Source organism: Candidatus Soleaferrea massiliensis AP7 (genome assembly GCF_000820765.1).
Classification (GTDB): Bacteria; Bacillota; Clostridia; order Oscillospirales; family Ruminococcaceae; genus Soleaferrea; species Soleaferrea massiliensis.
In genome coordinates this window covers 1-115,343 of record NZ_CCYH01000036.1, presented here as the reverse complement: position 1 = coordinate 115,343, position 115,343 = coordinate 1, and the positions used below count along the sequence as shown (strand labels likewise).

Below are 115,343 nucleotides of genomic sequence, written 5' to 3'. Positions count from 1 at the left end.
AGGCCATCAAAAACAATGTGTTCGGTACCCTCAACGTCGCACAGACGGCGATCCTGCACAAGGTGAATAAGTTCATCCTGATTTCGACCGACAAGGCGGTCAACCCGACGAACATCATGGGCGCTTCGAAACGCATCACAGAGCTGCTCGTGCAGATGCTGGACACGATGTCCGACACCGAGTTCGCCGCGGTCCGGTTTGGAAACGTGCTGGGCAGCAACGGCAGTGTTGTGCCGTTCTTCCAGAAACAGATTGAGACCGGCGGGCCGGTCACCGTCACCCATCCGGAGATGCAGCGCTACTTCATGACCATCCCGGAGGCCTGCCAGCTTGTGCTGGAGGCGGGCGCGATGGCGCACGGCGGCGAAATCTTTGTGCTGGATATGGGACAGCCGGTCAAGATTTACGACCTTGCCTGCGACCTCATCCGTCTGAACGGCCTGGAGCCGGGCCGCGACATCAAGATCATCTTTACGGGCCTGCGGCCGGGCGAAAAGCTGTTTGAAGAAATCAGTCTCGACCAGGAGACGACGACCAAGACCACCAACAACAAGATCTTTATCAATAAGCCGGTGGACAACGATTTCGATCTGTTCTCCCGCCAGGTCAAGGATCTGGAGGTTTCGGCAATGGATGAGAAGCGCGGAATCGACGAGATGTTTGGGTTGGTAGGGGAGATTGTGCCGACCTTCCACCACAACAAAGAGGGCGGGCAGCTTTCCTAGCATCGAATGTTTGACAAAATGTATGAGCCGGGTTTTATGTAAACCCGGCTCAGGTTGTCAATAAGGCAGGGAAAGCGGTGTCTTTGCTGGCAGGACACATTGTTTTATGTGGTGTTTGTACCGCTGTATCTCAGCGGGTTTACGTTGTTTGTTAAGTAGTCCTTGGCTTTATGGGTATTATATCGCTGCAGCGCAGCGGCCATACTTTGTTTGCCAAGATACCTTGGCTGAGTGGCAGTACCTTCTTTGCGCGGCCAAAGAAGGTACCAAGAAAGGCCGTTCAAGGGGGGCCATGCACTGTGCCGCTTAAAGCAAGATGGCCCCCCTTGAAAATCCCCCTATGATATGTTTTTATCTGCTTTGGCCGTCTGCGGCCGGCTTTGAGTCAGAATGATTCTCCGGCCGCAGAATACTGTAGGCGATTGCTCTACCGCCAGGTGGTCGGCCGCCTGCGGACAGCTTAAAGTAAAAATAGTTCCCTTGTTTCGCACAATAAACTGCCGTTTGGAGTGAGACTATGATCAGCGAGAAAGCCAGCATCGGGGAAGGAACCTCGATTGGAGCCTATACCGTCATTGAGGACGATGCCGTTATCGGCAGGGAATGTGTCATTGGGCATCATGCTGTCATCCGCAGCGGAACCGTCGTCGGCGACCGGGTGCGGATTGACGATTTCGCGGATATTGGCAAGCTTCCGATGAAGGCGGCCGGCAGCGCCGTAACCAAAGAGGAGCCGCTGGAGGTCTGCAGGATCGGCGACGGCTGTATCATCGGCACGCATGCCGTCCTTTATCGGGGATGCGTCGTGGAAGAAAAGACGCTGGTTGCGGATCTTGCTTCCGTGCGCGAGCATGTTCATATTGGAAAGCGGACGATCATCGGGCGCGGCGCGGCCGTGGAGAATTTCTGTGAGATCGGCAGTGATACCAAGATCGAGACCAACGCCTATATCACCGCCCATTCGGTGATCGGTGAACACTGCTTCATTGCGCCGGGCGTGGTCACCTCCAACGACAACTTCGCGGGCCGCACCGAAGAGCGGTTTGAACGGTTTCAGGGCGTCACGGTGGAAAACGGCGGCCGCATCGGCGCGGGATGTGTGGTCCTGCCCGGGAAGGTGATCGGCGCGGACGCGCTGGCCGCGGCCGGAAGCGTTGTGACGAAGGACGCGCCGCCGGAAAAGGTGGTGCTGGGCAGTCCGGCCAAGGTGGTCGGGGATGTCCCGAGCGAACAGCTTCTGGAGCGTCAGCGGATGAAGCCGCCGAAGCGGGACGCATAGATGGATCTGCGCGTTGGAAAAGAGAATGTGGTCTTAAATAACAGTTTTTCTGTTGATATCCCACGGGTTTTAAACGTTTCAGAATCCGGCGGTCGAAAAACATTTGATTCATCGAAGCTGAAAATGTGATCCAATCCTATTAAAAAGCGCGGGATGGCATTTTTCATTTGAGAAATGATCAAAATGAACAGCATCTGCCCGGTCACCGAATCCGAACAGCGGCTAACAATTGTTGTCCGAGCAGAATAAAGCATGAAAAATAAGGTAACAATTTTTCTGTATGGCAGAAAGGTTGTTATCTTATTTTTTTTGCGTACATATACATGATGTGGGACAAAGATTATGAAAATGAGGTGTTGTTATGAAACCCATCAAAATGGCGCTGATCGGATGCGGCAGAATTTCACCCAACCACATCGCGGCGGTAAAAAACAATGCGGACAAGGTCACCCTTGCGGCGGTCTGCGATATCGACGAGCAGAAGGCGCTGAGCCTTTTACAGACCTTTGACCTGCAGGGCAAGGTTCCGGTCTATACAGACTACCAGAGCATGCTGCACAAGGTAAAGCCCGAGCTTGTCACGGTTGCGACCGAAAGCGGCTATCACGCTAAAATCGGGCTGGACTGCCTGGAAGCCGGCTGCAATCTGATCATTGAAAAGCCGATTGCGCTTTCCATTCGGGATGCAGACAGGCTGATTGACAAGGCACAGGAAAAAGGGGTCAAGCTCTGTGCCTGCCATCAGAACCGGTTCAACCGGTCGGTCCAAAAGATGCGCGAGACGCTGGAGGAAGGACGGTTCGGCCGGATGCTGCACGGCGCCGCACATATCCGATGGAACCGCGGGCCGGACTATTACCGGCAGGCGGCGTGGCGCGGCACTTGGGAGCTGGACGGCGGCGCGCTGATGAACCAGTGCATCCACAACATCGACCTGCTGCGCTGGATGATGGGGGATGAGGTGTCCGAGGTGTTTGCCTACACCGACAATCTCAACCATCCCTATATCGAAGCGGAGGACCTGGGCGTTGCGCTTGTCAAGTTCAGAAACGGCGCATACGGCGTCATAGAAGGCACCACCAGCGTCTATCCTCAGAATCTGGAGGAAACCCTCTACCTGTTTGGGGAGAAGGGGACGCTCAAGGTGGGCGGCAGGTCGGTCAACCGCATCGAGGAATACCGCTTTGAGGGAATCGGCGAAGAGCAGTCCGAGGAGGTCAAGCGCAGGTATCACGAGACGCCGCCGAACATCTACGGCTTCGGCCACACGCCGCTGTATGCGGACATGGCTGCGGCCATTGAAGAAAACCGCGCGCCGTATGTGGACGGGCAGGCGGGAAAGCGCGCGCTCGAACTGGTGCTTGCCATATATAAATCCGCAGCCGGGGGCCTGCCGGTAAAGCTGCCGCTCGCCGACTGCGGGACAACTGATTTTAAAGGTCGTTTTGATTGATGGTATTGGTAAAAAGACTCGCCGATGGCTTTCGGAAAAGTGAATATGCAAGGAACATCTCGGTTGTGCTGGTCGGCACCGTCATCGCGTTCGGCATCCAGTTCCTGACGACGCCGTTCATCTCACGGCTGTACACCGATCAGGACGTCGGCCTGTTCCAGACCTTCACCTCGTGGTATTCGATCCTGGTGATCGTCGCGACCGGGCGGTACGAATTCGCGGTCATGCTGCCGCGGGAGGATGACGACGCCTTCAACCTGACGGTGCTGTCGTCCGTGCTCAGCGTGCTGTTCGCGGCGCTCTGTTATGCGGCGCTGGGGGTGTATCAGGTTTTTATCGGCGCGGTGGCGCAGTGGGTCTGGTATCTTCCCGCCGCGGTCGGGGTCTTAGGCGTCTACTATTCGTGCAATTACCTGCTGAACCGCAAAAAACGCTATGTCAACCTGTCGGTCAACAAGATGATTCAGGCCGTCGGCGTGGGCGGGCTGTCCATTTTATTTGCCGTGCTGTTTGCCGGCCGGTTCAAGCAGTATGGGCTGTTTCTCGCCTACCTGATCGCGCAGAGCTTTGTGATGCTCCTGCTGATCCTCTACACGGTGCACGAGTATCGTAAGGAGCGGGAGCGGGTCAGCATCCGCTTTTCGCGCATGAAGGAGCTGGCGAAGCGGTACCGCCACTTCCTGTTTTTCTCAATGCCGTCCGGTGTCGTCAACACCTATGCCAACCAGATCCCGGTCTTCCTGCTTGGATTTTTCTGGGATGCCGGCATCGTTGGACAGTATTCGATGATGATGCGGGTGCTTGCCCTGCCGATCACGCTGCTGGGCCAGTCGATCGGCGATGTGTTCCGCCAGCGCGCCAGCAGCGAATACACGAGCACCGGTCAGTGCCGCGACGTCTACTTTAAAACGCTGCGCTCGCTCGCGCTGATTGCCATCCTGCCGTTTGGAATCCTGCTGCTGTTCTCGAAGCCGCTTCTGACCTGGTTCTTCGGCAGCCAGTGGGGGATGGCGGCGGTCTTTTCGTCCATCATGGCGCCATTCTTCTATGTCAAGCTTGTAGTGAGCCCGCTCACCTTTATGACCATCGTCGCCGAACGGCAGCGGTTCGAGATGCTCTGGCAGATATCCATGCTGATTCTGAGCGCGGGCGCGATGTATCTGAGCTACCTGGTGAGCGGGAACGTCTACGTCGTGCTGCTTGCCTTCGGCATGGCGACCACACTGCTGTACGGCGTGCATCTGCGGTATACCATGCGCCTTGCAAACGGCGGCGGTGTGAAAGGGGGAAAAACATGATTGGAAACAGAAGAAACGAGATGGTAACGGCCTGCTTTGCCGTCAGCCTGCATGCGGCGTTCTTCTTCGGGTTCCTTCGCATCACGCTGCCGGCTGTTCCGGTTGTGTATGAGCTTTCGCTGGCGGGCGCCGTCGGGTTCGGCGCCGCGAAGATGCTGCTGGATTTCGGGTTTCATCCCGGACGCATCTGGGAACGGATTTATCGGAATATCGGAAGCTGCAAGCTGCTGTCCATCGGGCTTGCCCTGTACATCCTGTTGGACACGATCGGCCTGCTCTATTCGCCGAACCTGTCTGTCGCGGTGGATAAGACCGTTCAGATTGCGCTGAAGCTCCTTCTGGCGCTGCTGATGCTCTACTACATCGACCATCGCCTGCAGGTCAAACACCTGCTGGACAACTTCATCCTGGTCGGCATAGTCAGCGCCATTGGAACCTATCTGCTCTACTTCTTCAGCCGGCCAGTCTATCTGCAGCGGCTGACCGCCGTGCGGGACTACAACCAGTTTTCACTGGTCGTCCTGCTGTCGTTTATCTGCCTGTTTGTCCGGCTGTTTTATATGAAAACCCATGCCGTCTGGGGAAGATATGCCGTCCTGTTCCTGTACGCGGCGCTGTGCTTTCCGATCTTTCTGCTCAGCGGCTCGAGAAGGACGCTGATGATCGCGCCGTGTGTTCTGGTGTTTTTGCTGGTCTTTGCGGCCGTGCAGGCCCAGGTTCGCAGGAAGCCGGCGATGCTTCGCGGCGTGCTGCTGTCCCTGCTGTGCTTTCTGTTTGCCTGCCTGACCACCTTCCTGTTCGCCTCCTGGTTTCCCAGCCAGGCCGGGGAACGCGCGCGCGGGCCGCAGGGCGGATCCTCCCAGCAGGGCGGGATGTCCGAAGGCAGTACGCTGGAAGACACCATTGAGACGATGATGGACGGAAAGGCGGTGGCAAAGCGCACGATCATCTGGAGCATTGCGGCCGACGGAATCCGGGAGATGACCCCGGTGCAGTGGATCTTCGGAAGGGGCTCCGGCTACGACCTCTACCTGTATGACCGGCAGAGCTACCCCGCGCTGGAACAGGCCTATCCAACCGCGGAAAAACAGCCCGGCTGGATGAATCCGCACAGCTTTTTCTTCTCCGACCTGCTGACCGGCGGCCTGCTCAAGCTTTCCGTTTCGCTGTTCATCCTTGTGATGGCGTTTCTCACGGTCTGCCGGCTGTTTCGGATCAACCCGAACGGCGTTCTGTACTTCCTGCCGCTGGGGCTTTGCTTCTTCAACAGCGGCATCTCCGGGAAATTCGGGCTGTTTTATGACAAGATATTCTGGTTCTTTATCATCCTTCTGATCGGCGCTGTCGCGGCCTGGAAGCGCGACAGGGTTCCCGATGACGGCAGTGTCTGACGGGATGCCGCCCCTTGAAGGAGGGACGGAACGGATGCCGTCTGGAAACCGGCATTCATGGCGAAGCTGACGACCATGGTTGCGCTGTAAAGCTCCGGATGATCATGCGTCAGAAAAAAGCGCATCTAGATTTCCAGTGACCGCAATCGCTGTTTTTTCCGTGAAAGAACGACAGGTCTATTTTCAAGACAGCTGCCTGTATGCATAAAGTCGGCCTGTCAGAATCAACAAGCATGATGTTAAAGGACGGTGTAGATACAGATGTGTAACGTGTGCATCCTGACAAGCGTTCATCAGCCCGGCGATGTGCGGATCTACCACAAAGAGGCGCTGACACTGCGGCGCGCCGGCTATGAGGTCACCCTGGTTTCCCCGTACCGGGAGGGAACCGACGAAGATGGAATCCGTTTTGTAAAGGCACGGGAATTCCGCTCGAGGGCCGACCGCATGCTGGGTTGTTCCAAGGCGTTTGGCAGGCTGGCGCTCGAACAGGACGCGGATATCTATCATTTTCACGACCCGGAATTGATCTTCACCGGCCTTTACCTGAAACGGCACGGGAAAAAGGTCGTCTACGATGTACATGAGGATGTGCCGCGCCAGATACTCAACAAGCCGTGGCTGCGCCCGTTTGTACGAAAGCGCACCGCGGCGGTGTTTGAGCGTATGGAAAACCACTGCGCAAAGCGGTTTGACCTGATCGTGGCCGCCACGCCCGTCATTGCCGAACGGTTTCAAAAGATCAACCCGCAGACCATCGCGGTCAACAACTACCCGATTCTGGCGGAGTTCCCATACAGCAAAGATGCCGGACAGCCGCGCCGGGACACGGTGTGCTATCTGGGCGGCATCACCAAGGTGCGCGGAATCGCGGAAATGGTGGACGCCGCGGAATATCTGAATGGGGAGCTGCTGCTGGGCGGCAGCTTTGAAACCGACGAACTGCGTCGGGAAACCGAACAGAGGAAGGGATATGAAAAAACCCGCTATCTCGGTTTTCTGAACCGGAAACAGGTGTCCGAGCTGCTGTCCGAGACGGCGGCAGGGCTGGTGGTGCTGCACCCGATTCCAAATTATCTGGTATCCCTGCCGATCAAGATGTTCGAATACATGGCCGCGGGGCTTCCGGTTGTGGCGTCCGATTTCCCATACTGGCGTGAAATCGTCGAAAAGGGACAGTGCGGTATCCTGGTCGACCCGATGGATCCGAAGGGGATTGCCGCCGCCGTTAACGAGCTGTTCGCCGATTCCCAGCGCGCCAGGGAGATGGGAGAGAACGGCAGAAGGCTGGTGGAACAGACATACAACTGGGAACAGGAGGCAGAAAAATTGCTGCATGCCTATCAATGGCTTTCCAAGCAGCCGGTGCGGCGGAAGGGCGCTTCCAGCAGGCATCCTGAGCAGGGAGGCGCAGTGAAAGAATCCATTTCCAGTAATGGAAACATACAAACGCAAAAAGAATCCGTTTCCAATGCAGGAAACATACAAACACAAAAAGAGTCTATTTCCAATGTGGGAAGCACACAAAGCCAGAAAGAATCCCCTTCCAGTGCGGGAAATATACAAAGACAGAAGGAGCAGCTCAACCATACCGCTGCCGATTTGTCCGATGAACAGCTGCGTAAAACCCGATATATCCGTGCGCAGGATATTTCTGTGCAGACAGGCCCGAAACAGCGGACGGCGGCCGGAACGAGGAAACAGAACACCATGACAACAGGAGCGGGAGGAAGGACGATGCAGAGAATCAAAACGCCGCATATCCACGCGCAGAAGGCGCATAGCCATGAACCCGGGCAGCGGGAGGCCGAACCCGATACGATGCCGGAAAAGGATAAAAAAGCATCCCAAAAATCCGGGATGTCCATCATAATCATCAACCACTATGCGGGCTCGGAGGAGCTCGGCATGGAATTCCGGCCATACTATCTTGGCCGCGAGCTTGCAAAGCTCGGCCATGAGGTGACGGTGGTGGCCGCGACCTTCTCCCATCTGCGCAGGAAAAACCCGCAGATCGACGAGGACTTCAGCGAGCAGATGATGGACGGCGTACGGTATGTCTGGGTCAAAACCCCGGCATACAGGCGAAACGACCAGAACCGCATCCTCAATATGGTGACCTTTGCGCAGAAGCTCAAACGCCATGCCGGGCAGCTTGCGCGGAAATACCATCCGGATGCGGTGGTCGCCTCCTCGACCTATCCGTTCGACATCTATGGAGCCAAGCGCGTTGCCGATGCCGCAGGCGGCAGGCTTTACTTCGAAATCCACGATCTCTGGCCGCTGTCGCCGATCGAGCTATACGGCTTTGGGGAGCGCAACCCGATGATCAAATATCTGCAGCGGGCCGAGGACTTTGCGTTCCAGAACGCGCAAAAGATCATCTCGGTGCTGCCGCATGCCGACCGGCACATTGCGGAACGCGGAAAGGACCCGTCCAAATTTGTCTACATCCCGAACGGCGTGCCGCTGCGCGCGAGCGTCTGCGCCGAAGCAGAGCCTTACCGGCAGCTGCTGCAGGAACAGCGCGAGCGCGGAAAGTTCATCGTGATGTATCTCGGCGGTTTCGCCAAGGCCAATGCGCTCGAGGAATTTGTGGAAGCGTCGGTGCAGGTCGGTGAGGATGTGTGCCTTGTCATGATCGGCGACGGCGCTTATAAGGATGCGCTCAGGAAGCGGGCGCAGGAGCTTGGAAGCGGCAACCTCCTGATCCTCGACCCGGTTCCGAAGCGGCTGGTGAACGCGGTGCTCAAGCTTGCGGATGTGCTGTACATCGGCGCGAAGCGGTGTTCGCTCTACCGCTACGGCGTCGGCATGAACAAGCTGTACGACTATATGCTGGCGGCAAAGCCAATTATCTGCGGCGTGGAGGCCTCCAACGACGTCGTCGGGGACGCGGCGTGCGGTATGACGATTGAGCCCGAAAATGCGCGGGCCATCGCGGATGCGGTCAAACTGTTCAAGAAAATGTCACCAAATGAGCTTGAACAATTTGGGAAGAATGCGTATCATTATGTCATGTGTAACCATGACTATGCCGTTCTGGCACAACGGTTCGCCGATGCGCTGGAAGGATGATCATGGACAAGAGGGATACAGGGAATCCATCAGTTGAGGGTGTTGTTGGAGGTTGGACATGAAAATACGGGAAGAATTTCTGCCGTATGCGCTTCCGTCGGTGAGCGAAAGCGATGTACAGGCAGTTGTTGGTACGTTGAAATCTCGGTGGTGGTCCAAGGGACCGCGGACAATCGAGTTCGAACAGCGGTTTGCGCATTATGTCGGGGCGAAGCACGCCGTTGCCGTGAATTCCGGCACGGCGGCGCTGCATCTGGCGCTTCTTGCGAAGGGCGTCACGGCGGGGGATGAGGTCATCACGACCCCGTTCACCTTCGTCTCGACCGTCAATACCATTGTACATACGGGTGCGACGCCGGTCTTTGTCGATGTGGACCCGAACACCGGTCTTATCGACGCGGGCCAGATCGAGGATAAGATTACCGAACGGACCAAGGCCATCGTTCCGGTGCATTTTGCCGGCCAGACCTGCGATATGGACGCGATCATGCAGCTGGCGCAGAAATATTCGCTGTTTGTCTCGGAGGATGCGGCGCACGCCGTCTATTCGACCTATAAGGGCCGCAGGATCGGTTCGATCGGGGACGCGACGTCGTTCAGCTTCTATTCCACCAAAAATCTGGCGGTCGGGGAGGGCGGCATGCTGACGACCGACGACGACGCGCTTGCCGAGCGCGCGCGGGTGCTGAGTATGAACGGCATGGAGAAGAATGCCTGGAACCGCTATAACCGCGGCGGCGCATGGAAGTATGAGGTTGTGGACATCGGCTACAAATACAACATGTACGACCTGACCGCCTCCATCGGCCTTTCTCAGCTCGAACGGCTTGAGGGGATGCAGCAGAAGCGGGAGACGTACGCGGCCATCTATAACCGGATGTTTCAGAATATTCCCGGTATCACGCCGCTGGAACAGGTGCCGTACAGCACGCATTCATGGTATCTGTATGTCATCCGTGTGGATGCGGATATCTTAGGAATTGACCGGGATGAATTTATTGACAAGCTGACCGAATACAATATAGGAACCGGCGTGCATTTCCTGCCGGTTCACCGCCACCCGTACTACCAGATGCATTTTCCGGTGGCAAAGGACTCTCTGCCAGGCGCTGAGAAGCTGTTTTCTCAGGTGATCTCCCTGCCTTTATATCCAGATATGACGGAGGATGATGTGTACTATGTGGCTAAAAGCGTGGAAGAAATTGCCGCCAAACATGCAACATGATGCGGTAAAGCAGTATTATGACCTGTTAAAGCACCGGCGGCTGTCCATGCTGTTCAAAAGGTTATTCGATATTCTGCTTTCGTTGATCGGCATCATCCTGCTTTCGCCGGTTTTGCTGATCCTTTCAATTATGATCAAGGTGGATTCCAAAGGCCCCGTCCTGTTCAAGCAGGTACGTGTCAAGCAGTACGGGAAAACCTTTAAAATCTGGAAGTTCCGAACGATGGTGGTCAATGCGGAAAAGATGGGCGCGCAGCTGACCACACAGAACGACAGCCGCATCACAAAGGTCGGCAATATGATCCGAAAATGCAGGCTGGATGAATTTCCGCAGCTGTTCAACATCCTGAAGGGCGACATGTCGTTCGTCGGCGCGCGTCCGGAGGTTCCGAAATATGTCGACGCCTATACGCCCGAGATGCGCGCAACGCTGCTGCTGCCGCAGGGCGTGACGGCGCTGTCGAGCATCAAATTCAAGGATGAAAGCGATATGCTCGATTCAAGCGACAACCCGGAGGAAACCTATGTCGAAGAGATTCTGCCGATCAAGATGACCTACAATCTCGAATATCTGCGGAATTTCAGCCTGTGGGAGGACGTCAAGCTGATGTTCGCCACGGTTTATTATGTCCTGAAATGATAAAGTGAAAAGCTTACGCATAGAATGATCCTGTAGACTGCAAAAGATACAGGAGGACAACATATATGGAATTTATCGATCTCAAACAGCAATACCGGCGCGTTCAGGATCAGGTGGAACAGCGGGTGCTCCGCGCGATGCGCAGCGGCCAGTACATCATGGGGGACGAGGTCTTCACACTGGAAAGGCGGCTGGCGGATTTTGCCGGCGTCAAGCACTGCATCTGCTGCTCCAACGGCACCGACGCGCTGAGCATTGCGCTGATGGCGCTGGGAATCGGGGAAGGCGACGCGGTGTTCGTCCCGTCATTCACCTTTTTTGCGACGGCTGAGGTCGCCGCGCTGCGCGGCGCGACGCCGGTCTTTGTGGATATCGATCCCGACACCTACAACATCGATGCCGCCGACCTCCGCCGAAAAATTGACCGGGCGACTCAAGCAGGCGGGCTTACTCCCAGAGCGGTCATACCGGTCGACCTGTTCGGGCTGCCGGCCGATTATGACGCGGTGGAAGCCGTCGCGCAGGAATACGGGCTGTTCGTTGTGGAGGATGCCGCGCAGGGCTTCGGCGGCGTTTACCATGGAAAGCGCGGCGGAAGCTTCGGTGCCTGTGCGGCGGCCTCCTTCTTTCCGGCCAAGCCGCTGGGATGTTACGGGGACGGCGGCGCTGTCTTCACCGATGACGATGCGCTGGCCGAAACGATGCGCTCCATCCGTGTGCATGGAAAGGGAAGCGGCAAGTATGACAATGTCCGCATCGGGCTGAACGCCCGGCTCGATACCGTGCAGGCCGCGGTGCTGCACTGCAAGCTGGACATCTTCGAGGATGAGATCGTATCCCGGCATCGTATCGCGCAGATGTATACCCGCATGCTTCGGGATGTGGTTATCACACCGAAGGTCCCGCAGGGCTGTGAAAGCGTCTATGCGCAGTATACCATCCGTCTGAAAGATCACCAGACCAGAGAGCATGTGATGCGGGAGCTGAAAGCGCGGGGAATCCCGAGCTTTGTGTACTATCCAAAGCCGATGCACCTGCAGAGCGCGTTCCGGTCATATGGCTGTCAGGCGGGGGAATGCCCGGTTTCGGAGCTGGCAAGCGATACGGTGCTCTCGCTGCCGATGCATCCGTATCTGACGGAAGAGGAGACCGCATTCATCGCGCAGGCGGTTAGACGGGCGGTGCTGGACGCATAAATCTATGTTGGAATGGCATATAGAGCTGGAGCAAGATAGAATTTGATGATGTGCGCGGAGAATTCTGATGGATAGGAAGACGTCATCCGAAACGCGCACATGGGGAATGATCAAACAAAGGAACAAAAAAGGCGGTGTGACAGATGTTGTTATTGGCAATCGATATCGGCAATACCAATATGGAGTTCGGTGTATTTGAGGACGACAGGATGCTGACAAACTTCCGGCTTGGTACCAACCGGGACATCACCTCGGATGAGGTCGGTCTGTTTACCAGTCAGTTTTTTACAATCCAGCAGATCGATATGAAGAGTGTGCAGGATATCATCATCACCTCGGTGGTGCCGCAGGTCATGTATTCGATCACCAACGCCATGCGCAAATATTTCGACAAGGAGCCGCTGATTGTCGGCGACAATATCAAACTGGACATTGTCAACAAGTATGACAATCCCAAAGAGGTCGGCGCGGACCGTCTGGTCAACGCGATCATCGCCTATAAGAAGTACGGCGGGCCGGTCATCGTCGTGGATTTCGGCACCGCGACCACCTTCGATGCGGTGGATGAAACCGGCGCGTACCTTGGAGGTTCAATCTACCCGGGCATCAAGATTTCGGCCGACGCGCTGTTTCAGAAAACGTCCAAGCTGCCGCGCATCGAGCTGCTCAAGCCGGAGCATGTGATCGGGCTCAACACGATTGAAAGCATGCAGTCCGGCATCCTGTACGGCTACGCCGGCGCGGTCAAGAACATCGTCGATATGATCAGCCGCGAGTTTGCTCATCCGGAGTCGGTCAAGGTCATCGCCACAGGCGGCCTGTCGAAAATGATCGGCACCGTGACGGGCATCTTCGACGCGATTGACAAGCGGCTGACGCTTGAAGGCCTCAAATTGATCTATGATGACTGTATCCACAAACTGGATCCCCATCGGTAAAGGAATGATGGATAAAGCCCCGGAGCAATCTGAATGGATTGCTCCGGGGCTTTGAATCTGTCTGCATTCGACTTTATACGACAAAAAACAGAAATGTTCGGCATAAAACTGCTGTTATGGGTTGACAAAAGAAAATAAATATGCATAATGAGTAATAGAGGATATATTTCCGATGTTTGGATAAATTTCAGGAAGTTATATGATCGGACAGGAAGGAAATGCAGAGAGGACAGGAGGTTTGAGATGAGAAAAGCTGTTATTGGAATCATGGCGTTGACTATGCTGTTAACCTTGAGTGCATGTGATAAAGGCGATATTTCGGTGTCGGAACAGCCCCCAACCGTTTCAAACACCGGCATGGCGGATGCATCGGCTCCCAAAAGCCGCGCAGAAAATGTGAAGATGGAGGCATCGACAGCCGGCCTTGCGATGTTTGAAGAAAGGGAACTGAGAAGTTATCCTGCGTGTCTTACGGAAATGGATGTTATGCTTGCAAAGAAGATTTTTTTAAAGGGGAAGGAGATCACCTCTGTGCAGAGCATGCCGGATGTGTACATCTGCTCCACCTCGGACGCGGACACGCTGCGCATAAACGATAAGGGCTTCCTATCGTACTGCACCGACAGCTATACGCAGAGTATCAGTTCCGTGACGCGGTTTTTGGAAGGGGATTACATCTATAGCGGGGATGAATATCTGTCAGATCAGAATCTGCCCTTCATGACGCAGGAAGAGGCAAGAGCCGAAGCCATCTCGCTTCTCGAAAGCCTGCACATTGAAAATATGGAGGTGCAGAAACTGTATGTGCTTGCGGATGGACTGGTTCTGAAGGCAAATAACGCAGATGGAAGCGCAGAGGAGAGCAACAATTCTGTATCGGAGGATGTTCAGGGGGATGGCTGGAAAGACTGCTATTACCTCTCTCTGCGTGAAAAAATTGATGATATCGATCTGATGGATATGCCGAACGGAAACCCGGACGGGGACGCCTACGTCACAGGCGTCTCTGCGCAGATTGTGCTGTCTGCGGATGGGGTGGAATATTTCAGTCTGGATGGACACTACTCCATCACGGCGGAGGGAACCGGCGGAAAAACGGTTTCCATCCAGGATGCGGTCGCGGCAGTGAAGGAAAAGTATGCGCGGCAGACGCTGGACAGACCCATTGCGATTCGCGAAATCTCGATGTCCTATGCCCCGCGCGCTGTGAACAAAGAACAGAATGAATACGAGCTTGTGCCGGTCTGGCTTTTCAAAACTTCCCAGGAGATACAGGCCATCAACGCCGAGAATGCTGAGGAGAAGACCGCGTATCTTCTGATTGACGCGAGGACAGGAGAAGAACTTTCATAAAAAAGCAGGGATGTAAATAGAAGGGATTGTATGAAGCTTTGTCTTCATACAGTCCCTTTTTCACTGATATGGTTCGCAAAAAGATTCCTTTTACATGATTAGCAACTCTATTACAAACACTCCGCAATCTTCAGCTTTGCCCTGTAATAGGTGACACGCGCCCAGGATTCGGTTTTTCCGAACAGTCCGGCGATATCTTTGTAGGACAGTTCCCCGAAGACCTTCAGAGTAAATACTTCCTTGTAGGGTTCTTCCAGATGGTGCAGAATCATATGAATCTGCTTGGCGCTATCTTGGTTTTCAAGCAGAATCTCAAACGAAAAGCTGTCTTCTGCCTGCAGGTCATTCAAAGGCTGGAATTTTTTCTTTCTGCATTCATCAAAATATAGATTCTTGGCAATTTGACACAGCCAAACGGACAGCTTGCATTTTCCGCTGTATGTCCTGATGCTTTTATAGGCGCGGTAAAAGCATTCCTGCGTCAGTTCTTCGGCAGTTTGTTCATTGCCTGTAAGGTTCAGCAGAAACCGGTAGACCGTATCCGCATAGTCCTGATAGATAGTTTCAAACTCCATAACTCACCACGGCCAGTCAAATACGGAATTATCGAACGAGCCTTCACAATATTTCCATATATCTGTTCCACTTTTTTCGGCAAATTCGTAGTCGACAATTTCCAGAGTTGAAAAGAACGGTTCTTTAGCAAAGACGCAGATCACGCCGATTTCACCCTTAAAGTCTATTTTGCGTGCAAAGATATATTGCGGTTCGCCGTCTGTATGCTGACCAGATCGGGACCATCCCGCTATAGAATATAACCCGAAGGTGAAGTCCTCCCGTTCACAGCCTTCTTTCTGCATGATCATTTCAGCAAGCACCTTGTCCTGCTTTTTGGTGGCAATCAGCGATAACTGATCAATGGAAAACAAATCGTCCACGCCGTACCAGCACGCTGAATTGTAGGCAATTCCCACAATGGAGCCGAACACAAGGAGGAGCGAGCATATCAGCGCTGCAACGCTTACGATGATGATGGTTTTTCGATTTCTCTTTTTAATCTTGACAAACGGATTCGATGGACTCTTTTTTCCAGTCTTTTCGGCTGGCGTGATGATCTCCCGGCACAGGCTTTCACAGATATCCCGGCATGCAGCACACCCCTGCAGATGTTCCTCAACCAGACGGATACTTTCATCGGATAAAACGCCGTCGGCATACAAAGGCAGCAGATCCCTGATCACTTGACAATTCAATTCCATAGAAACACCCTCTCTCATATTCTGTTTATATGACGAACGAGATGCCGTTTTGTTACAAAAACTATGAGAATGTTATTTTAGTATGTGAATTAACATTATGAAGCAGCTGCCATCATGCCAAGATGTTTTGGTATATACAGAGAATCTGCTTTGCAGCAGCTGGACAACGGGTACAATGTCAAGCGGCACTTGGCTGGTACAGCAGGAGAGCCGCGTCACAGTGGTACAACAGCTATGTCAGAAGTTTCCTGGAAAACAATATAAAGATCACTGTGCCGCAGCAGTATAGTATCCATCAGGATGCGTGGCATGGCGGGTTCTATAAAGCCGATGTGTTGCAGCCATCCACGCCGGAAATCCTGACAATTAAAAATAGACGGCGCTTCGTTTTGTTGACAAGCTGAAAAGAGCTGTCCCCTCCAGAGGAGACAGCTCTTCTTTTCTATTTAAAATACATATACAACTGACACTTGATCATGCCGTTATAGAGCTTGCGGCGTTTATCGGCCTGCCTGCCGAACAGCCGTTCGAATTCCTCATGCGGCGAGATGATGTAATAATTGACGCCCTGTGTGCGTTCAAAGACCCTTCCCATCTCCCGGTAAAGCCGTTCGGCCTCCTTGATTTCCAGCATGCGTTCACCGTACGGCGGATTGCAGATAACCGTAGCGGGGCCTTCCGGCGCGGTAAAGTCCTTGATATCCTGTTGCTGGAACCGGATGCGGGGCAGAACGCCGGCCTTCTTGGCGTTGTCCCGGCTGAGCTCCAGGCATTCCTCGCTGATGTCAAAGCCGTATGCCTTGAACGGCGCGTCCCGTTTAATCTGTGCAATGGCGTTCTTTCGCTCCTCGGCAAAGAGGCCGTCGCTGAAAAGGCCCCACTGCTCGCAGGCGAACCGGCGGTTGAAGCCGGGTGCGATGTGCAGCGCCTTGGCGGCGGCTTCAATCAGAAAGGTGCCGGAACCGCAGAACGGATCGTACAGGACCGTATACGGCTTTACCTTCGCAATATCGATGATGCCCGCGGCCAGCGTTTCCTTGATCGGCGCTTCGTTCGCGTTTTTGCGGTAGCCGCGCTTGTGCAGCCCGGCGCCGGTCGTGTCAAGCATAATGGTCGCCTTGTCCTTTAAAATCGAGAACTGAATCTGGTGCACCGGCCCGGTTTCCTCAAACCAGTTCAGATGGTAATGGTCCTGCAGCCTTGATACAATCGCCTTTTTAATGATGGCCTGACAGTCCGGCACGCTGTGCAGCTGTGATTTCAGCGCGTAGCCCTTGACCGGGAATGCATCGGATTTGCCAATGAAGTCCTCAAACGGAATCGAGGATACCAGCTGGAACAAATCCTCAAAGCTGTAGACCTTGCCTTCCTTCAGGATGATCTGCACCCGTTCGGCTGTGCGCAGGTGGATATTTGCCCATGCGATGTCCCGAAGGCCTCCGGTAAAGCTGACACGGCCGTCCGAAACCAGCAGAATCGGTTTTCCGGCCCGCTTGATTTCTCCGGCCAGCACGCTTTCGAGGCCAAAATGGCAGGGGCAGCTGAGTACTAATTCGTCCATAATCTATCTCCAAACTTTATAACATCTTCTTCTGTTTCAGTGCCGTTTAACATTGTATAGCATCCCGGTATAAAAAACAAGGTACAGGATTTGAACATACCTTGACAAGCTCAAACTTCCTGTACAATTTTTAGGATGGGCGGCATATTGCAGGACACGTCTGAATATAGATTGCAGTAGAAACATAACAGGAAAAAGGAGTGCGTATCCTTATGAATTTAAATGCGACCAAAGAGGCTGTTACCATAAATGAAGTGATTTTTGACAATCAAGTGGAACAACCTGTCGAAAGCGACCTGATCCTTCCGGATTACTGCCCCGACATCGCACGGATACTCAAATGTCAGGTTCTCCCGCAGATCACCGGCACGCAGGTGTCGGAGAATGCGGTCATCGTGGACGGATTCTATATGATCCGCGTCTACTACCAATCTGAAACGGGACAGATCCGATGCACCGAGCAGAAGGCCAATTTCAGCAAAACCGTGGAACTGCAGGAAAGACCGGAAGACCCGATCATCGACACACAGATCAAGTGCGACTACATGAACTGCCGTGTGATGAGCCAGCGGCGCATCGAGATCAAGGGCGCGCTGTCCATCTCCCTGAAGGTCACAAACCAGAAGAAGGAGGAGCTTCTCTGCGGCATGGAGGGCGGCGGCGTCCAGCTGAAGAAGAAGACCTACACGGTCACCTCCGTGGTCGGCCAGCTCAGCCGCCAGTTTACGCTGCATGAGGATCTCGAAATCGGCTACGGCAAGCCCGCGGCAGCCGCGGTCATCTCCTACAGCGCCAAAGCGATCGTGTCGGACTTCAAGGTGATTTCCGGCAAGATCATCGCAAAGGGCGAAGTCGTGGTCCGCACGCTGTACCTGCCCGAGGGCGAAGAGGACCGCCTTGAAATGATGGAACACACCATGCCGATCAGCCAGCTGCTGGATATGAACGGCATCGATGAGGACTGTATGTGCGACGTGAAGTTCAGCGTCGTTTCCACCGAGCTGCAGCTTCGTCAGGACGGCGACGGGGAGCTGCGCGTTCTGGGCGCGCAGGTTACGGTCTGCGCGAACGCAAGGGCGCACCGCAACCATGAGCTCACCGCGATTGCCGATATGTATTCCACCAGCTACTTAAGCCGTCAATCGTATAAGACGATCAACTGCCTGCGCCTTGCGGAGATCGTGCGGGAGCACAGCCTTTACAAGAATACGCTGGACCTGCCGCAGGAGGGGGTCGAATCGATCCTGGATCTCTGGTGCAGCGGAACGGTGGCGTTTGTGCGGCCGCAGGATGACGGCATCACCGTCGGTATCCAGCTCGAGGTCTGCATGTTCTGCATCAATAAGGAGCAGACGGCATCCTATTTCGAAAAGACCGTGGAGTTTGAAACCCAGCTGGAATGCAAGTGTCCGGGCAAGAACATCCTGTTCACGCCGGACATCAACATCCTGTCCACGACCTACAGCATGATTTCCAATGAAAAGATCGACATCCGCTGCGATATGAAGATCGAGGGAAGCCTGTACGTGATGGTCAGCGACAAGGTGATCGGCGACTGCGAGGTCGACGAGGAGCAGGTTAAACAGCGGGATAAGAACATAGCGCTCACAATCTACTATGCCGACAAGGATGAAAGCGTCTGGGATATCGCCAAGCAGTACAACACCAGCATGGACGCCGTCATGGAGGAGAATGCGCTGGACGACGAGCGGCTCAAGAGCAAGATGATGCTGCTGATTCCGATGGTTTCATAAAACAGAGGAATCCGATACCCGAAACATACAGAGACGAATACGAACATTTGGGCAGCCGTGCAAGCTGTGCGAAGTGTAGACGATGAAGGCCGCAGGAGCGGTCCCGGCGTTCCTGTCCAAATGATAAGAGGTTTGGCGGAGCATCGGTCGTACCATAATCGTATTCACGATATACGTTCTACGATTGAAGTATTTGTGGGGACGGCAGTCCCGTCCCGGGGCGGTCCGGCGTACAGGAACGCCTTCGGCACAGCCAGTGAAAATATGGAACATAAGGGGGCACAAAAGGCATGGAAAGCCGAAACATCTACAAAGATATTGCACAGCGCACGCAAGGGGACATCTATATAGGCGTGGTTGGCCCGGTCAGAACTGGTAAATCGACCTTTATCAAACGCTTTATGGAAAACCTTGTCCTGCCGAATATAGAGAGTGATTTTCAGCGCGAACGCGCAATCGACGAGCTGCCGCAGTCCGCGGCCGGCAAAACCATCATGACGACCGAACCGAAATTCATTCCGGAGGAAGCCATTTCCATCAAGCTGGAGGACAACACGAACTTCCAGGTGCGGATGATCGACTGCGTCGGATACATCGTGCCCAGCTCGCTCGGCTACATCGAAAACGACGAGCCGCGCATGGTCATGACGCCCTGGTTTGACAAGGAAATCCCGTTCAATATGGCGGCTGAGATCGGCACGCAGAAGGTCATCACCGAGCACAGCACAATCGGCCTTGTCGTGACCAGCGACGGCAGCATCTCCGACATCCCGAGAAGCGAGTATGAGGAGGCCGAGGAGCGGGTTATCAGCGAGCTCAAGGAGATCGACAAACCGTTTGTGGTGCTGCTGAACTGCATGTATCCGGATTCCCAGCAGGCCCGCGAGACGCGCCAGCGGCTTGAGGACAAATACGGCGTCCCGGTCCTGGCGGTCAACTGCCTGGATATGGGCGAGGAAGAGATCCGCGAAATCATGAAGTCGGTGCTCTATGTCTTCCCGATCAAAGAGATTTCGGTCGAGATTCCGAAATGGATCGTGGCGCTGGAGAAGAACCATTGGCTCAAGCAGAGCATCTTCACGACAATACAGGAGAGCGTCAGCAAGGTGCGACACATCGGCGAGGTCAAGAAGCATCTCGAAAAGCTCAGCTCGTGCGAGCACATCAAGTCCTTCCAGGTCGTCAACATCGACCTTGGCAAGGGGCAGGCGTACATCAGCATTTCGGTGCAGGATGAACTGTTCTATCAGATCTTAGGCGAGATGACCGGACTGGAGATCGACGGAGAGTCCGGCCTGATGCCGTGCATGATCGAGCTTGCGCAGATCAAGCGGGAGTATGAAAAGGTGCGCGGCGCGCTCGAGGAGGTTGAGGCGACCGGCTACGGCATCGTGATGCCGACGCTGGATCAGCTTTCCCTGGATGAACCGGAAATTGTGCGTCAGGGCGGAAAATACGGTGTGCGGCTCAAAGCGTCCGCGCCGTCCATCCACATGATGCGTGCCGACATCACGACCGAGGTGGCGCCGATTGTCGGCAGCGAAAAGCAGTCCGAGGAGCTGGTGGAATACCTGCTCAAGGAATTCGAGGAGAAGCCGACCAAGATCTGGGATTCCAACATCTTTGGAAAATCCCTGCACGACCTGGTCAACGAGGGCCTGCACAACAAGCTCTACCGTATGCCGGGTGACGCAAGGATCAAGATGCAGGAGACCATCGAGCGCATCATCAACGAGGGATGCGCGGGACTGATCTGTATTATATTATAAAATAAACAGGAGCAGGGGATTGGAGTAAAATCCAATCCCCTGCTCCTGCTCTAATCGAACATATGGATGCAGTGAACGCAGCTTCCTGTAGACATGGTTCTGGTTCATTGAAGAATGACAAGAGTCTGTTACTTCAATCGCTCAGCTTTCCTTTTCCGATTCTCTCCATACGTATGAACGCAGAGAATGTAACTCTCTGTAAACAGAGTTCCTATTCATTGAAGAATGCCAAGATCTGTTCCTTCATCCGCTCAGCTTCCCGATATCCCTCTTCGTAGAGGGCTTTGAGCTTCGCCCTGTCCCGCTCGAACCGTCCGATTTTGAGCGGCTGCTCGGGGGCGATGACCAGCGCGCGGCCCTCTTGTTCGAGTTCGCGGACAAATTGGATCGTATCGTTGTAAACGGTGTGGCGGCGGTCCAGGCAGGCTGTCATTTCGGGCAGCTTCCGGAAGACGCGGCGATAGACCGCACGGAAGCCCTGCGGCTCTTTGATATAGTCCCGGTTGCGCGTCAGCACGATGACCACCTTGTCACAGCCGTCCTGAAGCGCTCTGCGGACCGGGATGGGATCGGACGCACCGCCGTCCAGCAGCTTTCTGCCCTCGTGCTCCACAATCGGGGAGAAGACCGGGATGGACGACGACGCCCGTACCACCTGTGTGGAGCCTCGGGTAAAGGCTTCCTCCTTCTCGTAATAACGCGGCATGCCGGTTTCACAGTCGGTTACACCGATGACAAGGCGGGATTTGCAGGTCTGCAGCGCGTCATAATCAAATGGGTCCAGCTGGTTGGGGATTTCATCAAAGATCATATCCATGCCGAAAAAGGAGCGGGTTTTCAGCAGGCTTCGAAAGCCCATATACCGCTTGTCATCGACATAGTCGGTGTTGATCCGCAGATTCCGGCCATGCTGTCCGGAAAGATAGGACAGCGCGTTGCAGGCACCGGCGGATACGCCGATGACATAGGGGAATACAAGCTGATTGTCCAGCAGGAATTCCAGCACGCCGACGGTGTAAAGCCCGCGCATGCCGCCGCCTTCCAATACAAGACCGTTCATGGGTGGTTCTCCTTCCGTTATGATAATTTTATGGCTGTCATCCCTGATGTTTGCAGGTGAAGACGGCCTTTTTACGATCCGGCGGCCTGATCGAATCACGATATCAGACCCCGCTGAACTGCGCATGGCTTCCCATCGGGCCGGACTGTACGTTCAGCCTGGCCGGGATGGCCTCCTTGAGCGCGGCCACATGGGAGATGATGCCGATCAGCCGTCCATGCGTGGTGAGCGCGTACAACGTGTCGATTGCGGTCTGCAGGGAGGTCGCGTCCAGTGTGCCGAACCCTTCGTCGATGAACATGGTGCCGATCTCGACCGAACCGGAATAGGCCTGTACGATGTCAGAAAGCCCCAGAGCCAGGGAGAGCGAGGCCTTGAACGCTTCGCCGCCCGACAGCGTTGAGATGTCCCGTTCCTTTCCCGTAAAGCTGTCCACAATGTCGAGATCCAGTCCCGACGCACCGAATTTGGCGCGCTCCTTTTTATGCACGAAGGTAAACCGTCCGTCGGTCATATGGTAAAGCCGCAGGTTTGCAGCCTTAATGATGTCGGTGAAGTATCCGGCCAGCACAAACCGCTCGAACGAAAGCTTCTGCCCGTTGCTGCCGCTCGCAAGCCGGTAAAGCTCGGAGACGTCGAGATACTGCCCATAGATCTGCTCATACTGCCGCTGGTATCCAGCGATCTGGCTGAACTGCGTGGCGTTCAGGGAGATCCGCGCGGAGAGGATATCGCGCGTTTCCTCCAGCGCGGACAGCCGTTCGGTCACCTCCTGTGTGCGCTGCTGCAGAAGCGCGAGATCGGCGCGGGCACGCCCGGAAAGCTCCTGTTCGAGCAGGTCGCGTTCCTTCTGCATCAGGGCCTGCCGCCGGGCGTCTTCCTCTAGCTTCTGTTCCATCGCGCGGATTTCTTCGGCGGGCAGGACGCTTTTTCGGTATGCCGCCGTATCCGCGAAGCCGCAGGCGTCCAATTGCTGAGAAAAGTTCTCCTGCTTGCCGGCAAGATTTTCCCGATGCTGTTCCAGCGACTGCTTGAGATTGACAATATCCTGGGAAAGCCGGTCAAACGACGACTGGCTGGCAAGATACGCGGCGTTTGCCTGTTCCTTTGCCTTCACAAGCGCTTCAGCCTGTTCCTGCAGCCGGTCCATTTCAGCCAGAATGGCCTGCCGGTCGGATTGACCGGCGGGAACCTGACCGGCCAATTCGCTGCAGGAAGCTTCCAGCGCCTGCATATTCGTCTGGGTTTGGATCTGTTTCTGCCGAAGCTGCTGGAGCGTCTGCTCGAGATGGGCTGTGTCGAGCAGCTGCGGATCGTTGGGATCGCAGCGGCCTTCTGAAAGCGCGCCGATGTCGGTTTCCAGGGCTTTGACCTGCCGCATCAGCGCATCCAGCTTCTGATGCCGGCTCTCCGTGAGGTTATCAAGCTCAGCCGCCGCGGTCTCGCTGAAATCGATGTCCTGCGGCAGGATTTCCAGCCCCGCAAGCTCCTGATGCGCACGCAGAAGCCGGTCGTTGACAGCCTTCAGCGCGTCGAAATGCCCTTCCCGCGTCCGCTTTGCGTTGTTCAGCGCCTGCTCGTCCGGTATGCTGTCGCTGTCCGGACGCGGCGACGGATGCTCGAGCGCGCCGCAGACGGGGCAGGGATGCCCGGGCTGAAGCTGTCTTGCCAGCACCGACGCCTGTGAATCCAGATAGATGTCGAACTGCCGGCGGTAGATCGCGTCCCATTCGGCAAACTGCCGTTCCGCGCTCTGATATTCCGCCATCGTCGAGCGGTACCTCCGCAGCTTATCGAGAACCGCGGTCTGTTCACCTTGTTTCTGCACCGCTTCAGCATGCGCGGCGAGCTTTTCGAAAATCTGGAGATTCTTTGTAATCCCGGCAAGCCGCTGCGCGTGCTGTTCGATCTGAGCGCGCAGGCTGCCGAGCTGTTCCAATGTCTCAGAAAGGCGCTTCAGTTCAAGTTTCCGCAGGGTCAGCGCCTCGCGCTTTTGGTCGGAGTCCTTCTGCTGCTCCAGCTGCTGCCTGCATTGGAGCAGGGCGTCTTGGGTGCCGATCAGCTGCGACTGTTTCTGTGTAAGCTGCGTTTCAGCTTGCGCTATCTGCCCACGCAGCTCCCCGATGGCTTGGTCGAGAAAGGCAAGCTCCTGCGCCTTTTTGGCGGCTCCCAGCCGTTTTTCCCGAGCCTTTCGCGCATCTTCCTGCTGTGCGAGTTGGAGAAGCGCGTCGTCCAGTTCCTCGAGCCGGTCAAACTTCGCGTTCAGCCTGCGGGCGTTTTCCGGATGAAACTGTGTTTTGAATCCCTGCAGCGTCCGAATCTGGACCGACAGCAGCTCCCGTTCCATCCGGTCGGAATCGAGCAGCGCATCGGTCAGCTGTGCGATGGTGCGGAAGTTGGGCGCATCCTGGGAGAGCTGTTCGCGCAGCGCTTCGTTTCCGCCGGGATCGATGCTGTGCACACAGGAGATCAGATAGTGGTTGATCTCGCTGATCTGGTCGTCTAGCTTCCGTTTTTCCTCGCCCAGCCGGTCCTTGATGCGGTCGTACAGCTGCGTGCCGAAGATTTTGCGGAAGATCACCTGCTTTTCGTCGCTTTTGGCTTCAAGCAGCCGCTTGAATTCCCCCTGCGGAAGCATGACGATCTGCCGGAACTGCTCCTTTGTGAAGCCGAGTATCTCGACGATCTTGTCGCCGGCCTGGTTGATGTTGGTCAGGATCTCCCCATCCGGCAGCGTCAGCTTGACCTGATGCTTTTTGGTGACTTCTCTGCCGCGGCTTCCGATATAGCTCTGTGTCGGCAGACGGGAGATTTCATAGGTTTTTTCCTTTACCAGGAAGCGCAGCGTGACGAAGCACGGGTCCTCCGGTTTGGCGTAATCGCTGCGCAGATTTTCGGGTTGGCGGCCTTCCACGCTTGGCTGGCCGTAGAGCGCGAACATGATCGCGTCAAAGACGGTGGTCTTGCCGGCGCCGGTGTCTCCGGTGATCAGGAAAAGCGGCTGTCCCTCAAGCTTTTTAAAATCCAATACCTGCTTTCCGGCGTAAGGGCCGAAGGCCTGCATGGTCAGTTCCAGCGGCTTCATCGCGTCTCCTCCTCTCCGGCTTCCCGGATGATCCTTTGCAGCAGCTTCTTACGTTCTGGGGGGATGCTTTCCCCCTTGACCTGTTCATAGAACTGGCAGAACAGGCTTTCGGGGCTGCGGTCCTGCTGTTTGCCGGTGAGCGCGAGCTCTCCCAGAAACTCCTGCTCGCGGTTTTCAACCTTCAGCCCGAGGATGTTTTGAAAGACGCCGCGCAGCCGGTTCATGGCGTCCGGGACAAGCCCGTCGTCGGTCAAATTGACATGGATGTAGTCGTCCGACACCTCGTTGGCAGCCAGCAGCTGTTCCAGCTTCCCGCTGACCACCCGCAGGTCCCGCAGCGGCTTGATGGGGACGGTCCGGCACTGGACCTCTCCCTTTTCGCCAAGCTCCACAATGCTGACGGATTTGTGCTGTCTGGCTTCGGAAACCGAGTATTTCAAAATCGATCCCGCGTACCGGATGGTGCCGCATCCGAGATTCTGCGGAGTGTGCAGATGCCCGAGCGCCACATAGTCGAAGTGTTCGCAGGATTTCGCGTTGATCAAATCCACGCCGCCGAGCTGATGCTCCGAATCGCAGACCATCGGCTCCACTTGCTGCATGTTCGAGAAAAAACCGTGCGCGACCAGCACATTGCGCTGTGTGAGGTCCAGCCGGGAACGGTTGTGCTGCATCAGCGCCGCGAACGCTTCGTCCATAGAAGCGCCGGACGGAAGATCGAAATCCTTTTTGAGCTGCTCCGGCGGCACGAACGGGAGCAGATAGAAATGCACCGGCCCGGAAGCGTCTGTCAGCGTGACACAGGCGATGTCCTTTTGGTAGACGCTTTCCAGATAAAGCCCGCTTTGCCGGTAGAGCCGGCTGCCGAAATGCAGCCGCCAGGCGGAATCGTGGTTGCCGGCGATGGCCAGCACCGGTATGCCGATTTCACTGGTAAAACGCAGAAAAATGTCGTCGAGCAGCCGGATGGCCTCCACCGGCGGGATGGACCGGTCATAGAGGTCGCCGGCGATCACCACGGCGTCGATCTGCTCTTCCTGGACCAGCTCGCAGAGCCGGTCCAGGAAATACCGCTGATCCTCCAGCAGCGAATATCCATTCAGGTAACGCCCGATGTGCCAGTCGGAGGTATGTAAAAGCTTCATATGATTCACAGCCTTTGTTTTTGAGATACAATCATTATAACGCATTGATCCCCATTTCACAAGCGCTGCCGCCATCGGTTTTTATACGTTCGGTTGAGGAAAAAAGGGAGGAGCTTGTCGGTTTTCCAGACAATCGCTTCGTTGAAGATGTTGAAAAAACGGTTGAAACAGCGGAAAACTAAGGGTTGTACCGTTGAAAATACTGTGGAAAGAGTTGATTACTTTGCGTATAAGTTGAAAATGACCGGTTTCCAGAAAGAAAAGCTTTGGATGAAAGAAGAAAATCAGATTTTGGGTTCCATGCATATTGTTTCATGTTTGTTTGGTCTGTTTTTTTACATCGGTTGCCATACAAACTTGAAACCATCGGTTGAACTCACCAGTCGAATGAGCGGTAAGAACGGATGGTATACACCGGTGTTAAAAGGGCATGATCCGGTGCGCCTTTTTAAGAGGTATGGAACAAAAGATCAGTCGTGTTACACGCCATGCTGCTGCGAAAGCGATACAGGATGATTTCTTTTCAGTTGCAGCGAACTATTTTTATCGTTATGCATTTAACGCCATATTTGAAGCAACAGCTCGACGGGAATATCTTTATCGGCATAGCCGTTTCCTCTCATCGTTGAGACGAGCCTGAAAGACGTCGTCTGTAGGTTCCTGGAAGGTGAGAGTGTTTGGTTGGCGCCTGAATGATGCTGGTGTTCATCCTGCATCAGCAAGTAAAGCAAAACACGCCGCCGGAATAAAACCGGCGGCGTGTTTTTAAGATGCTTTATGTATTTATTTTTTGAGTTCTTCCAAACAATGACGGCAGATGTTACGGCCCTTGAACTGCTGAACATCGCCAACCTCGTTGCAGAAGATACACGCAGGTTCATACTTTTTCAGGATGACCTGATTGCCGTCTACATAAATTTCCAATGCGTCGCGCTCGTTGATCTCCAGCGTACGGCGCAGCTCGATGGGCAGAACGATACGTCCGAGCTCATCGACCTTTCTTACAATGCCTGTCGATTTCATAAAAAAACCCCTCCACTGATAATATATTTCCTGCCAAAACTGGTGCTCCAAACCAGCTGGCAAAATAAAGAAAAACGAAAATTATCTAGCCATAACTAACAATTTTTCTCTACTCTTATACTATAACGTATAAAACGGGATTTGTCAAATACTAACAGGGTAAAATGACGAAAAAAATCAAAAAAATTTTGTTTGATTCGAAAAAATTCCCTTCTTGGCACTCATAATCCGCGGGAAAAGAGAATATGTATGAATATTGAAAGAAAAATTCGTTGTATTGCCGTACGAATAAGCAGGATTTGAAAGGGGAAATGGACTGTGATGACCTGGATCTTTGCCGGGATGATTATCATCTCGGTGGTGTTTGCGCTGTTTACCGGACGGATTGAGCAGGTGTCCCAGGCGGCCATCGGAGAAGCGTCCAGCGCGGTGGAGCTCTGCCTCGCGCTGATGGGTACCATCTGCTTCTGGAACGGGCTGATGAAGGTGGCGGACAAGGCGGGCCTGACCGAGAAGATCAGCCGGCTGTTTTCACCGGTCACCAAACGCCTGTTCAAGGACCTGAAGTCCGGCGGCGCCGCGATGAAGATGGTCTGCATGAACATGTCGGCGAACCTGCTGGGGCTTGGAAACGCGGCGACGCCGCTGGGCATCGCGGCGATGCGGGAGATGGAGAACGAGTGCGGCGCCAGTGAAAGCGCCAGCAACGCCATGATCATGTTCGTTGTGCTGAACACCGCCTCCCTACAGCTGATTCCGACCACCGTCGCCGCGCTGCGGCTCAAAAACGGATCGGCCAACCCGTTTGACATCCTGCCTGCGGTCTGGGTGTCCTCCATCGCGTCGGTGGCCAGCGGCGTGATCGCCGTCAAGCTGTTTGAATGGCTCACCAGAAGGCGAAAACAGAAAGAAATCCGGCATTCCCTAAACCGGTACTGTGATGAGGTCCGCAAGGCGGTCTGAACCCTTTTCATACCCCGAGATTCTGGCATACCGGCTCAGGCATCGGAATATATGCCGCTTTGCTGCCAAAGGGCCATTGCTGCAGAGAAATCCTGTCTGCGGTCATGAAACCGCTGATCGGCGGCAGGCATCCTCCGGATGGGGCGGCAGGATAGACGTACACAACAGGGAGGGATAGCGTTGAAACTGACCGACATGATCATTCCAATCATCATCGCGGGCATTTTAGGCTATGCGCTGGTCCAGCGGGTGGATATCTTCAGCGTCTTCACGAAGGGGGCCAAGGAGGGCATTTCCGTCAGCATCAAGATTCTGCCGGCGCTGATTGCCCTGATCACGGCCATCGGCATGTTCAAGACGTCCGGCGCGCTGGATGTTCTGACAAACGCCATCCGCCCGTTCGCCGAAAAAATCCATATGCCGTCCGAGGTGGTGCCGCTGGCAATCCTGCGCCCGATCTCCGGCAGCGGCGCGTTTGCGGTCTTTGAGGATATTTTGTCCACCCACGGCGCGGACAGCCTGATCGGACGGATTGCAAGCGTTTTGGAGGGGTCGAGCGAGACGACCTTCTATACCATCGCGCTGTACTTCGGCTGCACAAGGGTCAAAAAAACCCGTTACACGCTGCCATGTTCTTTAACAGCGGATTTTGTCGGTTTTTTGATGAGTGTGATCACCGTCCGCATGTTCTTTGGCATGATGTTCTGATACACACATCTCTGGCTTCATATCCCAACAGGGAGATCGGAAAAATTTCATTCTCTGATTTCATATTCCAACAAGAAGAGATTGATAAAGTCTCATACTCGGGCTTACATACCCCAATCATGGGGACTGATAAAGTCTCATACTCTGATTTCATATCTTAGCAAGGGGGATAAAATCTCATTTTATGGCTTTCACGCCCCGATAAGAGGGATTGATAAATCTATTCTCTGGCTTCGTGTCCCAATAAGAGGAATTTTGATAAAATCCCATGCGGCAATGCGTGCGGATAAACAATAACCGGCATAAATTAAAAGATTTTTTCCTGTTTGGACGGGTTTTTCCCCGGTTTTGGAACGAAAACAGGTTTTTTTACATAGAATGGGATGTTGGACTGTCAAAAGAAAATAAATGAGCCGGGGAGGGGAGCGCGATGCGCAGACGGGTGCAGCCGAAAAAGCGGGCGAGGGCAAAAGTACTGATTAAAATCGGCATCGTGCTGCTGGTCCTGATGGTGCTGCTGATGCTGCTGGATGCGAAGATCCGGCCGATCATCATCTCACTGGAATCCTATCAGGCGAGGGTGCATGCGACGAAGGTCATCAACAGCTCGATCACCGAGGAGCTTGAGCGGCAGAATATTCAGTACGACGACCTTGTGCACATCACAAGGGACACCGACGGCAACGTCACGGCGCTGGAGACCGACAGCATCCTGATCAACAAGCTGCAGGCCTCGCTGTCAACCGCCATCATGGACGGCTTGACCGATATCGAGGATGGAGAGCTGAAGATTGCGCTCGGCACCCTGCTGGACAGCAGCTTCCTGGTCGGCCGCGGCCCGATGATCGACATCAAGTTTATTCCAATCGGCTATATCGATACCCAGATCACGCATAATTTTGAGTCCGCGGGCATCAACCAGACGCGGGATCAGGTCATGCTGCACATCAAGACGACCGCGATGGCGCTGATACCGGGCTATTCGGCAAATGTCGAGATCAGCACCGATTTCTGCCTGGCCGAAACGGTCATTGTCGGCAAGATCCCGGAAGCGTACACCAGGGTGGAACGCGCGGACGATCCGGAACGCGAGCTCAACGACTACGGCGCGAGCCGGTATTTGGAATAACAGTTTTACAGGATTCTTCACGAAAAGACAGAAAATATTCTTTGTTTTATGGTATACTAATAAACAAACAGATCGCATGATATCGTGGACTCGATGTCATGCGATCCTGCAATATGGAAAATCATTCAGGAATGACTATCATACAAAGGATTGATCAGAACAATGGATATCGAACAGGCAAAAATCCGCGTTTCCGAACTGACAGAACAGCTTCATGAGCACAACCGCCGCTATTATGTGGAGGACCGGCCGACCATCAGCGACTACGACTACGATAAAATGCTCGAGGAGCTGATCAGGCTGGAGGAGGCGTTCCCGCAGCTGGTTTCTCCGGATTCCCCGACACAGCGGGTGGGCGGGGAAGCGAAGAACACCTTTGCGAGCGTGACGCATACCGTGCAGATGGGCAGCCTTCAGGATGTGTTCAGCCTCGACGCCGTCGGGGAATTCGACAGGCGGGTGCGCGAGAAGGCCGAACAGCCGGCCTACATTGTGGAGCCGAAGATCGATGGGCTTTCGGTTTCGCTGGAATACCGGGACGGGCAGTTTGTGCGGGGCTCCACCCGCGGCGACGGCTTTGTCGGCGAGGACGTCACGCTGAACCTCAAGACGATTCGCTCCATCCCGCTGAAGCTGGACGAGCCGGTCGCATATCTGGAGGTGCGCGGCGAGGTCTATATGCCGAAGAAGGTGTTCGACTCACTGGTGCAGCGGCAGCTTGAGAACGAGGAGACGCCGTTCAAAAACCCGCGGAACGCGGCGGCGGGATCGCTGCGCCAGAAGGACCCGAAGATCACGGCGACCAGAAGGCTGGACATCTTTGTGTTTAACATCCAGCAGATTGAGGGAAAGGCGCTTGCCTCCCACCAGGAGTCACTGGATTATTTAAAGAAGCTCGGCTTCAAGGTCATCCCGAGCTATCAGCGGTTTACGGACATCGAACGGGTGTGCGAGGAGATCGAGCGGATCGGGGAGAACCGGAACGCCTTTGCCTATGACATCGACGGCGCGGTCGTCAAGGTTGACGATTTTTCACAGCGCGAGACGCTGGGCGCGACCTCCAAGTTCCCGCGCTGGGCGCTCGCCTTCAAATATCCGCCTGAGGAGAAGACGACGAAGCTGCTGGATATCGAGATCAACGTCGGCCGAACCGGCGCGCTGACGCCGACGGCGGTGTTTGAACCGATCCTGCTGGCGGGAAGCACGGTCAGCCGCGCGGTGCTGCACAACCAGGATTTCATCGATGAGAAGGGGATCCGGATTGGGGATACCATCGTTGTGCGCAAGGCCGGCGACATCATCCCGGAGGTTGTCAGCGTCGTTGAGCACGCCGGCAATACGGACGTGTACAAAATCCCGGAATTCTGTCCCTCCTGCGGCGACAAAACCGTCCGGGAGGAGGACGAAGCGGTCTGGCGGTGCATCAATGTGCTGTGCCCGGCACAGCAGCGCAGGCACTTCATCCACTTCGCGTCCCGCGATGCGATGGATATCGAAGGGCTTGGCCCGGCGATGGTGGACCAGCTGCTGGAAGCGGGGCTGGTGCATTCGGTGGCGGACCTTTATTATCTGAAAAAAGAGGATATCCTGGGACTGGAACGCAAGAAGGAGAAGTCCGCGGACAACCTGATGGCGGCGATTGAGAAATCCAAGCAAAACGACCTGTCCAGGCTGCTGTTCGGGCTGGGCATCCGCAACGTCGGCCAGAAGGCGGCCATGCTGCTTGCGCAGGCGTTCGGGGAGATGGAGCGGCTGTTTTCGGTAAGCGCCGAGGAGGTGAGCGCGGTCGAAGGCTTCGGCGGCATCATAGCCGAAAGCGTGGTGGCGTTCTTTGCGGATGAAAACACCCGCAGCCTGGTTGACCGCCTGAAGGATGCGGGGGTTAACATGACCTGTTCGGTCAAACCGGCATCCGATAAGCTGGCAGGGCAGACCTTTGTGCTGACCGGCACGCTGAGCGCATTCACGCGCAGCGAGGCAAAAGAGAGGATCGAGGCGCTCGGCGGCAAGGTTTCCTCATCGGTCTCCAAGAAAACCAGCTACGTCGTGGCAGGCGAGGATGCCGGCAGCAAGCTGCAGAAGGCGCAGGACTTGGGCATCACGATTCTGGACGAAGCGGCGTTTTCCCGCCTGCTGGACGAGCAGACAGGTCGTTGAGACGGAACCAGCGCTGTCCGGCGGAAGCAGGAAGCTTCTTATCCATCTGATCCGCGTAGAACAGCTTATGCTCCTTTCTATAGTAAATGGACTGTTTTGCTTATTGGCGTCAGGCTGAAAATGCGGCGCTTGATGCGTCAGCGGCGGATTTATCCGTTTCTCAAAAACAGGATAAAAAGTTCCCGGCTCCGGTATATGCGGAGGGGGAACTTTTTTTATGATTCATTTGAACAGACCTTCGGCAGAAACAAAAAAAGCCATTGAAACAACAAGAAAAATATGTTATGATATAAAAGGTATTTTTGTCGATTGCACAGACTTATGGGGGCAATGCGGTGAGATCAATCAGAGAAATGAGGGGTTTTTTTGGCCGAACTGTCGAAAAACGAAATGCATATCTGTATGGGATGCATGAAACAATTGACAGATGAAACAGTCTGTCCACATTGCGGATACGACAGCCGGGAGCCGGTCGATGTGAGCGATTCACGTTTGGCGCCGCAGACCGTACTGCAGAGCCGGTATATCGTCGGCAGACTGCGTTATAAAAATCCCGACAGCTATCGGTATCTGGCGTATGACTGTGTACTGCAGGCGCCGGTAACCATCCGTGAATATCTGCCGCCGAACCTCTGCCGCCGCGGGGCGGACGGGATGACGCTGATCCCGAATGAAAATTCGCTGGCCCAGTACAAGGCGCTTCTTTCAGATTTTTATGATCTGGCGAAGACGATCTCCGCGCTCAAGAATGTGGACGGCATCCTGCCGACGCTCAATATCTTTCAGGAGAACGGCACGGTATATGTGGTGTACAAGCGGATCAAAACGCTGAAGCTGACCACCTTTATCGACCGGACCGGCGGAAAACTTGAGTGGATGGTGATGCGGGAAATCTTCCTCCAGTTTTGCAATACCATGGCGCATCTGCATGAAGCGGGCGTGATTCACCGCGGCATCAGTATGGAAACCGTCCGGATAGACGAGGACGGCATCCTCTGGCTGACCGACTTCTGTATCCCGTCGGCCAGAACCTATAAAAGCGAACTGACCGCCAAGCTGTACAGCGGCTATTCCGCGCCGGAGCAGTATTCCCTGAATACCTGGCAGGGAACCTGGACCGATGTTTACGCGGCGGCGGCCGTCATCTATACAACGCTGACCGGTGTGACGCCGCAGAGCGCACCAGACCGCAAAAAGGACGACAAGCTGTTCTATGCGAACCAGGTGGATGAGAAGGTCCCAGCCAACGTGTCGGTGGCGCTTTACAACGCGATGAAGCTGTCGACCGATCAGCGGACCAGAACCATCGAGAATTTTACAGCGCAGCTTCTGCAGAGCATTTCGGACGACACCATCCAGTACGATGCGGCCGTTCTGGAGAGGCAGCGGCAGCAGGAAGAGGAACGGCTGCAGCCAAAGGTTCCTCCTAAACCGGTAAAAAAGGCGAAGCCGGTTAAGAGACCGGTGAAACCAAAAAAGAATAAAACGAAAAAACCCAAAAAGGAACGCAACATCCCATATGTGATCGTCATCCTTTCGATTATCTGCCTGCTGGTCATGTGCGTGACCGCCTACTTCATCTATGAGCTGCTTTCGGTTGTCAACGAACCGCCGAAAAAACAGCCGCAGGAACCGTATCAGGTCACCTCCGCAGTGACGTCTCAGACGGCCGCCGGGGTGGTGAAGCGCGGCGTCGAGGTGCCGAATCTGGTCGGCAAGTTCGGTGAGGACATCCAAAAGGAATATGAAAATAACAGTAATTTTGTCCTGGCGGTCGAAAAGGACAGCAGCAACGAATACGCGGAAGGTTACATCTTTAAACAGTATCCGGAGCCCGGCGAGATGGTGAAAAAGGGCGAAGCGCTGATCATTTGGGTCAGCACCGGCGGCCAGCAGACCACCATGCCCTATGTCGTTGGCCTTTCAGAATCCGAAGCCAAGCAGCGCCTGATCGCGGCCGGCCTGGATTTCCATGTCGAGGAGGTCAATGACCGCAGCCTGACCAAGGGAAAGATCGCGGGCACCAATTTCACCGAGGGAAGCTCGATCGACAGCGACGCTACGGTGATCCTGTATATCCGCGCCGAGCACATCCCCGATCCGGAGCCGCCGAAAACACCGTCCAAGCCGTCGGAATCCCAGGCGTCCAAGCCGTCCGGCTCCTCTTCCGGAACAGAATCATCCAAGCACGACACATCTCGTTCTGAGGATTCAAAAAAACCATCCCGGTTTTTTTAACCCTGAGAATTGAAACAGCCATACTTGATATGATCAGTCGATAAGCAGAAAGATCCCTGTGGAACATACAGATGTTCCACAGGGATCTTATTTTATCTGTTCTTTTGCGGGATGTCGCCCCCTGCGCGCAGACGCCTGCCGCACCTTAGGGAGCCTTTGTTTACTGGATATCGATGTCCAGTGGCTTATCCAGGTCCTCGGAGACATATCTGCCGTTCTTTTTTCGCTGCCGTACACATTCCGACAGAAGATATTCGATCTGCCCGTTTACAGACCGGAAATCGTCCTCAGCCCATGCGGAAATTTCATTGTACAGCTTCGCGGAAAGGCGGAGCGGGATTTGTTTCTTCGGTGTATCGGCCATGATCAGTAAAGGCTTCCGGAATTGACGATGGGCTGAGCGTCATGGTTTCCGCAGAGGACGACCAACAGGTTCGACACCATGGCCGCTTTTCTTTCATCGTCCAGTACGACCGTGTTGTGCTCGCTCAGGCGGTCGAGGGCCATTTCAACCATGCCGACCGCGCCGTCCACGATCATCTTTCTGGCGTCGATGATTGCGGATGCCTGCTGCCTTTGCAGCATGACCGCCGCGATTTCGGGAGCGTACGCAAGGTAGGTGATCCTGGCTTCCAGGATTTCCAGGCCGGCCTCGGAAACCTTTGCCTGAATCTCATCGCGGATGCGTGACGCGACAATCTCACTGGAGCCGCGCAGGCTGCCCTCGTCGGCAACGCCGTCGCCGGTCGTGTCGACGTTTGGAGCGACGTCGTACGGATAGATGCGCACAATGTTCCGCAGGGCGCTGTCGCACTGCAGGGACAGGTATTCCTTGTAATTGTCGACGTTGAAAACCGCCTTGGCCGTATCGACCACCCGCCACATGACGGCAATGCCGATTTCAACAGGATTGCCCAGGCAGTCGTTGACCTTCTGCTTGTTGTTGCTCAGGGTCATGATCTTCATCGAAATCTTTTTGCTTGTCAGCTCCGCGTTGACGGCAGTCTGGCTGGATGAAATCAAAATGGATTTATTCGCGCCGCTGTCGACATCCCCGCTTTGGCTCAGCTTGGTCTTGGCCGCCGGATTGACGCTGGTGCAAAGCGGGTTGACAAAGTAAAAGCCGTCGTCCTTGATCGTTCCGACATATTTGCCGAAGAGCGTGAGGACCAGCGCTTCCTGCGGCTTCAGCACCTTGAGTCCCAGAAAGGGAATCCAGCCGACGAGCAGCCAGATGCCGCAGATGACGAGCAGCGCAACCGCCAGCGGGGATTGAGCAAAGATGCAGCCCACGACAAGGCCCGCGATTGCGGCGAAGTATAAGAGGATGAAAACAAACATAAACGCCATGCCATTTTTCTTGTTGTTGAGTACCTTTTCCTGCATATGTAGCCCTCCAATATCTTTGTGATATCAAAATCATATCACGATGATCGTTGGTTGTCAAGCGCTTTTGCATATTTTCAGGATGGATATGAAAATAAAAAAGAAAAATATTTCCATTCAGTATATTTTTTGAATTGATATACAAAAAGGATACACTGGATCATGTGGAGAAAACACGCAGCATATGGAGGGCTTCGACTATGATTCTCAGGAGGATGCGCAGGAGTGTATGGGAAAATGGATGAGGATGTCATCCATTTTGACTCAGTGTGTAATTGTGCACACACACGGCCTTTTGTGCTAGAAAATGGAATGGAATTGGAGGAGACGGTAAGAAATCATGAAGAGACAGGATGTCGGAAGGAGGCAGTATCAGAAATGCTCCCATCTGTTAGAAATTGATCTTTGCACCTGCACAAGCGCAGAGGAGATACGCAGATCAGGCTGCAATGGGCAATATCCGGCGGAAAGCTGCAAAAAAATGCACAAAAAACTGGTAAGCGGCTTTTCTTTTGTACAGAATAATGATATACTATTATGATATACAGCCCGCTGTCCGGGCATTTTATGCTGAACAGTCCCGCGGCCTCATATGGCCGTTCAGAGGGACAAAGAATAAATGGAGGAGATCTCAATGAGTAAAAAAACGTTCTACATCACGACGCCGATCTATTATCCGTCCGATAAACTGCACATCGGCCACAGCTATACGACGGTGGCGGCCGACACGATGGCCCGCTACAAACGCATGCAGGGATACGACGTCATGTTCCTGACCGGCACCGATGAGCACGGACAGAAGATTGAGGAGAAAGCAAAGCAGAAGGGTGTGACCCCGAAGCAGTATGTAGACGACATGGCGGTCTCCATCAAAGAACTCTGGAAGCTGCTGAACATCTCGAACGACCGGTTCATCCGCACGACCGACCCATATCATGAGGAGTCGGTGCAGAAGATCTTCAAGACGCTTTATGACAAAGGGGACATCTACAAGGGCGTTTACAAGGGAAAATACTGTACGCCGTGCGAATCCTTCTGGACCGAAAGCCAGCTTGTGGACGGCAAATGCCCGGACTGCGGCCGCGATGTGGCGGATGCGGAAGAGGAGGCGTATTTCTTCCGTCTGTCCCAGTATGCCGACCGCCTTTTAAAGCTGTACGAGGAGCGCCCGGACTTCATGGAGCCGCAGAAGCGCCTGAATGAGATGGTCAACAACTTCATCAAGCCGGGCCTTGAGGATCTGTGCGTCTCCCGCACCTCGTTTACCTGGGGCATCCCGGTCGACTTCGACCCGGGACATGTCGTCTATGTCTGGATGGACGCGCTGAACAACTATATCACGGCGCTCGGATATCAAAACGGACAGTACGATGATTTTGAGAAGTACTGGCCGGCGGATGTGCATCTGGTCGGCAAGGAGATCATGCGCTTCCATTCGATCATCTGGCCCGCGTTTCTGATGGCGCTGGACCTGCCGCTGCCGAAGAAGGTTTATGGGCACGGCTGGCTGCTGCTGGACGGCGGCAAGATGAGCAAATCAAAGGGCAACGTCGTCGACCCGGTCGTACTGTGCGACCGTTACGGCGTCGATGCGATCCGCTACTTCCTGCTTCGCGAGATTCCGTTCGGTTCGGACGGCCTGTTCTCGAATGAGGCGCTGATCACCCGCATCAATTCCGACCTCGCGAACGATCTGGGCAATCTGGTTTCCCGCACCGTTTCGATGGTTATCAAATATTTCGGCGGAACGCTGCCGTCCGAACGGGAGGCCGACGCGCTGGATGAGACGCTGATCAGCCTTGCGAAGGAGACCAAGGCGAAGGCCGAGTCGTATCTCGACAACCTGACCTTCTCGAACGCGCTGACCGAAATCTTCAAGCTGGTTTCCCGCACGAACAAATACATCGACGAGACCGCGCCGTGGGTTCTCGGCAAGGATGAAACCAGGAAGGCCCGTCTCGCGGCGGTGCTCTACAACCTGTGCGAGGCCATCCGCATCATCGGCATTCTGATCGAGCCGTTTATGCCCGCCACCGCGCCGAAGATCTTCGAACAGATCGGCGCGCCGGAATCGGTCACCGATTGGGAGAGCGCCGGTCAGTGGGGCCTGATGCCGCCAAGCTGCACGGTTCAGAAGGGCGACAGCCTGTTCCCGCGCATCGACGTCGCCAAAGAGCTCGAAGAGCTTGAAAAGAACAAAGCAGCGGCCCAAAAGGAAGCCCAGCAGCCGAAGAAGGAAGAAAAGCCCGAAGGCGTCGCCGTCATCACGATCGACGACTTCGCGAAGGTCAGCCTGATTGTGGCGCAGATTAAGGAATGCGTCATGGTGCCGAAGTCTGACAAGCTGTATCAGCTGCAGGTGGACGATGGAACCGGCATACGCCAAGTGGTTTCCGGCATTGCGAAATGGTACCGTCCAGAAGATCTGATCGGAAAGAAGATTGTGCTGGTGTCAAACCTCAAGCCGGTTAAACTGCGCGGCGTCATGAGCAACGGCATGATCCTTGCCGCCGACGCGTCCGAAGACGATGTGAAGGTGCTGTTCCTGGATGACAGCATCCCGAACGGCTCCAATATCCATTAAGAGAGGCGCGATGATACTGGCAGGTCGGCAGGACCGACGATGTCATCAGGTGTTCCAACATCTATTAAAAGAGGCGACGCTATGATTCAGAATATATTCGATTCCCATGCGCATTACGATGACAGGAAGTTTGACGGCGACCGCGAAGAACTGCTTCTGAGCCTCAGGGACAGCGGCGTGCGGCTACTCACGAACATCGGCAGCAACCTGCAAAGCTCCGCGCGCAGTGTCGAACTCAGCAGGCGGTATGACTTCATCTATGCGGCGGTCGGCGTGCATCCGCACGATGCGATCGATGTGCCGGAAGATTATCTCGAACAGCTCGAACAGATGGCCAAAGAACAGAAGGTTGTGGCGATCGGGGAGATTGGGCTGGACTACTACTACGATTTCTCACCGCGCGAGATGCAGAAGATCGTGTTTGAGCAGCAGCTTCGGCTCGCGAAGAAGCTCGGTCTGCCGGTTGTCATCCATTCCCGCGATGCGGCGGCTGATACGATGGAGCTGCTGAAAAAGCGTCGGCCCAAGGGCATTGTACACTGCTTCTCGGGCAGCACCGAAACCGCCAAAGAGGTTTTGAAGCTGGGCATGTACATCGGCTTTACCGGTGTTGTGACCTTCAAAAACGCGCGAAAAACGCTGGAAGTGGTTGAGATGGTGCCGCTTGACAGGATGCTTGTCGAGACTGACTGTCCATATATGGCGCCGGAGCCTTTCCGCGGCAAGCGCTGTGATTCCGCAATGCTGCAGAAAACCATTGAAAAAATCGCTGAGATCAAGGGGATATCCCCGCAGGAGGTTGCGGACATCACAAACCGCAACGCCTGCCGGGCCTATGAGATCGGTTGATCATTTGATAGAACCAAAGGAGGCGGTCCATCATGGTGGATATTGTCTATCATATTGGAAATCATCTTTACCTAAACATCACAAACCAGTGCCCGTGCCGGTGCGATTTTTGCATCCGCGGAAACGGGGAGAGCGTCGGTTCGGCGGATAATCTCTGGTTTGAAAAGGAACCGGCGCTCCAGGAGATGATCGAAGCGTTTGACAGCACCGATCTTTCGGGCTACACCGAGATCATCTTCTGCGGTTACGGCGAGCCGATTGTCCGTTTGGAGGAGCTGAAGGCGTTTTCGAAGCATATCCGGACAAAGACGGATCTGCCGATCCGTATCAACACCAACGGATTGGGCGACCTGATTCATGGCCGAAAGGTGGCGCAGGAACTGAAGGGCGTTGTCGACGCCGTGTCAATCAGCCTGAATGCGGCGAATGCGCAGAATTATCAGAAGATCTGCCACAGCGAATATGGGGAATGCTCGTATGAAGCGATGCTGCAGTTCACAAGGGACTGCCTGCAGGTGCTCGACGACGTGACCATGACCGTGGTGGATTTCATCGAACCCGATGAGATCGAACAGTGCAGAAAAATCGCCGAAGAGATCGGCGCGAAATTCCGTGTGCGGCACTGGGCGCAGTAAAGCGGGGTACATAAGCGGCGGTCAGCTATTCTGACCGCCGCTTCAGTTTGTCGGCATATCTGACGGCGTAAAGCCGCTGAGTCTCAGCGGCTTTACGCTGTTTACCAAGTGATACTTGGTGGAGTGGTTGTTGCACCGCTGTAGCACAGCGGCTCTGCTGTGTTTACCAAGTGATACTTGGTAATGTGGTCGTTGCACCGCTGTAGCACAGCGGCTTTGCTGTGTATACCAAGTAACACTTGGCAATATGGTCGTTACTTCTTTGCCGGCCAAAAAAGTAACCAAGAAAGGCCGTTCAAGGGGGCCATACACAGTGCCGCTTAGGGCCAGATGGCCCCCTTGAAAATCCCCTCTGATATCCCTTTTCCTGCTTCGGCCGCCTGCGGGCGGCGTTTTACTTTTGGCTGGGTGGTTGGGCATAGCTAGCAGCGGACGCTCCCATGATTACAGGTCGCTTTCATGGTACCCCGGTACTTCAGCTGATACGTAAATCTAAAAAAATATTAAAATAGACGCAACGTTTCCCCTCGCTCAATCGTATTACTGATGAAAGGAGGTTTTCGGATGGAGGATTCTTTCTATCAGAAGGAACAGCTGACCGAGCTGTACGACCGCCATGTCGATATGGTCTATCGGATATGCTATCTGTTCCTGAAAAACCGGTATGACGCAGAAGATATGGTGCAGGCAACCTTTTTGAAACTGATCCGGCACGGCAGGTTTGACAGCGCAGAGCATGAGAAGGCTTGGCTGATTGTGACGGCTTCCAATCTGTGCAGGGATCATTTGAAGCACTGGTGGAGAAAAAATGTGCCGCTTGAATCCCTGCCGGATGAAAAGCCGCAGTCCGCGGACAATGCCATCCTGGAGCAGGTTTTTCTGCTGCCGCGGAAGGTTCGGACAACAATCTATCTGTATTATTATGAAGGCTACAACACAGTGGAGCTTTCGCGGATGCTGGGCAAGAAGGAATCCACCATCCGCGGTTACCTCCATACCGGCAGGAAGCTGCTGAAAATTGCGATGGGCGGTGATCAGAATGAATAAACGGGACTTAAACGATGCGTTCGATTCGCTGAAGCCGGATCAGGATGCACGGGAAAGGATGCTTGAGAACATCCTTTGTGGAAATGGGGACAGCAAATCCAGGACATATAAAACCGGAAGAAAAGTGTATTTTATCGTATTACCGGTTGCTGCGGCTATGATTCTTGCTGTTGGTATTCCATGGATAATGCTCGTATCCGATTGGGGAACATTGCCGTCTGTCCCGCCGGGAACACAAGGGGAAGTGGATTGGGTTGAGGTTTATCCGAGCATAAGTTTTCAGAATAAAACTTATAGAAAAGTGGAACGGAACGACAACCGTTTTTCTTTGCCATTGCAGGTAAACGAAGAGGCAGTCGGTGAAAAGATCGGCGAGATCAAAGGCGGTTTCTCCGGTCCGGATGATGGTATCTATGCCTATAAACCGGCAGGATGTCAGGCTGTGGTTGCGGTCCGCAGTGAAACAGGGGACGGTTATGACCTCTACCAGTTTGAAAGCTTTACATCCTATGAGCAGAACCGGGACGAGGATGCTTCGGCCTATCTGGAGCTTTACGGCATCCATTCCGCACAGGATATCGCGAAGCTGGAGTGCTTTCCCGATGGAGTGACGGATAAACTGGTAAATACGGTGACCGATCCGCAGACACTCACGGCATTCCATGATTTCTTTGCACCGCTCATCGATTCGAGCAAGGCGTATTTTGAAAAGCTCAGCGAACCGCTGGAGAATGCTGAAAAGGGAACCGCGCCGCCGCAGATGGAATCCACACCGGACGGCGCGCAGACCCCGGCCTATGAAGGAACAGCGGGAGACAAGCTCGCGGATGCAAGCAAGCTCCGCATTGTAACAATGAGCGGACTTTATTTTGAAGTCTGGTATTATCCGAATATCAAGTTTCTTTCAAGATATCAAATTGACGATGCGTTTGCGTCTTTTCTCGATGCCCTGACGGATGAATAGCTTACAGGGTGGGAAGCTTCAGAACAAATACGAATGATCTTATAATAACGCAAACCATAACGCAATAGAAAAAAGCTTCCGGCCTTACGGCGCGGAAGCTTTTTTGTTATGTACATATCCCGGGGGGAGCAGCCCATATGGATACACACATGGTATAAGGTTGTGCAGGCGTTTCCAAAAACCTTGAATGAAAATACATGTTACGGATCACTGCGGATCAGAGTTCGTTCGATTCTTTTCTGATGCCGAAGATCATCCTGAGAATACCCGATAAAAACCGGGGACTTTTGATGACGACTACTTTCATAACAAATCCACCCTTAACAAAATAGGAGTACAATACCGATAAAGATCAGCAGGGCGGCGACCACCGTTATGATAAACTGGAGGGGACAGAACAGACAGATCAGCATCAGCGCGCCGATTCCAATGGCGACGCAGGCAAGAATGCTCAGGATATTGCATCTGCCACGGCGCATGCAGCCCACCGCCTTTCTGTGTGAAAATCCATCCGGTTTCGCCGTGTGCTTTGTATCTATCAGGCACAGTACAGTATACGCAAAACGGGCGGGATGTGTTAATCTTTCGATAGAAATACCATCAATTTTCCGTTCTTTACCTCAATTGACGCAAATTCATCGGTGATGCGGTTGCTGACACCGAGCGGGAAGGTATTGGTCAGTACAACATTGTTCAGCGGAAATTTGACCCCTTTGAGCGTGACGCCGCACGACCGGTCGGATAAACTGATGACTGATAAATGATATGACTGCATCCGCTCAATTATGATTTTCCGGTCCACGACACAGTAAATTCTATTGCCGCTGTCCAGCAGCGAGATGTCGATACCATCGGAAGCCAGCCGGAACGCCTCTTCAATATTGGCAAGCATATGATCCAGCCTTGCGCCGCCCAGCGCCCCGAACAGCACAAATTCCCGGCATCCCATCCCGAGTCCTTCTTCCAGAGCGAGATGCGTGTCGGTGTAGTCCTTGTCGCAGGGGAACTGATGAACCGGCAGATGTTCGAGCGGGCCGTGGTAGGAGTCAAAATCCCCAATCACCAAATCGGGTGCCAGCCCCAGCCGCAAGGCATGGGCGACACCCTGATCCGCACAGATGATGATATCATTTGGCTGCAGCTGCTCCAGCACGAACCGGTCGTCCTCGATGGGTCCCGCGCAGAAGATCACACAGCGTTTTTCCTCGGTCATCACAATTCCCATTCCTTTATGTTTTTTGCCTCTTCATACATCGCCACATAGCTTTCATGCCGCGACGGGCTGATGCGGCCATCCTGCAGCGCCTCCAGAACCCGGCAGCCCTTTTCACAGGTGTGCGAGCATCCGGTGAACTGGCAGCCGTCGAGATAATCCTCAAACTCCGGGAAACAGTACTGCAGCTGATCCTTCAGGATGATCTCGAATTTGTGGATGTCCACGGAGGAGAAACCGGGCGTGTCGGCGATATATCCGCCGCCCGGCAGCTTGTAAAGCTCCACATGGCGGGTGGTGTGCCGGCCGCGGCCGAGTTTGTCGCTGATAGCGGCCGTAGAAAGGCTTAGATTTTGATCTATCGCGTTCAGCAGGGTTGTTTTACCCACGCCGGAATTGCCGCTGAAAGCGCTGATTTTGCCGCGCAGAAGCGCCCTTACCGGCTCGATGCCCTCCTGCTGCAGACTGGAGACGCAGAATACCGGGAAGCCTGCGCCTTCGTAGGTTTTCCGAAGCTGTGACGTGTCTCCAAGATCCGCTTTGGTCAGGATGACGACCGGCCGGATGTTTTTATACACGCAGACGGCCAGGAGCTTATCGAGCACCAGCAGGTTCGGCTTCGGCTTTTCAATCGAGCTTACGAGCAGAAGCTGGTCGATGTTCGCGACCGGCGGCCGGATGATGCTGTTCTTCCGCTCGTGAATCCCAACGACATAGCCCTTGCCGCCGTCGGTCAGTTCAACGTCCACCCGGTCGCCGACCAGCGGGCTTATCTCGTCCTTGCGGAATTTGCCGCGCGCGCGGCATTCATAGATGGCTTCGGTGGTTTCCACATAGTAGAAACCACCGAGCGACTTGATAATCAATCCGTTTTTGATCACTTGACTGTTCATAGAGTTATTCCTTTATGATTGCGATTCAACAGGCTTCGTGCTACTGAACTCGGCGGAATTGTCGACCGTCATCTGGTAGGTGCCGCTGTCGAAGTTCACGTTGAACTGCTGGTACAGCGTGCCGCCGATCTGAATCTGAACCTGCTTGGTGCCGGAACCTGTAAAGGTCGGCTTCCAGGTCTTCGCAATGCTTGGAACGACCCGTTCCTCAATCTGTACGGAACCCTCCACAAGGCCGACAATCCGCTGAATGTCCTCAAGCTGGGTCGGGAGGTTGATGGTGAGGGTAACCGAATTCTCAGCCGGCTTGCCGGAGCTGAGGACCAGATTGACGTAGGTGTCCTCCGGTACGGTGTCGCCGTAGCTCGGGCTCTGTTCCAGAACGGTGTCCTTGGCTTCGCTGCTGTCTTTATATTTGACCGAGCCGACCCGCAGGTTGTTCTGTTCGATGCGGCGCTGGGCCTCATCCTGCGAGATGCCGGTAAGACTTGGAACCGTCGTCAGCTTTTCCTCCGCGCCCAGGCTGATGTAGATTGTGACCTGGGTGCCGGAATCGATCTCGGTATCCTTCTCCGGGGTGGTCTTGGTGACAAAGCCCTCGGTGATGGTGTCGTTGTATTCCTGCTCTTCCTTGACCTCAAGGCCCGCCTTCTTCAGTTCCGCGATGGCGTCTTCCTTCTTCTTGTTCACGACGTCGGGCATCTTGACCTGCTTCTTGCCGTCGCTGACCTTGATCTGGACCGTCGAGTTCTCCTTGACAGTCTTACCGGCCTTCGGCTTCTGCTCATAGATTTCGCCCTTTTCATATTTGTCATTGTAATCGTGTTCGATGACCTCGAACTGGAACGGGTATTTTTCGGTATCCGATACGACCTCGTCGTATTTCATGCCGACAAAGTTCGGAAGCTCCACGTCCGCGTTGGTTGCAAACGGGTTGCCGAACACAAAGATGCCGATGATGAAGAGGATCGCGGCGAAGACGACGACCGACACGATGCCCAGCAGGATCGGAACGGTTTTTTTCTTCTTCCCTTCTTCGGATTCTTCCTCTTCATTTTCATTGTCCTGGGGTTCCAGCGGATCCACGTCGAATCCGTTATTCTGCGGTGCGTAATACATAGTCGGCTCCTCATCTACGTAGTATGAATAGTTGAATGTAACGGTCGGGTCCTGTTTAAATTCCTCCAGATCCATCAGCATGGATACGGCGGACTGATACCGGTAGGCCGGGTTCTTCTGCATGGCCTTCTCGATGATCTGTTCCAGGCCTTCCGGGATGTTCGGGTTGATCTCGCGCGGCTTCTTCGCGACCGCCTCGATCTGCTTGATCGCCACCGAAACCGGGCTGTCCGCCTCAAACGGCAGCACACCGGTGACCATCTCAAAGAGCATGACGCCGACCGAGTAAATGTCGGTCTTGTCGTCGGTCACGCCGCCCTGCGCCTGCTCGGGACTCATATAATGCACCGAACCGAGCGCCTTGTCGGTGAGCGTTTTGACCTCGTTGCGCGCAAACCGCGCGATGCCGAAGTCCATGACCTTGATCGTGCCGTCCTTGAGCACCATGATGTTCTGCGGCTTCATGTCGCGGTGCACAATGCCGTTATCGTGCGCCTGCTGCAGCGCCCTCAGGATCTGCAGGGTGAAGTAAAGAGACTCCTTGATGGTGAGCCGTCCCTTTTGCTGCATGTATTCCTTGAGCGTGATGCCGTCGATGTATTCCATCACGATGGCATGCAGCGTGTCGGTAAACACCACGTCGTAAATCTTGATGATGTTTTTGTGCGACAGCACCGCAATCGCCTTGGATTCGTTTTTGAACCGCCGCAGGAATTCGTCGTTGTCCGCGAATTCATCCTTCAGGATCTTGATGGCGACGGTCTTTTCATCAATGACGTCGTAGCCCTTGTAGACGTTTGCCATGCCGCCGACACCGATGAGCTCCATCACTTCATAGCGGCCGTCCAGTTTTCTTCCGATGTATTTATCCACTATCGTTCACCTCTTCATTATTCTGCGATTACGACGACTGTAATGTTGTCCGTGCCGCCGGATGCGTTTGCCTTTTCAATCAGTTCATCCGCACAGTGTTCAAAGTTTTCCCTGGTTACAATCTGGGACATTTCAAAGTCATTGATGTGGTTGCTGAGTCCGTCGGTGCAGATCAGGATGATGTCGTGCTCCGAAACGGACAATTCGTTATAATCGATGTCGAGCTCGGCTTCCACCCCGACCGCCCGCGTGATGTAATGCTTCTGCGGGTGGTTCTCAGCCTGCTCGGATGTGATCTCTCCATGGTTGAGCAGATACTGCACCACCGTGTGGTCCTCTGTGATCTGCCGGTTGGCGACGTCGCCGAGAATGTAGGCACGGCTGTCGCCCGCATGCGCGATATGTAGCATGCCGTTTCGGACGATGCACACCACCACGGTTGTGCCCATGCCGGAAAGCGCCTGATCTTTTGCCGCCATGTCAAAGACCAGGCTGTTGGCCTTGTTGATGGCTGTCAGGATCAGGTTGCGGATGGAATTATCATCCATCTGAGGCTTGTAATTGCTCTGGATGCTTTCGGTGACCAGATCAACGGTCGTTTTGCTGGCGATATGCCCTGCATTTGCGCCCCCCATGCCGTCGCAGACAATTGCCCAAACGGAGTCATCGCATAGATATCCATAATTGAAGCTGTCTTCGTTGTTTGGTCTGGTTTTTCCTGTGTCAGTTGCTCCTTTCACTCTAAGCAATTCGGTTCCCTCCTTTTGTACAAAGTGTCCGCCGCCCGCCAGGGCGATACGGGTGCTGGGATGTCATTGGATTTTGCATGGTTTCGTCAGTAAAACCACCGTTGTTCTATGGTGTGTCGGCTGTTATGCCGTATAAAAGGTATCGCGGATTGATACGGATGACAGTTTTGCTTTCAGAAGACGGATGTAATTGGCAGCTTTGTTTTCATTCATTAAATGGAAAGCAGCCGCTGAATATTTTTCATTGGCAGCACGGGCCTGTTTAGCCACCGCTTTACCCAATATCTTTAAGACGGCGGCAGACGCCTTTCATCAGGAATCTGTACGGCAGTTGTCAGTCCATGCTCTGTTGACTGGAAATGAAATCCTCATGGATGCTGCTTGTCTCAGGGAAGCAGACTGGCAATATTTCGGTGTCATCAGAAGCATTTCTGTCATGTTTCGGCCCGTTCACAGCAAAGCTGACCATAGCAGAGGCTTCCGGCATTATCAGAAGCATTTCTGTCATGTTTCGGCCTGTTTACAGCGAAGCTGACCGCAGCAGAAGTTTCTCATGTCAGCAGTATCCACTTCCTTCAGCTTTCGGCCTGTTCATAGCGGAGCTGTCCGCAGGCTGCGTTGATGTCGGCCCCAAGCTCCCGGCGGATGGTTGCGTTGATCTTCTGTTTGGTCAAGACCTCCTGGAACTGCCTGATGGAAAGCTGAGAGCTTTTCCGAAATGCGGTTTCCCGGACATTGTTGACCGGAATCAAGTTGACATGGCAGTTCATGCCGCGCAGCTTCGAAGCAAGCTCCCTTGCGCAGCGTTCGCTGTCGTTGACGCCGTCGATCAGGGTGTATTCGAAGGAGATGCGCCGCCCGGTCTTGTCAAAGTAACGCCGGCAGGCATCCAGCAGCTCGTCGACCTTCCATTTCCGGTTGACCGGCATGATCCGGCTGCGGATTTCATCGTTCGGCGCGTGCAGCGAGATGGAAAGGGTCAGCCCCAGATTCAGTTCCATCAAATCATAGATGCGGTCCACCAGCCCGCAGGTTGAAAGGGATACATGCCGCAGGCTCATATTCATCCCGTCAGGGGAGGACAGCAGCTCAAGGAACCGCACCACGTTGTCGTAATTGTCGAGCGGCTCTCCGATGCCCATCAGCACCGCGTGGGAAACCCGCTCGCCGGTGTCGCGCGCGACAGCCATGATCTCGTCGAGCATTTCGCTCGGAAGCAGGTTGCGTTCCCGCCCGCGCAGCGTCGAAGCGCAGAACTTGCAGCCCATCCGGCAGCCCGCCTGGGTCGAGATGCATACGCTGTTTCCATATTTGTACCGCATCAGCACGGCCTCGATCAGCTGGCCGTCCGAAAGCTTCATCAGATATTTGGTGGTGCCGTCCAGCTTGGAAACAAGCTTTCGCTGAATTGAGACAGCGTTGATATAAAACAGTTCCTTCAGTTGTTCACGCAGATTCAGCGACAGATCGCTCATCTCATCGAAGGAGCACACCATCTTCTGATGCAGCCATTTATAGATCTGCCTGGCGCGGAAGACGGGCTGTCCCAGCTCCCCCAGCAGCACAGACAGTTCCCCCAGCGTCAGGGATTTGATATCGGTCTTCTTCAATTGCTCACCACATCTTTTCCAGACAGCAGATGAAAAAGCCGTCCGAAGCGTTTTCGTCTGGGAAGAGCGTCACCTTATAGCCGTCCGGCTTCGTTTTAAAGCGGTCCAGCTGTTCAGGCAGCTCTACGGCTTTGAAATTTCCGTTGTTCTCCAGGAATCTTGCCACGACCTCGTCGTTCTCCTTCGGGTTCAGCGCGCAGGTCGAATAGATCAGCCTGCCGCCGACCTTCAGATACTTCGCGGCGTTTTGCAGAATCTTAAACTGGATATCCGGCAGGTTTTCCAGCTGCGCCGGGTCCTTGTATTTGATCTCGGGCTTGCGGCGGATGATGCCCAGCCCGGAGCAGGGGACGTCGCACAGAACCCGGTCGAAGTCGCCCAGCTGGTTGTTCGGCACCGACGCGTCGTTGACGATGTGGTCGATGCAGTGGATATCCAGCCGGACTGCGCCGTTGCGGATCAGGTTCAGCTTGTTGCGGTAGATGTCGCAGGCAAGCAGACTGCCCTTGTCCTGCATATACTGCGCGACGGTAAAGGCCTTCCCGCCGGGCGCGGCGCACAGGTCGATAATCCGTTCTCCGGGTTTCGCATCCAGCGCGCAGCAGCAGTATTGGGAGGAGAGATCCTGGATGTGGAACTCCCCGTTCTGGAACTCCTCCAGCGCCAGGATGTCGCCGGTGCGTCCAAGTTTGACGCAGTATGGGAGATGTTCGTAAACGCTGGCCTCAATGCCTTTGTCCTGCAGCTTTTGAACGAGTTCCTCAGCCGTAGTTTTCAGGCTGTTGACCCGTGCGAAGACCGGCGGCTTGCCGATCGAGGATTCCAGCACCTGAATGGTTTTTTCCTCGCCGTAGGCTTCGGTCCACATCTCGATGAGCCACTGCGGGCAGGAATATTTGACGCTGTAGTGCAGGGATTTTGATGCATGGATGCTTGGAAGCTGCACCTTCTTTTCATCACGGATCATCGCGCGCATCACGGCGTTGATGAAGCCGGCCGCCTTGGAGCGTCCCATATTTTTCGCAAGCTGCACGCTCTCGTTCACGGCGGCGCTGTCCGGCACCGAATCCATGTAGAAGAGCTGGTAACAGCCTGAGCGCAGAATTTCCCGCACCTCCCTGGATATCTGGGAGGCGGAGACGTTCGATTTTTTTGCAATCATATAGTCAAGCGTGATCTTGCGTTCCAGAACGCCGTAAAACAGCATGGTTGCAAAGCTTTTATCCTGTGCGGACAGCTCGCTTTTCTCCAGCAGCTTGTCGATCACGATGTTGGAATATCCGCCGGTTTCATTTACTTTGATCAGAGCGTCCACGACGGTCTGGCGTGCCGATCTTGTTCTTTTTGTCTTCATCAGTTACCCCTATTCCTGTTGTTTCCAAACAATAATATCAGTCTTAAAAGCTGTGCCAGGCTGGTGATCAGCGCGGCGACATAGGTCAGCGCGGCTGCCCGCAGAACCTTTTTGGCGCCGGTCAGCTCGGAACCGGCCAGGATGTCATCCATCTCCAATGTGCGCAGCGCGCGGCTGCTGGCGTTGAATTCAACGGGCAGCGTGATGAGCTGAAAGAGCGCGACAAGGGCGAACAGAACAATGCCAATGTAGATCAGCGGCGAGTATGAAAAGATGATACCCGCAATGATCAGCGGAAACGACAGGGTGGAGCCGATATTGGTGACCGGAATGATCGCATTCCGGAATTTGAGCGGCAGATAGCTGTTGGCGTGCTGGATCGCGTGGCCGACCTCATGGGCAGCGACGCCGGCCGCGGCGACCGAGGTGCTGTCATATACCGTTTCGGACAGGCGCAGCACCTGATGGCGCGGGTCGTAGTGGTCGGTCAGGTTCCCCGCGGTCCGCTCGATGCGGACATGGTGCAGACCGTTGTCCGCAAGGATCTTCTGCGCGACGTCGGCGCCGGTCATACCGCGGGAGCTGTAGACCGTCTGGTAGCGGTGAAAGGTGCTTTTTACGCGAAACTGTGCGTACAGTGCAAGAATCATGGCTGGAATGATCAGAACAATATAGTAGATGTCCAGATAGAACCATCCAAATCTCATCAATCAAAATCCTTTCTTATCATAGATGTTTATAGGGAATGCCCGGCAGCCGGTTTGGGCCGGCGGGTATGTATAACACTATTGAGAAAACCTTTTGACAGATGCAATCTTTTTTCATGGAAATACTAAAGGATCTCACCCTTTTGTATCTGTTTTCCCCTGAGAAAGTCTTCGGTGCGCATGCGTTTGGAGCCTTCGAGCTGCACTTCAAGGAATTCAATCGCGCCGTTCTGGCAGGCGACGATGAAGCGGCGGTCGTCAAGGATTTCGCCGGGAAGGCCGTTGTGGTCCTCCAGAATCCGCGACCGGTAGATTTTCAGCAGCTTTCCGTCGAGCTTTGTATACGCAACCGGCCAGGGGGAGAGTCCGCGGATCAGGTTGTGAACCGTCCCTGCGGGCTTGTGGAAATCGATCTCCGCCATCTCCTTGTTGAGCATCGGGGCGTAGGAGGAGAGACTGTCGTCCTGCTTCTGACGCGGGGCGGTTCCCCTGCCGATCAGGGAGAGCGTCTCCTTCAGGCACTGCGCGCCGATCACCGAAAGGCGGTCGTGCAGCTCGCCGGCGGTTTCATCCGGGCCGATCGGCGTTTCACAGCTCAGAATCATGTCGCCGGTGTCCAGCCCCTCGGCCATATACATGGTCGTGACGCCGCTCACCTGCTCGCCGTTGATGACGCTCCACTGGATCGGACCCGCGCCGCGGTATTTCGGCAGCAGGGAAGCGTGTACGTTGACACATCCGTGCCGCGGGATTTCCAGAATCTCTTTGGGCAGGATCTTTCCATAGGCGACCACGACGATCACATCGGGTTCCATCCCGATCAGAACATCGCGGATTTCAAGGTTGTTTTTTAAGCTGGACGGCTGATAGACCGGAACGCCCTTTTCTGCAGCCACCACCTTGACCGGCGGCGGCGTCAGCTTGTAGCCGCGTCCCTTGGGCTTGTCGGGCTGCGTAAAGACGGCGGCGACATCATAGTCCTCCTGCAGGAGCATCTGCAGACAGGGGACCGCGAATTCAGGTGTCCCCATAAATACGATTTTCATATATCTCCCTCACATCCGTATCCCTTCGGCGAATTCTGCCGAAACATGTATGGAAAGCGGCGTTTCCTTTGCGCCGCCGTTCTCTTCAATTCAATATCAATGGCAAATCGTTGGATAAGCGTTGACGATGCACGTAAATGCGTTCTGAAATGCATCCTCTTTGCCAACTGAGCTGTGCAATTTTCGCGTGGACGATTTACTTCGAAGCGCCGCTTCTTCAAGCAGTCTCTCTGACAACTGTGCCGTTAAATGGAATAAACCGAGCACAAATTGTATCGGATTCACTTCGCAAAAGCTGCATTCCTGAAAGCGCCGTTTAACCCTCAGCCGTGTCCTCTTCGAGCATCTCTGTTGCGAGGTCGGTAAACAGCGTGCCGTTGAGATGGTCGATCTCATGGCTCAGCGCGCGGGCCAGAAGCTCCTTGCCCTTGATAGTGAAGGTGTTGCCGAACCGGTCCTGTGCCTGCACGACCACCTTCATGGGACGCTCCACCATGCCGTATTTCCCGGGAAAAGACAGACACCCTTCCGAGCCGTTCTGCTTGCCGGCGACGATGAGAACCTTCGGGTTGATAAGCTCTATGAGCCCGTCGCCCACATCGATGACGACCACCCGCCGCAGGATGCCGACCTGCGGGGCCGCCAGCCCCACGCCGTTTGCATCGTACATCGTTTCGGCCATATCCTCCAGCAGTGTCCAGAGCCGTTCATTGAACTCGGAGACCGGTTTGCTCTGTTTTCTCAAAACATCCTCGCCGAAGATGCGAATTTTCCTGATTGCCATGGTTGTTCCTCCATCTATTTATACTTGATCAGTTTAACTTGGTTTTTGCTTTTTTATGACTTTTTTTGAAAACTTTTTGCGTGCCCGTACTTTTCTGTCATAACAGTACGGCTGACGTCGAAATAAATCCCTATATTTTAGAAGATCATCTGAATCATCACCCAAATCCGCGCGGGCTGCAATACGAATGATTGGCCGTATTCAAAGCGGTGTTTGTATCCCCGAAAAAGAGATCGAAGCATACCGGCTGATATATCCATAAAACGGTTCGCCGTTCCGCGGTGGTTTTTCAATGCGGAGAGGATGGTTCCCGACAGAATGCTGGTATGTGTTTTCAGAAACAAAATCCGGCCCCCGATTCTCAGAAGCTGCCGCTGTAGTTGGTGTCGATCCACACGGTGTTCTGCTGATACAGCCGCGTACCGGATACCTGTGAAACCACATCTTTTAAGAGAGAACGGAACTGCGCCGAGTTCCTGCACTTCAAAATCAGCTTGTAACGGTATTTTCCGTTGGCACGCAGGACGGAGGATTCAATCGGCCCGTAAAGCCGCAAAGGGAGTTTTCGATAGGCGGTCTTTACCATATCCAGAAGGCTTCTCGCAAAGGTCATGGCGAGTTCACGAACCTCCTCCTGTAACGCGCCGTGAAATCCGACGACGCACAGATCACAGAACGGGGGATAGAGCAGGACCTTGCGCATCCCGATCTCGTCGCGGTAGAAGCTCTCGTAATCCTGCCGGGCCGCCAGTTCGAAGATCGGGTTTTCCGGCGCCGTGGTCTGAATGAACGCGCGTCCGGACAGGGAAGCGCGGCCGCTGCGTCCAACCACCTGCGTGAACAGCGAAAATGCCTTTTCCAGACTGCGGAAGTCGTTTGCATACAGGGAAGAATCCGCGTTCAGTACGCCGACCAGTGTACAGCGCGGGAAGTTGAGCCCCTTCGCAACCATCTGCGTGCCGATCAGGATGTCGTATTCCCCGTCGGCAAACTGCTGAAACAGCCGCTCATGCGCGTAGCGGGACATTGTCGTATCCATATCCATGCGCAGGACCCGCGCGTCGGGCAGAAGCTGATGAAGCTGCTCCTCGGCCTTCTGCGTGCCGATGCCCTGATATTTGATATACCGGCTGCCGCACTTCTCACAGTGCTGTACGACCGGCCTCACCGCGCCGCAGAGGTGGCACATCAGTTGGTTGTTCGCCATATGGTAGGTCATGGCGATGCTGCAGTTCGGGCAGGTGATCACATCTCCGCAGCTGGCACAGGTTATAAAGGTATTATAACCTCTGCGGTTTAAAAGTAAAATAGTTTGCTCCTTATTGTTTAAATTTATTCTCATTTCGTCCAATAATAACTGACTGAATTGTGTTATATTCCCATTTTTTTGCTCTTCCCGCATATCCACCAGACGCACCTGCGGCAGCATGGCGTTGTTGTACCGCTCCTCGAGCCTGAAAAGATGGTAGCGTCCCTGCTGTGCGTGGTAGAAGCTTTCGATGGATGGAGTGGCGGAGGAGAGCAGCAGCAGCGCCTTGTGATAGGCGCACCGGAACCGCGCCACCTCGCGCGCGTGGAACCGCGGATTCATCTCGGACTGGTAGGTGCCCTCCTGTTCTTCATCCATGACAATCAGCCCGATGTTCTCGAGCGGCGCGAAGACGGCGGAGCGGGTGCCGATCACAATGCTGACCTGTCCCGCCTTGATGCGCTTGAAGGTGTCCAGCCGCTCGCCCATCGACAGGGAGCTGTGAATCAGCGCGACTTCGCTGCCGAACCGGTTCAGGAACAGGCCGACCATCTGCGGCGTCAGCGAAATTTCCGGCACCATCACAATGACCTGCCGTCCAGCTTCCAGCACCTCTTCGATCAGCTTCAGGAAGACCTGCGTCTTGCCGCTTCCGGTCACGCCGTAGAGCAGCGCGGTTTCTGCCGCGTCGGCACGGCACAGCGCGCGCAGGCCTTCGAAGGCGGCCTGCTGCTCTTCATTGAGGACGGCAGGTTCATCCGGAAGCGCTTCGGCATCCTTGTAGGGGTCGCGCAGGTTTTCCTGCTGGAAATATTCGAGAACGCCCTTTTTCTCCAGCGCGTCGACCACACTGCGGGTCACGCCGGTGTAATAGGCGACCTCCTTGAGCGAAGCGCAGCCGCTGGAAGCGATGAGCTCCAGCACGCGCTGCTGCTTTTCGGTGAACCGCGCCCAGGTCAGCTCCTCAAACGCTTCGCCGCCGATGGTGGGCCGCACCATCGTGACCAGCTCGTCGCTGACCTTCTGCCTGTGGTCCTCCAGTTTTTCGATGTAACCGAGATCCAGCAGCCGCAGAATGGACTGTTCCGTTCCCGGCAGGTTCAGGGATTTGACCAGTGCGTCGTGCTCCTTGGGCGTGCGCGCCGCGCGCAGCAGTGCAAGAACCTGCCGGTCGGTTTCATCCAGAGCATCGCCGCCGGCCTTTGCGGCGGGGGAGAGCCGGTAGCGGGTGATGAATTTGACGTTGATGCCGGTTGGAACCATCAGCCGGAAGGCCTGCATATAGGTGCAGAAGCAGGTGTCCTTGAGGTATGCGGTCAGCTTCAGAAGCTCGCCGGTCACAAGCGGGGTTTCATCCAGCAGCTCAAGGATCGGCTTGAGCTTCAGGGGATGTTCCATCTCCGCGAGGGTCAGAATCAGCCCCTGCCGCTTTTGATTGCCCTTCCCGAACGGCACCACGACGCGGCAGCCCGGCTGCGCCCGCCCCTCGAATTCCTGCGGAAGCAGGTAGGAATACAGCTTGTCAAAATGATATGCGGTTTTGTCGACCGCAACCTGTACGATCCTGCATACGGCGATACCGGCCACCTCCCTTCACGGTGATGACATCTGTGTCTGCATCTGCCCAGGACGCTCCACGGCAGATGCAGGCACGGATGCGCTGTTTTTATGGTTGCAAGAAGCAGGCTTTACGTTTTCCGGTTCAGGTGCCGGCGCAGCCTGTATATTGCTTGAAAAGCGCCATCGATTCGAAAGGATGGCCGCAAAACCGTCCCCGGCGATGCTGGGCGGCCGGGGACGGGCAGGATTACTGATTCTTTTTCTGATACAGGAACAGAAGCCTGTCCAGGATGCGGTGCGCCACCTGGGTTTTGCTCATCAGCTCAAGCTCCTCGGTTTCCTCGCCGGTCAGCAGGGTGACCAGGTTGGTGTCCCCCTTGAATCCGGCGCCTTCGGCCGTCAGGTTGTTCGCCACAATCATATCGGCGTTTTTTTGGCGCAGCTTCCTGCTGGAATTTTCGATCAGGTCACGCGTCTCCATCGAGAAGCCGCAGACCACCTGGCTGTCTGATTTGCAGTGCCCGATATATGAAAGGATGTCCGGATTCTCGGCAAGCTCGATGACCCGCGCCCCCTGGGCCTTTTTGATCTTGTCTTCGGACACATGCACCGGCCGGAAATCCCCGACCGCCGCCGCCTTGACGACGATGTCGCAGCTCTGCAGCCGCGAGGTGACCGCCTCGAACATCTCCTGCGCGCTGACGACGTCCACCATCTCGACGCCGTGCGGCCGGGCAAGCACGGTCGGGCCGGATACCAGCACGACTTCGGCGCCGCGCATCCGGGCGGCTTTGGCAACCTCGTAGCCCATCTTGCCGCTGGAATGGTTGGTGATATACCGCACCGGGTCGACCGCCTCGCAGGTCGGTCCGGCCGTGACCAGGATGTGAAGCCCCTTCAGATCCTTTTCATAGGCCAGTTCGTAGAGAACCGCGTCCATGATGTCCTCAAGGCCGGCGAGCTTCCCGACGCCGACGTCGCCGCAGGCAAGCCTTCCGCTTGCGGGCTCGATGATGCGCATCCCGGCCTGCCTGAGCAGCTGCAGATTGCGCTGGGTCACCGGGTTCAGGTACATGCCGGTGTTCATCGCGGGCGCGATCAGCTTCCTGCAGGAGCAGGCAAGAAAGGTGGTGGACAGCATGTCATCCGCCAGCCCGAACGCGAGCTTTGCCATGATGTTGGCGGTCGCCGGCGCGACGACGAACAGGTCGGCCTTCTGCGCCAGCGAAACATGCTGGACATTCCACTGAAAGTTCCGGTCAAAGGTGTCGACGATGCATTTGTTGCCGGTCAGCGTTTCAAAGGTCAGCGGCGCTATGAATTCGGTGGCGTTTTCGGTCATGATGCAGTGCACGTCGGCGTGCAGCTTGACGAGGTCGCTGACAAGCTGCGCGGTTTTATAGGCGGCGATGCCGCCGGTGACGCCGACCAGGATGGTTTTGGAAGTCAGCACAGGATCGCTCCTTTCTGAAAAAGCGGAAAAGCTGCGCCGTATGACGGCTTTTTACTCTGCCGCAAAAATCCCTGTATTCGAAACATGCCCAAAGCTGTAAAGCTTTAGGCGTGAAGCATGTTTCTATTCCATCAATTTTTATATGCAAAGGGTTTACGTACCCGAAGCTGTGAAGCCGCGTGCCCATGCGGCTTTGTGCCGCCGTTTCCGCAGCCGGAGAGGTATGCGGACAACGAGATGTCGGGATGTTTCATGCCGTCCGGCAGACCGCTTCACACGGATATGGTGAGCTTACACGGCGGTATCCACAGGATCGTGGCGGTCGATCATCCGGCAGTCGCCCTCCGCGAATTCCCGGACAGCCATCTTCACAGGTTTCTCGTCCAGTTCGATGTTCTTTTCCTGCGCGTCGCCCGCAAGCTCCCTTGCGCGCTTGGCGATCGCAACCACGAGAGAATAGTAGTTTTCCCCATCCTTCAGGATTTCGGTAAGAGAAGGTCTAAGCATTGTTCAGCACCTCGTCGATAAATTTTTTCGCCCGTTTCGCGCTGCATTTCGCAGCGTCGATGATGGACTGGATATCCTCCACCGCTTTGTCGAGCTTTTCGTTGACCACGACATAATCGTACTCGCCCGCGCGGCTCATCTCATATTCCGCAACCTCCAGCCGCGCGTTGATGGTCGCCTCATCCTCGGTCTTGCGGTCGACCAGCCGGCGCATCAGCTCCTGGCGGGACGGCGGCATGATGAAGATGAACAGCGCGTCCTCGCTCTTCTCCTTGATCTGCATCGCGCCGTTGACCTCGATTTCCAGGATGACGTCCTGGCCGAGCGCGCGCGACTCCTCCACCGCTTTTTTGGGCGTGCCGTAATAGTTTCCGTTGTATTCGGCATACTCGAGCATGCCGCCGTCGTTCACGAGCGTTTTAAACTCCTTCTCAGTCAGGAAGAAGTAGTCGTCGCCGTCCACCTCGCCGGCACGCGGGGAGCGGGTGGTCGCCGATACCGAGAGCTTGATGTTCTGTGATTTCTCAAGCAGGCTGTTTAAAATCGTATCCTTTCCAACGCCGGAAGGCCCGGAAAGCACAATTAAAAGTCCTCTGTTATTCTTCATCCAGTATTTCCTCCGTTTCGTCATGTTCGACCAGCCGGTTCGCGACCGTCTCGGGCTGTACCGCGGACAGGATACAGTGATCGCTGTCGGTGATCAGCACAGCGCGGGTTCTGCGGCCGTAGGTCGCATCGATCAGGGTGCCCTTGTCGCGCGCATCCTGGATGATGCGCTTGATCGGCGCCGATTCCGGGCTGACAATGGCAACCAGGCGGTCGGCGGACACCATATTTCCAAAACCTATGTTGATCAGCTTCATAGAAACCTCCTGAATGGGGTATTATTCGATATTCTGAATCTGCTCGCGGATCTTTTCGATCTCCGCCTTGATGTTGACCACGATGTTTGCGACGCCGACGTTCTGCGCCTTGGAACCGATGGTGTTGGCCTCGCGGTTCAGCTCCTGCACCAGGAAATCGAGCTTCCGGCCGACCGGGCCGTCGCTCTCCAGAATGCCGCGAAGCTGGCCTATGTGGCTTCTGAGCCGGACGGTCTCCTCATCCACGGCGACCTTGTCCGCAAAGATGGCGGCTTCCAGCAGGATGCGCTGTTCATCGATCTGTTTCTCCTCGAGGATCTCGCACATCTTGTTGTACAGCCGGGCCTGGTAATCGGACACGGTCTGCGGCGAAAGCTGTTCGACCTGCCCGACGGCGTCCTCGATGGCGGAAAGCCTGGAGAGGATATCCGCTTTGAGCCGGCGGCCTTCCTTTTCGCGCATCGACAGGAATTTCTCGAGCGCGGCGGCGGCCGCCTGTTCGACCGCGTTCCAGATGACCTCCTCGTCCTCCGGCGCCTTGCGCACGGTAAAGACGTCCGGCAGACGTGCGACGCCGCTTAAAGAGAGGTCGTCTTCCAGACCGAATTCATCGGTCAGCGAACGCAGCGCTTCGATATACGAGCCGGTCAGCGCCCGATTGATTTCAACGTTCGCGTCGATGCCCTCGATGGTCTGGACCGTGACAAAGGCGTCCACCTTGCCGCGGGATACCTTCGCCTGTATATAGGATTTCATTTTTTCTTCCAGATAGCCATACGCGCGCGGGACCCTGCCGCTGAACTCAAAGAAGCGGTGGTTGACGGACTTGATCTCGACCGTGATGTCGCGGCCGTCGATCATGACCTGTTCCCGGCCGTATCCGGTCATGCTTTTTATCATATCTTCACCCGTTTCATTCCTTGCGGAAAATCGTTTCATCCGTCCGGATGCAATATGGACGGTTTTATCCTGCGTATATAGATTCTATTTTACTATTAAAACGGTTAATTTGTCAACTTGAAACGACATAATTCCGATAAAATCGTAAAAAACATAGGTGTGAGCGTGTGGAATTCCGCATATACCTCAATAAAACGGCGGGGATCAATCTTTGGATGGCCTCACAGGGTATGAAAGCCGAAGCGATATACAGATATGCCGCAATTTATCATGCCCGGTTTTGACAGTGCGCAGGCTTCTATCCATCGCCTTCCAGAAAAATTGTTTAAAAGACGTCCGGGATACAAAGCGGCAGACCCCAGTCATATGACGTCATACAGTTTCAATTTGATCCGAAGAAGCCCCGTCCGGGACAGCCGCATTTTTCGCCGTGCTTGCGCTCAAAATGCCGGCAGATCAAAATGGTGTCCTCGCCGATGACCTCGATGTCGCACCAGCGGATATAACAGTCCTTTTTGCGGCCGAGCAGGCCGAAGCATTTTAACCTGCCGAACACCACAAGACCGAGGACCTTGGCGGTCTGGGTGTCCACCTCCACGTCGTCCACACAGCCAAGACGGCAGCCTGTGCGGATGTTGACCACCTCTTTGCATCTTAAATCGGTTACTCTGCAGTTCACAATTGGTACCTTCCTTCCCGCAATCTATCGATGGAAGCCCAGGAAGGCTTCCGATGCTGCAATTCGTCCCGGTACCAGTATATTCCGCCGGGAGGTTGTACTAGTCGTGATTTTCCAAATTTGCAGGGGTTTTCTGAAAGCATGGATGGATGGAACAATGCGGCAGGCCGCTGCATACGATACAGGAAGGAAACCAACAGAAAAAACGCTTGACAAACATCCATCGGGCGGTTATAATGTTGGCAGAGCAGGCGATGCACATCCTTTGTGGTGTGCGTGGGGCTGGGCCGGTTTGCCGGCAGCAGGTTTAGAATTTGGAACCTGTGGGACTACTTCCGCAAAAAGAAGTATGCCCACAGGCTTTTTTATTGCCATTTTTGATTCCTGCGGGCTTTTTTGGACACGAGGGGAACGCATACGCGTCCCGCAGCAAAATGAACGACTGACTGGAAAGGGTTGTTGCTTGATGATGGAACACAAAGGGCTTACCACCAGAGAAGCAGAGGAAAGACTCCTCCAATACGGAAAAAACGAACTGGTGCCCGAAAAGAAACAAAGCCTGCTTATGAAGATTCTCGACGTACTCAAGGAACCGATGTTCCTGTTGCTGCTGGTGGCCGCGGCCATCTATTTTCTGCTGGGAGAGCCGCGCGACGGCGCCGTCATGCTGGTGTTCGTCGTATTTGTCATCGGCATCGACGTCGTGCAGGAGTGGAAGACCGACAAGACGCTGCGCGCGCTGAAGAGCCTGTCCTCCCCGCATGTCACTGTGCTGCGGGACGGCGCTCAAAAGCAGATCGATTCGAAGGAGCTTGTGCCGGGCGACGTGATGATCGTCTCCGAAGGGGAGAAGATTCCGGCGGACGGACGCATTCTGTCGATGAACGACCTGTGCGTCGACGAGTCGTCGATGACCGGGGAATCGCAGGCGGTCTGGAAGTCGCTGGATGAAGTTTCGGACGGCGCGTTCCAAAGGGACCGCTGCTATGCCGGCACCGTCGTCATCCAGGGAAGCGCCCAGGTGCTGGTTGACAGAACCGGCGCGCTGACCGAATACGGAAAAATCGGCACCCACATCGCCGAAGCGCCGGATATGCCGACGCCGCTGCAGAAGCAGACCTCTTCGCTGGTCAAATTCTGCGCGGTCTTCGGATGCATCCTGTTCGTGCTGGTGGGCGTCGCCACCTTCTTCAGCCTGTCGGGCGAAGCTGTGCAGGACCGCGTCGTGCACAGCATCCTGTCCGGTATCACCCTGGCGATGGCGATGATTCCGGAAGAATTCCCGGTCATCCTGACCGTATTTTTATCGATGGGCGCGTGGCGGCTCGCAAGGAAGCACGCGCTGGTGCGCCGTATGCCGGCGGTTGAGACGCTCGGCGCGGTCACGGTGCTGTGCGTCGACAAGACCGGCACGCTGACCGAAAACCGCATGACCGTCCAAAATGAACAGCTGTTCGGCGCATCCGAGGAGCGGTTTGACCGGGTTATGGGAATGGCCTGCGAGGTGGACCCGTACGACCCGATGGAGCAGGCCATGCTGCGGCACTGCGGGGAAAACGGCGTAAAATCGGAGGAACTGTTCTGCGGAGAGCTGGTTCACGAATACCCGTTCACCTCCCAGACCAAGCGGATGGGGCACATCTGGCAGAACCCGGACGGCAGCCGCCTGCTGTGTGCGAAGGGTTCGCCGGAAAGCATCCTGCCGCTGTGCGGTCTGGATGAAAAACAGCGCACAGCCGTCATGGAGAAGCAGAAGGAATTCGCAGCGCAGGGACTCAGGGTCATTGCGGTCGCGTCGGCTGAGATCGGCCGGGAAATTCCCGCCGGTATGGAAGAGAATGAACTCATCCTGGAAGGCCTTGTCGGCCTTGCCGACCCGCCGCGTGAAGCAGTGCCGGACGCCGTCCGTGTCTGCCAAAAAGCGGGCGTGCGGGTGGTCATGATCACTGGGGACAACGGCGTCACCGCAACCTCGATTGCCCGCCGGATCGGACTCTCGGCCGACAGCGGCGTCCTCACCGGCGAAGAGCTGGAGCGGATGAGCGACGATGAGCTCAAGGAGAAGCTGCCGCGGATCAGCGTGTTCGCGCGGGTGGTGCCGGAGCATAAGATGCGGATTGTCAAATGCCTGCGCGAGCTGGGCGAGGTTGTCGCGATGACCGGAGACGGCGTGAACGACGCGCCGGCCCTCAAATATGCCGATATCGGCATTGCGATGGGCGGACGCGGCACCGAGGTTGCGCGCGAATCCGCCGACCTGATCCTGATGGACGACAACTTCACGTCGATTGTCGAGACCATCCGGGACGGACGGCGCATCTATGACAACATCCGCAAGGCAATCGGCTATGTGTTTGTCATCCACATCCCGATAGCCCTGGCGGCGCTGCTCGCTCCGATGCTCGGCATCCCGGCCGCGGCCATCATGCTGCTGCCGCTGCATGTCGTGGTTTTGGAGCTGGTCATCGACCCGACCTGTTCGATCGTGTTCGAGCGCCAGCCCGCGGAGCCGGATATCATGGAGCGTCCGCCCCGCAGCGCCTCGCAGCCGCTGGTCACCAAAGGCGTTGTGATCAAATCTGTCATTCAGGGCCTGGTGGTCTTCGCGGCTTCCTTCGGCTCGTACCTTTATATGCTGATGCAGAATCCCGCCATGCCGCAGACGGCGCGCAGCATGGGGCTTGCGGTGCTGATGCTCGCCAACCTGTTCTTAGTTTACGTGAACAGCTCGGAAACACAGTTCGGCTGCCAGACCTTCCTGCGGTCCTTAAAGGATAAGGTGCTCTGGGCGATCAACGGCGGCGTGCTGGTGATGCTGCTGCTGATCCTGTACACGCCGCTTGCAGAGATTCTGAAGCTCTCGCCGCTGTCCTTCAGACAGTTTGGCTTCTGCCTGCTGCTGGCCGCCGTGTCGGTGCTGTGGTATGAGCTGGTAAAATGCATCAGAAGGGCACGCGGGAAGCGTACATCGGCTCGCTGATGTCCTGCCGGCTCAGCAGTCCGCCGGTACCTGCGCGGGTTGTAAAGAAGCGCGCTTGAGGACGCAGTGCGGTGAGAAAAAGGGCAATATGCAGGAATAAAAGCTCCCGATATATCTAAAACCTGTGATTCACCGGCTCTAAACCGGTTGTCGGTTTCCCTGAACATCCCAGAATGCTGAAATGATGAGAAAAAGACCGTGCCATCAGTGCACGGTCTTTTCCGTATGTAGGTTTAGCGAGAATAATCATCGGCTGATGAACTCTCAGGAAAAAAGGACATTGCAGAAAAATTACCCCTGATGCAGGATAGAACCGCAACTAAAAAACTTAAATCGATTGCTTTTCCAATTCTCTGACAAGATGCAGGCACAAGACACAGCATTCCATTTGAAATTTATCGATTGGGTCTTTTTATTCATCATCATACATTAGTCATACCTCTATAGCGTATTTGGTTGATTTTTGAAGCGCTCCAATAAAAACAGCACATACTTTTGTTGATGTATGTGCTGAAAATTTACGGTGTATTGTGTTTTGCTCAAATGTAAAAGTGCTTATAACCTGATATCGATTAAACCCAAAATCCCCATCTTACATCGAACATGTCGATAAATCTGACAACACATGAACTGTAATCGGTAGACTGTATTGGCTCAATTGTAATACTGCCGTTTTTCATCGTATCGTATGCTTTTCGTAGATCAGCTTCATGATCAAATTGAACACAAAGCTGATATCCTCCCGATTTTGAAGTACCGTCTTCATTTCCAAAATCGTTTAGAATCAGCAGTTCATTGTGAATAACGATTTCAGCATGAACAACAAGCAGATGACTGGAATCTTCAATCAATGTTTTAACAGTAGCATGAAACGCCTGCTTATACAGTTCTATCGCTTGTCTGCACTGTCCGTTAAAGTAAATATGAGTCGATAACATACTATATCCCTCGAATCTGATATTAATTTCCTATACCGCGCGTTATCTGATGAATGATTGTCTGTATTATAACATGCTTGCGTTCAGAAAGCCATCAAAACATAAAATGTCGACGGTCTGAGCTTTAGTATCCAACAAGTGCGCAGCGAATGACAATAATCATTTCAATCAGAATGGAAAGCTATAGGAAATAACTGCTTTATCAGCTGCCGTGTGTTGATGCAAACGGCAGTTTTTCAGTGCCTCTGAAAGGCGAGCCGGCATGATGTCCTTCCAGGGCTTTGGTATACCACCAGTTCAACTTGTGGTTTTGATCTGTCCGATGAAAACCAAAGATAACAGGCAATGCTGGTCAAAAAGGTCAAGAAACATGCATCACAGGACTGGATTCTGTACAGTTTGTGTATCCTGAAACCACGGGGATTGACAAGAATCCTTTCATCCCTTTATAATAAAGAATAAGATCATCAATTTTTCAGGATGTGAAGGGGAATGCTATGACCATACAAAAGGCAAACAGCAGCGATTTGGAAGAGGTGCTGCGCCTGCAGGTTCTGGCCTATCAAAGCGAAGCGCGCATGGTGGGCAGCGCATCCATCCAGCCGCTGCGCGAGACGCTCGACGAGCTGCATGCACAGTTTGACCGCGGCGTCGTGCTCAAAGCGCAGGATGACGACGGCGTGATCATCGGATCGGTGCGCGGCTATGAGCAGGACGGCACGCTCTACATCGGCAAGCTGATGGTGCGCCCCGACAGACAAAACGGCGGCATTGGCTCAAAGCTTCTCGAATCGATCGAAGCGCTGTACAGCAGCTGCCGGTATGAGCTGTTTACCAGCGAGCTCAGCGAAAAGAACCTGACATTCTATCAAAGACGCGGCTACCGGCCGTTTGATGAACGCGTCATGCAGGGCGGCCTGCGCTTTGTTTATCTGGAGAAGCACGTACATCCCAATCAGGAATACACCGCCGGATGAGGATACGTCCGGCTTATAAAAGACTATATTAGAATAGGAAGTGTTCGGCAATGGACCGCAATATACCGTTTTCACCGCCAGACATCACACAGCTGGAGATCGACGAGGTGGTGGATACCTTAAAATCCGGCTGGATCACGACCGGCCCGAAGACCAAGCAGTTTGAACGCGAAATCGCCGATTTCTGCGACTGCGAGAGGGCGGCCTGTCTCAATTCCGCCACGGCGGCGCTGGAGCTGGCGCTGCGGGTGCTCGGCATCGGAAAGGGCGACGAGGTCATCACCTCGGCCTATACCTACACGGCTTCGGCCAGCGTTATCCTTCATGTCGGCGCGACGCCGGTGCTGGTCGACACGGCGCCGGGCAGCTACCAGATGGATTATGAACGGCTTGAAGCGGCCATTACACCGCTGACCAAGGCGGTCATCCCGGTCGACATCGCGGGCGTGATGTGCGACTACGACCGCATCTTCGACATTGTGGAGCGGAAGAAAGCGCTGTTCAACCCGGAAAACGATCTGCAGAAGGCCATGGGCCGCGCGGCGGTCGTGGCGGACGGCGCACATTCGTTCGGCGCGCAGTATCATGGCAGAAAGTCCGGATCGGTCGCGGATTTCACAAGCTTTTCATTCCACGCGGTCAAGAATTTGACCACCGCCGAGGGCGGCGCGATTGTCTGGAACAGCATTGAAGGCATCGAATCGGACGACCTATACCGGGAATTCATGCTGCTGTCCCTGCACGGCCAGTCGAAAGACGCGTTGGCCAAGACCAAGGTCGGCGCGTGGGAATATGACGTCGTCTATCCGGCGTACAAATGCAACATGACCGACATCATGGCGGCGCTGGGCCTTGCGCAGCTCAAACGTTATCCGGCGCTTCTGCAGAGGAGAAAAGAGCTGGTCGGCATCTATGACAGGATTTTAAAGGACGCGCCGGTCGAAGTTCTCCCGCATTATCTCGAAGACGATTTGTCCAGCGGGCATCTGTATCTGGTGCGGATAGAGGGCGTGGACGCAGGCGGACGCAACCGCGTCATCGAGCGGATGGCGCAGCGGGGCATCTGCACCAATGTGCATTACAAGCCGCTGCCGATGATGACCGCTTATCAAAATCTGGGCTTCGATATTGCCGATTATCCGAACGCTTACAGGCAGTTTCAGAATGAAATCACGCTGCCGCTGCACACGCTGCTCAGCGACGAGGACGCGCGGTATGTGGCCGAAACGCTGCGGGATATTTTAAACGGCAGGTAATATCTGAATGGAGCAGGTTCGCAGAACAGCGGTTGCCCGGCTGAATGGGCATTTACATCCCGTATGCATAACTGGGCAGATATAAACGTGTCCTTTCGGCTGGCTTTTTAAGGGGATGGACAGATTTCGTGCGGGCGGTTTGCGATCCGTTGGCCGTCCTGGAGTCCAGTGGGTACCGGCCTGTTTATCATGTAGTCACTTTGAACTGTAGATAAAGAGTGTGAAATTCTGCCTGCCTGTTAGCGGCGGGATTTCTCACCCCGCATAAACGAACAAATGCGCCGTCAGAACCTGACGGCGCATTTGTTCGTTTGGTTTTACTGCGGAATAACCGGATATTTTATTGGTCCGATTGGTTTGGCTGTTTTGAGTGTAACACAGTATTGTGATAATACAACCCATTTTCAGAAGAATGTACCCGGCCTTTACGCAGGTTTTACCCGGCGGCGGGAACAAAACCGCGAATGATCAGGTAAGTGGAGTGATTTTATCAAAAAAACCGGAAGAATTTTTCAAAAAGCCCTTGACAAATCGAAAAAATAAGATATAATACTAATTAAGATAAATTCCTAATAAAGAGGTGAGCCAAATGAAGAGCAGGAACACCGTTCAGCGGCAGCTGGTTCATGAAACTGTCGGCAGGCTGGCCGACCATCCGACTGCTGAGGAGGTATATAACTGTCTGCATGAGGACCACCCGAACATCAGTAAGGGAACCGTATACCGCAATTTAGGGTATCTCTCCGAAAACGGGGAGCTGCGGAGAATCGCGGTGCCGGGTTCCGCCGACCGTTTTGACCACCACACCATACCGCATTACCATATCCAGTGCGTTTGCTGCGGGATGTTTTGTGATATCGATACCCCGTATCTGTCGCAGATCGATGCAAAGGTGGAGCAGGCGACCGGATTCAGCTGCGAAAAGCATGACATCGTGTTTCAAGGTGTGTGTCCTGCCTGTAAGGAAAAGTCAGAGTGATTTTTCACTGGGCAATCATCTATATATCATCTATATATCAACTTTATGTAGTACAGTTACAATTGAAAGGAGTACATAACAATGAAAGAGTTAAAAGGAAGCAAAACAGAAGCAAATTTGATGGCGGCGTTTGCCGGCGAATCCCAGGCAAGAAATAAATACACCTATTATGCAAGCCAGGCGAAGAAGGAAGGCCTCAATCAGATCGCGGAGTTTTTTGAGGAAACCGCACGCAACGAGAAGGAGCATGCTAAAATCTGGTTCAAGCTCCTGCATGACGGCAAAATCCCGACCACCGACATCAACCTCGAGGATGCGGCGGCAGGCGAAAACTACGAATGGACCGACATGTACGCAGGCTTTGCGAAGGAAGCAAAGGAAGAGGGCTTTGAGAAGATCGCTTATCTGTTTGAGGCGGTTGGCAGAATCGAAAAAACCCATGAGGAGCGTTATCTGAAACTGCTGGACAACCTGAAGAACAACAAGGTCTTCACCAGGGACGGCAAGCAGGTTTGGGTCTGCAGCAACTGCGGACACATCCACATCGGCGAATCGGCTCCGGAAAAATGCCCGGTCTGCGATCATCCGAAAGCATACTTCATGCTGCAGGCTGAAAACTATTAATCGGCAGTTCTCCAACACCCTATATCATATCGATACAAGTCGATACAAGACCGTCCGTGGTTTCACCGGACGGTCTTTTTATTGGGATGAAAACCGCCGGCTCGGTCGGCGAAGGCGTCCCGTCAGCATTTGCTTCAAGCATGGAACGAAGCGATGGACCAATAAAATGGTCCGCTCCGGCTGAAGAGAAATCATGCAAAAGTATTTGTTCAGAGATGTATGTGATCGACAGATCTGTTGTTGTGTACGTCTTAAAGGGTGCGCGGTGTCCTGTCTTTTTCGCGCTGGCGCATACCGCCTGTTCTTCGAATGATTTTGTTTGAATGACGAGGCGCGGCACCTTCTAAAAAATTATGGAAACTGACTAAAAATCGTGTGTCATGGGAATGAATCCGTGCAGGTTTCTCAAAAAAAATCCTGCCGGATGAAAAGGGTACACTTTGCTGTCGCAATGTGGTATAATGACTATTAATCATGCGGAAAACAATGTTCAAATCTGCTTTTTAGCAGATAAGCCGGGAAACATTCCGGTGCTTTTGGGCAGAATAAGAGCAGGGTTTGCCCGCAGAAAAGGGGTAAAACATGGCAAAAGTTACACTACTCAGCTATACGCCGAATCCGGAAACGACGGTTGCCGCAGCGGCAAAGCTCTGCTACAGTTCAAGCGACATCGATTCGCTGCTTGGAGGGCTGACCGATGAGAAGGCCGAGAGCTTTGTACAGATGCTTTCTGAAATTGGACATGAAAGCCCGATTGAACATGCCAGCTTCACCTTTGGCATCGAGGGCGTCTCGCGCGCGTTTCTGGCGCAGATTACCCGGCACCGCATCGCGTCCTATTCGGTGCAGAGCCAGCGGTATGTGAAGGAGAACGAGTTTGAATTTGTCACGCCGCCGGCCATTGAGCAGGATCCTCAGGCGAAAGAGGTGTTTCTGCGCGCCATGAAGCAGTGCGGCGAAGCGTATCGGGAGATTGCCGGCATCCTCGCGGAAAAATATGCCGGGCAGATGACCGCGGAAGGCGCACAGCCGAAGGACGCGGCCCGCAAGGCTGAAAAAAAGGCGATTGAGGACGCGCGGTTCGTGCTGCCGAACGCCTGCGATACCAAAATGGTCGTCACCATGAACGCCAGAAGCCTGATGAACTTCTTCCGGCACCGCTGCTGCAACCGCGCGCAGTGGGAGATCCGCGACGTCGCCGAGCAGATGCTGCGCGCCGTACTCGAGGTAGCCCCGGTGCTGTTTGCAAAGGCCGGCCCGCCCTGCTTCACCGGCGCGTGTCCCGAGGGCAAGATGAGCTGCGGACAGATGCAGGAGATGCGCGCGCATTATGAAAAGCTGCACAGCGAAGCGAAAGGCCGCAAAGACGGCTAGAGGGGGAGAAACGTGGACAGAACCTTGATCGTCATCGACGGGCTGGACGGCAGCGGGAAGGCGACCCAGACCGCGCTGCTGAAGGATGCTCTGACAGCCGCCGGAAAATCGGTGCGGACGGTGTCTTTTCCGGATTACAGCGACCCGTCCTCCGCGCTGGTGCGGATGTATCTGGGCGGCGAATTCGGCCCGGATGCATCGGATGTCAACGCGTATGCCGCGTCGAGCTTCTATGCCGTGGACCGGTATGCGAGCTACAAGCGTTTCTGGGAGCAGGATTACCGGAACGGGACGGTCATTCTGGCCGACCGGTATGTTTCCTCCAATGCGATCCATCAAATGGTCAAGCTGCATAAGGCGCAATGGGATGGCTTTTTAAGCTGGATGGAGGATTATGAGTATGAAAAGCTCACGCTGCCAAGACCGGCGGCGGTGATCTATCTCGATATGCACCCCGATGTGAGCCGCAGGCTGCTGGCGGGCCGCTACAACGGGGATGAAAGCAAAAAGGATCTGCACGAGCGGGATTTTCAGTATCTGCTGAGCTGCAGAGAGGCGGCGCTCTACACAGCCGGGCGGCAGGGATGGAAGGTCATCCGCTGCGACGATGAAAAAGAGCCGTTTTCAGTAGAAGCGATCCACCAGGTTATATTCGAAACAATAAAGGAAATGATAGAGTGATAGAGTTCAAAGAAGTAGAGACATTGGATAAACAATGGGTCCAGCCGCTTCTGGATATGGCGTCCTTTCGGGGATGCGAGTATTCGTTCGGCACCGTTTACAACTGGAGGAAGATCTTCAACACCCGCATTGCCCGCGTGAACGACTTTTTCCTGTCCTGCAGCCAGGTTGACGGCAAGACAGGCTACCTGTTTCCGGCAGGCAGCGGGGATGTGGCGCCGGTGGTCGAGGCGATGATGGCGGATGCGAAGGAGCGCGGCCAGCGGTTCAGCATGTTCAGCGTGCCCGAGGAGGCGAAGGCGAAGCTTGAAATCCTGTTTCCGGGCACATTCCATTTCAAGGAGACGCGGGACAGCTTCGACTACATCTACGACGCCGAAAAGCTGGCGACGCTGTCCGGCAAGAAGCTGGCCTCCAAGCGCAACCACATCAACTATTTCATGCAGAACAACGACTGGAGCTATGAGGACATCACCGAGGAAAACATCGATGAATGCTATAAGATGAACCAGAAATGGTGCGAACAGAACACCTGTTCGCTGGATGAGAGCCTGCGTCAGGAAATCTGCGCGGTCAAAAGCGCCTTCCGCCACTTCTTTGAGCTGGGGCTCAAGGGCGGACTGCTGCGTTCGGGCGGCGAGGTGGTCGCCTATACGATGGGCGAACGGCTCACAAACGACACCCTGCTCGTACACATCGAGAAGGCGTTTTCGGAGGTGCGCGGCGCCTATCCGATGATCAACAAACAGTTCATCCTGCATAACGGCTCGGATTACCGGTATGTCAACCGGGAGGACGACGTCGGAGACGAGGGCCTGCGCAAAGCAAAGCTTTCGTATAAACCAGCCTTCCTGCTGACCAAATACCGCGTCACACTTGCGGAGGATTAAATGATCAGATTTGCCCAAGATGAAATGAAGGACACCCTGAAGCACATCTGGAGCGTATGCTTCAAAGATCCCGGCCATTATATCGATTATTTTTTTGAAAACCGCTTCAAGCCGGAACAGACGCTGGTCTGGCTGGAAGACGAAAAGCCGGCGGCTATGCTCAGCCTGCTGCCGTGCGAGCTCATAGACCAAGGCGAACGCATCGAAGCCCGCTACATCTATGCGGTCGCCACGTTGCCCGAATACCGGGGCAGGGGCATCAGCACCCATCTGCTAAAGGAAGCGCAGAACATCCTGCAGAGGGAGGAAATCCCGATTTCCCTGCTGGTTCCGGCAGAGAAGGGGCTGTTCGATTTCTACCGGGAACGCGGATATGAGACAATGGGATCCATCCGGTCGGTCACGCTGACCGCGAAGGAACTCAAGACGTATAGGCAGGGCGGCTACCAGCTGGGCGTCCTGACCGCGCAGGAGCTTTACTGGATGCGCGGGGAGTATCTGGACGGGACCGCATATCTCAGCTGGGACATCCCGGCGCTCGGTTATGCGCTGGGGGAGAACGGGCTGACCGGCGGCCGCGCGTTCAAGCTGGAGCTTGAATACGGGGAAGCCTATATGGTATGCCATCCATTCGCGGAGCATGTCCTGATCAGGGAGATCGGCAGCACGGCAGAGATGTTCGGCTGCTGCTGCGATCTGCTGCTGAGCGAGCTGCCGGCAGAAAAATACACCTTTCTTCTGCCATCGGGCAGCGGACTGCTGGAGGGCATTGGAGAGGACAAGCCGTTTGGCATGGCTTGCTGGAACAATGACCTGCATAAGGAGATGCTGCAGGCCTATCTGGGCCTGATGCTCAACTGAGTGCCGGGTTTGTCCGGTGAGGATGTCATCGGAGTGGTGTTCCAGGCTCAAAGGCAGCACCTCAAAGAGTTGCGGCCTTTTATGACGCCATGCCAAGCCGGGGCATGCATGACAATCAAGAAGCGAACAGGCAGGCCCGCGGCCAGCCTGAGAATCATCAATAAAGGAGCTGACAGGTATGATTTATGTTTTCATGGCGAACGGTACGGAAGAGATAGAAGCGCTCGCCTGCGTGGATGTGCTGCGCCGGGCGGAACTGGATGTACAGATTGTCGGCGTGGGCGGCAAGGTCATAACCGGTTCCCACGGCATCACCGTTGCCGCGGATATCGGGGAGGATGAGATCAGCACGGACGGCCTGCAGATGATTGTGCTGCCGGGCGGCATGCCGGGAACCCTGCATCTGGAGCAGAGCAGGGCCGTGCAGCAGCTGCTGGGCTACTGCGCGGAACGGGAAATCCTGATCGCGGCGATCTGCGCGGCCCCATCCATTCTGGGACACAGGGGACTGCTCAAGGGAAGAAAAGCGGTCTGCTTTCCTGGATTTGAAGAACAGCTTCTGGGCGCGAAGCTCGTGAAGGAGCCGGTCTGCCAGGACGGAACGTTCATCACCGCGAAGGGGATGGGCGTAGCCGTGGATTTTGCACTCAAGCTGGTCGAAGTGCTGTGCTCTCCGGCCAAATCTGAGAAGATAAGGGCGTCGTTGCAATGTGCGCGTTAGACATCCGTCGATATAAAACACAGCTCAGGGAGCAGTGCAAGGCGCTGCGCGCCAAGATGGATGAGAAGGAACGGCTGCGCTGCGATACCGCGATCAAAAACCGCGTGAAGTCCCTGTATCAGTACCGGCACGCATCCCAGCTGATTACCTATGTGTCCACGGCCATTGAGGTGGACACCCGCCAGTTGATCCGGGAAGCGCTGAAGGCCGGAAAGCGGGTAGCGGTTCCGTACTGTATCCCGGGGACCAGGCAGATGGAATTCTACTATCTGCGCAGCTTTGACGAGGATCTGGAGTCCGGCGCGTTCGGCGTGCTGGAGCCGAAGATCGGCCGGTGTGAGAAGATGACCGATTTTTCGAACAGCATCTGCATTGTGCCCGGCCTTGCTTTTGACAATGAAGGGTACCGCCTCGGTTACGGAAAGGGTTACTATGACCGGTTTCTGTGCAATTACCCCGGCGTCAAGATCGGGATCTGCTATGCGTCCTGTGTGAAACGGGAGCTGCCGCATGGCTTCTATGACGTGCCGGTCGGCATTCTGGTGACGGACCGGTACCTGCACCGGGTGAAGCTGCAGAACAGCCGTTTTCGAAGACGGTGACACATATAAACATTGAGAAGGACACTGAGAGAGGATAAGGGAGGCATTTATGAGCGAAAACAACCGGACAGACGGCCCGATGCATGATGAGGAGCCGATCGTCGACAAAAATATCCTGCCCGAGAAGGAAGCGCCCATCACCGACATTGAGGAATACGAATATGTCGACGATGCCAAAAAGGATGCAGCGCGTCCCGGGGAGCCGAAGGAAGATGCTGCTGCCTTAAAGGCTCGGCAGGCCGAAGAGCAGAAGAAAAAAAGCAAGATGCAGAAGGTGCTGAGGGTTGTCATCTCGCTGGTGGTGATTCTGGGAATCTCGGTGTTTCTGGCGTTTCAGATTTTAACCTCGGTTGACGATGTATTTGCGATCACCAAGCCGGATCATGCCGTCAAGGTGCAGATTGCGGAAAACCTCAGCGACTATGAGATTGGAAAGACGCTGCAGGAAGCCGGCGTGATCAACAAGCCGATCATCTATTGGCTGTATGCGCAGCTCAAGCGGGATGACGACGAGCCCTACCAGTCCGGTGAATTTCTGCTCAATTCGAGCATGCCGTATAACGAGCTGATCTACACGCTGACCAATCCGCCCCGGAGCCTCGATACGGTTCAGGTTATGATACCGGAAGGATATACGGTCCGGCAGATTGCGGACAGTCTGGAGGAAAATAGCGTCTGTGACGCCGAAGCGTTCATCGAGATGCTCAACGAAGGCGAGTTCGGCTATGCGTTCGAGGATGAAATCCCGCATGACAAGAACCGCTGGATTCATTTTGAGGGATATCTCTTCCCGGATACCTATGAATTCTATGTCGATGAGGATGTCCGTTCGGTGATCCTCCGCTTCCTGGACAACTTCAACAGCAAGGTCACGCTCAACTACTATGAGCGCATGGATGAATTGGGACTGACACTGGACCAGACGATCACGCTCGCTTCGATCATCCAAAAGGAAGCCGGACAGGAAAACGAGATGGGGCTGGTATCCTCGGTCTTCCACAACCGCCTGGACGATAAGGTCACCTTCCCGCATCTGCAGTCGGATGTCACGATCTTCTATGTGGAGGAAAATATCAAGCCGTATATCGACATCCAGAATCAGGAGATGTATGACGCGTACAACACCTATGTCTGTGAAGGGCTCAGCGTGGGTCCGGTCTGCAATCCGGGGATTGCGGCCATCCGCAGCGCATTGTATCCGGAGGACACCGATTACTATTACTTCCTGACCGACGATGAAGGCCAGTATTACTATGCGAAGACGCTGGAGGAGCACGAAGCGAACATCGCGGCCGCTGAGGAGATCGGCGAGGTGCACGGCACCGGAACTTCGTCGCAGGAGGAAGAATAACCGAAGACCGTGAGCATGAAACGGCGCACCCTTTCCGGGATCACTGCGAAGGGGTGCGTCTTGCCCGTCTTTCCGTGAGAAAGGCGGTATTCCATAAAGGATCTCTATGCATGGGAAAACCAGTGGTTGCCATGATACAACGAGAATACTGGCTGTTCTCCGGGTGTATTGAGAGAACCGGCGGCCAGTATAAGAATTGGCTGTTGTTCGAGTAGATAGAAAGAATCAGCAGCTGCAGCAATACAGCCGGAAAATGACATTGATCCAAGTAGGCCGGGAAAACCGGCAGTTGCCAGATTGCAGTGGAGAACCGACCATCATATAAGCGTATGGAAAAAATCAACCGCCGCTTCGCACAGCGGACGAAGGGAAGAAGGGGAAGGATTAAACATTGAATCAGAGAATACTACCGGAGCTTTTGAGTCCGGCCGGAGACCGGGAACGCTTGGAAGCGGCGGTCCGCTTCGGCGCCGATGCGGTCTATCTGGCCGGCAAGCAGTTCGGCATGCGTGCGGCCCCCGGCAATTTTGACCCGGATGCCCTGAAAGAGGCGGTGCGGTACTGCCATGAACGAAACGTCTTAGTCTATCTGACCTGCAATACCGTTCCGACCAATGAGGAGGTCGGGCGGCTGCCCGAATTCCTCAAAGAATCCGCGGCGGCAGGCATCGATGCGCTGATCGTCGCCGACATCGGCGTGCTCGAGCTGGCGAAGCGCTTTGCGCCCGACATCGATGTACACATCTCGACACAGGCCGGGATCATGAACTACCACACCGCAAACGAGCTGCACCGCATGGGCGCATCCCGCGTGGTGCTGGCAAGAGAGCTTTCGCTTTCGGATATCAGGGTCATCCGGGATAAAACGCCGTCTGAGCTGGAGATAGAGGCGTTTGTGCACGGCGCGATGTGCGTTTCCTTTTCCGGCAGATGCCTTTTGTCCAACTACTTTCTCGGACGGGATGCGAACCGCGGCGAATGCGCGCAGCCCTGCCGCTGGGGCTACTACCTGATGGAGGAGAAGCGGCCCGGCATGTATTTCCCGATTGAAGAGGACGAACGCGGCAGCTATATCCTGAACGCGAAGGATATGTGCATGATCGAACACATCGACAAGCTGTGTGAAGCGGGCATCACCAGCATGAAGATTGAAGGAAGGGCAAAGTCCTCCTATTATGTGGCGACCATCACCAACGCCTACCGGCAGGCCATCGACCAGTACGGCCGCGATCCGGCGCACTTTAAGCTGGAGGACTGGATTCTGGAGGAGACAAGGAAGGTGAGCTTCCGGCAGTACTCGACCGGCTTTTACTTCGGACGGCCTGAGGACGGGCAATTCTATGAGAACGGCGGCTATGTGCGCGGCTATGAGGTGATCGGCGTGGTGGAGGGCTGCCGGGACGGCAGAATTCTCTGCGAGCAGCGCAACAAGTTCTGCGCCGGTGACACCGTGGAAATCCTGCAGCCAGGAAAGAAACCGATGTCCATGACGGTGCAGGCACTGTACAATGGGGAAGGGGAGCGGATTGACGCTGCGCCTCATCCGCAGATGAAATTCAGTATGCCGGTATCCGAGCCGGTTTCGCCGGGTGCGATCATCCGCCGGGCCAAGCTGGAACAGGGTGCAAAATGATTTTGCAAAGGATCTGCCATCCCGTTTTTGCATAGAAGTGAGGAACAAGAATGAATATCATCAAGAAAATAACCAAGACGATTTTCAGCCGGCTTGCAGTCGTGGTTCTCATGCTGCTGATCCAGTTTTCACTGCTGATCTTCTTTATGTGGAAGCTGACCGACTATTTTGTCTATCTGTACGGCGTTCTGGTGGCGCTGAGCGTCGTCATCATCGTCTACCTGTCCAGCAAGAAGGACAATCCGGCCTATAAGCTGGCCTGGACCATTCCAATCCTGCTGTTTCCGGTGTTCGGCGGCGTGCTGTACCTGATGTTCGGCAAGCGGCAGAGTTCCAAAAGCCTGCTGCACAAAATGGATGTGGCGGTGAAGTACACGGAATCGATGCTTGAGACCGATGAAAACGTCACACAGAAGCTTTTGGGGCTTGACCGGAATGCCTGGTGCCAGTCCGAATACATCGCCAAATACGCGGGATTTCCAGCCTACTGCGATACAACGACGGAGTATCTGCCGCTCGGCGAGATCAAGTTCAAGCGGCTCAAGGAGGAGCTTGAGAAGGCACAGCACTTCATCTTTCTGGAATACTTCATCATCGATGAGGGCGTGATGTGGGGCGAGGTGCTTGAAATCCTGGAGCGCAAGGTAGCGGAAGGCCTGGAGGTGCGCGTCATGTACGACGACGCGGGCTGCATGGGTCTGATTCCGTACAATTATGCAAATATCCTGCGTAAAAAGGGCATCAAATCGGCGGTGTTCAACCCGTTCAACCCGTATCTCTCCACGCAGCTCAACAACCGGGACCACCGCAAGATTGCGGTCATAGACGGGCATACCGGCTTTACCGGGGGCATCAACCTGGCAGATGAATACATAAACGCGTACCCGAAGCATGGGCACTGGAAGGACGCCTCGATTATGCTGAAGGGAAACGGTGTGTGGAATCTGACCGTGATGTTCTTCCAGCTCTGGAACGTTGCAACCGGCGAGATCGATTCCTATGAGCAGTACCGGCCGCGCATCCATCATGCGGAGTCGTTCGAGAGTGACGGCTTTGTACAGCCGTACGGGGATTCTCCGACCGACGGGGAGAATGTCGGTGAGATGGTTTATCTGAATATGATCGGCCGCGCAAAGGATTATATCTACATCAACACGCCGTACCTGATCATCGACAACGAGCTGATGACGGCGCTGAGCCTGGCCGCGAAAAGCGGCGTGGATGTGCGGATTGTCACGCCGCATCACGGGGACAAATGGTTTGTGTTCATGGTGACTCAGTCCTATTATCTGCAGCTGATTCAGGCGGGCGTCAAGATCTATGAGTATACGCCCGGGTTTATCCATGCGAAGACCTTTGTGTGCGATGATCTGTATGCGACGGTCGGCACCGTGAATCTGGATTTCCGCAGCCTGTATCTGCATTATGAGTGCGGCGTCTGGATGTATAAGACCCGCTCGGTGGCGTCGGTCAAGCGCGACTTTCTGGAGACGCTGAACGTCTGCCAGCGCATCACGGCAGAGGAGTGCCGGAAGGTGCCGCTCTGGAAAAGGGTGCTGCGCAGCATCCTGAAGCTCTTTGCGCCGCTGATGTGATCCAATATTTATCTCTGAAGTGGGATATCGGGAAAAAGGCCCTGCAGCGAGAAAATTCTCGCCGCAGGGCCTTTTTCGGGATATATGGGTAAGTTTTGAAGGAGATGGCTGGATTGGGGAGGCCGGTGGGAGCCGGCCTCGTTTAGGAATAGGGTATGGGGTGTGTTTGAGGTAATGTGTATATCAATGCTTATACAAGCGACTTGCTTTTTAGAATATTTTTATATCCGGTATAGGTAGCCAGGAAATACAGGCCGTAAACGACCAGCAGGAGTCCTCCCGTAAATGCGGAGGTGATCCAGGTGTCCGACTTGCCGAAGATGGCCACGACGTTGTTGGCGACATAGATGCCCACCACCGAATGGATGATTGCCAGGAACAGCGGGATGCAGAAGTAGATGAAGATCTGGATGAAGATCGACTGGCTGATCATCTTTTCCTCGACGCCGATCTTGCGCAGGATCAGGTAGCGCTGTCTGTTGTCGGCCGCTTCGGAAAGCTGCTGCAGTGCCAGCACCGCCGCGCTCGTGATCAGGAAGACAAAGCCGATGTAGATGCCGATGAAGATAGCCATGGTCAAGATGCCCGCTGTGTTGTTGATGACATCCTGCTGGGTGATGACATACTGGCTGAAGGGGCCTTCATAGCCCTCCGGCTTCAGAATCAGCCCGCTGCGTCCCGAATTGAGGTCTGCAAACACCTTCTCAGCTTTCTCGGCGTCGCCCTTGAAGTTTGCGTTCAGCATCAAAGTGAATTCGTTGTTCGGACCTGCGTCCAGCTTGTCGTCCGGCAGGACAACCATCAGGTAGTTCATGCTCTGGTACGAGTTTACAACCACTTCCGGCTGGATGCTATCCAGTTTGATCTCATATTCCTGTCCGTTGTACGGGACTGTCCGGTTCTGAGCGAAGTATTCGTTCACATAGGGATCGAGATCCCGTTTATCGGTCAGCAGAATGCACTGATTTTCTTCAAGCTGGTAATTTCCGTCTTTGCCCTGCATTTCCAGCAGGCGGTTGAGGTCCGAAACACCGATGGAAAGCACCGGCATCGTGGCCCAGGGCTGGAGCGCGTCGGGCAGCTTCTCGAGACCGGCTTCGGACATCATGTTCTCCATGGTGTCGCCGGGCTGATAGATTTTGTACTGGTAATAGTCCTCGATGTATTGGTCGAAATCGATGCCGCTCTTTTCAAACATGCTCTTGAGGTCCGGGTCGTCTTTTATCTCATTGCTGTCATAGCTGATCTGTGCGGTCACGCCGTACGGCGTCAAAAATTTTACGTCGTTCTTGAGCGCGGTCGTGATGCCAAGGCCGGTGGAGAGCATGCCGATGGTCAGAAACAGCATCAGGCAGATCATGGTCATCGAGATAAAGGTGGTGTTGACCTTGCTGTTGATCTGGCGCATCGTGAACATGTTGAGCTTGCGGAAATACAGCCGCTTGCTGCTCTTGACCAGCTTCAGGGCAAAGCCTGACAGCGACATGAAGAACAGCAGTGTGCCGACCGCACCCAGGATCAGAGACCAGAGGAACTGTGAATCAAATGCCATCAGCTTGTTCTGGATAATCAGGTAATATGCGACGCCCAGGCTGATCACCGACAGGATGAACAGGATGACCGATACGGTCAGGTTGCGGGTTTTGAGCGTCTGGTTCTTGCGTCCGCCGTAGATCAGGTCGATCAGCTTGTAGCGGGAGACGGTGATGATGTTGAACAGGATGACGCACAAGAAGATGACGCCGAAGTAAAGGACGGTTTTGACCATCGCGTCCAGACTGAACACGAAGTGAAATTCGGTCATTGCGACGTCAAAGAGCTTCGCAGTCAAAAGCGAAAGGCCCTGTGAAAGGAAGATGCCGACCAGCAGGCCGACGACCAGCGACAGCACGCCGATAAGCAGCGTTTCAATGAACAGGATGAACGAGACGCCGGTCTTGCTCATGCCGAGGGTGGTGTAGATGCCCAATTCCTTTTTGCGCTTCTTGATCAGGAAGTTGTTCGCGAAGATGATCAGAAAACCGAGCACCACCGAGATGAACACCGAAATGGAGGACATCAGGTTGTCGAGAATCTCCAAGTACGGTCGCTGCGATTCGTTCAGGATGTTCATGATCTCCTGCGAGCCGATGGAGTTGAACACAAAGAAGATGGCGACCGCGAAGGTCAGCGTGATGAAGTAAACCGTGTAGTCCTTGACGCTGCGTTTGACATTTCGAAAGGAGAGCTTAGATAACATCTCTGTTGTCACCTCCGAGCAGGGAAACGACCTCGATGATCTTGTCAAAGAACTGTTTTCTCGTGTCGGTTCCGCGGATCAGTTCATGGAACAGCTTGCCGTCCTTGATGAACAGGATGCGGTGGCAGTAGCTGGCCGTGAACGCGTCGTGGGTGACCATCATGATCGTGGCACCCAGCGTCTTGTTCAGCGTCTCAAAGCTCTCCAGCAGCATCTGTGCGGATTTGGAATCGAGCGCGCCGGTCGGCTCGTCGGCCAGCACCAGTGCGGGATCGGTGACGATGGCTCGCGCGCTGGCAACGCGTTGCTTCTGGCCGCCGGACATCTGATAGGGATATTTTTTCAGGACGCCGGTGATGTCCAGCTGTCTGGCGACGGCGTCGACCTTGCGCTCGATTTCCTTGGGGGAGCGTTTTAGGATGGTGAGTGCGAGAGCGATGTTCTCGTATGCGGTGAGCGTATCCAATAGGTTAAAATCCTGAAAGATAAAACCCAGTTGTTCTCTTCGAAATTTGGAAAGCTGGCGGGGCTTCAGCGATGTGATGTTGTCGCCGCCGATAAAGATGCGTCCATTTGTCACGGTGTCGATGGTGGAGATGCAGTTGAGCAGCGTGGTTTTGCCGGAACCGGAAGCACCCATGACGCCGACGAATTCGCCGCTGTCCACCGTAAAGCTGATGTGGTTCAGCGCCTTGGTCAGATTGCCCTTGTTGCCGTAATACTTTTCTACATCTTCGACTCGTAAAATTTCACTCATGTGAAGTTCCTCCAATCTCATTTCTTGCTATGGTCCTAGTTTACCACGGGAACGGACAATCAGCCATAGCTTTAGAGAACAGTTCCCGAACATTTTTGTCACACTCCGTCCGCCTGCGGTCATATTGTTAGGTATGTAGCAGCTGTGAGCGCCGTCTTCAAAGAGAATGACGATCCATCCAGAATAGGAGCCGAAGAGAAGAAATGAGTGATTCTAAAAAGAACACTTGATTTCGCTAGAGTACGGTTTAAGATAGAAGACAATCGGGATAGTTTCAAAAATTAATCCTTGCATTATTTTGCTGTTTATGATATTATAAACAATGTCGAACAGCTTACAGAGCGTAGAATCACGACGATTCTACGCTCTGTTTTTTTGTTTTCGATGTAGTTTTTAGGTACCTTTTCTCCGATAAAGAGTCCGAATATTTCATTTTTAGGAGGAAAATTATGAACCAATCTGAAAACAGCCGATTTTTAGGCACCGAGAAAATTTCGAAGCTGATGCTGAAATTCTCTGTTCCATGCGTGCTATCACTGCTCGTAAGCGCACTTTACAACATTGTTGACCAGATTTTTATTGGGAACAGTTCACTTTCTGCCCTTGGCAACGCTGCCACGGGCGTTGTATTTCCCATATTTATCATCGCACAGGCATTCGCCTGGTGCTTTGGCGACGGATGTGCCGCATACCTTAATATCTGTCAAGGCAAAAATGATTCCAAAGCTTCCCACAAGGCGATCGGTACGGGACTTACAGTGACTTTTATTTCCAGCATTATCTTAATAGCTATCTTTTTCCCATTGAAGACGCCGCTTTTAACCTTGTTTGGAGCGTCTGAGAACAGCATTGGATATGCTGTGGAATATTTTAATATTATTCTGCTGTTCTTCCCGATTTTCATGCTGTCCAATATGATGAACGCCGTTGTGCGGGCAGACGGTAAACCGGCTGGCTCCATGATTTCCATGCTTGCGGGTGCGGTTACAAACATCATTCTTGATCCGGTATTGATCTACGGAATCAATTGGGAAAATACGGGTATGACCGCTATGACGGGTGCAGCGGCTGCGACTGTCATAGGACAGCTTGTATCGTTTGTAATCAGCGCGGTTTACTTCTTTAAACCAAAAACTTTTAAACTTACTCTCAGAAGTTTAATTCCAGACTTTAAAGCCTTTTCAGGAGCACTGAAACTCGGTACATCTTCGTTCATCACGCAGATGACAATTGTCGTCATCTCATTGGTATGTAATATTATGCTTGCCAAATATGGAGCCATGTCGTCGTATGGTATCGATATTCCAATTGCCATCATCGGCATTGAGAGCAAGGTGTTCACGGTTGTAATCAACCTTGTCGTCGGCATTGTTCTTGGCTGTCAGCCGATCATTGGTTATAATATGGGGGCGAAGAACTATGCGCGTGTGAAAGAACTGTACAAAAAAATTCTTTTTTGTACAGTCGCTATCGGCCTGGCGGCGACAATCCTGTTCGAATTTGCACCTCGTATGGTGATCGGCATTTTTGGTACGCCTACAAACATTCCCAACCCGGAAGATTATTGGATGTTTGGAGAAAGAACCTTCCGCATTTTCCTGAGTCTGGTCATCTTCACGTGTATCATTAAGATGACTTCGATTTTCTTTCAGGCAGTTGGAAAATCTGGGCAGGCAATTGTCGCGTCTTTGATTCGTGACATTGTTTGTTTTATTCCGTTAATCATCGTTTTTCCCGCTGTTTTTGGAGGGGTAGAGGCCATTCTTTACGCTGCGCCTGTTGCGGATTTTATTGCGATGATAGTAGCCGCCGTTTTAACCGTTAGATTTTTTAGATCTCTGAAAGGGCATGCACCGGCAAAAGCGGAAAGTGGTGTTATACGGGAATCAAAACCAGGATTGATTGTTACAATTGCGCGTGAGCATGGTTCTTCGGGTAAGCAAATCGGCAAGATTATCGCAGAAAAACTACAAATTCCTTTTTATTATAAAGAAGTGACCGTCCTTGCGGCGCAGGAGAGCGGACTTGATCAAGAATTTATTTCTGATATCAACAGAAATTCACCGAAATATTTACACGAGCTTTACTTGAGTACAGATGTTGTCCAGCAAGCGATTGCAGCGCAAGACAGGATTATCAAGAACATTGCGGAAAAAGGGAGCTGTGTGATAGTTGGAAGAGCTGCTGATTATGTATTGAACGGACACAAGAATATGATTCGGATCTTTATTTACGCGCCCAAAGAGTACAAAATATCAAAAGTTATGGAAGTTTACGGAGATAGCCATGAAGAAGCCGAAGATAACGTGCTTCGTTCCGATGAAGCAAGAGCCGCATACTATAAAAGCATATCAGGAAAACATTGGGGGCAGCGGTCCAATTATGATTTGCTGATGGATTCATCTATCGGGGTTGAGGAAACTGCGCAAGTGCTGCTTCAATATATAGCATCGAAACAAAATGGTTAGATATAAACCGGCTCTTACATTGTGGATTATGATGGTGTTTAGGTGATAATCACCATTTCTATTTTTAAATTTCGGTCCATTACAAAACTGTACAGGCAGTATCGCAACGAACAGCCGCACAAATCTGTCAAAAAGGCCAGCAAGAGACAGCCTTTTGACAGATTTGCTTGTTTCTTTAAATACACCCCCGATATCCAAAACAGAGCGGTCTGCTGGCAGACCGCTCTGTTTTGGATGCACGAAGGCAGGCATCCTCAATAGGATGCCTGCCTTCTATTCATATAGAATTGGAGTGTGAAACAGCATTGTTTCGTCAGGACACCGGTTCGGAGGTTTCCGTGACGGTGACGTTCGCGCCGGCCTGCTGTTCTTCACCGGCGGACAGCGGCCCCATGGTGTTGAGGTCCTCCGCCGGCGGGGAATCCACGCCGGTATTGGCCTGTGCACCATCGCCGGTTTGCGTCTCAGCGCCGGTCTGCGCGGCATCGGAAGCCGCGGCGTCGGTCTGTGCCGCGCTGCCGGTGCCGGCAGCGGTCTGGTTGGTGACGTTGAGTTCATGCATAAATCCATCCAGCTCGGTGCTGCAGATGTCGCCTGCGATCACCTTGCCGCCCGCAACCAGAAGATTTGCCTTGACATTGCTGGGATGATCCGGATAATTTGCGACATCATATGTATAGCGGACGACCTCTTTGCCTTGGTAGCCGCTCAGGTCGAAGCCCTGCTTGAGCTGAATGGCGTTGTAGTTCGTATACACGTCGTCAAACTCCTGCGGGACGAAAGCCGACACCACCTCTGTCGGTTCGGCGGAGATATCCCAGCCGAAGCGCTTCAGGTAGCTGACGCGCGCGGTATTGTCCGGCACATCCACATTTTGATTGACCGGAATGGACGCGGTCGGCAGGCTTGAGGTGTTTCCGTTCAGCACAAAGAACCACAGCAGCACAATCACAGCCAATGCAACCAGAATCACCGTGACAATCTTCTTTTTGTTCATCTTCATGGACATAACAAACATAATTGCATACACCCTCTATCCGTTCATGCTTTTCTTCAGAAAGAAATGTTCCGTTCTGTCGCTATGTATATGCTGTCCCGAAATCCTTTAGAAGTGTTTGCGCCAGAAATCAGACAATCTTGACGGACGGCGGGATTTGGTATACAATTGCAGGAAGAATCGGCTGCGTACAGCCGGTTGCTTCAGCGGGTATCGGCCGGGAAATGGACCGGCTGCCGCTGAAAGGATGATTCGTAAGATGTGTGACCTGTAAAAAACGAAGGCCGGGTATGAAACGGCACATAAATGGAAGGAAGACATGTGTGTGGAACAGATTACAAGCCGGGACAACGCAAACATCAAGCTGGTACAGAAGCTTTTGAAAAGCCGCGGCGCGCGGTATGAAAACAGACAGTTTGCCGCCGAGGGCATCAAGCTCTGCATGGAAGCGCTCGAGAGCGGCATCGTGATAGAAAAGCTCTTCTGCACCCGCACAGCTTTGGAGAAATACGCCGAATCAGCCCGCAGACTGTCGGCCGCGGCGGGCCAAAGCTTTGAAATAACCGATGGGATTTCTCAGAAAATTGCGGATACAAAGTCTCCGCAGGGGGTATATTGTATCTGTAAGATGCTTGACAAACGCCGTAATGCTGTTACAATAGGGAATAGTGAAAAATTTTTGGGGCTTGTCGACCTGCAGGATCCGGGCAATATCGGCACGATCATCCGCACCGCCGAGGCGATGGGGATCGACGGCGTCTTTATGACCGCGTCCTGCGCGGACCTCTACAGCCCGAAGGTTTTGCGCAGTACCATGGGCAGCGCGTTCCGCGTTCCAATTTATATTGCGTCCACGCCGGAAGAGCTGCTGTCCCGTTTTCAGAAACATAAGACCTCTCATCCGAACGACCCATCCGATGACTGGACGGTCCGGTTCGCCCCCGGTTCGTCTATGAAGGTTGTCGCCGCGGCCCTGCAGAAGGAAAGTGTCACCCTTGACAAGCTGGACACAGCGGGCAGCATGATGGTTCTGATCGGCAACGAGGGGAACGGCCTCGATGAAGCGGTCATCGCGCAGTGCGATGAGACGGTGTTCATCCCGATGGAGGGACAAATTGAATCGCTGAACGCTTCGGTTGCCGCCGCGCTCCTGATGTGGAGGATGACAAAAGAAGGATGAATGAGCATGACACCGAAAGAATACTGGATCTGGCTGCAGCTGTCCCTGGGACAGGGAAGCGGTAAGCTGGACGATATCCTGCTGCAGTTTGACACGCCCGAGGCGTTTTATCGGGCGGATGAGCGGGAAAGACGCGCCGTCCGCACGCTCACGGCAGCGGATTTTGCACGGCTGAAACGGACGGGGCTTGCCGAAGCGCAGAAGGTGATAAAGGACTGTGCCCGCATCGGGTGCAGAATCCTGACGCCCGACGACGGGGAATTTCCAAGCCGGCTTCGGAACATCTACGGTATGCCGGGCGCGCTGTATGTACAGGGCAGCCTGGCGGACATCGACCAGATTTTAACCATTGCGATGGTGGGGACGCGCACGCCCAGCGATTATGGGAAATACGCCGCCAAGCGGATTGGATACGATCTCGCGAGGGAGGGCGCCGTGATTGCAAGCGGCTGCGCCGTCGGCATCGATACGCTGTGCCACCGTGCGGCGCTGGCGGCCGGGAAGCCGACCATCGCGTTTCTGGGCTGCGGGCTGGATGTCGATTATCCGGCTGAGAACCGGCAGCTCAAACGGGACATCGCCGCGATCGGCGCGCTTGTGACGGAGTATCCGCCCGGCACGCCGCCATTGGGAAGAAATTTCCCGATTCGGAACCGGCTTATATCCGGCATTTCGCTGGGGACCGTTGTCGTGGAAGCGCCGTCGAAAAGCGGATCGCTGATCACGGCGGAATACGCGCTGGAACAGGGCAAGGATGTCTTCGCGGTGCCGAACAACATCTTTTCGGGTCTTTCCGCCGGAACCACAAGGCTTTTGAAGCAGGGGGCGAACCCGATCGATTCGGCGGCCGACGTTCTGATGCAGTACCGCGGCTATCTTGCGGGCAATGTTCAGAATTTATCCAAAAATTCCCCGGAAATGCCGCTTATAATAAAAAAGGACCCCGAACCGAAGCGGATGACCGCGTCCGCGCCGGTCACAAAAAAAGCCGCGGCGCATACGGTGGATATGGAAAAGCTCGAGCTGAGCGCCGAAGCAAAGGCGGTATGGGAGGTTTTGTCCGAGCGGCCGATGCCGGCGGATGAAATTTTCGCGAAAGTTGATATGATGATGGGCGATATGTTGGCAGTGCTGACTGAGCTTGAAATAGAGGGCCTTGTGCGGTCCTATCCCGGCAACCAGTTCGGCCGGAACAACGATACAGAATAGGTGGAATTAGATGTCTGATTTAGTGATTGTGGAGTCGCCCGCAAAGGCGAAAACCATCAAAAAATATCTGGGAAAGAACTATGAGGTCATCGCCTCGATGGGGCATGTCCGCGACCTGCCGAAGAGCACGATGGGCGTCGACCTCGAGCATGACTTCAAACCGAAATACATCTCGATCCGCGGCAAGGAGGACATTGTCAAGCAGCTCAAATCCTCCGCCAAGAAGAGCGACAAGATCTATCTGGCGACCGACCCGGACCGCGAGGGCGAGGCGATCTCCTGGCATCTGGCGCATCTTCTGAAGATGAACCTTGACGAGCCGAACCGCGTCACCTTCAACGAGATCACCAAATCCGGTGTGCAGAGCGGCATGGAGCATCCGCGCAACATCGACATCGACCTGGTCAACGCGCAGCAGGCGCGCAGGATTCTGGACAGGATCCTCGGATACAAATTGAGCCCGTTCCTCTGGAAGAAGGTCAAGAGCGGCCTTTCCGCCGGAAGGGTGCAGTCGGTGACCGTCAAGATGATCGTCGACCGCGAAAACGAAATCCGCGCGTTCGTCACAAAGGAGTACTGGACCATCGACGCCAAGCTGGCGGCCAAGGGTTCCCGCAAGCAGTTTTCGGCGAAGCTTTCCCTTTATAAAGGAGAGAAGATCGAAATCGCGGACGAAGAGACTGCGAACAGGATTGTAGCGGAGCTGCAGGACGTGCCGTTCATCGTGACGGCCATCAAGAAGGGCGTCAAGAAGAAATCCCCGGCGCCGCCGTTCACAACCTCCACGCTGCAGCAGGAGGCCTCCAAACGGCTCGGCTTCCAGTCCAGGCGGACCATGAAGGTCGCGCAGGAGCTGTATGAGGGCGTCGAGGTCGCGGACCACGGCATGGTGGGTCTGATCACCTATATGAGAACCGACTCGCTGCGCATCTCGGATGAAGCGGCTTCAGCGGCGGAAGAGTACATCACCGGCCGTTACGGCAAGGAGTACCTGCCGAACACCCGCCGGGTATACAAGACCAAGAAGGGAAACACGCAGGACGCGCATGAGGCGGTGCGACCGACCATGCCGAACCTGACGCCCGAGCAGGTCAAGGAAAGCCTGACGAGTGAGCAGTTCAAGCTCTATAAGCTCGTCTGGGAGCGGTTTATCGCCAGCCAGATGGCCAACGCGCAGCTGAACACCGTCTCCGCCGACATCGCGGCAGGGGACTATCTGTTCAAGGCGTCCGGCCATTCGGTCAAGTTCGCCGGCTTCACGGTGCTGTATGAGGAGTCCAAGGAATCCGATGAGGAGAACCAGGGCATCCTGCCGCCGATCCAGGTGGACGACCAGCTCAAGGTCAAGGCGCTGGATGCAAACCAGCACTTTACGCAGCCGCCGGCCAGATACACCGAGGCGTCGCTGATCAAAGCGCTCGAGGAGAACGGCATCGGACGCCCGAGCACCTATGCGCCGATCATCACGACGATCCTGCAGAGGTGGTATGTCGAGCGCGAGGCGAAGACCCTGAAGCCCACCCAGCTCGGCGAGATCATCACGAAGCTGATGGAGGAGCAGTTTGCGAACATCGTGGATGTTGCGTTTACAGCAAAGATGGAAAAGGATCTTGACAACGTGGAGGTCGGAAAGACCGACTGGGTCAAGACACTCGATAAATTCTATAAGGAGTTTGCCAAGACGCTCGAACAGGCGGAGAAGAACATGGAGGGCGTCAAGATCAAGGTTCCCGAAGAGGAAACCGACGTGATCTGCGAGCTCTGCGGCCGCAACATGGTGGTCAAGACCGGACGCTTCGGCAAGTTTCTGGCCTGTCCCGGATTCCCGGACTGCCGCAACACCAAGAAGATCGTCAAGGAGACTGGCGGCATCTGTCCGAAATGCGGCGGAAAGATTCTGGCCAAGAAGAGCAAGAAGGGCAAGGCCTACTACGGCTGCGAGCACAACCCGGAGTGCGATTTTATGACTTGGGACCTGCCGCTCAGCGAGCCCTGCCCGAAATGCAAGAAGACCCTGTTCAAGAAGGGCGGCAAGAAGGGCAAAATCTACTGCATCGATGAAAACTGCGGATATGAGAGAGGACCGGGTGAGGAATGAGAGCAACGGTAATCGGAGCGGGGCTGGCGGGATGTGAAGCGGCTTGGCAGCTTGCAGAACGCGGCGTTTCGGTCACGCTCTGCGAGATGAAGCCGAAGAAATATTCCCCGGCGCACAGCTACGAGGGCTTTGCCGAGCTGATCTGCTCCAACTCGCTGAAGGCCTCGCGGCTCGAATCGGCCGCCGGGCTGCTCAAGCATGAGATGGAGCTTTTGGGATCCCTGCTTGTGCGGGTGGCCAAGGAGAACGCCGTGGAAGCGGGCGGGGCGCTGGCCGTCGACCGCAAAGGCTTTTCGGACGGCGTGACCCGGGAGATTCTCGGCCATCCGCTGATCACGGTGGTCTATGATGAGATCACCGAAATCCCGGAAGGCGAGGTCGTCATCGCGACCGGCCCGCTGACCTCGGACAGCTTTGCCCAGCAGATCAAGAAGCTCTGCTCCAGCGAGTACTTGAGTTTCTACGACGCGGCCGCGCCGATCGTCTCGTTCGAGAGCATCGACAGGGAGCGGGTATTCTTCGCGGCGCGCTACGGCCGCGGGGACGACGACTACATCAACTGCCCGATGGATAAAGCGGAGTACGAAGCGTTTCACGAAGCGCTCGTATCGGCCGAGTCCGCGCCGCTGCACGAATTCGACCAGCAGCTCAAGGTGTACGAGGGCTGTATGCCGGTCGAAGTGCTGGCGAAGCGCGGACAGGACGCGATCCGTTACGGGCCGCTCAAGCCGGTCGGCCTGACCGACCCGCGCACCGGGCGCCGTCCCTGGGCGGTGGTACAGCTGCGCAAGGAAAACCGCGCGGGCACGCTTTACAATCTGGTCGGCTTCCAGACCAACCTGAAATTCCCGGAGCAGAAGCGGGTTTTCTCGATGATTCCGGGGCTTGAACATGCCGATTTCCAGCGGTACGGCGTCATGCACCGCAACACCTTCCTGGACAGCCCGCGGCTGCTTGAGCAGGATATGAGCCTGAAAAAGGATTCGCACATCTATTTTGCGGGACAGATCACCGGCACGGAAGGGTATATGGAATCGGCCGCCGGCGGCATTCTGGCCGGCATCAATTTAGCAAGGAAGCTGCGCGGTCAAGCGCCGCTGATCCTGCCCGCCGATACGATGACCGGCGCGCTGGTCGGCTATATCACCGATGAAACCGTGAAGGACTTCCAGCCGATGGGCAGCAACATGGGCATCCTCCCGCCGCTTTCTGAACGCGTGCGGGATAAAAAGAAACGCTATGGCATGCTGGCCCAGCGCGCGATGGATTCTTTGAAGGCGTATTTGCAGGAACAGGGTCTGTAATGCTGCGGTGACGGTTAAGAGACGCTGAATTCAAAACAGCTGTTCGTAGGACAGGCACCGTTCTGTACAGAAAATCAGGAACGCCAGGTTCAAAGCAGCAGCTTTGAGAAGATGATGTGTCCTGCACAGGCAAATGGATAAAATGCACAAGGGGCACAGAGGGATGCCGAAGAACAAAACATGGCATACGGTGTCCTGATAAAATGGGCATGATGCATCCTGGTTGGATGCGTGGACTGAAAGAAACGGGTGTTGGGGGATGCCTTGCTTTTTCGAGTAAAGGCGATGCCGAACGCCCGCAATAAATATAAAAGGTGTTGAACATATTATGCGGATTATCGTGGACGCATTTGGCGGGGACAACGCCCCGCTGGCGGTGCTGCAGGGCTGTGAGATGGCGGTGAAGGAATACGGCGTTGCAATCCTGCTGAACGGCAATGAGAAGATTATCCGGAAGACCGCCGCGGAGAACGGCATCTCCCTGGAGCATATGGAGATCAGCCATACCGAGGACGTCATTGCCGTGGAGGACGAGCCCGCCCAGATTTTAAAGGAGCACGGCGACTGCTCGATGGCGGTGGGCATGAAGCTGCTGGCGCAGGGGCAGGGGGATGCCTTCGTCTCGGCGGGCAGCACCGGCGCGCTGGTTATGGGCTCGTCGCTGATCGTCAAGCGCATCAAGGGCATCAAGCGCGCGACGCTGGCCCCGATTATCCCGTCGGTGAAGGGCTGCTACATATTGATGGATGCCGGCGCGAACCTCGACTGCCGCCCGGAGATGCTGGTCCAGTTCGCGGTCATGGGCGACATCTATATGAAAAAGATCCTGGGGCTCAAAAACCCGCGGGTCGGCAGCGTCAATGTCGGTGCGGAGGAGACGAAGGGACTGCCGCTGCAGATCGAAGCGTACAGGCAGCTGAAAGAGACGCCGGTCAACTTCATCGGCAATGTGGAGCCGCGCGACCTTCCGTTCGGTGCGGCCGATGTCGTGGTAACCGACGGCTTCACCGGCAACGTCATCCTGAAATTGACCGAAGGCATGGGCTCCGCGCTCGGCAGGCAGGTCAAGGGCATCTTCACCAAAAACCTGATGACCAAGCTGTCTTCGCTGGCAGTTAAAAAGGGCATCAACGACTTCAAAAAGAGCATGGACTATACGGAATACGGCGGCGCGCCGCTTTTAGGCACTGCGAAGCCGGTCATCAAGGCGCACGGAAGCTCCAACGGCAACGCGTTTAAAAACGCGATCCGTCAGGCCAAGCAGTTCAGCGAGGAGCATCTGATCGAGGACATTGAGGCATATCTGCGCCAGAAAAAAGAGAAACAGGAATAATTCGGTGTTCAATAGGCAATACCGTTAAGAGAAGAGGTCCCACACATCAAACAAAGGTGGAGGCAGAACATGAAAGAATTTGAAAAGGCGATTGGCTATACATTCAAGGACCAGACCTATCTGGAAATTGCGCTGAGCCATTCCTCCTATGCCAATGAAATGAAACGGGCGACCGCATGCAACGAGCGCCAGGAGTTTCTGGGCGACGCGGTGCTTTCGATCATCGTGTCGGACTATCTGTTCCGGCATTACAAGCATCTGCCGGAGGGGGAGCTGACCAAAATCCGCGCCTCGCTGGTCTGTGAAAAAACCCTGTTCGAATTTGCGCAGGAGATTTCGCTGGGCGATTATCTGCATCTCGGCAAGGGCGAGGAGATGACCGGCGGCAGGAAGCGCCCGTCGATTCTGGCCGATGCGTTCGAGGCGCTGATCGCGGCGATTTATCTCGACGGCACGCTGGAGGCGGCCCGCACATTTGTGCTCGGCTTTGTGGAACGGCGGCTGGGGGAAGAAAGCCCGGAGCTGCTCTACAAGGACTATAAGACGATCCTGCAGGAGATCATCCAGCAGAACCGCGAGGAGGCGCTCAGCTACTGTCTGGTGGATGAGAGCGGCCCGGACCATGATAAGCGGTTTGTGGTGGAGGTCCATCTCAACAGCAATGTGATCGGCAAGGGCGTCGGCCGCAGCAAAAAGCAGGCGGAGCAGATGGCGGCTAAAGAAGCGCTGGAACTGATGGGCGAATGAAGCACGCGAATCTTTCGATCTTCGTTCCGCACGCGGGATGTGCGTATCGGTGCAGCTTCTGCAACCAGCGCGTCATCTCGGGCGCACAGACGCCGCCCACGCCCGAAACGGTCGAAGCGCTCGCTTCTCAGAGCTTAAAGGCGCTTGGCGCGCGCGCGTCGTCGGCGCAGATTGCGTTCTTCGGCGGCAGCTTCACAGCAATTGACAGAATGGATATGATTTCTTTGTTAAAAGCGGCGGGACGCTTTGTGGGGGAGGACGGTTTTTCCGGAATCCGGATTTCCACGCGGCCGGACGCTGTTACGAAAGAAATAATGGACATTTTATGGGAGCACCACGTCACCGCGATTGAACTGGGCGTTCAGTCGATGGACGACGCGGTGCTTTCTCTGAACGGACGCGGACACACCGCGGCGGATGCCGGGAAAGCCGTCCGGCTGATCCGGGAATACCCCATGGAGTTGGGCCTTCAGATGATGGTCGGGCTTTACGGCGACACGCTGGACGGCAGCCTTCGCACCGCGCGGAAGATAGCGGATCTACATCCCGACACGGTGCGCGTCTACCCGACCGTTGTGCTCAAGGGCACCGGGCTTGCAGCGCTGTATGAAAGCGGGGCGTATCGGCCGCCGGGACTCACAGAGACGGTGGACGCCTGCGCCGGCATGCTCGAATTATTTGAGGAACGCGGCATCCGGGTCATCCGGATGGGGCTGCACGCCTCGCCCGACGTTGAGGAACAAATGATCGCGGGGGTCTACCATCCGGCCTTCCGGGAGCTGTGCGAATCGCGGCTGTACCTGCGGCGCATACAAGGGGAGCTTGCGCGGCGGGACATCCGGACAGGGCGCATCACAATATACGGGAATCCAAGGGAGCTTTCCAAGCTGACCGGGCAGAAGCGCTGCAACCTCGATGCGCTGAAGGCGCAGGGCGTTGTGTGCCGCGTAAGGCCGGATGAAGCGTTGGAAGGCCGTCAAATACATATCGAAAAGGAAGTGTGACGTTGCATCTGAAATCACTGGAAATCCAGGGCTTTAAATCCTTCCCGGACAAAACCAAGCTGTATTTCGGGGAAGGGCTCACGGCAATCGTGGGGCCGAACGGAAGCGGCAAAAGCAACATCAGCGACGCCATGCGGTGGGTGCTCGGCGAACAGTCGACCAAGACGCTGCGGGGACAGCGCATGGAGGATATCATCTTCGGCGGCACGCAGAACCGGAAGCCGCAGGGCTTTGCGCAGGTTTCAATCACACTGGACAACACCCGGCGCAAGCTGGACATCGATCAGGATGAGGTGACCGTCACAAGGAAGCTCTACCGCAGCGGCGAGAGCGAATACAAGATCAACAGCCTGAACGTACGGCTCAAGGACATCTACGAGCTGTTTATGGACACCGGTCTTGGCCGCGACGGCTATTCGATCATCGGACAGGGCAAGATCAGCGAGATCATCACCGCCAAGCCGATCCAGCGGCGCGAGATCTTCGAGGAGGCCGCCGGCATATCAAAATTCCGCTACCGCAAGGAGGAGGCGCAGAAACGCCTGCTGCTGGCAGAGGAAAACCTGCTGCGGCTTAAGGATATTCTGACAGAATTGGAGGATCGCATCGGGCCGCTCAAGACCCAGTCCGAAAAGGCGAAGAGGTATCTTTCCCTGAGCGAGCAGAAGAAGACCGCGCAGGTGTCCCTGTGGATCCATACACTGCATGAATCGCGCCAGGTCATCAAATCCTACGAGGACAAAATCCTGATCTGCCGGAACCAGCACGAGGAGATCGAGCAGAAGCTGCAGGAGATCGAGGACGCGGTGCAGACGGTGTACAAATCCATCCAGAAGATCAGCGTTGAGATGGAGGAATGCCGCGCCTCGCTTCGCCGGGATGAGGAGACGCTGGCCGTCAAGGACAGCGACGTCGCGGTGCTCAGAAACGACATCGAGCACAATGACGCGGACATCGCGCGCATCTCGTCGGAGATCGATGAGACGCAGGACGCGAACACCGGCATCGATGAACGCATCGATGAAAAAAAGCGGCAGGCTGAGGAACAGCGCACGGCGCTGGCGGAAAGAAAGGCGCAGCATGAGAAGCTACGCGAGGAGGACGCAAAGCTCGACGCGCTGCTGCTGCAGTACGACCACAGCATCCGCGAGCAGTCCGGGCAGCTGGAGCAGCTCGGCGAGACGCTTTCCAACGCGAAGGTGCAGGCCATCACGTCGCAGGCGTCGATCGAGCAGTATCAGGACCGCATCGAGACGCTGAAAACAAGCATCACCCAGCGCAGGGACAACATCGCGCAGATCCAGAAGGAATTCGAGGACTGCCGCGGGCTGGATGAGCAGATCAGGAAGCGGCTTCATGAGAAGCAGCGGGAAAAGGAAGCGGTGCAGCAGGACCGGCAGAAGGCGAAGGAGGAGCAGGAACAGCTTCAGCTGCGCGCGGGCCAGCTGCTGCTGCAGGCAAAGGGCTTCCAGCAGAAGGCGCAGCTTCTCAAGGACATGGAAAAGAATCTGGAGGGCTATGCCCACAGTGTCAAATACATCATCAAGCAGTCCCGGAATGGCCGGGTCCCCGGCATCATCGGCACCGTGTCGCAGCTGATGGAGGTCGAGGAGCGCTACACGCTGGCGATTGAGACCGCGGTCGGCGGCGCGATGCAGAACATCGTCGTCGAGGATGAGAACGCCGCGAAGGCGGGTATCCGAACGCTCAAAGAAAACAGGGCGGGACGCGCGACCTTCCTGCCGCTGAGCTCCGTGCGGGGCCAGCGGCTCGAACAGAACCTGAGCTCGCAGGAGGGCTTCATCGGCATTGCCAGCGACCTTGTGCGCCATGACAAGCGGTATGAGGGCGTCTACCGTTCGATTCTCGGCAGGGTGGCCATCGTGGACAACATTGAGAACGCCGCGGCCATCGCGAAGAGATTCCAGTACCGGTTCAAGATCACGACGCTGGACGGACAGGTTGTCAATCTGGGCGGTTCGTTTACCGGAGGAAGCGCGGCGCGGTCCGGCGGCATGCTCAGCCGCAAAAACGAGATCGAGAAGCTTGGGAAGCAGTATGAGGACGCGCTTGCTGAAAAACAGGGGACTGACCGGCAGCTCGAAACGCTGCAGACCAGGATGGACGCGCTGACCGTTTCCCACAATCACCTGCGCGAGCAGGTAAACCTGCTGAACGCCGACCGCATCCAGTATGAATCGGAGCAGAAGCGCATCGGCAGCCAGCTGCAGGAGAACAAGGATGCCTATCTTGCGCAGGAGCGGGAGCTTGCCCGGCTGCAAAAGGAGCTGGAACAGCTTCGGGAGAAGCGTTCCTTCTCGAAGGAGCAGGAAGAGGCGCTTGGCGGACGCATCCGGTCCTTCGATGAGAAGGTCGCGTCGCTCAAGGAGGAACGCCGCGCGCTGCGCGAGCGGAAGCAGCAGATGGGCGAGAGCCTGTCCAAGGTCAGCATCGAGATGCTGTCGGCCGAGAAGGACCTGCAGATGCTCGAACAGTCATTGCGCACCTTGGAGGAATCGGGCCGCGACCGAAGGCGGAAGATGGAACTGCTCGGCGAACAGGTCCGGCAGAAGAAGGCTTTGAACCTGCAGATCGAGGAACAGCTTCGGGAGATTGCCCGGCAGAAGAAGCGGATCGAAGCGCAGATCCAGGAAAGGCGCGCGCGCATCCAAACACTGTCGGCGGAGCATCAGCAGACCGAGGGGAAGATCAACGGGTTCCGCATGGAGGAGAAGGACGTGCTGTCCCAGCGCGAGGGTGTTTCGAAGGAGCTGGCGAGGCTTGAAGAGAAGCAGCTCTCTTTGCAGGGGGACTACGACAAGATCATCGCCGCGATGTGGGATGAGTACGAGCTGACCCGCAGCGAGGCGGCGGAGATTGCAAAGCCGGTTGAGAACCGCATCGAGCTGCAGAAGGAGCTGAACCAGCTGCGCAGCGCGATCAAATCGCTCGGCAGCGTGAACGTCGACGCGATTGAGGAATACAAAGAGGTCTCTGAACGCTACGAGTTCCTGCAGAAGCAGGTGAACGACTGCGTGCTGTCGCGCGACGAGCTGACCAGCCTGATCTCGGAACTGACGGTCAAGATGCGGGAGATCTTTCTGGAGAGCTTTAAAAAGATCGACGACAACTTCAGGAGGATTTTCACCGAGCTGTTCGGCGGCGGTAAGGCGAGCCTTCAGCTGACCGAGGGCGAGGATGTCCTGCAGTCGGGCGTCGAGATCTTTGTGCAGCCCCCGGGCAAGATCATCAAAAACCTGTCGGCGCTTTCGGGCGGCGAGCAGTCGTTTGTGGCTATCGCCATCTACTTCTCGATTCTGAAGGTGCATCCGTCCCCGTTCTGCATTCTCGATGAGATTGAGGCGGCGCTCGACGACGTCAACGTCAACAAATATGCCGAGTTCCTGCACACGATGAACCGGGACACGCAGTTTATCACGATCACCCACCGGCGCGGCACCATGGAAGCCGCGGACATGCTCTACGGCGTGACGATGCAGGAGGACGGCGTATCCAAAATCCTGCAGCTGAATGTCAGCGAGGTCGAGAGCAAGCTCGGCATCAAGAAGGAATGAGAAGCCGCGGCAGGGTTCCAATGAAAACCATAAGCCTGTTGGAAGCGGGAAAACGCTTTTACCGCGCAGGCTGTGCGGAAACGATGAAATACGGTGCATCGGAAGAGCGGCACTTCCAAAAGAACAGATTGGGGATCAGGAAAATAACACATATCGCCGCGTATCGTGAGCTGCTGCGGCTGTACGTCAAACCGTGGAAATACGGTTCAGGAGAACGATACATATCGCCGCAAAAGCCGGACAGGCTTTGAGCCATGCGGTGATTTGAAAAATGCATATCCGGGGATGCCGTGCATCGGCTTGCCGGATGCAAATGAAAAAGCAAGAAGGAATGATGACAGATGGGCATTTTCAGTAAAATCAAAGACGGGCTTAAAAAGACCCGCGACAGCTTTGCCGGCAAGGTCGAGCAGGTCCTGCGGTCGTTCACGAAGATAGACGAGGAGCTGTTCGAGGAGCTTGAGGAATCCCTGATCATGTCGGATGTCGGCATGGTGACGGCCGAGCACATCTGCGACGAGCTTCGCAGAAGGATCAAGGAAACCGGCGTGACCGACGCGGCCGAGGTGCGCGGGCTTATGAAGGAGATCATCGCCGGGATGCTGGACGGCGGACAGGAGCTGAACATCCGGACAAAGCCGTCGGTCATCCTGGTCATCGGCGTCAACGGCGTCGGCAAGACGACCACCATCGGCAAGATGGCGTATGACCTTACTTCCCGCGGCAAAAAGGTGCTGCTGGGCGCAGCGGACACCTTCCGCGCGGCGGCCATCGACCAGCTGCAGATCTGGGCGGACCGCGCGGGAGTGGACATCATCCGGCACAGCGAAGGCTCCGACCCGGCCGCGGTGGTCTTTGACGCGCTGCAGGCCGCCAAGTCCCGGCATGCGGATGTGGTCATCTGCGACACGGCGGGAAGGCTGCACAACAAGAAAAACCTGATGGATGAGCTGTCCAAGATCACCCGCGTCATTTCACGCGAGGCCGAGGGCTGCGACGTCGAGGTGCTGCTCGTGCTGGACGCGACGACGGGACAGAACGCGCTGAACCAGGCGCGCCAATTCAAGGAGGCCGCCGGCATCACCGGCATTGTGCTGACCAAGCTGGACGGCACCGCGCGCGGCGGCGTGGTCATCGGCATCCGCGAGGAGCTGCAGGTGCCGATCAAATACATCGGCGTCGGCGAGAAGATCGACGATCTGCAGCCGTTTGACGCACAGGATTTCGCCAACGCACTGTTTGACGATGAAACGGGGGAGAATCAGTGAAATTCGTAATAGCGACGCAAAATCAGGGAAAGCTAAAAGAGTTTAAACGCATCCTCACGCCGCTTGGCATCGAGGTTTTGTCCCAGAAGGAAGCCGGCGTGGATTTGGATGTGGAAGAGACCGGCACGACCTTCCGCGAGAACGCGTTTCTGAAGGCCGACGCCGTCTGCAAAGCGAGCGGACTGCCGGCGATTGCGGACGATTCCGGGCTGTGCGTCGATTATCTGAGCGGCGCGCCGGGCGTCTACTCCGCAAGATACGCCGGGGAGGGCGCGTCGGATGATAAGTGCATCGCAAAGCTGCTGCAGGCGCTGGATGGGGTGCCAAAGTCTGAGCGCGGCGCGCATTTTGCCTGCCACATCTGTGCGGTCTTTCCGGACGGCGGGCGCCTGGACGCCGAAGGGAGATGCATGGGCGCCATCGGATACGAAAAGCGCGGCGACGGCGGCTTCGGCTACGACCCGGTATTTATGGTGGAAGACAGGAGCTTTTCAGAGCTTTCGGATTCTGAAAAGGATGCCGTCAGCCACCGCGGACGCGCGCTGCGCGTCTTTCTGGACGAGCTAAAAACTTACATAAACGAAACAAAATCATAAACAAATTTTGTCGCAAGTATGGTAAAGTAGGTACACTAGGGACATGGTATCTTCACAGGATGCCGTGGTAAAGGAGAAGGAAAAGAGTGTTGACAAGCAAACAAAGGGCAAACCTGAGAAAACACGCAAACCAGATGGAAACCATCCTGCAGGTCGGCAAGTCCGGCGTGGTGGACGCATTGATCGCACAGGTGGACGGCGCGCTGACCGCCAGAGAGCTCATCAAGCTGCGTGTGCTGGAGAACGCCCCTGTCTTCGCGAGGGAAGCGGCGGTGGAAATCGCGGAGAAGACCGGCGCGGATGTCGTACAGGTCATCGGAACGCGGTTTGTGCTGTTCCGCCGCAATCCCAAAAAACCGGTCTACATGCTGGACTGACCGGACCCGGGACAACGACAATACGGGAACCGGAGAGACTGACAGAATGAAAAGCAGGGGGGAGTTTGATGCAGAAAATCGGTGTGTTCGGGGGAAGTTTCAACCCGATTCACAGCGGGCACATCCATCTGGCCGAGAAGGCCGCCGAGCAGTTCGGACTTGACAAGGTGCTTCTGATCCCGGCGAACATCCCGCCGCATAAAAAGGCGGTGGGGCTTGTGTCGGGCGAGGACCGGCTGCATATGTGCTCCCTGGCTGCAGAGGACCATCCGCTGTTCGAGGTCAGCGACATCGAAATCAAGCGGAAGGGGAAAAGCTACACCTATGACACGCTCAAGGCGCTGAAGAAGGAATATGAGGACGCGCAGTTCTATCTGATTATCGGCAGCGATATGTTCCTGACCTTTCACACCTGGCACCGGTTTGAGGATATTTTGAAGATGTCCTTCCTGTGCACGGCGCCGCGCAGCAGGGAACAGATGTTCCAGCTGCGGAACTACCGCCAGAACCTGGGCGCGAAGCGGGAAAAGGTCTATCTGATGGACATGCAGGTCGTGCCGCTCTCCTCCACCCATATCCGCGAACACTTGAAGGTAGGGATGCCGCTTGGCGGGGGTGTACTGCCCGAAGCGGTGCAGCATTACATCGAGGAGACCGGGCTTTACAACCTGACGGTGGACGCCTACAAGGAGCTTCTGCAGAAGAAGCTGACGCCCTACCGCTACTACCATTCCTGCAAGGTTGCCGGGATGGCCGTGCGGCTTGCGCGCCACTACCGCGAGGACGTCGGAAAGGCGCTGAGAGCCGGGCTGCTGCACGACATCATGAAGGATACAAAAGGCGACGTGCAGTTGCAAATCATGAAGAAGTTTGGTATAATGACAGACATGGTGTCTGAAATCCCGCAGCTCTGGCATTCCCTGGCGGGAAGCCTCTATGTAAAGCATGTGCTGGAGATTTCGGACGAAGATATCATCCATGCCGTAAGGTATCACACGTCTGCCCGTGCAAATATGTCCCGCTTGGAGAAGATCATCTATCTGGCCGATCTGGTATCGGAGGACCGGGACTATAAGGACGTCAAGCGGATGCGCGAAATCGCCTTTGCATCGCTGGAAGAGGGGATGCGGGAGGCGCTTTTATACAGCGTATCGGATCTCAACAAAAAACAACGCGCCATTGTCGGCGACACCAGGGAAGCATATCAGCAGTACTGCGCCGGCTAACGTTACCGATGGTTCTTTTTAAAAGTTGGGTCAACTTATTTTGACAGGAGGCAGAAACCTTTGGCAAATCAAAAAATCAATAAGAAACCTCTGAGCAGACGGAGTAAGGTGCTGCGCATCGTATCCGCGGTCGTCATCTTCATCTGTCTGATCTTTATCATAATCGTGGCGGCGCTCAACTACCGCCCGAGTCAGGAGCAGGGCGGGGAGCCGCCGATCACCTCGAGCATCCAGACGCCGGCCGAGCACCAGGAGAAGGTTGTGAACTTCCTGTGCATCGGCGTGGACAACAGTGAAAACCTGACCGATGTCATCATCTACCTGAGCTATGACCGTCAGGAGAAGAAGGCGTCAATGCTCAGAATCCCGCGCGACACCTTTGTCGGGGACGACATCCCGACCGGCAAGATCAACGCGGTCTACGGCCATGCGCCCGAAGGGAAGACAAAGATCGGCTACCTGATTGAACGGGTCAACGAGATGTTCGATCTGCCGGTTGACCATTACGCGACCATCACGCTCGAGGGCTTCCGCAGCATCGTGGATTCCATCGGCGGCGTCGAGGTGGACGTCCCGCAGACCATCTACTACGATGAGTACCAGGGCATGGTGATCCCGGCGGGCCTGCAGCAGCTGGACGGCGAAAAGGCCGAATGGTTTGTGCGCTACCGCGCCGGCTACGCAAACGCCGACCTCGGCCGCATCGACGCGCAGAACCTGTTTATCGAGGCGTTCTTGAAAAAGGTCAAGGACCTGGGCCGCATGAAGCTGGTTTCGCTTCTGTCGGGCTTGTCGGATGAGATGGGCTTTACCACCGATATGTCGGTCGGCGAGATGATCGGCTATGCCGGCGATCTGTTCGGCATCGATGTCGATGAGATGGAGTCGGTGACGCTCCCCGGCGCCGGCGATATGCATGAGGGCGTCGCGGTCTACGAGCTGTTTCCGGAGGAAACCGCGGAGATCCTGAACAAGAGCTTCCGCCCGTATTCCGACCCGGTTCCGGCGGACGAGCTGAATATCGCGCAGATCCCCGGAAACTACTACAGTGATAATGGCTACGGTGAATAAGCGTTTTATATAAAACAACAGAGAGAGATACGATAAGAGATTTGGGAAGAGACGCAGGGGTTTGAACCAGCTTTCAGATTTCTGCTGTGAAAGTGTGCAGGGGGTTAAACAATTTGTCCAGTGAAGATAAAATCAAGCTGCCGATGTCCAAGAAAAAGAAAGTGATCATCATCTCCATCGGCATGGTCGTACTGATGTGCGCGTTCTGCCTGTCCGCAGTCGGCATACTGAACCTGCGGCCGCGTCAGGAGATGAACGACAAGGGCGAGATCGCCCCGATAGAGAGCACCTTTAAAACGCCGGATGAATATCAGGGCAAGATCATCAACCTGCTGGTTGCGGGCCGTGACAACAGCGTCGGGCTGACCGATGTGCTGATGTATATCTCGGTCGACCTCGAAAAGAATTCTGCGAACGTGTTCCGTATCCCGCGCGACACGTTTGTCGGCGACGACATCCCGTCCGGAAAGATGAACGCGGTGTACAACTACCCGCCGGACGGCATGAGCAACATCAACGGGCTGATCAAGAAGATCAACGAGATGTTTGCGCTGCCGGTTGACCACTATGTGACCATCACGCTCGAGGGATTCCGCAATGTCATCGACTCGATGGGCGGCATCGACATCGAGGTTCCGCAGACCATCTATTACGATGAGATGAAGGGACAGATTATCCCGGAAGGCCCGCAGCATCTGGACGGCGAGAAGGCCGAATGGTTTGTACGCTACCGCGCGGGCTACGCCAACGCCGACCTCGGACGCATCGACGCGCAGAACCTGTTTATGCAGGCGCTGATGAAGAAATGCAAGGATATGGGCAAAATCCAGCTGGCCGCGCTGCTGGCGGATGATTACGAATACATCACAACCGATATGACAATCGGAGAGATCATCTCGATTGCCAACGCGGCGTTCGGCGTCGATCTGACAAAGGTCCAGATGATGACGGCGCCCGGAAACGGCGCGTCGCACAACGGCCTTTCGATCTTCCAGATCGATGCCGATGCGACGGCCGAGATGCTCAACGAATACTTCCGTCCGTATTCCGCAAAGGTGGAAGCGGATGCGCTGGATATTCCGGTTGCCTACAGCTCCTACGGCGGGTACGGCGATTATGGAGACGATGGTGACGACGGTACCCCGGACGACACGCCGTCACGCAGCTCAGGCGGACAGCAGGGCTACACGCCGGCTCCCGAGGAGCCGTCCAGAACCCAGCCGCCTGCGCAGACGCCGAGCGAGCCTGAGGAAACAACACCGAGCCAGGCGCCCAGCGAGCCCAGTCAGGCGCCCAGCGAGCCGGATGCAAGTGCCGTGACGTCGGAGGAACCGGCCAACGGCGAAGCCGCCGCATAGCATAGGATGGCTTGCACGTAAAAGCAGAGCCGCAGCTTCACAAACCGTGAATCTGCACTTGATTTTTGGAACAAAACCGTTTATGATAGAATCAACCCATATACAGGAAGGAGGAGATCCATTGACATCGTTAGAGATGACCAGGAAAATTGTGAGCGTTCTGGACAGTAAGAAGGCGGTCGACATCAAGACCATCGATATCCAGGATTTGAGCATCCTGTCGGATTACTTCGTCGTATGCTCCGGCACCAGCTCGACGCAGGTCAAAGCGCTGGCCGACGAGGTGGAGGACCAGCTTGCGGCGCTCGGCATCGAGCCGAAGCGTGTGGAGGGTTACCAGACCGCGACCTGGATTCTGCTGGACTACTATGAAGTGATCGTGCACATATTCTTCACCGAAACCAGGGATTTCTACCAGCTCGAACGCCTCTGGGCGGACGGCAAACAGCTGGACCTGGACGAGCTGCTCAAAAAGCACAACGAACAAAACTGATGATTTCCGCGCCCCCGGCGGCTTACGGCTCAAGGGGACGCGGTCTTATGCATAAACATCTGATTGAGGTGTAAAAACAACTAAAGAGGTGTGTGGCAGATTGAAATACAATTTTGCTGAAGTAGAGAAAAAATGGCAGGCGATCTGGGAGAAGGAGAACACCTTTGCGGCCAAAAACGACTACTCCCTGCCGAAGTTCTATGCGCTGGTGGAGTTCCCCTATCCGTCCGGACAGGGGCTGCACGTGGGGCATCCGCGTTCCTACACGGCGCTGGATATCGTCGCCCGCAAGAAACGCATGCAGGGCTACAACGTCCTGTATCCGATGGGATGGGACGCGTTCGGCCTTCCGACCGAGAATTTTGCGATCAAGAACCATATCCATCCGGAAATCGTGACCAAACAGAATGTCGCAAGGTTTAAAAAACAGCTGCAGTCGCTGGGCCTTTCGTTTGACTGGGACCGCGAGATCAACACAACCGATCCGGACTATTACAGATGGACGCAGTGGATCTTCTTGCAGCTGTTCAAAAAGGGGCTTGCCTATAAAAAAGAGATGGCGGTCAACTGGTGCACCTCCTGCAAGGTGGTTCTCGCGAACGAGGAGGTCGTAAACGGCGTATGCGAGCGCTGCGGCGCCGACGTCGTGCAGAAGACCAAAAGCCAGTGGATGCTCAAAATCACCGAGTATGCGCAGCGGCTGATCGATGATCTGGAACAGGTCAACTACATAGACCGCGTCAAGACGTCCCAGAAGAACTGGATTGGACGCTCGACCGGCGCCGAGGTCGATTTTGGCACCACCAAGGGCGATATCCTGAAGGTTTACACCACCCGTCCCGATACGATCTTCGGCGCGACCTACATGGTCATCTCGCCGGAGCATCCGCTGATCGATTCATGGGCGGATTCGATACAGAACATGGATGCCGTCAGGGCTTATCAGGCCGAGGCGGCAAGGAAGAGCGATTTTGAGCGCACCGAGGTCGTCAAGGACAAGACCGGCGTGCGGCTCGAGGGCGTGAACGCCGTCAACCCGGCCAACGGAAACGAAATCCCGATCTTCCTGTCCGATTATGTCATGATGACCTACGGCACCGGCGCGATCATGGCGGTGCCGGCGCACGACACGCGCGACTGGGAATTTGCCAAAAAGTTCGGCCTGCCGATCATCGAGGTTGTGAAGGGCGGAAACGTCGAAGAGGAAGCCTTCACCGACTGCGATACCGGCGTCATGGTCAATTCGCAGTTCCTGGACGGCCTGTCCGTCGAGGACGCAAAAGCCAAGATCACCGAATGGCTCAGTGAAAACGGCAAGGGCTATCCGAAGGTCAACTACAAGCTGCGCGACTGGGTCTTCTCCCGCCAGCGGTACTGGGGCGAGCCGATCCCGATCATCAATTGCCCGCACTGCGGCTATGTGCCGGTCGATGAAAGCGAGCTGCCGCTGCTGCTGCCCGAGGTGGAATCGTACGAGCCGACCGATACCGGCGAATCGCCGCTTGCCAAGATGGATGCCTGGGTCAACGTGCCCTGCCCGAAATGCGGCGCTGATGCGAAGCGCGAAACCGACACCATGCCGCAGTGGGCCGGTTCCTCGTGGTACTTTATGCGCTACTGCGACCCGAACAACGCCGACGCGCTGGCGTCAAAGGAAGCGCTCGATTACTGGCTGCCGGTCGACTGGTACAACGGCGGCATGGAGCACACCACGCTGCATCTGCTGTATTCCCGCTTCTGGCACAAATTCCTGTATGATATCGGCGTCGTATCCACGCCCGAGCCATATGCCAAGCGCACCAGCCACGGCATGATACTGGGCGAAAACGGCGAGAAGATGAGCAAGTCCCGCGGCAACGTCGTAAATCCGGATGAAATCATCGCGGAATACGGCGCGGATACGCTGCGGCTGTATGAGATGTTCATCGGCGATTTTGAAAAATCCGCACCGTGGAGCTCCTCCTCGATCAAGGGGTGTAGCCGCTTCCTGGACAGGATCTGGAAGCTGCAGGATCATCTGATCGGCGGCGACAGCTATCGTCCTCAGTTGGAATCCGCATTCCACAAGACCATCAAGAAGGTCACCGAGGACATCGAGAGCATGAAGTTCAACACGGCGATTGCGGCTATGATGGCGCTCATCAACGATATCGCGGCCGTGGGAAACGTCAACCATGCCGAGTACAGGACGCTGCTGACGCTGGTGAACCCGTTTGCCCCGCATATGACTGAGGAGCTTTGGCAGCTCTGCGGCTTCGGCGGACAGATCGCGGCGCAGAAATGGCCGGGCTTTGACGAGGAGAAATGCAAGGACGACACCGTGGAGATCGCCGTGCAGATCTGCGGAAAGATCAAGGCGCGCATCCTGGTCCCGGCGGACGCCGCCAAGGAGCAGGCTCTCCAGCTTGCCAAGGAAGAGCCGTCCGTACAGGCGGCGCTGGAAGGCAAACAGATCCTCAAGGAAATCTGCGTCCCCGGCAAGCTTGTGAATATTGTTGCTAAGTAGTTTCCATCCGCCGAGAAGAATTCATCAAAATTTTTTCCAGCACAATGGCTAAACTACTTGACATATTATACATGGGTATTGTATAATATCCTATGTTATACTTTGTTTAATACTCCAGCCGCGTGGCGGAGGGAGGGAAAATTAATGTCAGAAATCCGCATTAAGGATAATGAGTCTCTTGACAGTGCACTTAGAAGATTTAAAAGACAATGCCAGCGTGCAGGTGTCCTTCAAGAAGTTAGAAAAAGAGAGCATTATGAAAAACCTTCTGTAAAGCGCAAAAAGAAATCTGAAGCGGCCCGCAAACGCAAATTCAAATAATTTGCCGTTTGCCGCTTCATAAAAGGAATAATAAAGATCATTGATCTACAGCATTTTTCCTTTTACCAAAAAACACCGCTCGTAAGTGATTACGGGCGGTATTTTTTTATATTGATATACATGATGGATCAAGACAGCGCTTTTAGCGGAAGCTGAATGAGGAATCATAAAAATTTTATAGTAAATTTGATTCTTATCGAACCGGTGACCGGGATTTCATGGTATAATATGCATAACAAATAACTTTTGCGTTTGAAACCCTTCTCTGACGGGATGGGTGCACGAAACGCGGCGGCGCGGATGTCGCACTGCAGTAAAACCGGCGAAACCGGTTTGCGCCGCTTTGCTGCGGTATGCCGGCCAGTCTTAATTTGCGGCTGTGGTGCGATACACAGCCTTATGGAAGACACAACCGAGCGGATTTTTCAGATGGAATGTGCGGTTGAACGATACAAGCGAAATACGATACAGAAGAATGTGAGGACGGTATGCGGTGTACTCCCGATTGCAGGCTCGACAAAATCTATGAAATTGACCGGAAGCTGATGGAGAAGCTGGGCATCCGGGCGCTGATTCTGGACATCGACAACACGCTGACCACCCATGGCAATCCGGTTCCGGCCGAAGGCGTGACGCAGTGGATCGAGCGGATGAGGAAGCAGGATGTGCCGATGGTCATCGTTTCGAACAATTCCCACCACCGCGTCAAGCCGTTTGCGGATGCGCTGGGACTCGGCTTCATCGCGGGCGGTAAGAAGCCGCTCAGAAGCGGTCTGCGGCTCGCCTGTGAACAGATGGGCGTGCGCCCGCAGGAAACCGGCGTGGTCGGAGACCAGCTGTTTACCGATATTTTGGGCGGGAACCGCATGGGGATGAAGACCATCCTGGTCACGCCGTTCGAGCTGGAAACGGGCCGTTTTTTTCGTATCAAGCGGGGAATTGAGCGGCGGATGATGAGAAATTACAAGGAGATTCAGGAATAAGATGACGATACGTTTTGGAACCGCGGGAAACGCCCAGAGCTTCTATGACGCGGGCTATAAAAAGACCATCCAGGCGCCGGAATTCATCGCGAAGATGGGGCTGGACGCCTATGAATACCAGTGCGGCCGGGGCGTCCGAATCAAAAAAGACGCCGCTGAGGAATTCGGCGCGGCGGCAAGGGAGAAGGGCATTGTGCTGTCGGTGCATGCGCCGTATTACATCTCGCTGTCCAGCCTGGAGGAGGAGAAGCGGGAGAACAGCGTCAACTACATCCTGCAGAGCGCGCGGGCGGCGGGGCAGATGGGAGCAAAGCGCGTCGTGGTGCATTCCGGCTCCTGCGCCAAGCGCAGCCGGGAGGAAGCCTTAGAGCTTGCCAAGGCGACTTTGAAACGCGCGCTGGTAAAAATGGATGAAGAAGGTCTTGGCGGGGTGCATCTCTGTCCGGAAACGATGGGGAAGACGAACCAGCTCGGCACATTGTCCGAGGTGCTCGCACTGTGCCGGCTCGATGAGAGGCTGATCCCGTGCGTCGATTTCGGGCATCTGAACGCGCGCACTTTCGGCGGGCTGAAAACGCCGGAGGATTTCAAAGCGGTGTTCGACGAGATTGAGGACCGGCTGGGGAATGACAGGATGCGCCGCATGCACGTGCATTTCTCCAAGATCGCTTACACCGAAAAGGGCGGCGAGAAGGCGCATCTGACCTTTGAAGACACCGAATACGGCCCGTCGTTTGAACCGGCGGCGGAGCTGTTCGCGCGGAAAAACTGCTCGCCGGTGATCATCTGTGAATCGGCGGGCACCCAGGCAGAGGACGCTTTGCGGATGAAACGGATGTACGAAGAAGCGAAAGCCCGGATGGAGGATGAATCTGCGGGCCGTTGAGGCCGCGTTTTTCTGAACAGTATTGGAAGCGGCAGATTCATACATCGAAATAAATATTCCGGATTTGGCGGGATATTATCATAAAGACGATAGAAAAGGCGGGGAATTATATGGCAAAGAACGTACTGGTCATTCACGGACCCAATATCAACCTGATTGGAAGCAGGGAAACCGGTATCTATGGAGAGGAATCGATTGAGGACATCAACAAGCAGATCATCCTGCATGCGCAGAGCCTTTCGATGAACTGCAAGGTCATGCAGTCCAATCATGAGGGCGAGATCATCGATATGCTGCATGCGGCGAAGACAGAATACGACGGGATTGTGATCAACGCGGGCGCCTATACCCATTACAGCTATGCGATCCGCGACGCGATTGCCGCCATCAAAATCCCATGCGTCGAGGTACACCTGTCCAACATCTACAACCGGGATGAATTCCGGCAGCGTTCGGTCATTGCGCCGGTCTGCGCCGGCCACATCGCCGGCTTTGGAAAGTTCAGCTATATGCTGGCGCTGTATGCCGTCAAGGAGCTGATCTGAAAGCCGGTTCGAAAGGGGACTTATTGATGCAGAAGAAACTCGAATACCTGATGGAGCACCTGCCCGCCGGGGTGGATGCGGGTATCATCACATCGGATGTCAACCGGCTGTACTACACCTCGCTGCAGTCCAGCGACGGGCTGCTGTTTGTGACCAGGCAGAAGTCCTATCTGCTGATCGATTTCCGCTATATCGAAGCCGCGCGGCGGAAGGTGCGGGGCTGTGAAGTGATTTTGCTGGAGCAGACCGGTAAGCAGCTGTCCGAGCTGATCAAAAGGCATAAGGTTAAAAACATCGCGATTGAGACCGATTACATGACTCTTTCCGCGCTGCAGAAGTATCTCGATATGCTGGATGCGGATGTCGACATCACCGTGGACGCCGGTTTCAACGACACGATCATCCGTCAGCGCATGATCAAGGATGAACGGGAGCTTGCGCTGATCGAACAGGCGCAGAGACTGACCGACGACGGCTATGACTACATCTGCGACTTCATCCGCCCCGGCAGGACCGAACGGGAGATCGCGCTGGAGCTGGAGTTCTACATGCGCAGAAAGGGCTCTGAAGGCGTGTCCTTCGAGTTCATCGTCTGTTCCGGGAGCAATTCCTCCCTGCCGCACGGTGTGCCGGGGGAAAAGCCGGTGCGGGACGGCGACTTCATCGTGATGGATTTTGGCGGCGTGGTGGATGGCTACCGCAGCGACATGACCCGCACGGTTGCGCTCGGCTGTGTGAGCGATGAGCAGCAAAGCGTATATGACACGGTGCTGCGCGCGCAGCTTGCGGCGCTGGAAATCATCGCCCCCGGAAAGGAATGCCGCGCGATCGATAAGGTTGCACGCGACATCATCGACAAGGCGGGCTACCGCGGCTGCTTCGGGCACAGCCTTGGCCACAGCGTCGGCATCGAGATTCACGAATCGCCGAGCTTCGGGCCGCGCTGCGCGACTATCACGCAGGCGGGCATGATCATGACCGTCGAGCCGGGCATCTATCTGGAAGGTAAATTCGGCGTGCGGATTGAGGATATGGTATATCTGACGAAGGACGGCGTCAGGAATCTGACGCACAGCCCGAAAAACCTGCGCGTTCTAAAAAAGAATTCGTTCTGGACATAAAATGGACAAAAAAATCGAACCGATTATAGTATAATAGAGTTATAAAACTGCAAAAATGATCCATAGGGGTCTTTGATAGATCGATCAGAAAAGGAACGTGTGTATGAAGAACAGGAATGTTATGCGTCAGAACAGCGGGTTCACCAGAAAGAAGGGCAAAAACCTGCTTCCGTTTTTTATTATGCTGTGCGTAGCGCTGGTCATCGCGCTCAGCGCCGCGCTGCTCTGGCAGTCCTCGCAGGATGCCGGCAGCGAGGAATCCTCATCGTTTGACTGGGCCGGATACTCCGGGGACGATGTGTCCGGGACAGGCAGCGCACAGGGAGCCTCGGATAACGGGGAAGCATCTTCTGAGGAATCCGCGCCGCAGAGCCAAATGAACGAATCGGCGGGACAATAAGCGCCGGTTACCTGAAATTGAAGAGGGGAGGCTGCCGCCATGCTGCCGGAATGCAGTGCCATTCTGCTGATCTTGATTGCCATTGAAATTGTCTTTCTTCGCTCCAAAAAGCTGAAGTCGGCCATCTTTGTGCTGCCGCTGGGCATGGTGCCGCTGTTTCATCTGCTGGCGACCGGCGCGTCGGTGCTGCTGGGACGTGTCTGGAATGCGGAACCTTGGAAGGTGATCGTACCAATCGACGTCATCGGGCTGGTGGCGACCTGTCTGCTGCTCGGATGGATTTCCGGGAATATCAGGAAAAACAAGAACAAGGGTGCATATTTAAGCATGTGCGCGGGCTTTTCAACCATCCTGTCCTGCGTGCTGCTGTTCCATGTGTTTGCCGGTTGAACCTGCAGATTTGAATGAAAGATAGAAGCCGCCTGAAAATTTTTACAGGCGGCTTTTTTGCAGCTTTTGCGTAACAAAACCACCGATTCTGCGGAGAGAATAAAAAGCTTAAGCTAACAGGATAGAGAGAAGCGAATGACAACGATCATTTCGCACAAAGTGAGAAGCTATAAGATATAACTGCTTGAGCAGCTGCAGTGCGTGTGATGCAACTGCCGGTTATTCAGTGCCTCTGAAGAGTCCAGCCGGTAGGATGCCCTTCCAGGGCTGGTGCATACCACCCGTTCAACTGGTTGTTTTGACGATGTTTCTATGAAAGGCTGGAACGGGCAGGGCGGCATGCGGTTCTCAATTTTATATAGCTTTTGATCATAACATTCAGCCGCATAAACGTGAAAATGCCCAGGCTGAAATATTTTCAGTCAGGTTACAGGACATCAAAAGGCTTAGGTCAGGATTGGCCGCTTTTTCATGGATCTTTACGTTCTTGAAGTCCAAATCGGATCGTTTTATATGAGTATCGAAAACTTTATGAGGAAGCTTTATGCAACAGGAAAACGCCCCTGCCGGATTCCTCCGGCAGGGGCGTTTTCACTAAGAAAGATGAAGAAATGAGATTATATATTGCGAGCTGCGATGGATTTCGTAGGAGAAGTTGAAGCCCGTCACAGAGTGGATTGCCACATATGCGTTCTGGCGCGCAGTTATATGCCTGTCATCAGTGCAGCGGTGTTGCGTTGTCGTTGACCTGCCGGTCCTGCGGCGGGTCAAGGGAGTACAGAATATCCGCGCTCTGGGCGATGTGCGTGGAATGGGTTGCCACAATCACGCATTTGCGCTGTTCCGATGCAAGCCGCTTGAGCAGCGACGCGATGCTCTGCTCGGTTTCATTGTCGAGGTTGCCGGTCGGTTCATCGGCCAGAATGATCTGCGGATCATAACAGAGCGCACGTGCGATCGCGACACGCTGCTGTTCGCCGCCGGACAACTTTGGAATCGGCCGGTTCGCTTTGCTTTCATCCAGCCCGACCGCCTGAAAGATGCGCAGCACGTGCGCTTTTGGATTCGAAGGCTTCATGCCGTTGATGTTCATGGAAAGCAGGATGTTTTCCATGGCGGTCAGATGGTTGAGCAGGTTAAAATTCTGAAACACCACGCCGATATCATGGCTTCGGTAGCGTTCGCGGTCAATTTTGCTGATGTCCTTCCCCTCAAACAGGATCTGTCCGTCGTTTGGGACATCCAGTCCGCAGATCAGCGAGAGCAGCGTCGTTTTACCAACGCCGGATTTTCCGGAAATCGCGTACATTTTGCCCTTTTCAAATTCATAGTTGATATCCTTTAATACGGCGGTGTTCCCATCGTCGTAGGAAAAATACAGATGTTTAATGGATAAAATGCTCATATACAACACCTCATCCGGCTTTCCTCCAAAGGCATTACAGCCGGTTATTCAGAATTTTCAGCGGCTCATACCGTGAAATCAACAGGATGGAGAAAAGGCTGCTGAGCAGCACCATCAGAAGCCCGATGGAAGCGATCTGCAGAAAGAACCAGAAGTCCACCTGCGTATCAATATGGTAGATCTGGCTGATGCTCTGTTCCCCGTCCAGATAGTCGGCGCTCTGCTCATTGTTGATCACGAAGGAATAGTCTGACGACTGCGCATCCGCAAGACCGGGATCGGACTGCTGTGCAGTCATTTCATTTTCCAAGAGCGTATTGGAGATTGGCCCGGACAGCGTTACGCCGATTCCAAAACCGACCAGGATCGACAGAATCGATACCAGAAGCAGTTCCATTAAAAACTGCAGGCAGATCTGCGTTTTCTTCATGCCGATGGCACGCAGGATGCCGATTTCATATTTCCGCTCCCGCACGTGCAGGATGTTGAGAATTATCAGAATGACGAGTCCGCCCAGCAAAATGATTCCCAGAAAGGTGATGGCATAATGACGCAGGCTGTACAGCGGTTTATAACTCTGCTGCAGTTCATCGGCATTGGTTTGGAGCGTGTAATAAGCGTCCAGGCCTTTGTCGTGCAGCTGCTGTTCGAAGGCTTCCAGATCCTGCGCGCTGTAAAGGATAAAGCGGGAAGAAAGACGGCCGCTCAGACGCGTGCTGATGGTCTGTCCTGTGTGGCTCTGTACATTATCCGGGTTGTTTTGGGAAGAATTTACAAGCTCTTTCAGCGATCGATAGTTCACGAGGATCCGATCGCTGAAATCTGCGGTACCGCCGACCACCAGATCGTTGTTGCTGATCTGTGCGCTGTCTGTATAGATGCCGCTGACGATGAAGGTAAACTGCTCGTCGGTGTTATAGGGATTGACAAAGACAATCGTACTGCCGATTTCAGCCTGATTGGCGTTGGCGAGCTTCTCGGAGACAATGCATTTGAGCACAATGTCGTTGGAGGCTGGAAATTCCCCTTTCAGCAGCTGCCAGCTGCCATTTTGAAACTCCGGCAGCTTTGCCAGATCGTTGTATCCGGTCACGTTATAAATATTCTGATTACCCATTGCAACCAGAGAATCGCCGGTTTCCGCCATCTGTTCGCGCAGCCTTTCTGCGTTCGAAACCGGCTGCAGAACATAGCTGCCAAGATCGACCGTCAAAGAGTAGCTGTAGCTCCGCACATATTCACTGCTGCCGTACTGTTCGATGTCCTGGGACGTCAGGCGTTTGATGCGGGTATACAGGTCGGTCTCCCGCTCTCCGTTTTTCTGGGCGTCCTCCAAAAGCTTCTGTTTATTTAAGGCAATGGCCGCCGTAAAATCGTTTGTTTCCTTGAATTGTTGCACAATGCTGTCCGCCGTATTTTTGATTGAAAGCGCAATACAACAGGTGACCGTAATGGAGGCTGCAATCAGTCCAATTAAAATATTTCTGCCCTTGAAACGGAAGACGTTTTTGAAGGCATTTTTTATCATAACCATAATTTGAATCTCCTGTTAGTACTATGTTAAAAATAGTTTAACAAACTATTGTGATCATTCTATGATAAAAATCGGATTTTTCCATGAAAAATAGAGAAAAGGGATAGAACAGACCGGTTCACAGATACACGCATCCGCGTGCGCCATCGAGGTAAAACATCGGCAAAGCCAATTCTCGCATATTTCCGCCGTCCATACAGCTTGCTTTGCAAAGAAGTGAATTTGCGGATACAAATGGATAAAGGAAGGGACGGAGATCAGCATAGAGATATGGCTGATCCCCGTTTTCCTGAACATCCAGAATGCAGGCCAGGCCGCGCGCTCCAGTATGAAGCCGAATCGGCGGCACACAGCATGGGATATTTCATCTTGTGAGTGTACGCGGTTCCAGACCCTTGGAAAAGTCGCCGTCTCGTGAACGCAGGGTTCATCGGAGTCCTGCGTATATCTCACAGTTTCAGCTCAAACCAGAACGTACTGCCCGCGTTCACTTCACTGTCCACACCGTACTGCGCCTGATGCGCGTCCAGAATGCCCTTGACAATGGACAGGCCGAGACCTGTGCCCACCACCGGCCGTTTGTGCGTCTCGTTTGCCTTGTAATACCGTTCCCAGATGGTCTCCAGCTTTTCAGGCGGGATGCCCTTGCCGGTATCCGATACCTCAAATCGGACGGAATGGTCCTTTTCATGTAACCGGATCGCGATTTTCTTGTCGTCTCCGGTGTAGTTGATGGCGTTGTTGATCAAATTGTAGATGACCTGTTCAATCCGGTGCCGGTCGGCGTCGACAAAGATGTCGTCGTCGATCGATTCGGAGAACTGGTAGCCGTCGCGCTCGCTGACGATATCGTACCGGGTCAGAATCTCATGCAGCGTTTCGGAGAGATTGAACGGCTGCACTTCCAACTGCGTCGTTCCGGACTGCAGCTTGGACAGGTCCAGGATGTCGTTGACCAGCAGGCTCAGCCGGTCGGTTTCGTCGATGATCGTTTTGAGGTGCGCTTCCCGCCGTTCAGGATCGTCGCCGGAAATATCCCGGATCATCTCCGCATAGGCTTTGACCATCGTCAACGGCGTGCGCAGGTCGTGCGAGACGTTGGCGATCAGATCGCGGCGCAGCTCATCCACCTTGGAGAGCTCGCGGGTCGCATAGTTCAGCGTATTGGCCAGCTGGTCAATTTCGCTGTAATGCCCGTTGGAGAACATCACGTCGTAATCGCCTGAAGCGAGCCGCTTGGCCGATTTTGTGATGTTGCGGATCGGCTTCGCCAGACGGTGCGAGATGAAGAAGGACAGGATGAACGCCAGCAGCAGGATGATGATCGTCACATAGAACAGCTGGTCCTTGAGAATCGTAATCGTCGAACCGAGCGGGTCGAGCGGCGAGCTCAGAAACAGGATCAGCTCTTCTCCGTTCCGGTCGGTAAACACGGTTCCATAGATCAGGGATTTGCTGTTCAGCACCCGGTTAAACAGCGTGAAATAGATCGTCTGCTTGGGAGAGTTTAAAAGCATCGGACGCGTCTGGATGAAGATGTCGGCATTCCGGTCGCCGCCCCACGCGTTGTCGTTCAGATAGAAATCCACCAGCACGACCTGGCCGTCGAGCGATGTGATCTGACCGGAGATATCGTTTTCATAGACTGCCTGCCTGAGCCGGTCCTCGAAATCCTCCGAACCATATTTTTCTGTGATCATCTCAGCCGTGTCAAAGATTTCCCGGGTCTTCATGCCCTGATAGTAGGACTGCAGAAAGATGGTCTGCAGCCCCCACAGAATCGCCAGAATCAGTGCGGCAAAGATGACGAAATACACCCACATCTTGAATTTGATGCTTTTGGTGTCAAACCGCTGCCTAGTGTGCTCTCTTCTATGATTATATCTCAAATTTATAACCGACCCCTCTTAATGTCACGATGAATTTGCGGTATTTGCCCAAGCTGTTGCGCAGCATTTTGATGTGGGTATCCACAGTGCGGTCGTCTCCGAAGAAGTCAAAGCCCCACACCTCGTTGAGCAGCTTGTCACGGGTGAACGCGATGTTTTTATTGGTGGCAAGGAAATACAGCAGGTCGTATTCGCGCGGCGTCAGGTCGACCTTCTCACCGTCCACGAATACGCTGCGGCCCAAGGTGTCGATCTCCAGCCCTTCATATTTCAGGCGTTCATTCGCCGCATTGTCCGCCGGCGCGCCGGCGTGCCGCTTCACAATGACATTGATGCGGGCCATCAGCTCCTTGGGGGAAAACGGCTTGACGACATAGTCGTCGATGCCCAGCTCGAAGCCGAACAGCTTGTCATATTCCTCACCGCGCGCGGACAGCATCAGCACCGGTGTGTCCTTAAATTTTCGAATCTCCTTGCAGGCGGAAAAACCGTCGAGCCGCGGCATCATGATGTCCATGACGATCACGTCAAAATCCTGCTTGCGGCAGATTTCGACCGCCTCCATGCCGTCGCAGGCTTCGGTCACCTCGTGTCCCTCGAATTCCGCATACTCCCGGATCACCATCCGGATTTTATCCTCATCGTCCACAACCAGTATGTTATACATCTTCTAAAGCCCTCCCTAGTTTTGAATGTTGTTTTCTATCATAAAGGACAGCAGAAAATGCATTGTCATTTTTAAGCTATCCTTTATCATAGAAATCAGCCCAATTGCTCCGTATGGAGATTGTATCTTTAAATTGTGTTCACAATGTGATCAACCCAAGAAAAATACCGTGAAATATTTCCCGATCCCATGACCAAATCATCATTTTATCTTCACAACGAATGGGTATCATAGAGACATCGAAAGCGAAAGGGGCCACGAACGATGACAGACAACAACAATCGCATGAATCAAATCGACCCAAAACCGGAAACAAACGGTTCTCATACAACTATAAATGATTATATGGAGGAATCAACGATGTCCGAAAAGTTTGAACAGCAGAATTATCCGCAGCCGAACAACGAGCCGTCCGCACAGCCGAACAGCACCCCGCAGATGCAGAACATGCAGCCGGAGCAGCCGGCGCCGCAGCAGAATGCG

At 54.7% G+C, this 115,343-nt stretch carries 98 protein-coding genes and 1 riboswitch (1 of these 99 running past the window's edge); of the genes, 63 read left to right on the top strand and 35 right to left on the bottom strand.

From position 1 onward, the window contains the following. The 11 genes from BN348_RS09065 to BN348_RS09010 form a co-directional block, all read left to right on the top strand. Positions 1 to 725: the 3' end of a polysaccharide biosynthesis protein gene (locus BN348_RS09065; RefSeq protein ID WP_040197574.1), read on the top strand. It extends 1,150 nt beyond the left edge of the window; the window shows 725 of its 1,875 coding nt (coding positions 1,151-1,875); its start codon lies beyond the left edge, outside the window; the stop codon is at positions 723 to 725. Between the two features lie 517 nt (positions 726 to 1,242). Beyond that, a complete protein-coding gene (locus BN348_RS09060; protein ID WP_040197573.1) occupies positions 1,243 to 2,004 on the top strand; it encodes an acyltransferase in 762 nt (253 codons plus the stop codon). A gap of 361 nt (positions 2,005 to 2,365) precedes the next feature. Then, positions 2,366 to 3,457: a Gfo/Idh/MocA family protein gene (locus tag BN348_RS09055; RefSeq protein ID WP_040197572.1), complete on the top strand. Its 1,092-nt coding sequence runs from the start codon at positions 2,366 to 2,368 to the stop codon at positions 3,455 to 3,457. After that, entirely contained in the window at positions 3,457 to 4,755 is a 1,299-nt protein-coding gene (locus BN348_RS09050) for a lipopolysaccharide biosynthesis protein (protein WP_040197570.1), read from the top strand. Before BN348_RS09055 ends, BN348_RS09050 begins: the two co-directional genes overlap by 1 nt. Then, positions 4,752 to 6,146: an O-antigen ligase family protein gene (locus BN348_RS09045; protein ID WP_040197569.1), complete on the top strand. Its 1,395-nt coding sequence runs from the start codon at positions 4,752 to 4,754 to the stop codon at positions 6,144 to 6,146. Before BN348_RS09050 ends, BN348_RS09045 begins: the two co-directional genes overlap by 4 nt. Before the next feature lie 261 nt (positions 6,147 to 6,407). Next, a complete protein-coding gene (locus BN348_RS14075; protein ID WP_197068325.1) occupies positions 6,408 to 9,224 on the top strand; it encodes a glycosyltransferase family 4 protein in 2,817 nt (938 codons plus the stop codon). Positions 9,225 to 9,282: 58 nt separating this feature from the next. After that, complete coding sequence (locus BN348_RS09030) at positions 9,283 to 10,449, top strand: DegT/DnrJ/EryC1/StrS family aminotransferase (protein ID WP_040197567.1); 1,167 nt, start codon at positions 9,283 to 9,285, stop codon at positions 10,447 to 10,449. Then, positions 10,439 to 11,089: a sugar transferase gene (locus BN348_RS09025; protein ID WP_197068324.1), complete on the top strand. Its 651-nt coding sequence runs from the start codon at positions 10,439 to 10,441 to the stop codon at positions 11,087 to 11,089. Before BN348_RS09030 ends, BN348_RS09025 begins: the two co-directional genes overlap by 11 nt. A gap of 65 nt (positions 11,090 to 11,154) precedes the next feature. Next, on the top strand, positions 11,155 to 12,285 hold the full coding sequence (locus tag BN348_RS09020; protein WP_040197565.1) for a DegT/DnrJ/EryC1/StrS family aminotransferase: 1,131 nt from the start codon (positions 11,155 to 11,157) through the stop codon (positions 12,283 to 12,285). A gap of 146 nt (positions 12,286 to 12,431) precedes the next feature. Then, a complete protein-coding gene (locus tag BN348_RS09015) occupies positions 12,432 to 13,223 on the top strand; it encodes a type III pantothenate kinase (RefSeq protein ID WP_040197653.1) in 792 nt (263 codons plus the stop codon). A 243-nt stretch (positions 13,224 to 13,466) separates the two neighbouring features. Then, the gene (locus BN348_RS09010; protein ID WP_156136476.1) at positions 13,467 to 14,576 is read left to right on the top strand and encodes a hypothetical protein; all 1,110 of its coding nucleotides are present in this window, start codon (positions 13,467 to 13,469) and stop codon (positions 14,574 to 14,576) included. 110 nt (positions 14,577 to 14,686) lie between these two features. Here BN348_RS09010 and BN348_RS09005 read toward each other — a convergent pair whose 3' ends face one another. The 3 genes from BN348_RS09005 to BN348_RS08995 all read right to left on the bottom strand — a co-directional run bounded on the left by BN348_RS09005 (position 14,687) and on the right by BN348_RS08995 (position 17,396). Beyond that, positions 14,687 to 15,151, bottom strand: a complete 465-nt coding sequence (locus BN348_RS09005; RefSeq protein WP_040197562.1) for an RNA polymerase sigma factor — start codon at positions 15,149 to 15,151, stop codon at positions 14,687 to 14,689. A 3-nt stretch (positions 15,152 to 15,154) separates the two neighbouring features. After that, positions 15,155 to 15,853: a zf-HC2 domain-containing protein gene (locus BN348_RS13255; RefSeq protein WP_082020895.1), complete on the bottom strand. Its 699-nt coding sequence runs from the start codon at positions 15,851 to 15,853 to the stop codon at positions 15,155 to 15,157. A 424-nt stretch (positions 15,854 to 16,277) separates the two neighbouring features. Continuing rightward, positions 16,278 to 17,396: a THUMP domain-containing class I SAM-dependent RNA methyltransferase gene (locus tag BN348_RS08995; RefSeq protein WP_040197561.1), complete on the bottom strand. Its 1,119-nt coding sequence runs from the start codon at positions 17,394 to 17,396 to the stop codon at positions 16,278 to 16,280. A gap of 212 nt (positions 17,397 to 17,608) precedes the next feature. Between BN348_RS08995 and BN348_RS08990 the strand changes: the two genes are divergently transcribed. Together BN348_RS08990 and spoIVA are read left to right on the top strand one after the other, a co-directional pair. Further along, positions 17,609 to 19,150 carry a DUF3794 and LysM peptidoglycan-binding domain-containing protein gene (locus BN348_RS08990; RefSeq protein ID WP_040197560.1) on the top strand — a complete coding sequence of 514 codons (1,542 nt, stop codon included), beginning with the start codon at positions 17,609 to 17,611 and terminating at the stop codon, positions 19,148 to 19,150. Positions 19,151 to 19,440: 290 nt separating this feature from the next. Next, the gene (spoIVA, locus tag BN348_RS08985; protein ID WP_040197559.1) at positions 19,441 to 20,919 is read left to right on the top strand and encodes a stage IV sporulation protein A; all 1,479 of its coding nucleotides are present in this window, start codon (positions 19,441 to 19,443) and stop codon (positions 20,917 to 20,919) included. A 211-nt stretch (positions 20,920 to 21,130) separates the two neighbouring features. On the opposite strand, the gene BN348_RS08980 is transcribed toward spoIVA, so the two are convergent. The 4 genes from BN348_RS08980 to BN348_RS08960 form a co-directional block, all read right to left on the bottom strand. After that, the gene (locus BN348_RS08980) at positions 21,131 to 21,979 is read right to left on the bottom strand and encodes a patatin-like phospholipase family protein (protein WP_040197558.1); all 849 of its coding nucleotides are present in this window, start codon (positions 21,977 to 21,979) and stop codon (positions 21,131 to 21,133) included. A gap of 103 nt (positions 21,980 to 22,082) precedes the next feature. Beyond that, complete coding sequence (locus BN348_RS08975) at positions 22,083 to 25,064, bottom strand: AAA family ATPase (protein ID WP_040197557.1); 2,982 nt, start codon at positions 25,062 to 25,064, stop codon at positions 22,083 to 22,085. Continuing rightward, a complete protein-coding gene (locus BN348_RS08970) occupies positions 25,061 to 26,209 on the bottom strand; it encodes an exonuclease SbcCD subunit D (RefSeq protein ID WP_040197556.1) in 1,149 nt (382 codons plus the stop codon). The genes BN348_RS08975 and BN348_RS08970 overlap by 4 nt, the downstream gene beginning before the upstream one ends. A 783-nt stretch (positions 26,210 to 26,992) precedes the next feature. Next, complete coding sequence (locus tag BN348_RS08960) at positions 26,993 to 27,232, bottom strand: AbrB/MazE/SpoVT family DNA-binding domain-containing protein (protein WP_040197554.1); 240 nt, start codon at positions 27,230 to 27,232, stop codon at positions 26,993 to 26,995. Positions 27,233 to 27,553: 321 nt separating this feature from the next. Here BN348_RS08960 and BN348_RS08955 point away from each other — a divergent pair, with 321 nt between their 5' ends. The 6 genes from BN348_RS08955 to BN348_RS13250 all read left to right on the top strand — a co-directional run bounded on the left by BN348_RS08955 (position 27,554) and on the right by BN348_RS13250 (position 34,427). Further along, on the top strand, positions 27,554 to 28,195 hold the full coding sequence (locus BN348_RS08955) for a nucleoside recognition domain-containing protein (protein WP_052446848.1): 642 nt from the start codon (positions 27,554 to 27,556) through the stop codon (positions 28,193 to 28,195). Between the two features lie 180 nt (positions 28,196 to 28,375). After that, entirely contained in the window at positions 28,376 to 28,903 is a 528-nt protein-coding gene (locus tag BN348_RS08950; RefSeq protein WP_242844333.1) for a spore maturation protein, read from the top strand. Positions 28,904 to 29,333: 430 nt separating this feature from the next. Continuing rightward, the gene (gene yunB / locus BN348_RS08945; RefSeq protein ID WP_040197553.1) at positions 29,334 to 30,032 is read left to right on the top strand and encodes a sporulation protein YunB; all 699 of its coding nucleotides are present in this window, start codon (positions 29,334 to 29,336) and stop codon (positions 30,030 to 30,032) included. Positions 30,033 to 30,194: 162 nt separating this feature from the next. Continuing rightward, positions 30,195 to 32,189 carry an NAD-dependent DNA ligase LigA gene (gene ligA / locus BN348_RS08940; RefSeq protein WP_040197552.1) on the top strand — a complete coding sequence of 665 codons (1,995 nt, stop codon included), beginning with the start codon at positions 30,195 to 30,197 and terminating at the stop codon, positions 32,187 to 32,189. Between the two features lie 217 nt (positions 32,190 to 32,406). Next, positions 32,407 to 32,604, top strand: a complete 198-nt coding sequence (locus BN348_RS14070) for a hypothetical protein (protein ID WP_197068323.1) — start codon at positions 32,407 to 32,409, stop codon at positions 32,602 to 32,604. A 5-nt stretch (positions 32,605 to 32,609) separates the two neighbouring features. Then, positions 32,610 to 34,427 carry a PASTA domain-containing protein gene (locus tag BN348_RS13250; RefSeq protein WP_197068322.1) on the top strand — a complete coding sequence of 606 codons (1,818 nt, stop codon included), beginning with the start codon at positions 32,610 to 32,612 and terminating at the stop codon, positions 34,425 to 34,427. Positions 34,428 to 34,587: 160 nt separating this feature from the next. On the opposite strand, the gene BN348_RS08930 is transcribed toward BN348_RS13250, so the two are convergent. Beyond that, positions 34,588 to 34,791 (bottom strand): type II toxin-antitoxin system antitoxin, encoded by a 204-nt coding sequence (locus tag BN348_RS08930; protein WP_040197551.1) that lies wholly within the window; start codon positions 34,789 to 34,791, stop codon positions 34,588 to 34,590. A gap of 2 nt (positions 34,792 to 34,793) precedes the next feature. Further along, positions 34,794 to 35,813 carry an SPFH domain-containing protein gene (locus tag BN348_RS08925; protein WP_040197550.1) on the bottom strand — a complete coding sequence of 340 codons (1,020 nt, stop codon included), beginning with the start codon at positions 35,811 to 35,813 and terminating at the stop codon, positions 34,794 to 34,796. 634 nt (positions 35,814 to 36,447) lie between these two features. Between BN348_RS08925 and metG the strand changes: the two genes are divergently transcribed. The 5 genes from metG to BN348_RS08900 all read left to right on the top strand — a co-directional run bounded on the left by metG (position 36,448) and on the right by BN348_RS08900 (position 41,892). Continuing rightward, complete coding sequence (metG, locus tag BN348_RS08920; protein WP_040197549.1) at positions 36,448 to 38,397, top strand: methionine--tRNA ligase; 1,950 nt, start codon at positions 36,448 to 36,450, stop codon at positions 38,395 to 38,397. An 81-nt stretch (positions 38,398 to 38,478) separates the two neighbouring features. Next, positions 38,479 to 39,246 (top strand): TatD family hydrolase, encoded by a 768-nt coding sequence (locus BN348_RS08915; RefSeq protein WP_040197548.1) that lies wholly within the window; start codon positions 38,479 to 38,481, stop codon positions 39,244 to 39,246. Positions 39,247 to 39,278: 32 nt separating this feature from the next. Then, complete coding sequence (locus tag BN348_RS08910) at positions 39,279 to 39,881, top strand: TIGR04100 family radical SAM protein (protein WP_040197546.1); 603 nt, start codon at positions 39,279 to 39,281, stop codon at positions 39,879 to 39,881. 564 nt (positions 39,882 to 40,445) lie between these two features. Then, positions 40,446 to 40,928, top strand: coding sequence for an RNA polymerase sigma factor (locus tag BN348_RS08905; protein ID WP_040197545.1), 483 nt, complete (start codon positions 40,446 to 40,448; stop codon positions 40,926 to 40,928). After that, complete coding sequence (locus tag BN348_RS08900; protein ID WP_197068321.1) at positions 40,921 to 41,892, top strand: hypothetical protein; 972 nt, start codon at positions 40,921 to 40,923, stop codon at positions 41,890 to 41,892. Before BN348_RS08905 ends, BN348_RS08900 begins: the two co-directional genes overlap by 8 nt. A gap of 217 nt (positions 41,893 to 42,109) precedes the next feature. On the opposite strand, the gene spoVM is transcribed toward BN348_RS08900, so the two are convergent. The 6 genes from spoVM to BN348_RS08880 form a co-directional block, all read right to left on the bottom strand. Beyond that, positions 42,110 to 42,199: a stage V sporulation protein SpoVM gene (gene spoVM, locus BN348_RS14425; RefSeq protein ID WP_156136472.1), complete on the bottom strand. Its 90-nt coding sequence runs from the start codon at positions 42,197 to 42,199 to the stop codon at positions 42,110 to 42,112. 13 nt (positions 42,200 to 42,212) lie between these two features. Continuing rightward, positions 42,213 to 42,371 (bottom strand): hypothetical protein, encoded by a 159-nt coding sequence (locus BN348_RS13920; RefSeq protein WP_156136471.1) that lies wholly within the window; start codon positions 42,369 to 42,371, stop codon positions 42,213 to 42,215. 98 nt (positions 42,372 to 42,469) lie between these two features. Further along, positions 42,470 to 43,105, bottom strand: a complete 636-nt coding sequence (locus BN348_RS08895) for a thiamine diphosphokinase (RefSeq protein ID WP_197068320.1) — start codon at positions 43,103 to 43,105, stop codon at positions 42,470 to 42,472. Continuing rightward, complete coding sequence (rsgA, locus tag BN348_RS08890; protein WP_040197541.1) at positions 43,105 to 43,998, bottom strand: ribosome small subunit-dependent GTPase A; 894 nt, start codon at positions 43,996 to 43,998, stop codon at positions 43,105 to 43,107. The genes BN348_RS08895 and rsgA overlap by 1 nt, the downstream gene beginning before the upstream one ends. A gap of 12 nt (positions 43,999 to 44,010) precedes the next feature. After that, positions 44,011 to 45,990: a Stk1 family PASTA domain-containing Ser/Thr kinase gene (gene pknB, locus BN348_RS08885; protein WP_052446846.1), complete on the bottom strand. Its 1,980-nt coding sequence runs from the start codon at positions 45,988 to 45,990 to the stop codon at positions 44,011 to 44,013. A gap of 17 nt (positions 45,991 to 46,007) precedes the next feature. Beyond that, the gene (locus tag BN348_RS08880) at positions 46,008 to 46,730 is read right to left on the bottom strand and encodes a Stp1/IreP family PP2C-type Ser/Thr phosphatase (RefSeq protein WP_052446845.1); all 723 of its coding nucleotides are present in this window, start codon (positions 46,728 to 46,730) and stop codon (positions 46,008 to 46,010) included. 199 nt (positions 46,731 to 46,929) lie between these two features. Here BN348_RS08880 and BN348_RS13915 point away from each other — a divergent pair, with 199 nt between their 5' ends. Then, positions 46,930 to 47,274 carry a hypothetical protein gene (locus tag BN348_RS13915; protein WP_156136470.1) on the top strand — a complete coding sequence of 115 codons (345 nt, stop codon included), beginning with the start codon at positions 46,930 to 46,932 and terminating at the stop codon, positions 47,272 to 47,274. A 40-nt stretch (positions 47,275 to 47,314) separates the two neighbouring features. Here BN348_RS13915 and rlmN read toward each other — a convergent pair whose 3' ends face one another. From rlmN to BN348_RS08820, 12 genes are all read right to left on the bottom strand, one after another. Further along, the gene (gene rlmN / locus BN348_RS08875; RefSeq protein WP_040197538.1) at positions 47,315 to 48,349 is read right to left on the bottom strand and encodes a dual-specificity RNA methyltransferase RlmN; all 1,035 of its coding nucleotides are present in this window, start codon (positions 48,347 to 48,349) and stop codon (positions 47,315 to 47,317) included. 4 nt (positions 48,350 to 48,353) lie between these two features. Beyond that, entirely contained in the window at positions 48,354 to 49,703 is a 1,350-nt protein-coding gene (rsmB, locus tag BN348_RS08870) for a 16S rRNA (cytosine(967)-C(5))-methyltransferase RsmB (RefSeq protein WP_040197537.1), read from the bottom strand. Beyond that, on the bottom strand, positions 49,703 to 50,410 hold the full coding sequence (locus BN348_RS08865) for a zinc metallopeptidase (protein WP_040197536.1): 708 nt from the start codon (positions 50,408 to 50,410) through the stop codon (positions 49,703 to 49,705). Before BN348_RS08865 ends, rsmB begins: the two co-directional genes overlap by 1 nt. A gap of 125 nt (positions 50,411 to 50,535) precedes the next feature. Beyond that, on the bottom strand, positions 50,536 to 51,456 hold the full coding sequence (gene fmt, locus BN348_RS08860) for a methionyl-tRNA formyltransferase (protein WP_040197535.1): 921 nt from the start codon (positions 51,454 to 51,456) through the stop codon (positions 50,536 to 50,538). Between the two features lie 316 nt (positions 51,457 to 51,772). Then, entirely contained in the window at positions 51,773 to 52,240 is a 468-nt protein-coding gene (gene def / locus BN348_RS08855) for a peptide deformylase (protein ID WP_040197534.1), read from the bottom strand. A 361-nt stretch (positions 52,241 to 52,601) separates the two neighbouring features. Beyond that, positions 52,602 to 55,076, bottom strand: coding sequence for a replication restart helicase PriA (gene priA / locus BN348_RS08850; RefSeq protein ID WP_242844332.1), 2,475 nt, complete (start codon positions 55,074 to 55,076; stop codon positions 52,602 to 52,604). 220 nt (positions 55,077 to 55,296) lie between these two features. After that, a complete protein-coding gene (coaBC, locus tag BN348_RS08845; protein ID WP_040197533.1) occupies positions 55,297 to 56,502 on the bottom strand; it encodes a bifunctional phosphopantothenoylcysteine decarboxylase/phosphopantothenate--cysteine ligase CoaBC in 1,206 nt (401 codons plus the stop codon). 291 nt (positions 56,503 to 56,793) lie between these two features. Beyond that, entirely contained in the window at positions 56,794 to 57,009 is a 216-nt protein-coding gene (gene rpoZ, locus BN348_RS08840; RefSeq protein ID WP_040197532.1) for a DNA-directed RNA polymerase subunit omega, read from the bottom strand. Next, positions 57,002 to 57,616 carry a guanylate kinase gene (gmk, locus tag BN348_RS08835; RefSeq protein WP_040197531.1) on the bottom strand — a complete coding sequence of 205 codons (615 nt, stop codon included), beginning with the start codon at positions 57,614 to 57,616 and terminating at the stop codon, positions 57,002 to 57,004. Before gmk ends, rpoZ begins: the two co-directional genes overlap by 8 nt. After that, positions 57,606 to 57,872, bottom strand: a complete 267-nt coding sequence (gene remA / locus BN348_RS08830; protein WP_040197530.1) for an extracellular matrix/biofilm regulator RemA — start codon at positions 57,870 to 57,872, stop codon at positions 57,606 to 57,608. The genes gmk and remA overlap by 11 nt, the downstream gene beginning before the upstream one ends. Positions 57,873 to 57,893: 21 nt before the next feature. After that, positions 57,894 to 58,772 (bottom strand): YicC/YloC family endoribonuclease, encoded by an 879-nt coding sequence (locus tag BN348_RS08825; protein WP_040197529.1) that lies wholly within the window; start codon positions 58,770 to 58,772, stop codon positions 57,894 to 57,896. A gap of 382 nt (positions 58,773 to 59,154) precedes the next feature. Continuing rightward, positions 59,155 to 59,451, bottom strand: coding sequence for a YlmC/YmxH family sporulation protein (locus BN348_RS08820; RefSeq protein ID WP_242844331.1), 297 nt, complete (start codon positions 59,449 to 59,451; stop codon positions 59,155 to 59,157). A 233-nt stretch (positions 59,452 to 59,684) separates the two neighbouring features. Then, positions 59,685 to 59,785, top strand: a riboswitch (NiCo riboswitch). A gap of 132 nt (positions 59,786 to 59,917) precedes the next feature. Here BN348_RS08820 and BN348_RS08815 point away from each other — a divergent pair. Continuing rightward, positions 59,918 to 62,431: a cation-translocating P-type ATPase gene (locus BN348_RS08815; protein WP_040197527.1), complete on the top strand. Its 2,514-nt coding sequence runs from the start codon at positions 59,918 to 59,920 to the stop codon at positions 62,429 to 62,431. Positions 62,432 to 63,003: 572 nt separating this feature from the next. Here BN348_RS08815 and BN348_RS08810 read toward each other — a convergent pair. After that, positions 63,004 to 63,369: a VOC family protein gene (locus BN348_RS08810; RefSeq protein ID WP_040197525.1), complete on the bottom strand. Its 366-nt coding sequence runs from the start codon at positions 63,367 to 63,369 to the stop codon at positions 63,004 to 63,006. A gap of 497 nt (positions 63,370 to 63,866) precedes the next feature. Between BN348_RS08810 and BN348_RS08805 the strand changes: the two genes are divergently transcribed. From BN348_RS08805 to cls, 13 genes are all read left to right on the top strand, one after another. Continuing rightward, positions 63,867 to 64,346 (top strand): GNAT family N-acetyltransferase, encoded by a 480-nt coding sequence (locus BN348_RS08805; protein ID WP_040197524.1) that lies wholly within the window; start codon positions 63,867 to 63,869, stop codon positions 64,344 to 64,346. 50 nt (positions 64,347 to 64,396) lie between these two features. After that, complete coding sequence (locus BN348_RS08800; protein WP_040197523.1) at positions 64,397 to 65,602, top strand: DegT/DnrJ/EryC1/StrS family aminotransferase; 1,206 nt, start codon at positions 64,397 to 64,399, stop codon at positions 65,600 to 65,602. A 589-nt stretch (positions 65,603 to 66,191) separates the two neighbouring features. Continuing rightward, positions 66,192 to 66,581: a Fur family transcriptional regulator gene (locus BN348_RS08795; protein ID WP_040197522.1), complete on the top strand. Its 390-nt coding sequence runs from the start codon at positions 66,192 to 66,194 to the stop codon at positions 66,579 to 66,581. A gap of 81 nt (positions 66,582 to 66,662) precedes the next feature. Then, positions 66,663 to 67,205, top strand: a complete 543-nt coding sequence (gene rbr / locus BN348_RS08790) for a rubrerythrin (RefSeq protein WP_040197521.1) — start codon at positions 66,663 to 66,665, stop codon at positions 67,203 to 67,205. Positions 67,206 to 67,787: 582 nt separating this feature from the next. Continuing rightward, complete coding sequence (gene thyX, locus BN348_RS08785) at positions 67,788 to 68,579, top strand: FAD-dependent thymidylate synthase (RefSeq protein ID WP_040197520.1); 792 nt, start codon at positions 67,788 to 67,790, stop codon at positions 68,577 to 68,579. A 12-nt stretch (positions 68,580 to 68,591) separates the two neighbouring features. Continuing rightward, entirely contained in the window at positions 68,592 to 69,260 is a 669-nt protein-coding gene (locus tag BN348_RS08780; RefSeq protein WP_040197519.1) for a dTMP kinase, read from the top strand. Continuing rightward, a complete protein-coding gene (locus BN348_RS08775; RefSeq protein WP_040197517.1) occupies positions 69,257 to 70,150 on the top strand; it encodes a DUF2156 domain-containing protein in 894 nt (297 codons plus the stop codon). Before BN348_RS08780 ends, BN348_RS08775 begins: the two co-directional genes overlap by 4 nt. Next, a complete protein-coding gene (locus BN348_RS13245) occupies positions 70,151 to 71,011 on the top strand; it encodes a GNAT family N-acetyltransferase (RefSeq protein WP_052446844.1) in 861 nt (286 codons plus the stop codon). It begins immediately after the preceding gene. A gap of 178 nt (positions 71,012 to 71,189) precedes the next feature. Next, positions 71,190 to 71,732, top strand: coding sequence for a DJ-1 family glyoxalase III (locus BN348_RS08765; protein WP_040197515.1), 543 nt, complete (start codon positions 71,190 to 71,192; stop codon positions 71,730 to 71,732). Next, positions 71,720 to 72,334: a 5-formyltetrahydrofolate cyclo-ligase gene (locus BN348_RS08760; RefSeq protein ID WP_040197514.1), complete on the top strand. Its 615-nt coding sequence runs from the start codon at positions 71,720 to 71,722 to the stop codon at positions 72,332 to 72,334. Before BN348_RS08765 ends, BN348_RS08760 begins: the two co-directional genes overlap by 13 nt. 49 nt (positions 72,335 to 72,383) lie before the next feature. Next, positions 72,384 to 73,685, top strand: coding sequence for an endolytic transglycosylase MltG (mltG, locus tag BN348_RS08755; protein ID WP_052446843.1), 1,302 nt, complete (start codon positions 72,384 to 72,386; stop codon positions 73,683 to 73,685). Positions 73,686 to 74,076: 391 nt separating this feature from the next. Continuing rightward, positions 74,077 to 75,318, top strand: coding sequence for a peptidase U32 family protein (locus tag BN348_RS08750; RefSeq protein ID WP_040197513.1), 1,242 nt, complete (start codon positions 74,077 to 74,079; stop codon positions 75,316 to 75,318). Positions 75,319 to 75,377: 59 nt separating this feature from the next. After that, a complete protein-coding gene (cls, locus tag BN348_RS08745) occupies positions 75,378 to 76,913 on the top strand; it encodes a cardiolipin synthase (protein ID WP_082020905.1) in 1,536 nt (511 codons plus the stop codon). Positions 76,914 to 77,103: 190 nt separating this feature from the next. Here cls and BN348_RS08740 read toward each other — a convergent pair whose 3' ends face one another. After that, on the bottom strand, positions 77,104 to 79,152 hold the full coding sequence (locus BN348_RS08740; protein WP_040197510.1) for an ABC transporter permease: 2,049 nt from the start codon (positions 79,150 to 79,152) through the stop codon (positions 77,104 to 77,106). Continuing rightward, complete coding sequence (locus tag BN348_RS08735) at positions 79,142 to 79,909, bottom strand: ABC transporter ATP-binding protein (protein WP_040197509.1); 768 nt, start codon at positions 79,907 to 79,909, stop codon at positions 79,142 to 79,144. The genes BN348_RS08740 and BN348_RS08735 overlap by 11 nt, the downstream gene beginning before the upstream one ends. Before the next feature lie 449 nt (positions 79,910 to 80,358). On the opposite strand from BN348_RS08735, the gene BN348_RS08730 reads away from it, so the two are divergent. Further along, the gene (locus BN348_RS08730; RefSeq protein ID WP_040197508.1) at positions 80,359 to 82,377 is read left to right on the top strand and encodes a cytidylate kinase family protein; all 2,019 of its coding nucleotides are present in this window, start codon (positions 80,359 to 80,361) and stop codon (positions 82,375 to 82,377) included. Between the two features lie 313 nt (positions 82,378 to 82,690). Here the strand turns inward: BN348_RS08730 and BN348_RS08725 are convergent, their stop codons facing one another. Continuing rightward, positions 82,691 to 83,395, bottom strand: coding sequence for a DUF4830 domain-containing protein (locus tag BN348_RS08725; protein WP_052446842.1), 705 nt, complete (start codon positions 83,393 to 83,395; stop codon positions 82,691 to 82,693). Between the two features lie 304 nt (positions 83,396 to 83,699). Between BN348_RS08725 and BN348_RS08720 the strand changes: the two genes are divergently transcribed. The 23 genes from BN348_RS08720 to BN348_RS08610 all read left to right on the top strand — a co-directional run bounded on the left by BN348_RS08720 (position 83,700) and on the right by BN348_RS08610 (position 109,365). Next, positions 83,700 to 84,554, top strand: a complete 855-nt coding sequence (locus BN348_RS08720; protein WP_197068319.1) for a TrmH family RNA methyltransferase — start codon at positions 83,700 to 83,702, stop codon at positions 84,552 to 84,554. Positions 84,555 to 84,560: 6 nt separating this feature from the next. Further along, a complete protein-coding gene (dprA, locus tag BN348_RS08715; protein ID WP_052446841.1) occupies positions 84,561 to 85,763 on the top strand; it encodes a DNA-processing protein DprA in 1,203 nt (400 codons plus the stop codon). 10 nt (positions 85,764 to 85,773) lie between these two features. Continuing rightward, positions 85,774 to 87,861: a type I DNA topoisomerase gene (gene topA / locus BN348_RS08710; protein WP_040197506.1), complete on the top strand. Its 2,088-nt coding sequence runs from the start codon at positions 85,774 to 85,776 to the stop codon at positions 87,859 to 87,861. After that, positions 87,858 to 89,165, top strand: coding sequence for a methylenetetrahydrofolate--tRNA-(uracil(54)-C(5))-methyltransferase (FADH(2)-oxidizing) TrmFO (gene trmFO / locus BN348_RS08705; RefSeq protein WP_040197505.1), 1,308 nt, complete (start codon positions 87,858 to 87,860; stop codon positions 89,163 to 89,165). Before topA ends, trmFO begins: the two co-directional genes overlap by 4 nt. 328 nt (positions 89,166 to 89,493) lie before the next feature. Continuing rightward, entirely contained in the window at positions 89,494 to 90,498 is a 1,005-nt protein-coding gene (gene plsX / locus BN348_RS08700; protein WP_040197504.1) for a phosphate acyltransferase PlsX, read from the top strand. A 69-nt stretch (positions 90,499 to 90,567) separates the two neighbouring features. After that, the gene (rnc, locus tag BN348_RS08695; RefSeq protein ID WP_040197503.1) at positions 90,568 to 91,245 is read left to right on the top strand and encodes a ribonuclease III; all 678 of its coding nucleotides are present in this window, start codon (positions 90,568 to 90,570) and stop codon (positions 91,243 to 91,245) included. Then, positions 91,242 to 92,249, top strand: coding sequence for an elongator complex protein 3 (locus BN348_RS08690; RefSeq protein ID WP_040197502.1), 1,008 nt, complete (start codon positions 91,242 to 91,244; stop codon positions 92,247 to 92,249). Before rnc ends, BN348_RS08690 begins: the two co-directional genes overlap by 4 nt. A gap of 2 nt (positions 92,250 to 92,251) precedes the next feature. Continuing rightward, positions 92,252 to 95,824 (top strand): chromosome segregation protein SMC, encoded by a 3,573-nt coding sequence (smc, locus tag BN348_RS08685; RefSeq protein ID WP_040197501.1) that lies wholly within the window; start codon positions 92,252 to 92,254, stop codon positions 95,822 to 95,824. A 341-nt stretch (positions 95,825 to 96,165) separates the two neighbouring features. Continuing rightward, positions 96,166 to 97,092: a signal recognition particle-docking protein FtsY gene (ftsY, locus tag BN348_RS08675; RefSeq protein WP_040197499.1), complete on the top strand. Its 927-nt coding sequence runs from the start codon at positions 96,166 to 96,168 to the stop codon at positions 97,090 to 97,092. Beyond that, positions 97,089 to 97,688: an XTP/dITP diphosphatase gene (locus BN348_RS08670; protein ID WP_040197497.1), complete on the top strand. Its 600-nt coding sequence runs from the start codon at positions 97,089 to 97,091 to the stop codon at positions 97,686 to 97,688. The genes ftsY and BN348_RS08670 overlap by 4 nt, the downstream gene beginning before the upstream one ends. An 86-nt stretch (positions 97,689 to 97,774) precedes the next feature. Continuing rightward, positions 97,775 to 98,065, top strand: a complete 291-nt coding sequence (locus BN348_RS08665) for a YhbY family RNA-binding protein (protein ID WP_040197496.1) — start codon at positions 97,775 to 97,777, stop codon at positions 98,063 to 98,065. 68 nt (positions 98,066 to 98,133) lie between these two features. Beyond that, a complete protein-coding gene (locus BN348_RS13240; protein ID WP_052446840.1) occupies positions 98,134 to 99,291 on the top strand; it encodes a nicotinate-nucleotide adenylyltransferase in 1,158 nt (385 codons plus the stop codon). A 60-nt stretch (positions 99,292 to 99,351) separates the two neighbouring features. Continuing rightward, positions 99,352 to 100,362, top strand: coding sequence for an LCP family protein (locus BN348_RS08655; RefSeq protein ID WP_040197495.1), 1,011 nt, complete (start codon positions 99,352 to 99,354; stop codon positions 100,360 to 100,362). A gap of 113 nt (positions 100,363 to 100,475) precedes the next feature. Beyond that, positions 100,476 to 101,720 carry an LCP family protein gene (locus BN348_RS08650; protein WP_040197494.1) on the top strand — a complete coding sequence of 415 codons (1,245 nt, stop codon included), beginning with the start codon at positions 100,476 to 100,478 and terminating at the stop codon, positions 101,718 to 101,720. A 121-nt stretch (positions 101,721 to 101,841) separates the two neighbouring features. Next, positions 101,842 to 102,213: a ribosome silencing factor gene (gene rsfS / locus BN348_RS08645; protein ID WP_040197493.1), complete on the top strand. Its 372-nt coding sequence runs from the start codon at positions 101,842 to 101,844 to the stop codon at positions 102,211 to 102,213. A 100-nt stretch (positions 102,214 to 102,313) separates the two neighbouring features. Then, positions 102,314 to 104,719 carry a leucine--tRNA ligase gene (leuS, locus tag BN348_RS08640; protein ID WP_040197492.1) on the top strand — a complete coding sequence of 802 codons (2,406 nt, stop codon included), beginning with the start codon at positions 102,314 to 102,316 and terminating at the stop codon, positions 104,717 to 104,719. Positions 104,720 to 104,863: 144 nt separating this feature from the next. Next, the gene (gene rpsU, locus BN348_RS13625) at positions 104,864 to 105,040 is read left to right on the top strand and encodes a 30S ribosomal protein S21 (RefSeq protein ID WP_082020890.1); all 177 of its coding nucleotides are present in this window, start codon (positions 104,864 to 104,866) and stop codon (positions 105,038 to 105,040) included. A gap of 488 nt (positions 105,041 to 105,528) precedes the next feature. Then, complete coding sequence (locus BN348_RS08635) at positions 105,529 to 106,023, top strand: YqeG family HAD IIIA-type phosphatase (RefSeq protein WP_040197491.1); 495 nt, start codon at positions 105,529 to 105,531, stop codon at positions 106,021 to 106,023. Position 106,024: 1 nt separating this feature from the next. Continuing rightward, positions 106,025 to 106,909, top strand: a complete 885-nt coding sequence (locus BN348_RS08630) for a TIM barrel protein (protein ID WP_040197489.1) — start codon at positions 106,025 to 106,027, stop codon at positions 106,907 to 106,909. A 110-nt stretch (positions 106,910 to 107,019) separates the two neighbouring features. Continuing rightward, positions 107,020 to 107,454, top strand: coding sequence for a type II 3-dehydroquinate dehydratase (gene aroQ, locus BN348_RS08625; protein WP_040197488.1), 435 nt, complete (start codon positions 107,020 to 107,022; stop codon positions 107,452 to 107,454). 26 nt (positions 107,455 to 107,480) lie between these two features. Further along, entirely contained in the window at positions 107,481 to 108,575 is a 1,095-nt protein-coding gene (locus BN348_RS08620) for a M24 family metallopeptidase (protein WP_040197486.1), read from the top strand. Positions 108,576 to 108,678: 103 nt separating this feature from the next. Further along, complete coding sequence (locus tag BN348_RS08615; RefSeq protein WP_040197485.1) at positions 108,679 to 108,975, top strand: hypothetical protein; 297 nt, start codon at positions 108,679 to 108,681, stop codon at positions 108,973 to 108,975. A 39-nt stretch (positions 108,976 to 109,014) separates the two neighbouring features. Then, positions 109,015 to 109,365, top strand: coding sequence for a hypothetical protein (locus tag BN348_RS08610; RefSeq protein WP_040197484.1), 351 nt, complete (start codon positions 109,015 to 109,017; stop codon positions 109,363 to 109,365). Positions 109,366 to 110,083: 718 nt separating this feature from the next. Here BN348_RS08610 and BN348_RS08605 read toward each other — a convergent pair. The 4 genes from BN348_RS08605 to BN348_RS08590 form a co-directional block, all read right to left on the bottom strand. Beyond that, positions 110,084 to 110,770 (bottom strand): ABC transporter ATP-binding protein, encoded by a 687-nt coding sequence (locus BN348_RS08605; RefSeq protein WP_052446839.1) that lies wholly within the window; start codon positions 110,768 to 110,770, stop codon positions 110,084 to 110,086. Positions 110,771 to 110,804: 34 nt separating this feature from the next. Further along, positions 110,805 to 112,304, bottom strand: coding sequence for an FtsX-like permease family protein (locus BN348_RS08600; protein ID WP_040197483.1), 1,500 nt, complete (start codon positions 112,302 to 112,304; stop codon positions 110,805 to 110,807). A gap of 449 nt (positions 112,305 to 112,753) precedes the next feature. Then, entirely contained in the window at positions 112,754 to 114,193 is a 1,440-nt protein-coding gene (locus BN348_RS08595) for a sensor histidine kinase (RefSeq protein WP_156136469.1), read from the bottom strand. After that, complete coding sequence (locus BN348_RS08590) at positions 114,183 to 114,860, bottom strand: response regulator transcription factor (RefSeq protein WP_040197480.1); 678 nt, start codon at positions 114,858 to 114,860, stop codon at positions 114,183 to 114,185. The genes BN348_RS08595 and BN348_RS08590 overlap by 11 nt, the downstream gene beginning before the upstream one ends. Positions 114,861 to 115,343: the final 483 nt, after the last annotated feature.

Coding starts and splice junctions, on each gene's coding strand:
- BN348_RS13255 (WP_082020895.1), bottom strand. CDS start 15,853: ATGAGAGAGGGTGTTTCTATGGAATTGAATTGTCAAGTGATCAGGGAT.
- BN348_RS08970 (WP_040197556.1), bottom strand. CDS start 26,209: ATGAAGCTTTTACATACCTCCGACTGGCACATCGGGCGTTACCTGAAT.
- BN348_RS08605 (WP_052446839.1), bottom strand. CDS start 110,770: ATGAGCATTTTATCCATTAAACATCTGTATTTTTCCTACGACGATGGG.
- BN348_RS08955 (WP_052446848.1), top strand. CDS start 27,554: ATGACCTGGATCTTTGCCGGGATGATTATCATCTCGGTGGTGTTTGCG.
- BN348_RS09030 (WP_040197567.1), top strand. CDS start 9,283: ATGAAAATACGGGAAGAATTTCTGCCGTATGCGCTTCCGTCGGTGAGC.
- BN348_RS08620 (WP_040197486.1), top strand. CDS start 107,481: ATGCAGAAGAAACTCGAATACCTGATGGAGCACCTGCCCGCCGGGGTG.
- rsgA (WP_040197541.1), bottom strand. CDS start 43,998: ATGAACAGTCAAGTGATCAAAAACGGATTGATTATCAAGTCGCTCGGT.
- BN348_RS13245 (WP_052446844.1), top strand. CDS start 70,151: ATGATCAGATTTGCCCAAGATGAAATGAAGGACACCCTGAAGCACATC.
- BN348_RS09060 (WP_040197573.1), top strand. CDS start 1,243: ATGATCAGCGAGAAAGCCAGCATCGGGGAAGGAACCTCGATTGGAGCC.
- ligA (WP_040197552.1), top strand. CDS start 30,195: ATGGATATCGAACAGGCAAAAATCCGCGTTTCCGAACTGACAGAACAG.
- BN348_RS08805 (WP_040197524.1), top strand. CDS start 63,867: ATGACCATACAAAAGGCAAACAGCAGCGATTTGGAAGAGGTGCTGCGC.
- BN348_RS08900 (WP_197068321.1), top strand. CDS start 40,921: ATGAATAAACGGGACTTAAACGATGCGTTCGATTCGCTGAAGCCGGAT.
- mltG (WP_052446843.1), top strand. CDS start 72,384: ATGAGCGAAAACAACCGGACAGACGGCCCGATGCATGATGAGGAGCCG.
- ftsY (WP_040197499.1), top strand. CDS start 96,166: ATGGGCATTTTCAGTAAAATCAAAGACGGGCTTAAAAAGACCCGCGAC.
- BN348_RS13240 (WP_052446840.1), top strand. CDS start 98,134: ATGCAGAAAATCGGTGTGTTCGGGGGAAGTTTCAACCCGATTCACAGC.
- BN348_RS08975 (WP_040197557.1), bottom strand. CDS start 25,064: ATGAAGCCGCTGGAACTGACCATGCAGGCCTTCGGCCCTTACGCCGGA.
- BN348_RS08865 (WP_040197536.1), bottom strand. CDS start 50,410: ATGAGATTTGGATGGTTCTATCTGGACATCTACTATATTGTTCTGATC.
- BN348_RS08725 (WP_052446842.1), bottom strand. CDS start 83,395: ATGTTTGTTATGTCCATGAAGATGAACAAAAAGAAGATTGTCACGGTG.
- BN348_RS08795 (WP_040197522.1), top strand. CDS start 66,192: ATGAAGAGCAGGAACACCGTTCAGCGGCAGCTGGTTCATGAAACTGTC.
- BN348_RS08915 (WP_040197548.1), top strand. CDS start 38,479: ATGATTCAGAATATATTCGATTCCCATGCGCATTACGATGACAGGAAG.
- BN348_RS08825 (WP_040197529.1), bottom strand. CDS start 58,772: ATGATAAAAAGCATGACCGGATACGGCCGGGAACAGGTCATGATCGAC.
- rbr (WP_040197521.1), top strand. CDS start 66,663: ATGAAAGAGTTAAAAGGAAGCAAAACAGAAGCAAATTTGATGGCGGCG.
- thyX (WP_040197520.1), top strand. CDS start 67,788: ATGGCAAAAGTTACACTACTCAGCTATACGCCGAATCCGGAAACGACG.
- BN348_RS08690 (WP_040197502.1), top strand. CDS start 91,242: ATGAAGCACGCGAATCTTTCGATCTTCGTTCCGCACGCGGGATGTGCG.
- spoIVA (WP_040197559.1), top strand. CDS start 19,441: ATGGAAAGCCGAAACATCTACAAAGATATTGCACAGCGCACGCAAGGG.
- spoVM (WP_156136472.1), bottom strand. CDS start 42,199: ATGAAAGTAGTCGTCATCAAAAGTCCCCGGTTTTTATCGGGTATTCTC.
- BN348_RS08910 (WP_040197546.1), top strand. CDS start 39,279: ATGGTGGATATTGTCTATCATATTGGAAATCATCTTTACCTAAACATC.
- rsmB (WP_040197537.1), bottom strand. CDS start 49,703: ATGAAGACAAAAAGAACAAGATCGGCACGCCAGACCGTCGTGGACGCT.
- BN348_RS08740 (WP_040197510.1), bottom strand. CDS start 79,152: ATGTTATCTAAGCTCTCCTTTCGAAATGTCAAACGCAGCGTCAAGGAC.
- BN348_RS14075 (WP_197068325.1), top strand. CDS start 6,408: ATGTGTAACGTGTGCATCCTGACAAGCGTTCATCAGCCCGGCGATGTG.
- topA (WP_040197506.1), top strand. CDS start 85,774: ATGTCTGATTTAGTGATTGTGGAGTCGCCCGCAAAGGCGAAAACCATC.
- BN348_RS08600 (WP_040197483.1), bottom strand. CDS start 112,304: ATGGTTATGATAAAAAATGCCTTCAAAAACGTCTTCCGTTTCAAGGGC.
- BN348_RS08800 (WP_040197523.1), top strand. CDS start 64,397: ATGGACCGCAATATACCGTTTTCACCGCCAGACATCACACAGCTGGAG.
- BN348_RS08635 (WP_040197491.1), top strand. CDS start 105,529: ATGCGGTGTACTCCCGATTGCAGGCTCGACAAAATCTATGAAATTGAC.
- gmk (WP_040197531.1), bottom strand. CDS start 57,616: ATGAAGAATAACAGAGGACTTTTAATTGTGCTTTCCGGGCCTTCCGGC.
- BN348_RS09020 (WP_040197565.1), top strand. CDS start 11,155: ATGGAATTTATCGATCTCAAACAGCAATACCGGCGCGTTCAGGATCAG.
- BN348_RS08615 (WP_040197485.1), top strand. CDS start 108,679: ATGAAGAACAGGAATGTTATGCGTCAGAACAGCGGGTTCACCAGAAAG.
- trmFO (WP_040197505.1), top strand. CDS start 87,858: ATGAGAGCAACGGTAATCGGAGCGGGGCTGGCGGGATGTGAAGCGGCT.
- plsX (WP_040197504.1), top strand. CDS start 89,494: ATGCGGATTATCGTGGACGCATTTGGCGGGGACAACGCCCCGCTGGCG.
- BN348_RS08810 (WP_040197525.1), bottom strand. CDS start 63,369: ATGTTATCGACTCATATTTACTTTAACGGACAGTGCAGACAAGCGATA.
- BN348_RS08930 (WP_040197551.1), bottom strand. CDS start 34,791: ATGGCCGATACACCGAAGAAACAAATCCCGCTCCGCCTTTCCGCGAAG.
- dprA (WP_052446841.1), top strand. CDS start 84,561: ATGACACCGAAAGAATACTGGATCTGGCTGCAGCTGTCCCTGGGACAG.
- BN348_RS09025 (WP_197068324.1), top strand. CDS start 10,439: ATGCAACATGATGCGGTAAAGCAGTATTATGACCTGTTAAAGCACCGG.
- aroQ (WP_040197488.1), top strand. CDS start 107,020: ATGGCAAAGAACGTACTGGTCATTCACGGACCCAATATCAACCTGATT.
- remA (WP_040197530.1), bottom strand. CDS start 57,872: ATGAAGCTGATCAACATAGGTTTTGGAAATATGGTGTCCGCCGACCGC.
- BN348_RS13920 (WP_156136471.1), bottom strand. CDS start 42,371: ATGCGCCGTGGCAGATGCAATATCCTGAGCATTCTTGCCTGCGTCGCC.
- BN348_RS08590 (WP_040197480.1), bottom strand. CDS start 114,860: ATGTATAACATACTGGTTGTGGACGATGAGGATAAAATCCGGATGGTG.
- BN348_RS09010 (WP_156136476.1), top strand. CDS start 13,467: ATGAGAAAAGCTGTTATTGGAATCATGGCGTTGACTATGCTGTTAACC.
- BN348_RS14070 (WP_197068323.1), top strand. CDS start 32,407: ATGATTCATTTGAACAGACCTTCGGCAGAAACAAAAAAAGCCATTGAA.
- BN348_RS08730 (WP_040197508.1), top strand. CDS start 80,359: ATGAACCAATCTGAAAACAGCCGATTTTTAGGCACCGAGAAAATTTCG.
- BN348_RS08735 (WP_040197509.1), bottom strand. CDS start 79,909: ATGAGTGAAATTTTACGAGTCGAAGATGTAGAAAAGTATTACGGCAAC.
- BN348_RS08995 (WP_040197561.1), bottom strand. CDS start 17,396: ATGGACGAATTAGTACTCAGCTGCCCCTGCCATTTTGGCCTCGAAAGC.
- yunB (WP_040197553.1), top strand. CDS start 29,334: ATGCGCAGACGGGTGCAGCCGAAAAAGCGGGCGAGGGCAAAAGTACTG.
- BN348_RS08905 (WP_040197545.1), top strand. CDS start 40,446: ATGGAGGATTCTTTCTATCAGAAGGAACAGCTGACCGAGCTGTACGAC.
- fmt (WP_040197535.1), bottom strand. CDS start 51,456: ATGAAAATCGTATTTATGGGGACACCTGAATTCGCGGTCCCCTGTCTG.
- BN348_RS09050 (WP_040197570.1), top strand. CDS start 3,457: ATGGTATTGGTAAAAAGACTCGCCGATGGCTTTCGGAAAAGTGAATAT.
- BN348_RS08895 (WP_197068320.1), bottom strand. CDS start 43,105: ATGACCGAGGAAAAACGCTGTGTGATCTTCTGCGCGGGACCCATCGAG.
- BN348_RS08630 (WP_040197489.1), top strand. CDS start 106,025: ATGACGATACGTTTTGGAACCGCGGGAAACGCCCAGAGCTTCTATGAC.
- BN348_RS08815 (WP_040197527.1), top strand. CDS start 59,918: ATGATGGAACACAAAGGGCTTACCACCAGAGAAGCAGAGGAAAGACTC.
- rpsU (WP_082020890.1), top strand. CDS start 104,864: ATGTCAGAAATCCGCATTAAGGATAATGAGTCTCTTGACAGTGCACTT.
- rnc (WP_040197503.1), top strand. CDS start 90,568: ATGAAAGAATTTGAAAAGGCGATTGGCTATACATTCAAGGACCAGACC.
- BN348_RS08610 (WP_040197484.1), top strand. CDS start 109,015: ATGCTGCCGGAATGCAGTGCCATTCTGCTGATCTTGATTGCCATTGAA.
- BN348_RS08765 (WP_040197515.1), top strand. CDS start 71,190: ATGATTTATGTTTTCATGGCGAACGGTACGGAAGAGATAGAAGCGCTC.
- BN348_RS08760 (WP_040197514.1), top strand. CDS start 71,720: ATGTGCGCGTTAGACATCCGTCGATATAAAACACAGCTCAGGGAGCAG.
- BN348_RS08980 (WP_040197558.1), bottom strand. CDS start 21,979: ATGAACGGTCTTGTATTGGAAGGCGGCGGCATGCGCGGGCTTTACACC.
- BN348_RS09055 (WP_040197572.1), top strand. CDS start 2,366: ATGAAACCCATCAAAATGGCGCTGATCGGATGCGGCAGAATTTCACCC.
- BN348_RS08990 (WP_040197560.1), top strand. CDS start 17,609: ATGAATTTAAATGCGACCAAAGAGGCTGTTACCATAAATGAAGTGATT.
- BN348_RS08925 (WP_040197550.1), bottom strand. CDS start 35,813: ATGCAGGAAAAGGTACTCAACAACAAGAAAAATGGCATGGCGTTTATG.
- BN348_RS09005 (WP_040197562.1), bottom strand. CDS start 15,151: ATGGAGTTTGAAACTATCTATCAGGACTATGCGGATACGGTCTACCGG.
- BN348_RS09045 (WP_040197569.1), top strand. CDS start 4,752: ATGATTGGAAACAGAAGAAACGAGATGGTAACGGCCTGCTTTGCCGTC.
- def (WP_040197534.1), bottom strand. CDS start 52,240: ATGGCAATCAGGAAAATTCGCATCTTCGGCGAGGATGTTTTGAGAAAA.
- BN348_RS08960 (WP_040197554.1), bottom strand. CDS start 27,232: ATGAAATCGACAGGCATTGTAAGAAAGGTCGATGAGCTCGGACGTATC.
- rpoZ (WP_040197532.1), bottom strand. CDS start 57,009: ATGCTTAGACCTTCTCTTACCGAAATCCTGAAGGATGGGGAAAACTAC.
- metG (WP_040197549.1), top strand. CDS start 36,448: ATGAGTAAAAAAACGTTCTACATCACGACGCCGATCTATTATCCGTCC.